The 115,343-nt window shown below is 69.4% G+C and carries 101 protein-coding genes, 7 tRNA genes and 2 pseudogenes (1 of these 110 running past the window's edge); 28 read left to right on the top strand and 82 right to left on the bottom strand.

The window, feature by feature from the left end:
• The 39 genes and pseudogenes from gltB to BIU99_RS05540 form a co-directional block, all read right to left on the bottom strand.
• On the bottom strand, positions 1-1,004 hold the start of the coding sequence (gene gltB / locus BIU99_RS05730; RefSeq protein WP_071260179.1) for a glutamate synthase large subunit. Its footprint begins 3,559 nt before the window's first position; only the first 1,004 of its 4,563 coding nucleotides appear in the window; it begins with the start codon at positions 1,002-1,004; the stop codon falls past the left edge of the window.
• A gap of 118 nt (positions 1,005-1,122) precedes the next feature.
• Positions 1,123-2,136 (bottom strand): prolipoprotein diacylglyceryl transferase, encoded by a 1,014-nt coding sequence (gene lgt, locus BIU99_RS05725; RefSeq protein WP_064293855.1) that lies wholly within the window; start codon positions 2,134-2,136, stop codon positions 1,123-1,125.
• Positions 2,137-2,211: 75 nt separating this feature from the next.
• Complete coding sequence (gene trpA / locus BIU99_RS05720) at positions 2,212-3,024, bottom strand: tryptophan synthase subunit alpha (RefSeq protein WP_064293854.1); 813 nt, start codon at positions 3,022-3,024, stop codon at positions 2,212-2,214.
• Positions 3,021-4,271 (bottom strand): tryptophan synthase subunit beta, encoded by a 1,251-nt coding sequence (gene trpB / locus BIU99_RS05715; protein WP_369808438.1) that lies wholly within the window; start codon positions 4,269-4,271, stop codon positions 3,021-3,023. The genes trpA and trpB overlap by 4 nt, the downstream gene beginning before the upstream one ends.
• On the bottom strand, positions 4,268-5,044 hold the full coding sequence (gene trpC, locus BIU99_RS05710; RefSeq protein ID WP_064293852.1) for an indole-3-glycerol phosphate synthase TrpC: 777 nt from the start codon (positions 5,042-5,044) through the stop codon (positions 4,268-4,270). Before trpC ends, trpB begins: the two co-directional genes overlap by 4 nt.
• A 2-nt stretch (positions 5,045-5,046) precedes the next feature.
• On the bottom strand, positions 5,047-5,277 hold the full coding sequence (locus BIU99_RS05705) for a DUF6704 family protein (RefSeq protein WP_064293851.1): 231 nt from the start codon (positions 5,275-5,277) through the stop codon (positions 5,047-5,049).
• A 115-nt stretch (positions 5,278-5,392) separates the two neighbouring features.
• The gene (locus BIU99_RS05700; protein ID WP_083397210.1) at positions 5,393-6,085 is read right to left on the bottom strand and encodes a Trp biosynthesis-associated membrane protein; all 693 of its coding nucleotides are present in this window, start codon (positions 6,083-6,085) and stop codon (positions 5,393-5,395) included.
• 13 nt (positions 6,086-6,098) lie between these two features.
• The gene (gene hisI, locus BIU99_RS05695) at positions 6,099-6,488 is read right to left on the bottom strand and encodes a phosphoribosyl-AMP cyclohydrolase (protein ID WP_064293850.1); all 390 of its coding nucleotides are present in this window, start codon (positions 6,486-6,488) and stop codon (positions 6,099-6,101) included.
• Positions 6,485-7,249: an imidazole glycerol phosphate synthase subunit HisF gene (hisF, locus tag BIU99_RS05690; protein WP_071260176.1), complete on the bottom strand. Its 765-nt coding sequence runs from the start codon at positions 7,247-7,249 to the stop codon at positions 6,485-6,487. The genes hisI and hisF overlap by 4 nt, the downstream gene beginning before the upstream one ends.
• Positions 7,250-7,296: 47 nt before the next feature.
• Positions 7,297-8,136: an ATP phosphoribosyltransferase gene (gene hisG / locus BIU99_RS05685; RefSeq protein WP_064293848.1), complete on the bottom strand. Its 840-nt coding sequence runs from the start codon at positions 8,134-8,136 to the stop codon at positions 7,297-7,299.
• A gap of 76 nt (positions 8,137-8,212) precedes the next feature.
• On the bottom strand, positions 8,213-8,476 hold the full coding sequence (locus BIU99_RS05680; RefSeq protein ID WP_064293847.1) for a phosphoribosyl-ATP diphosphatase: 264 nt from the start codon (positions 8,474-8,476) through the stop codon (positions 8,213-8,215).
• 65 nt (positions 8,477-8,541) lie between these two features.
• Positions 8,542-9,210 (bottom strand): ribulose-phosphate 3-epimerase, encoded by a 669-nt coding sequence (gene rpe, locus BIU99_RS05675; protein WP_071260173.1) that lies wholly within the window; start codon positions 9,208-9,210, stop codon positions 8,542-8,544.
• Between the two features lie 10 nt (positions 9,211-9,220).
• Entirely contained in the window at positions 9,221-10,708 is a 1,488-nt protein-coding gene (locus BIU99_RS05670) for a transcription antitermination factor NusB (protein WP_083397209.1), read from the bottom strand.
• Positions 10,705-11,634, bottom strand: a complete 930-nt coding sequence (fmt, locus tag BIU99_RS05665; protein WP_071260170.1) for a methionyl-tRNA formyltransferase — start codon at positions 11,632-11,634, stop codon at positions 10,705-10,707. Before fmt ends, BIU99_RS05670 begins: the two co-directional genes overlap by 4 nt.
• Before the next feature lie 28 nt (positions 11,635-11,662).
• The gene (locus BIU99_RS05660; protein ID WP_254773579.1) at positions 11,663-13,597 is read right to left on the bottom strand and encodes a primosomal protein N'; all 1,935 of its coding nucleotides are present in this window, start codon (positions 13,595-13,597) and stop codon (positions 11,663-11,665) included.
• 26 nt (positions 13,598-13,623) lie between these two features.
• Entirely contained in the window at positions 13,624-14,817 is a 1,194-nt protein-coding gene (gene metK, locus BIU99_RS05655) for a methionine adenosyltransferase (RefSeq protein ID WP_064293843.1), read from the bottom strand.
• A 201-nt stretch (positions 14,818-15,018) separates the two neighbouring features.
• A complete protein-coding gene (gene rpoZ, locus BIU99_RS05650; protein WP_056005756.1) occupies positions 15,019-15,276 on the bottom strand; it encodes a DNA-directed RNA polymerase subunit omega in 258 nt (85 codons plus the stop codon).
• A gap of 68 nt (positions 15,277-15,344) precedes the next feature.
• Positions 15,345-16,223: a guanylate kinase gene (gmk, locus tag BIU99_RS05645; protein WP_064293842.1), complete on the bottom strand. Its 879-nt coding sequence runs from the start codon at positions 16,221-16,223 to the stop codon at positions 15,345-15,347.
• A 28-nt stretch (positions 16,224-16,251) separates the two neighbouring features.
• Complete coding sequence (pyrF, locus tag BIU99_RS05640) at positions 16,252-17,097, bottom strand: orotidine-5'-phosphate decarboxylase (protein ID WP_082915829.1); 846 nt, start codon at positions 17,095-17,097, stop codon at positions 16,252-16,254.
• Positions 17,094-20,384, bottom strand: a complete 3,291-nt coding sequence (carB, locus tag BIU99_RS05635) for a carbamoyl-phosphate synthase large subunit (protein ID WP_064293841.1) — start codon at positions 20,382-20,384, stop codon at positions 17,094-17,096. The genes pyrF and carB overlap by 4 nt, the downstream gene beginning before the upstream one ends.
• Positions 20,384-21,550 (bottom strand): glutamine-hydrolyzing carbamoyl-phosphate synthase small subunit, encoded by a 1,167-nt coding sequence (carA, locus tag BIU99_RS05630; protein WP_064293840.1) that lies wholly within the window; start codon positions 21,548-21,550, stop codon positions 20,384-20,386. The genes carB and carA overlap by 1 nt, the downstream gene beginning before the upstream one ends.
• A gap of 2 nt (positions 21,551-21,552) precedes the next feature.
• Positions 21,553-22,140 (bottom strand): hypothetical protein, encoded by a 588-nt coding sequence (locus tag BIU99_RS05625; RefSeq protein WP_071260165.1) that lies wholly within the window; start codon positions 22,138-22,140, stop codon positions 21,553-21,555.
• A complete protein-coding gene (locus tag BIU99_RS05620) occupies positions 22,140-23,507 on the bottom strand; it encodes a dihydroorotase (protein ID WP_071260163.1) in 1,368 nt (455 codons plus the stop codon). The genes BIU99_RS05625 and BIU99_RS05620 overlap by 1 nt, the downstream gene beginning before the upstream one ends.
• Entirely contained in the window at positions 23,500-24,459 is a 960-nt protein-coding gene (locus BIU99_RS05615; RefSeq protein ID WP_071260160.1) for an aspartate carbamoyltransferase catalytic subunit, read from the bottom strand. Before BIU99_RS05615 ends, BIU99_RS05620 begins: the two co-directional genes overlap by 8 nt.
• Positions 24,456-25,001: pseudogene (gene pyrR, locus BIU99_RS05610) on the bottom strand (bifunctional pyr operon transcriptional regulator/uracil phosphoribosyltransferase PyrR); the annotation flags it as partial. The gene BIU99_RS05615 and the pseudogene pyrR, both read right to left, overlap by 4 nt.
• A gap of 68 nt (positions 25,002-25,069) precedes the next feature.
• Positions 25,070-25,480, bottom strand: coding sequence for a VOC family protein (locus tag BIU99_RS05605; RefSeq protein ID WP_071260157.1), 411 nt, complete (start codon positions 25,478-25,480; stop codon positions 25,070-25,072).
• Between the two features lie 2 nt (positions 25,481-25,482).
• Positions 25,483-25,899 carry a transcription antitermination factor NusB gene (gene nusB / locus BIU99_RS05600; protein WP_064293834.1) on the bottom strand — a complete coding sequence of 139 codons (417 nt, stop codon included), beginning with the start codon at positions 25,897-25,899 and terminating at the stop codon, positions 25,483-25,485.
• On the bottom strand, positions 25,896-26,459 hold the full coding sequence (gene efp, locus BIU99_RS05595) for an elongation factor P (RefSeq protein WP_056005785.1): 564 nt from the start codon (positions 26,457-26,459) through the stop codon (positions 25,896-25,898). The genes nusB and efp overlap by 4 nt, the downstream gene beginning before the upstream one ends.
• Before the next feature lie 116 nt (positions 26,460-26,575).
• Entirely contained in the window at positions 26,576-27,019 is a 444-nt protein-coding gene (locus BIU99_RS05590) for a type II 3-dehydroquinate dehydratase (RefSeq protein ID WP_071260154.1), read from the bottom strand.
• A gap of 52 nt (positions 27,020-27,071) precedes the next feature.
• Positions 27,072-28,169, bottom strand: coding sequence for a 3-dehydroquinate synthase (gene aroB / locus BIU99_RS05585; protein WP_071260151.1), 1,098 nt, complete (start codon positions 28,167-28,169; stop codon positions 27,072-27,074).
• Positions 28,166-28,684, bottom strand: coding sequence for a shikimate kinase (locus tag BIU99_RS05580; protein ID WP_071260148.1), 519 nt, complete (start codon positions 28,682-28,684; stop codon positions 28,166-28,168). Before BIU99_RS05580 ends, aroB begins: the two co-directional genes overlap by 4 nt.
• A complete protein-coding gene (aroC, locus tag BIU99_RS05575) occupies positions 28,677-29,891 on the bottom strand; it encodes a chorismate synthase (RefSeq protein WP_064293830.1) in 1,215 nt (404 codons plus the stop codon). Before aroC ends, BIU99_RS05580 begins: the two co-directional genes overlap by 8 nt.
• Positions 29,892-29,985: 94 nt before the next feature.
• Positions 29,986-30,885, bottom strand: coding sequence for a shikimate dehydrogenase (locus BIU99_RS05570; protein WP_071260368.1), 900 nt, complete (start codon positions 30,883-30,885; stop codon positions 29,986-29,988).
• 16 nt (positions 30,886-30,901) lie between these two features.
• Positions 30,902-32,473, bottom strand: coding sequence for an endolytic transglycosylase MltG (gene mltG, locus BIU99_RS05565; RefSeq protein ID WP_254773578.1), 1,572 nt, complete (start codon positions 32,471-32,473; stop codon positions 30,902-30,904).
• 13 nt (positions 32,474-32,486) lie between these two features.
• Positions 32,487-32,957, bottom strand: coding sequence for a Holliday junction resolvase RuvX (gene ruvX, locus BIU99_RS05560; protein WP_064293828.1), 471 nt, complete (start codon positions 32,955-32,957; stop codon positions 32,487-32,489).
• A gap of 1 nt (position 32,958) precedes the next feature.
• Positions 32,959-35,613: an alanine--tRNA ligase gene (gene alaS, locus BIU99_RS05555; protein WP_071260145.1), complete on the bottom strand. Its 2,655-nt coding sequence runs from the start codon at positions 35,611-35,613 to the stop codon at positions 32,959-32,961.
• Positions 35,614-35,682: 69 nt separating this feature from the next.
• Positions 35,683-35,916, bottom strand: coding sequence for a hypothetical protein (locus tag BIU99_RS05550; protein WP_064293826.1), 234 nt, complete (start codon positions 35,914-35,916; stop codon positions 35,683-35,685).
• Between the two features lie 160 nt (positions 35,917-36,076).
• Positions 36,077-36,706, bottom strand: coding sequence for a 30S ribosomal protein S4 (gene rpsD, locus BIU99_RS05545; RefSeq protein WP_064293825.1), 630 nt, complete (start codon positions 36,704-36,706; stop codon positions 36,077-36,079).
• 222 nt (positions 36,707-36,928) lie between these two features.
• Positions 36,929-38,380, bottom strand: a complete 1,452-nt coding sequence (locus BIU99_RS05540) for a replication-associated recombination protein A (protein WP_082915828.1) — start codon at positions 38,378-38,380, stop codon at positions 36,929-36,931.
• A gap of 184 nt (positions 38,381-38,564) precedes the next feature.
• On the opposite strand from BIU99_RS05540, the gene BIU99_RS05535 reads away from it, so the two are divergent.
• From BIU99_RS05535 to BIU99_RS05525, 3 genes are all read left to right on the top strand, one after another.
• Positions 38,565-39,371: a peptidylprolyl isomerase gene (locus tag BIU99_RS05535; protein WP_071260142.1), complete on the top strand. Its 807-nt coding sequence runs from the start codon at positions 38,565-38,567 to the stop codon at positions 39,369-39,371.
• 133 nt (positions 39,372-39,504) lie between these two features.
• Positions 39,505-40,734 (top strand): DUF349 domain-containing protein, encoded by a 1,230-nt coding sequence (locus tag BIU99_RS05530; protein WP_371263757.1) that lies wholly within the window; start codon positions 39,505-39,507, stop codon positions 40,732-40,734.
• A gap of 94 nt (positions 40,735-40,828) precedes the next feature.
• Positions 40,829-41,506 (top strand): hypothetical protein, encoded by a 678-nt coding sequence (locus BIU99_RS05525; RefSeq protein WP_071260137.1) that lies wholly within the window; start codon positions 40,829-40,831, stop codon positions 41,504-41,506.
• On the opposite strand, the gene BIU99_RS05520 is transcribed toward BIU99_RS05525, so the two are convergent.
• From BIU99_RS05520 to thrS, 12 genes are all read right to left on the bottom strand, one after another.
• Positions 41,493-43,748 (bottom strand): bifunctional (p)ppGpp synthetase/guanosine-3',5'-bis(diphosphate) 3'-pyrophosphohydrolase, encoded by a 2,256-nt coding sequence (locus tag BIU99_RS05520; RefSeq protein ID WP_064293821.1) that lies wholly within the window; start codon positions 43,746-43,748, stop codon positions 41,493-41,495. The two genes, BIU99_RS05525 and BIU99_RS05520, sit on opposite strands and share 14 nt — an antisense overlap.
• Positions 43,749-43,796: 48 nt before the next feature.
• The gene (secF, locus tag BIU99_RS05515; protein ID WP_071260134.1) at positions 43,797-44,834 is read right to left on the bottom strand and encodes a protein translocase subunit SecF; all 1,038 of its coding nucleotides are present in this window, start codon (positions 44,832-44,834) and stop codon (positions 43,797-43,799) included.
• Entirely contained in the window at positions 44,834-46,585 is a 1,752-nt protein-coding gene (gene secD, locus BIU99_RS05510; protein WP_071260131.1) for a protein translocase subunit SecD, read from the bottom strand. The genes secF and secD overlap by 1 nt, the downstream gene beginning before the upstream one ends.
• 64 nt (positions 46,586-46,649) lie before the next feature.
• On the bottom strand, positions 46,650-47,033 hold the full coding sequence (yajC, locus tag BIU99_RS05505) for a preprotein translocase subunit YajC (RefSeq protein WP_064293818.1): 384 nt from the start codon (positions 47,031-47,033) through the stop codon (positions 46,650-46,652).
• 72 nt (positions 47,034-47,105) lie between these two features.
• The gene (ruvB, locus tag BIU99_RS05500; protein WP_071260128.1) at positions 47,106-48,137 is read right to left on the bottom strand and encodes a Holliday junction branch migration DNA helicase RuvB; all 1,032 of its coding nucleotides are present in this window, start codon (positions 48,135-48,137) and stop codon (positions 47,106-47,108) included.
• The gene (gene ruvA, locus BIU99_RS05495) at positions 48,134-48,760 is read right to left on the bottom strand and encodes a Holliday junction branch migration protein RuvA (protein ID WP_071260126.1); all 627 of its coding nucleotides are present in this window, start codon (positions 48,758-48,760) and stop codon (positions 48,134-48,136) included. The genes ruvB and ruvA overlap by 4 nt, the downstream gene beginning before the upstream one ends.
• On the bottom strand, positions 48,757-49,389 hold the full coding sequence (gene ruvC / locus BIU99_RS05490) for a crossover junction endodeoxyribonuclease RuvC (protein WP_071260124.1): 633 nt from the start codon (positions 49,387-49,389) through the stop codon (positions 48,757-48,759). The genes ruvA and ruvC overlap by 4 nt, the downstream gene beginning before the upstream one ends.
• A gap of 96 nt (positions 49,390-49,485) precedes the next feature.
• A complete protein-coding gene (locus BIU99_RS05485; protein ID WP_064293814.1) occupies positions 49,486-50,247 on the bottom strand; it encodes a YebC/PmpR family DNA-binding transcriptional regulator in 762 nt (253 codons plus the stop codon).
• 99 nt (positions 50,248-50,346) lie between these two features.
• The gene (gene pdxT, locus BIU99_RS05480) at positions 50,347-50,943 is read right to left on the bottom strand and encodes a pyridoxal 5'-phosphate synthase glutaminase subunit PdxT (protein WP_064293813.1); all 597 of its coding nucleotides are present in this window, start codon (positions 50,941-50,943) and stop codon (positions 50,347-50,349) included.
• A gap of 30 nt (positions 50,944-50,973) precedes the next feature.
• The gene (gene pdxS / locus BIU99_RS05475) at positions 50,974-51,879 is read right to left on the bottom strand and encodes a pyridoxal 5'-phosphate synthase lyase subunit PdxS (RefSeq protein WP_064293812.1); all 906 of its coding nucleotides are present in this window, start codon (positions 51,877-51,879) and stop codon (positions 50,974-50,976) included.
• A gap of 98 nt (positions 51,880-51,977) precedes the next feature.
• Positions 51,978-52,538, bottom strand: coding sequence for an HIT domain-containing protein (locus BIU99_RS05470; protein WP_064293811.1), 561 nt, complete (start codon positions 52,536-52,538; stop codon positions 51,978-51,980).
• Positions 52,535-54,457, bottom strand: a complete 1,923-nt coding sequence (gene thrS, locus BIU99_RS05465; RefSeq protein WP_199862131.1) for a threonine--tRNA ligase — start codon at positions 54,455-54,457, stop codon at positions 52,535-52,537. The genes BIU99_RS05470 and thrS overlap by 4 nt, the downstream gene beginning before the upstream one ends.
• Positions 54,458-54,650: 193 nt before the next feature.
• On the opposite strand from thrS, the gene BIU99_RS05460 reads away from it, so the two are divergent.
• Positions 54,651-55,334 carry a lysoplasmalogenase gene (locus BIU99_RS05460; RefSeq protein WP_071260366.1) on the top strand — a complete coding sequence of 228 codons (684 nt, stop codon included), beginning with the start codon at positions 54,651-54,653 and terminating at the stop codon, positions 55,332-55,334.
• A 97-nt stretch (positions 55,335-55,431) separates the two neighbouring features.
• On the opposite strand, the gene BIU99_RS05455 is transcribed toward BIU99_RS05460, so the two are convergent.
• The 7 genes and pseudogenes from BIU99_RS05455 to BIU99_RS05425 all read right to left on the bottom strand — a co-directional run bounded on the left by BIU99_RS05455 (position 55,432) and on the right by BIU99_RS05425 (position 57,899).
• Positions 55,432-55,503: transfer RNA gene (locus BIU99_RS05455), tRNA-Val, on the bottom strand.
• Positions 55,504-55,524: 21 nt separating this feature from the next.
• A tRNA-Cys gene (locus tag BIU99_RS05450) sits at positions 55,525-55,595 on the bottom strand.
• 56 nt (positions 55,596-55,651) lie between these two features.
• Positions 55,652-55,723, bottom strand: a tRNA-Gly gene (locus BIU99_RS05445).
• Between the two features lie 304 nt (positions 55,724-56,027).
• Positions 56,028-57,099: pseudogene (locus BIU99_RS20405) on the bottom strand (DUF222 domain-containing protein).
• Positions 57,100-57,563: 464 nt separating this feature from the next.
• Positions 57,564-57,638, bottom strand: a tRNA-Val gene (locus tag BIU99_RS05435).
• A 58-nt stretch (positions 57,639-57,696) separates the two neighbouring features.
• Positions 57,697-57,767: transfer RNA gene (locus BIU99_RS05430), tRNA-Cys, on the bottom strand.
• 60 nt (positions 57,768-57,827) lie between these two features.
• Positions 57,828-57,899 (bottom strand) — tRNA-Gly (locus BIU99_RS05425).
• Between the two features lie 168 nt (positions 57,900-58,067).
• Here BIU99_RS05425 and BIU99_RS05420 point away from each other — a divergent pair.
• Positions 58,068-58,140 (top strand) — tRNA-Val (locus tag BIU99_RS05420).
• 45 nt (positions 58,141-58,185) lie between these two features.
• On the opposite strand, the gene BIU99_RS05415 is transcribed toward BIU99_RS05420, so the two are convergent.
• Positions 58,186-59,826, bottom strand: a complete 1,641-nt coding sequence (locus BIU99_RS05415; RefSeq protein ID WP_071260121.1) for an MFS transporter — start codon at positions 59,824-59,826, stop codon at positions 58,186-58,188.
• Between the two features lie 165 nt (positions 59,827-59,991).
• On the opposite strand from BIU99_RS05415, the gene BIU99_RS05410 reads away from it, so the two are divergent.
• Positions 59,992-60,732, top strand: a complete 741-nt coding sequence (locus BIU99_RS05410) for a histidine phosphatase family protein (RefSeq protein ID WP_064293807.1) — start codon at positions 59,992-59,994, stop codon at positions 60,730-60,732.
• Positions 60,733-60,739: 7 nt separating this feature from the next.
• Positions 60,740-61,600, top strand: a complete 861-nt coding sequence (locus tag BIU99_RS05405; protein WP_071260118.1) for an ADP/ATP-dependent (S)-NAD(P)H-hydrate dehydratase — start codon at positions 60,740-60,742, stop codon at positions 61,598-61,600.
• Here BIU99_RS05405 and BIU99_RS05400 read toward each other — a convergent pair.
• A complete protein-coding gene (locus BIU99_RS05400) occupies positions 61,597-64,023 on the bottom strand; it encodes a phosphoketolase (RefSeq protein ID WP_071260364.1) in 2,427 nt (808 codons plus the stop codon). The two genes, BIU99_RS05405 and BIU99_RS05400, sit on opposite strands and share 4 nt — an antisense overlap.
• 62 nt (positions 64,024-64,085) lie before the next feature.
• Positions 64,086-65,168, bottom strand: a complete 1,083-nt coding sequence (locus tag BIU99_RS05395) for a hypothetical protein (RefSeq protein WP_071260362.1) — start codon at positions 65,166-65,168, stop codon at positions 64,086-64,088.
• 142 nt (positions 65,169-65,310) lie between these two features.
• Between BIU99_RS05395 and BIU99_RS05390 the strand changes: the two genes are divergently transcribed.
• From BIU99_RS05390 to BIU99_RS05375, 4 genes are read left to right on the top strand one after another with little or no spacing between them, the layout of a single operon-like run.
• The gene (locus BIU99_RS05390) at positions 65,311-66,444 is read left to right on the top strand and encodes a hypothetical protein (RefSeq protein ID WP_071260115.1); all 1,134 of its coding nucleotides are present in this window, start codon (positions 65,311-65,313) and stop codon (positions 66,442-66,444) included.
• Positions 66,441-67,583, top strand: a complete 1,143-nt coding sequence (locus BIU99_RS05385; RefSeq protein ID WP_071260112.1) for a glycosyltransferase — start codon at positions 66,441-66,443, stop codon at positions 67,581-67,583. The genes BIU99_RS05390 and BIU99_RS05385 overlap by 4 nt, the downstream gene beginning before the upstream one ends.
• Before the next feature lie 44 nt (positions 67,584-67,627).
• Positions 67,628-68,614, top strand: coding sequence for a glycosyltransferase (locus BIU99_RS05380; protein WP_254773576.1), 987 nt, complete (start codon positions 67,628-67,630; stop codon positions 68,612-68,614).
• Positions 68,611-69,471: a glycosyltransferase family 2 protein gene (locus tag BIU99_RS05375; RefSeq protein WP_071260106.1), complete on the top strand. Its 861-nt coding sequence runs from the start codon at positions 68,611-68,613 to the stop codon at positions 69,469-69,471. The genes BIU99_RS05380 and BIU99_RS05375 overlap by 4 nt, the downstream gene beginning before the upstream one ends.
• 50 nt (positions 69,472-69,521) lie before the next feature.
• Here BIU99_RS05375 and BIU99_RS05370 read toward each other — a convergent pair whose 3' ends face one another.
• Both BIU99_RS05370 and BIU99_RS05365 read right to left on the bottom strand, forming a co-directional pair.
• Positions 69,522-70,337, bottom strand: a complete 816-nt coding sequence (locus BIU99_RS05370; RefSeq protein ID WP_071260103.1) for a glycosyltransferase family 2 protein — start codon at positions 70,335-70,337, stop codon at positions 69,522-69,524.
• Positions 70,334-71,014, bottom strand: coding sequence for a triacylglycerol lipase (locus BIU99_RS05365; RefSeq protein ID WP_071260360.1), 681 nt, complete (start codon positions 71,012-71,014; stop codon positions 70,334-70,336). The genes BIU99_RS05370 and BIU99_RS05365 overlap by 4 nt, the downstream gene beginning before the upstream one ends.
• A gap of 248 nt (positions 71,015-71,262) precedes the next feature.
• On the opposite strand from BIU99_RS05365, the gene BIU99_RS05360 reads away from it, so the two are divergent.
• The 4 genes from BIU99_RS05360 (at position 71,263) to BIU99_RS05345 (ending at position 77,429) form a co-directional block, all read left to right on the top strand.
• Complete coding sequence (locus BIU99_RS05360; protein ID WP_071260100.1) at positions 71,263-72,810, top strand: DUF3375 domain-containing protein; 1,548 nt, start codon at positions 71,263-71,265, stop codon at positions 72,808-72,810.
• 1 nt (position 72,811) lies between these two features.
• The gene (locus BIU99_RS05355) at positions 72,812-73,657 is read left to right on the top strand and encodes a DUF4194 domain-containing protein (RefSeq protein ID WP_071260097.1); all 846 of its coding nucleotides are present in this window, start codon (positions 72,812-72,814) and stop codon (positions 73,655-73,657) included.
• Positions 73,654-77,034, top strand: a complete 3,381-nt coding sequence (locus BIU99_RS05350) for an ATP-binding protein (protein ID WP_071260095.1) — start codon at positions 73,654-73,656, stop codon at positions 77,032-77,034. The genes BIU99_RS05355 and BIU99_RS05350 overlap by 4 nt, the downstream gene beginning before the upstream one ends.
• A gap of 71 nt (positions 77,035-77,105) precedes the next feature.
• Entirely contained in the window at positions 77,106-77,429 is a 324-nt protein-coding gene (locus BIU99_RS05345) for a hypothetical protein (RefSeq protein WP_064293797.1), read from the top strand.
• A gap of 19 nt (positions 77,430-77,448) precedes the next feature.
• Here BIU99_RS05345 and BIU99_RS05340 read toward each other — a convergent pair whose 3' ends face one another.
• The 3 genes from BIU99_RS05340 to zapE form a co-directional block, all read right to left on the bottom strand.
• A complete protein-coding gene (locus tag BIU99_RS05340; RefSeq protein WP_254773574.1) occupies positions 77,449-77,994 on the bottom strand; it encodes a type II toxin-antitoxin system PemK/MazF family toxin in 546 nt (181 codons plus the stop codon).
• A 98-nt stretch (positions 77,995-78,092) separates the two neighbouring features.
• Positions 78,093-79,322, bottom strand: a complete 1,230-nt coding sequence (locus BIU99_RS05335; RefSeq protein ID WP_064293796.1) for an ammonium transporter — start codon at positions 79,320-79,322, stop codon at positions 78,093-78,095.
• A 198-nt stretch (positions 79,323-79,520) separates the two neighbouring features.
• Positions 79,521-80,582 carry a cell division protein ZapE gene (gene zapE / locus BIU99_RS05330; protein ID WP_064293795.1) on the bottom strand — a complete coding sequence of 354 codons (1,062 nt, stop codon included), beginning with the start codon at positions 80,580-80,582 and terminating at the stop codon, positions 79,521-79,523.
• 136 nt (positions 80,583-80,718) lie between these two features.
• Between zapE and BIU99_RS05325 the strand changes: the two genes are divergently transcribed.
• Both BIU99_RS05325 and BIU99_RS05320 read left to right on the top strand, forming a co-directional pair.
• A complete protein-coding gene (locus tag BIU99_RS05325) occupies positions 80,719-81,621 on the top strand; it encodes a sulfurtransferase (protein WP_064293794.1) in 903 nt (300 codons plus the stop codon).
• 83 nt (positions 81,622-81,704) lie between these two features.
• The gene (locus tag BIU99_RS05320) at positions 81,705-82,139 is read left to right on the top strand and encodes a SufE family protein (protein WP_071260092.1); all 435 of its coding nucleotides are present in this window, start codon (positions 81,705-81,707) and stop codon (positions 82,137-82,139) included.
• Positions 82,140-82,155: 16 nt separating this feature from the next.
• Here BIU99_RS05320 and BIU99_RS05315 read toward each other — a convergent pair whose 3' ends face one another.
• Positions 82,156-83,349, bottom strand: a complete 1,194-nt coding sequence (locus BIU99_RS05315) for a S9 family peptidase (RefSeq protein ID WP_082915822.1) — start codon at positions 83,347-83,349, stop codon at positions 82,156-82,158.
• Positions 83,350-83,437: 88 nt separating this feature from the next.
• On the opposite strand from BIU99_RS05315, the gene BIU99_RS05310 reads away from it, so the two are divergent.
• From BIU99_RS05310 to BIU99_RS05295, 4 genes are all read left to right on the top strand, one after another.
• Complete coding sequence (locus tag BIU99_RS05310; protein WP_071260089.1) at positions 83,438-84,034, top strand: DUF3000 domain-containing protein; 597 nt, start codon at positions 83,438-83,440, stop codon at positions 84,032-84,034.
• The gene (locus BIU99_RS05305; protein ID WP_071260086.1) at positions 84,027-85,274 is read left to right on the top strand and encodes an HRDC domain-containing protein; all 1,248 of its coding nucleotides are present in this window, start codon (positions 84,027-84,029) and stop codon (positions 85,272-85,274) included. The genes BIU99_RS05310 and BIU99_RS05305 overlap by 8 nt, the downstream gene beginning before the upstream one ends.
• A 74-nt stretch (positions 85,275-85,348) precedes the next feature.
• On the top strand, positions 85,349-86,554 hold the full coding sequence (locus tag BIU99_RS05300; protein WP_064293790.1) for a thiolase family protein: 1,206 nt from the start codon (positions 85,349-85,351) through the stop codon (positions 86,552-86,554).
• Positions 86,555-88,696 carry a 3-hydroxyacyl-CoA dehydrogenase NAD-binding domain-containing protein gene (locus tag BIU99_RS05295; RefSeq protein WP_071260083.1) on the top strand — a complete coding sequence of 714 codons (2,142 nt, stop codon included), beginning with the start codon at positions 86,555-86,557 and terminating at the stop codon, positions 88,694-88,696. It abuts the gene before it with no gap.
• Between the two features lie 105 nt (positions 88,697-88,801).
• Here the strand turns inward: BIU99_RS05295 and BIU99_RS05290 are convergent, their stop codons facing one another.
• The 7 genes from BIU99_RS05290 to dut form a co-directional block, all read right to left on the bottom strand.
• Positions 88,802-89,779 carry an aldo/keto reductase gene (locus BIU99_RS05290; RefSeq protein WP_071260080.1) on the bottom strand — a complete coding sequence of 326 codons (978 nt, stop codon included), beginning with the start codon at positions 89,777-89,779 and terminating at the stop codon, positions 88,802-88,804.
• Complete coding sequence (locus BIU99_RS05285; protein WP_071260356.1) at positions 89,776-90,159, bottom strand: MerR family transcriptional regulator; 384 nt, start codon at positions 90,157-90,159, stop codon at positions 89,776-89,778. Before BIU99_RS05285 ends, BIU99_RS05290 begins: the two co-directional genes overlap by 4 nt.
• 55 nt (positions 90,160-90,214) lie before the next feature.
• Positions 90,215-92,179, bottom strand: a complete 1,965-nt coding sequence (gene dxs / locus BIU99_RS05280) for a 1-deoxy-D-xylulose-5-phosphate synthase (RefSeq protein ID WP_071260078.1) — start codon at positions 92,177-92,179, stop codon at positions 90,215-90,217.
• A gap of 143 nt (positions 92,180-92,322) precedes the next feature.
• Positions 92,323-95,142, bottom strand: a complete 2,820-nt coding sequence (locus BIU99_RS05275; RefSeq protein WP_071260076.1) for an aconitate hydratase — start codon at positions 95,140-95,142, stop codon at positions 92,323-92,325.
• 246 nt (positions 95,143-95,388) lie between these two features.
• Positions 95,389-96,180 (bottom strand): DUF3159 domain-containing protein, encoded by a 792-nt coding sequence (locus BIU99_RS05270; protein WP_064293785.1) that lies wholly within the window; start codon positions 96,178-96,180, stop codon positions 95,389-95,391.
• Between the two features lie 3 nt (positions 96,181-96,183).
• The gene (locus tag BIU99_RS05265; protein ID WP_071260074.1) at positions 96,184-96,804 is read right to left on the bottom strand and encodes a DUF3710 domain-containing protein; all 621 of its coding nucleotides are present in this window, start codon (positions 96,802-96,804) and stop codon (positions 96,184-96,186) included.
• Positions 96,801-97,310: a dUTP diphosphatase gene (gene dut / locus BIU99_RS05260; RefSeq protein WP_083397205.1), complete on the bottom strand. Its 510-nt coding sequence runs from the start codon at positions 97,308-97,310 to the stop codon at positions 96,801-96,803. Before dut ends, BIU99_RS05265 begins: the two co-directional genes overlap by 4 nt.
• Positions 97,311-97,348: 38 nt before the next feature.
• Here dut and BIU99_RS05255 point away from each other — a divergent pair, with 38 nt between their 5' ends.
• Positions 97,349-97,795, top strand: a complete 447-nt coding sequence (locus BIU99_RS05255; RefSeq protein ID WP_071260072.1) for a DUF3093 domain-containing protein — start codon at positions 97,349-97,351, stop codon at positions 97,793-97,795.
• Positions 97,796-97,898: 103 nt separating this feature from the next.
• On the opposite strand, the gene BIU99_RS05250 is transcribed toward BIU99_RS05255, so the two are convergent.
• The gene (locus BIU99_RS05250; RefSeq protein WP_056005937.1) at positions 97,899-98,192 is read right to left on the bottom strand and encodes a DUF4193 domain-containing protein; all 294 of its coding nucleotides are present in this window, start codon (positions 98,190-98,192) and stop codon (positions 97,899-97,901) included.
• A gap of 199 nt (positions 98,193-98,391) precedes the next feature.
• Here BIU99_RS05250 and sepH point away from each other — a divergent pair, with 199 nt between their 5' ends.
• On the top strand, positions 98,392-99,510 hold the full coding sequence (gene sepH / locus BIU99_RS05245) for a septation protein SepH (protein WP_071260070.1): 1,119 nt from the start codon (positions 98,392-98,394) through the stop codon (positions 99,508-99,510).
• A 12-nt stretch (positions 99,511-99,522) separates the two neighbouring features.
• Here the strand turns inward: sepH and BIU99_RS05240 are convergent, their stop codons facing one another.
• Positions 99,523-100,665, bottom strand: coding sequence for an alkaline phosphatase family protein (locus BIU99_RS05240; protein WP_071260068.1), 1,143 nt, complete (start codon positions 100,663-100,665; stop codon positions 99,523-99,525).
• Between the two features lie 87 nt (positions 100,666-100,752).
• On the opposite strand from BIU99_RS05240, the gene BIU99_RS05235 reads away from it, so the two are divergent.
• A complete protein-coding gene (locus BIU99_RS05235; RefSeq protein ID WP_071260066.1) occupies positions 100,753-103,260 on the top strand; it encodes a DNA topoisomerase (ATP-hydrolyzing) subunit A in 2,508 nt (835 codons plus the stop codon).
• A 91-nt stretch (positions 103,261-103,351) separates the two neighbouring features.
• Here BIU99_RS05235 and BIU99_RS05230 read toward each other — a convergent pair whose 3' ends face one another.
• Positions 103,352-105,430, bottom strand: a complete 2,079-nt coding sequence (locus tag BIU99_RS05230; protein ID WP_064293779.1) for a type IIA DNA topoisomerase subunit B — start codon at positions 105,428-105,430, stop codon at positions 103,352-103,354.
• 231 nt (positions 105,431-105,661) lie between these two features.
• Between BIU99_RS05230 and BIU99_RS05225 the strand changes: the two genes are divergently transcribed.
• Positions 105,662-105,892, top strand: coding sequence for a hypothetical protein (locus BIU99_RS05225; RefSeq protein WP_056011197.1), 231 nt, complete (start codon positions 105,662-105,664; stop codon positions 105,890-105,892).
• A 107-nt stretch (positions 105,893-105,999) separates the two neighbouring features.
• On the opposite strand, the gene BIU99_RS05220 is transcribed toward BIU99_RS05225, so the two are convergent.
• The 5 genes from BIU99_RS05220 to BIU99_RS05200 all read right to left on the bottom strand — a co-directional run bounded on the left by BIU99_RS05220 (position 106,000) and on the right by BIU99_RS05200 (position 111,761).
• Positions 106,000-106,749, bottom strand: a complete 750-nt coding sequence (locus tag BIU99_RS05220) for a hypothetical protein (protein WP_064293778.1) — start codon at positions 106,747-106,749, stop codon at positions 106,000-106,002.
• A complete protein-coding gene (locus tag BIU99_RS05215; RefSeq protein WP_071260064.1) occupies positions 106,746-108,008 on the bottom strand; it encodes a MurT ligase domain-containing protein in 1,263 nt (420 codons plus the stop codon). Before BIU99_RS05215 ends, BIU99_RS05220 begins: the two co-directional genes overlap by 4 nt.
• 4 nt (positions 108,009-108,012) lie before the next feature.
• Positions 108,013-109,335, bottom strand: coding sequence for an RNA polymerase sigma factor (locus tag BIU99_RS05210; protein WP_079003921.1), 1,323 nt, complete (start codon positions 109,333-109,335; stop codon positions 108,013-108,015).
• A 185-nt stretch (positions 109,336-109,520) separates the two neighbouring features.
• Positions 109,521-110,828: a nitrate/nitrite transporter gene (locus tag BIU99_RS05205; RefSeq protein ID WP_071260062.1), complete on the bottom strand. Its 1,308-nt coding sequence runs from the start codon at positions 110,826-110,828 to the stop codon at positions 109,521-109,523.
• 9 nt (positions 110,829-110,837) lie between these two features.
• Positions 110,838-111,761 carry a proteasome assembly chaperone family protein gene (locus BIU99_RS05200; RefSeq protein ID WP_071260060.1) on the bottom strand — a complete coding sequence of 308 codons (924 nt, stop codon included), beginning with the start codon at positions 111,759-111,761 and terminating at the stop codon, positions 110,838-110,840.
• Positions 111,762-111,881: 120 nt separating this feature from the next.
• Between BIU99_RS05200 and BIU99_RS05195 the strand changes: the two genes are divergently transcribed.
• From BIU99_RS05195 to BIU99_RS05185, 3 genes are all read left to right on the top strand, one after another.
• Positions 111,882-113,384, top strand: a complete 1,503-nt coding sequence (locus tag BIU99_RS05195) for a leucyl aminopeptidase (RefSeq protein ID WP_071260058.1) — start codon at positions 111,882-111,884, stop codon at positions 113,382-113,384.
• 95 nt (positions 113,385-113,479) lie between these two features.
• Positions 113,480-114,853, top strand: a complete 1,374-nt coding sequence (gene lpdA / locus BIU99_RS05190; protein ID WP_064293772.1) for a dihydrolipoyl dehydrogenase — start codon at positions 113,480-113,482, stop codon at positions 114,851-114,853.
• A gap of 61 nt (positions 114,854-114,914) precedes the next feature.
• The coding region (locus BIU99_RS05185) for a biotin/lipoyl-containing protein (RefSeq protein WP_305790349.1) at positions 114,915-115,343 on the top strand (429 nt) is incomplete at its 3' end.

Genomic DNA, 115,343 nt, shown 5'->3' with positions numbered 1-115,343 from the left:
AAGTCGCGTCGCTCCTGCGACAGCCCGGTCTGCTTCTCCCAGGCCTCGGGGACCATCATCATCATGGCGTGCGGGAGAGACCGTCCGGTCAGCGTCAGCAGCTCGAGGACCTCGTCGAACGAGGCGGAGTCGCTCGCTCCGGGCGTGATGATGGGGAGCAGCGGGCGGATGTCGCCGATGAGCTCGGACTCGAGCTGCGACTGCCGCGCGCGCATCCAGTTGCGGTTCCCCTCGACCGTGTTGATCTCGCCGTTGTGCGCCATCATGCGCAGCGGCTGGGCCAGCGGCCAGGACGGGAACGTGTTGGTGGAGTACCGCGAGTGGACGATGGCGAGCTTGGTCGCGAACCGCTCGTCGGACAGGTCGGGGTAGAACGGTTCGAGCTGGAGCGTCGTGACCATGCCCTTGTAGACGAGCGTGCGGCTCGACAGGGAGATGAAGTACGCCCCGAGCTCGCGCTCCGCCCGCTTCCGGAGCCGGAAGGCGAGTCGGTCGAGGGCGATCCCGGTCGGCGTCGAGGCTCCGGACCCGGTGACGAACAGTTGCTCGAATGCCGGCATGGCGGCACGGGCGAGCTTCCCCAACTCGTCGGGGTCGACCGGCACCTCGCGCCAGCCGAGGACCGTGAGTTCCTCCTCGGCGGCGATCGCGGCGATGCGGGTCTGGAGCTGTGCGCGCTCGGAGGCGTCGGTGGGCAGGAAGGCGATGCCCACGGCGTACGAACCGAGCGGCGGCAGCTCGAATCCGGCGACGCCGCGCAGGAAGGCGTCGGGCATCTGGGTGAGGATGCCCGCGCCGTCGCCGGTCCCGGCGTCGGAACCGATCGCGCCGCGGTGCTCCAGGTTGCGAAGCGAACCGAGGGCCGCGTCGATGATGCTGTGCGAGGCCTCGCCCGTCAGGGTCGCGACCATCGCCAGGCCACAGGCGTCCTTCTCGTTCGCCGGGTCGTACATGCCCTGCTTGGGCGGAACCGAGCTGAACGAAGCGTACGGTGCATGCGCCATGGAATTACCGTCCTCACGAAAGGGGATCAGAAGGGGGACGTCGCTGGCCCTGGGACGAAACGGGTGATGGATCCCCTGCTGAGCCGGGATCTACCGGGCCGACGAGGGTGCGTTCAGCCTAGGAGCGAGAGCCGGTCTTGCTTGTGGCGACCGTGGCTTCGGACGACGGAGTGGATGACGCAGTGCGGTCTGATCCGTCGGCATCGTCGTCGGCGGAGGCACTGCGCAGCCCCAGGTTCTCCGCGTCGGTGTCGTAGTAGTCTACCGCAGCCTTCGGACCGGCCCAGGAACGGCCGGGGACGTACGGCGACGGCTCCGCACCCGTGTGGCGACGCGACTGGATGACGATGATCGCAAGTCCGACGACGATCGCGAAGATCGCGGCCCAGACGTTGGCGCGGATGCCGAAGAGGTACTCGCTCGGGTCGATCCGGATGGTCTCCCAGACCGTGCGACCGGCTCCGTACCAGATGAGGTAGACACCGAACAGGCGGCCCCACTGCGGGTTGAAGCGGTGTCCGATCCAGAGGATGACGGCCACCCCCAGCAGGTTCCAGATGATCTCGTACAGGAACGTGGGGTGGAAGAGCGTGCCGGCGGGCAGACCGATCGGGAACGCGGGGTTGCTGGCCTCGATCTCGAGGCCCCAGGGCAGGTCCGTGGGGAGCCCGTAGAGCTCGTGGTTGAAGTAGTTGCCGAGGCGACCGAACGCCTGGGCGAGCAGCAGGCCGGGCGCGAGGGCGTCGGCGAAGGTCCAGAACCGGATCCCCGTCATGCGGCAGCCGATGTACGCGCCGACCGCTCCACCGATGAGCGAACCGAAGATCGCGATGCCGCCCTCCCAGATGTAGAGCGTCCGCAGGAGGTCCGCACCCGGGTAGAAGTAGTCGCCGGGGTGGGTCAGGACGTGGAAGATCCGCGCACCGATGATCCCCAAGGGGATGGCCCACAGGATGATGTCGAGCACGATGCCCGGCTCGGCACCGCGCTTCGTCAGCCGCCGGGAGGTGAGGATGGTGGCGGCGATGATCCCGGCGATGATGCAGAGCGCGTACATGTGCACCGTGAACGGGCCCACGCTGAAGGTCGCGATGTCCGGGTTCGGGCTCGGGATGCTGAGGGGTGCAATCACTGCAGTGGTCGCCTTTCGTTACGAACTCTGATCGAGTGTAGGGCTTTCAGCATCGCGGACGTGCTGAGGATACCCTCAGCGGGCGGTGCCGGCCGCGAGTGAACGGGCGACCTCGGTGATCGCCGGGACACCGCCGTCGGCGAGTGCCTTGACGAACACGGATCCGACGATGGCTCCGTCGGCGTACTCGAGGACCGAGCGGACCTGCTCCGCGGTCGAGATGCCGATGCCGACGCACGCGTGCTGTGCCCCGGCCGTGCGGAGCCGACCGACGAGGGTCTTCGCAGCGGCGTCGAGGTCCTGCCGGGCACCGGTGATGCCCATCGTGGAGACGGTGTAGACGAAGCCGCGGGAGTGTTCGGTCACGAGCGACAGGCGCTCGTCGCTCGACGTCGGGGCTGCGAGGAAGACCCGGTCGAGGCCGTGTCGTTCGCTGGCGTCGAGCCAGTCCGCGGCGGCGTCGGGGGTGATGTCGGGCGTGATGAGCCCGGCTCCCCCGGCCGCTGCGAGGTCGGAGGCGAACCGTTCGACGCCGTACTGCAGCACCGGATTCCAGTACGTCATGACGAGGACCGGGACGTCCACGGCGGCGCGGATGGCGCTGATCGCCGTGAAGACGTCGCGCAACCGGAACCCCTCCGCGAGAGCCGTCATCGTCGCGGCCTGGATGACCGCTCCGTCCATGACGGGGTCCGAGTAGGGCACGCCGAGCTCGAGGACGTCGACGCCGTTCTGCGCGAGCGCGATGGCGGCGTCGATGCTCGTCTGGAGGTCGGGGAACCCGACGGGGAGGTATCCGATGAGGGCGCCGCGGCGGTCCACGGAGGCCGCATCGATCGCCGAAGCGACCGGTGAGACCGTCGTGTGACCGGTGGCCGGGGCGGTCATGCGTTCCGCCCGGCTTCGTCGAGGAGCCCGAAGTAGGTCGCAGCCGTCTCGACGTCCTTGTCTCCGCGCCCGGAGAGGTTGATCAGGATGGTCGCCTCGGGGCCGAGCTCCTTGCCGAGGACGATGGCCCCGGCAAGCGCGTGTGCGGACTCGATCGCGGGGATGATGCCCTCGGTGCGGCTCAGGAGCCGGAAGGCCTCCATCGCCTCGGCGTCCGTCGCAGGGACGTACGTCGCCCGCCCGGTGTCGGCGAGCCAGGCGTGCTCCGGTCCGACGCCCGGGTAGTCGAGCCCGGCGGAGATCGAGTGGGACTCGACGGTCTGGCCGTCGTCGTCCTGCAGGACGAAGGTGCGGGCACCGTGGAGGACGCCCGGACGACCGCGGCCGATGGACGCGGCATGCCGTGGGGTGTCGACGCCGTCGCCGGCCGCCTCGACCCCGTAGAGCGCGACGTCCGCGTCGTCGAGGAAGGCGTGGAAGATCCCGATCGCGTTTGAGCCGCCGCCGACGCAGGCGACGACCGCGTCCGGGAGTGAGCCGTTCAACTCGAGGAGCTGTGCGCGGGCCTCTTCGCCGATGATCTTCTGGAAGTCGCGCACCATCACGGGGAACGGGTGTGGGCCCGCTGCGGTGCCGAAGATGTAGTTCGTCGTCTCGACCGAGGCGACCCAGTCGCGGTACGCCTCGTTGATGGCGTCCTTGAGGGTCCGCGATCCGGTCGTCACGGGGATGACGGTCGCGCCGAGGAGTCGCATCCGGGCGACGTTGAGCGCCTGGCGTTCGGTGTCGACCTCGCCCATGTAGATCGTGCAGTCGAGGCCGAAGAGTGCGGCCGCGGTGGCCGTGGCCACACCGTGCTGACCGGCCCCGGTCTCGGCGATGACGCGGGTCTTGCCGATGCGCTTCGTGAGGAGCGCCTGTCCCAGGACGTTGTTGATCTTGTGCGAGCCGGTGTGGTTGAGGTCCTCGCGCTTGAGGAAGATGCGCGCGCCGCCCGCCGATGCGGCGAAGCGTGGCACCTCGGTGATGATCGACGGGCGGCCGGCGTAGTCGCGGAGCAGCGTCGTGAGCTCGGCCTGGAAGCTCTCGTCGGCCTTGGCGGCCTCGTAGGCCGTCGCGAGTTCGTCGACCGCGGCGATGAGCGCCTCAGGCATGTAGCGTCCGCCGAAGTCGCCGAAGAACGGGCCTGCCTCGTCTCGGAGGTGCGTCGATTCCGCGTGGGCGGGGGTGGCTGGTGACATGGTCATGCGGTGGCTCCCAGGAACTGTTCGAGGGTGGCGACGGGGTCGCCGGTGACGAGCGCCTCGCCGACCAGGACGACGTCGGCGCCGTCACGTCGGTAGGCGGCGACGTCGGCGGCGCGGAGCACGGCGGACTCGGCCACCTTGACGGCGTCGGCGGGGAAACGGTCGGTCAACGATCCGAAGAGGTGTTGGTCGAGTTCGAAGGTGCTGAGGTTCCGCGCGTTGACGCCGATGAGCCGGGCGCCGATGTCGCTCGCCCTCGACAGCTCATCGGCTGAATGGGTCTCGACCAGCGGCGTCATGCCGAGCTGCACGACGAGCTCGTGCAGCGACGACAGCGTGGCCTGATCGAGTCCGGCGACGATCAGGAGGACCAGGTCGGCGCCGGATGCCCGGGCTTCGAACACCTGGTACGGCAGGGAGATGAAGTCCTTCCGCAGGACCGGGATGCGGATCGAAGCCCGGACGGCCTCGAGGTCCTGCAGCGAACCACCGAACCTCCGGCCCTCGGTCAGCACACTGACCGCGCTGGCACCACCCTGCTCGTAGAGCGAGGCGAGGAGCGCCGGGTCGGGGATGTCGGCCAACGCGCCGCGTGACGGGCTGGACCGCTTGACCTCGGCGATGATCTTGACCTGGTCGGCCGGGGCGAGCGCAGCGAGGGCGTCGATGGCCGGAGGGGCCTCGACGGCAGCGGCTTCGACGACTGCAGCCGGACGGCCCGCGAGGCGCCCGAGGGCGTCCTCCTTCGCGCCGGCCATCAGGTCGGCGAGCATGTTCAGTGCTCTTTCGCCACGGTCTTGGACCCACCGACGCCGTACCCCGCCTTGGCGAGGACACCGCCCGTGATCCACCCGAGGAGGAGGAGGCCGGCCGACGCCCACACGAGGACGGGCATGTCGAGCCAGAAGAAAACCGTACCGGCGGCGAACGCGACCAACATGATGATCACGGCCGTCCAGGCGGCGGGCGAGTGTCCGTGGCCGGGGTCCGAGGGGTCGGTGCTCATGGTTCTCCTTCTGTGCGAGTGCGGGTTCCAGTGTACCGGCAAGCGGTGCGCGGTTCCGTGCGTGGGCCACGAGTTCCCAGGTGGCCCGGGGTGCCGTCGTGGGTCGGCGGAGCGGTCAGCGCGTCGGGTCGTCGCCGCGGCTGAGGTCGTCCCAGGCGCCCACCGGGTCGGCGCTCGGGGCCGTCTCCACCTGGGTGAACCGGACCGCCTGGTACTTCTTCGAGGGACCGGGCCACCGGCGGTGGGTGAGCACGGTCGCGAGCCCGGCGAGACCGAGCACGACGCCGAGCACCAGGGTGATCGCCGGCCACGCGGTGAGCGTGGTCGCCGCGACGAGGTCGATGGTCGACTGACTTCCGGCCACGCCCGTGGCCTCGGTGACGGCGGCCGCGCCCGCGGTCGCCGGCGAGGCGAGCACCGCGATCGACGAGATCATGACGCAGGCGCCGATCACGGCCTCCAGCAGGCCGAGGATGATGCGGAACACCGGCCCGGCGATCGCCAGCGCTGCGACGAGGGCGAGACCGGCCAGGGCGAGTGCGGACAGAGCGGGAGCGGCGACGGAGCCGACCACGTCGAGCGCGCCGGAGTGTGGGCCGACGCCGACGAGGCTGATCGAGAGCCAGGTCTGGGTCCACGCCGCGAGGATGAGCGCGTCGGCGAGGACGGCGGTGACGAGGAGCAGGGTCTTCAGGCGGCGCTGACGACTGCGGAGAGCCCTGGACTCGAGCTCGTCAGCCTCGGACGGTTCGTCGGGCTTCGGCGGCTCCACCGGTCCGGACTGGGGTGCTGCAGTGCTCTCGGTCATGCTCCAACTCGATTCATGGTGTCGGCGTCGGTGCTGCGACGACGTCGAGGCTCCGGCCGTCGAAACAGCTGCGCGTGCCCGTGTGGCAGGCGGCACCGTGCTGATCGACCTCCACCAACAGGGTATCCCCGTCGCAGTCGTAGGCGAGCGCCCGGACGAACTGCACGTGGCCGGAGGTGTCCCCTTTGCGCCAGTACTCCTGTCGTGACCGGGACCAGTAGGTGACCCGACCCTCGGTCATCGTCCGGCGGACGGCCTCGGCGTCCATCCACCCGAGCATGAGCACCTCGCGGGAGTCCCACTGCTGCACGATCGCGGGCAGCAGGCCATGCGCGTCGAAGGTGAGCTGCCCGATCGCGGTCTCCGGATCGGCGCCCACCGGGATGGTGATGTCCGCGCTCATGCCCGCACCGTCCAACCGGCGTCGGCGAGTTCCTGTTTGACCTGGCCGATCGTCAACTCGCCGTTGTGGAAGACGCTCGCGGCGAGGACGGCGTCGGCACCCGCGGCGATCGCGGGTGGGAAGTCGGCGAGGCGGCCTGCTCCCCCGGACGCGATGACCGGAACCCGGCTGATCTCGCGCATGGCGCTGATGAGCTCGGTGTCGAACCCGGCCTTGGTGCCGTCGGCGTCGATCGAGTTCACCAACAGCTCGCCCGCACCGCGTTCGATCGCCTCGGCGGCCCAGGCGAGCGCGTCGAGCTCGGTCTCTCGTCGGCCGCCGTGTGTCGTGACGATCCATCCGGATGCGCTGCCGACGTGTCGCTTCACGTCCAGGGACAGGACGAGGACCTGAGCGCCGAAGCGGTCGGCGATCTCCCCCAGTAACTCCGGCCGGGCGATCGCGGCGCTGTTCACGCCGACCTTGTCCGCCCCACTGGCCAGGAGCCGGGAGACGTCCTGGGTCGAGCGGACCCCGCCGCCGACCGTGAGCGGGATGAAGACCTGCTCGGCGGTGCGGCTGACGAGGTCGTAGGTGGTGTCGCGTTCGGCGACGGTGGCCGTGACGTCGAGGAAGGTCAGTTCATCGGCGCCCTGTTCGGCATAGCGCTTCGCGAGCTCGACCGGATCGCCGGCATCGCGGAGGTCGAGGAAGTTGACGCCCTTCACGACGCGCCCGTCGGCGACGTCGAGACAGGGGATGACTCGGGTGGCGAGTGACACGGAGGCCTCCGCAGGGCGACTGGGGCGGGTGATGATGGAGGGGCGACTCAGAGTCGGGCGGCGTGGATGGCCGTGACGAGGATGGCGCGTGCGCCGAGCTCGTAGAGGCGGTCCATGACGTCGTTCGCGTCGCCGCGGGGGATCATGACCCGGACCGCCACCCACTCTGGGTCGCGGAGCGGCGAGATCGTCGGCGACTCGATGCCACCGGCGACGGCGGTCGCCTGCTCGAGCAGCCGGACCGGGAGGTCGTAGTCGACGAGCACGTACTGCCGCGCGACGAGCACGCCCTGCAGGCGGCGGATGAGCGTCGCCGTGGTGGGCTTCGTCTCCGGCGACGCGATGAGCACGGCGGTGGAGTCGAGGATCACCGGGCCGAAGATGCCGAGGCCGGCCTTCCGGAGGGTCGTGCCGGTGGACACGACGTCCGCCACCGCGTCCGCGACCCCGAGCTGGACCGCCGACTCGACCGCACCGTCGAGGTGGACGAGCGTGGCATCCACACCGGCGTCGCGGAGGAAGTTGCCGACGAGGCCGGGGTAACTGGTGGCGACGGTCTTCCCCGCGAGATCGGAGAGCTCGGAGAACTCGTCGGCCGGACCGGCGAAGCGGAACGTCGAGCCGCCGAAGCCCAGCTCGGCGAGTTCGGTGGCGGCGGAGTGCGAGTCCAGGAGCAGATCGCGCCCCGTGATGCCGATGTCGAGGGCGCCGGAACCGACGTAGGTCGCGATGTCGCGCGGACGGAGGTAGAAGAACTCGACGTCGTTCCGTGCGTCGACGACGTGGAGCTCCTTGGTGTCGCGACGGGTCGCGTAGCCGGCCTCCTGCAGCATCTCGACGGCGGTCTCGGACAGCGAGCCCTTGTTGGGCACGGCGACTCTCAGCATGGGGTGACTTTCGTGTTGTGCGACGGTGTCTCGACAGGGTGATCAGGAGGCGCGGCGGATGCGCCGCGACGAGCTCCTACAGATGTCGGTAGACGTCGGCGGGGGTGAGCCCCTTCGCCACCATCATCACCTGCACGTGGTAGAGCAGCTGGGAGATCTCCTCGGCCGTCTCGGTGTCGCTCTGGTACTCGGCCGCCATCCAGACCTCGGCGGCCTCCTCGACGATCTTCTTCCCGATGCCGTGCACACCCGTGTCCAGTTCGCGGACGGTGCCGGAACCCTCCGGCCGGGTCTCGGCCTTCAGGCGCAGCTCGTCGAACAGCTCGTCGAAGGTTTTCACGTGCTCCAGGGTACCGGTTCCGGGCGGCGGTGCGCACCGCGGACGCGCTCGACCGGCCCGCCGGGTCAGTGGGTGTGCGTCGACGCCTCGGCGGCGGCCCGGAGGAGCGCGATGTTCGACGCCGGATCGGAACCGCTGTAGACCGCCGACCCCGCGACGAAGGTGTCCGCGCCGGCGGCGGCAGCGATCCCGATCGTGTCCGCGGAGATCCCGCCGTCGACCTGGAGCCAGACGTCGAGACCGGTGCGCGCGACCTCGGCTGACAGCGCCTGCAGCTTCGGCATGGTCTCCGGCATGAATGCCTGTCCGCCGAACCCCGGCTCGACCGTCATGACGAGCACCTGGTCGAACTCCGGCAGGAGTTCCAGGTACGGCTCGATGGGCGTGCCGGGCTTCACGGCGATCCCGGCGCGTGCCCCGATGGAACGCAGGCGTCTGGCGAGGGCGACGGGGTCGCTGGTGGCCTCGGCGTGGAACGTCACCGAGTACGCCCCGAGCTCGGCGTAGCCGGGAGCCCATCGATCGACGTCCGAGATCATGAGGTGGACGTCGAGCGGGACCGGAGACACGTCCTGGATGCGACCGACCATCTGCGGACCGAACGCGAGGTTCGGGACGAAATGGTTGTCCATGACGTCGACATGGACGAGGTCGGCGCTCGCGATCCGCTCCAGGTCGGCCTGGAGGTTCACGAAATCGGCGGACAGGATGCTCGGGTTGATGCGCGCGGACATGTGCTCGAGCCTATCGATCGACAGCGGGTCCGGCCGACTCCGCAGGCTTGCGAAGGAGGGCGATGTACATGGCGTCGGTGCCCTGGCGGTGCGGCCAGAGCTGGACCGCGCCGCCGGGTGCCGCGGCGTCGAGCGGTTCGGTCGTGACCTGGTCGAGCACCGCGGAGGTGTCGAGCCGCTCCATCCCGGGATGGGCTCGCAGGGCGCTCTCCACGATCAGTGCCGTCTCGCCGACGTGCGGCGAACACGTCACGTACGCCACGATCCCGCCGGGAGCGAGCGCGGTGATGGCGGCATCGAGCAGTGAGCCCTGCAGACGGGTCAGCTCGGAGACGTCCTTCGGCGTCTTCCGCCACCGCGCCTCCGGTCGTCGTCGCAGCGCGCCGAGCCCGGTGCACGGGGCGTCGAGGAGGATGCGGTCGTAGGTCCCGGGATGCGCTGCCGCGAGTGTCGTGCCGTCGGCGGTCGAGACCGACACGTCGAGCGGGACACCTGCGAGGGCGCGCTCCACGAGACGGGCCCTGGCGGGGACCAGTTCGTTCGCGTCGAGGCGTGCCTCCCCGGCGAGGGCCTCGGCGGCCAGCAGCGCCGCCTTGCCCCCAGGCCCCGCACAGAGGTCGAGCCATCGCTCGCCGGACCGGACCGGTACCGCCCGCGTCAGCGCGAGCGCCGCGAGCTGCGAGCCCTCGTCCTGGACGCGGAGGCGCCCGCCGCCGGTCCCGACGAGTTGCACCGGGTCGCCGCCGGCGCTGCGGAAGCCGTACGGCGAGAACCGGTTGGGTTCGGCGTCCTCGGGCCGGTCGGCGAGCCCCGGGAGTGCGATGAGGTTCACCTGCGGGGCGAGGTTGTCCGCGGCCAGCGCATCCTCGAGTTCGTCGCCGCGGTCCTGCAGATCGAGCGCCTGTCTGATGGCCCGAACGACCCACGCCGGGTGTGCGGTGCTCACGGCCAGGCGATCGGTGTCGTTCGTGGCCTCAGCCAGCAGGATCCGCTCCCACTCGGCGGGTTCGGTCCGCGAGATGGAGCGGAGGACGCCGTTGGTGAAGCCGGCTGCGGACCGTGAACCCGCGGAGCGGGCGAGCTCGACCGACTCGTTCACGGCGGCGTGGCCTGGGACGCGCATGGAGAGCAGCTGATGGGCTCCGAGCCGCAGGACGTCGAGGATCGCGTCGTCGATCTCGGTCACGGGACGCTTGGCAGCGTGCGCGATGACCCGGTCGTAGTACCCGCGTCGGCGGAGGGTGCCGTACGTCAGTTCGGTCGCGAGGCCGGCGTCCGCCGGACTCAACTTCGCCTCGGCCAGCCGGTGCGGCAGGAGGAGGTTCGCGTAGGCGTCCGAGGTGCTGACGGCGTGGATGACGTCGAAGGCCACTCGGCGTGCCGGCTGCACGGTCGCCGAGTCACGCGGACGCGTGGGACGCTGGCGTCCTCGACGGGGTTCCACGTCGCGGGGCCGTCGGTCGCGGCGTCGCTGGCCCTCGGGCTGCTGGCCGCTCACGCGGTGACCAACCGATCGGTTCCCGTGGACGCACCGCGCCACCAGTCGGCGGCCGGCATCGCCGTCCGTCCCGCCGGCTGCACCTCCAGGAGTTGCAACGGGGTGTCCGCCGTGCCGACCAGGACGAGGCCGTCGACGGACACGATCGTCCCGGGCGCCGGCGGATCCGTCGGCAGGGTCGACACGGGGACGGCGCGGTGCACCTTCACCCGCGCCTCGTCGAGGACGGTGAACGCGCCCGGCTCGGGGGTGACCCCGCGGATCTGCGACCACACGTCGGCGACGGGGCGGTCCCAGACGATCCGGCCGTCCTGGCCGTCGAGCTTCGGCGCGAGGGACACCTCGCCCTGCTGCGGGGCCGCGACCGCGGTGCCGGCGGCGATGGCGGCGACGACCTCGGCAGTGAGCGGCGCGCCGAGCTCGGCGAGCCGGTCGAGGAGCTCCCCCGACGTCTCGCCCTCGGTGATCGGCGTCTCCACGGTGGCGAAGACGTCTCCGGCGTCAAGAGCCGGCACGAGCTGGAAGACCGACGCGCCGGTGACCGCGTCCCCGGCCATCACGGACCGCTGGACGGGCGCCGCGCCGCGCCAGGCCGGCAGCAACGAGAAGTGTAGATTGATCCAACCGTGTGCCGGCGCGGACAGGAGGGGTTCACGGACGAGCCCGCCGTACGCGACGATCACGCCGAGTTCCGCACGGAGCGCGACGATCCGCGCCGTCGCGTCGTCGTCGAGACGTGCAGCGCGGATGACCGGGAGCCCGAGCCGTTCGGCGGCCGCTGCCACCGGCGACGGGGTCAGGACCCGCTTGCGGCCGAGCGGGGCGTCGGGTCGGGTCACGACGGCCGCGATCTCGTGCCCGGCCGAGACGAGGGCGTCGAGCGTCGGGACGGCGACGGCGGGGGTGCCGGCGAAGACCAGCCTCATGCGGTTCGGACTTCGTGGACGGGGTGGATCATGACAGCATCTCCGGATCGTCGAATCGTACTCTGAGTGTAGGCGGGGCTTTCGGCGCCCGCCTGCCGGGGGTCGGCCGTCGACGCTTCGCCGCCTGCGCGACGACGGTCGCCCGCAACTGCTCGGCGACCGCCCTGGCATGGCCGTAGTCGACCCGCAGGATCGCGACGCTGTCGCCCGCCTCGTCGACGGTCGGGCCGAGCACGCGGCTCCGGTACTCGGCGGGCAGCGCGGCGAGAGCGGCGTCGACGGCGTCGCGGGTGCCGGTGAGGGTCGCGCTCCGGACCGCGGGAGGGAACCCGAGCTCTCGGCGCTCGGCGAGCTCCTCGCTCGCGAACCGCGGTTGCTGCCAGAGGGCGAAGGCGTTCGCCACGGGGGCCTCGACGCCGATCAGCAGCACCGGCGCGCGTGGAGCGGCCAGGGCTGCGGCGTTCGACCACCACCGTAGGCAGTCCTCGGCGACACGGAGTGACTCCCGCGCCAGCATGCGGTCGGCGTCGACCAGGAGGACGGCGGCATAGCCGCCCGCTGCGACGGGCTCCGCGCCTCGGGTCGCGATCACCAGCGCCGGCTCCGGACCGACGTCGAACTTGGGGGCGTCGCCGTCCGACACCACGACCCGGTACCGGGGGAACGCCCGGCCCAGTTCTTCGGCGGTCCGGCCGGTGCCGGCGGCCGTGACACGGAACGCGGTGTCGTGGCAGGTCTCGCACGACCACCCTGCCGCGAGGTGACCGCACCACCGGCAGGAGGGCTGCGAACGGGCTGTGGCGAGTTGGAGTGGACCGTGGCACACCGAGCAGTGGGCCCTCGTCCCGCACCGTCGACAGGCGAGGTGCGGCGCGTACCCCGGCCGCGCGACCTGGACCAGCACGGGTCCGTGATGCAGCGCCTCGTCGACTGCGCGCCAGGCGCTCGACGGTATCCTCGCCTGGCTCGTCATGGCGTCGTCGCCGCTCGCCCGGGACACGACGACTCTCGGGCGTATCGGCGGGGTCGGTGCGACCTCGCGCAGCCAGCCGAGTTCGACGAGTCGCTGCGCCTCGGTACTGCGTGAGTGCGCGGCGAAGACGAGGGCGGAGCCGCTCATCTCCTGCCGGGTCAACGCGACGTCGCGGGCGTGCACATAGGGGGCGAGCTGCTCCTGGTGGAGGGGGTCGCCGTCGTCCCAGAGGGCGATGAGTCCGAGGTCGTGCGCCGGTGCATAGACGGCCGACCGGTTGCCGACGACGATCCGGGGCACCGGATGCAGGCCGTCCAGGTAGGCGCGGTAGCGAGCAGCCGGGGTCTGCTTCGCATCAGCCCTCGCGACCGCGGCACCGACACCGAGGTCGTCGAGCGCCGCCAGGAGGTGTTCGACGTCCCGGTAGTCGGGGACGCACAGGATCGCACTCCTCCCCTCGGACAGCTGGTTCACGGCGAGAGCCGCCAGCGTGAACGACCAGTCCGGGAGCCACACGCCCGCGCTCGTCGCAGTCAGGGTGGGGATCGCGCTGATCGCGTACCGCTCCCCCAGCGCGAGACGGTCGAGGGTGCCGGGGGCGTACCCCGGGACGGTGCGCCGCTCGACCGACGGAGGTTCCGGCGGGGTCGCGGCGGTCCAGGTCTTCTCGACCCGGACCTGTCGCGGCGGGATGGCGAGACGCAGGACGTCCATGGCGCTGCCGGCGCTGCGGTCCGCGACACGGCGTGCGAGCGTCCACAGGCTCGGGGTCAGGACCGGCACCGACGAGACGACCGAGCTCAAGGGGCTGAGCGCTCCGCCGAACTCGCTCGAGTCGGCGAGGTCGACGATGAACCCGTTCGCCGACCGACCCGCCGAGCGCAGCGGGACCGAGACGCGCGCGCCGAGCACGGCGTCGTCAGCCAGTTCGTCGGGGATGGCGTAGTCGAACAGGTGGTCGAGCTGTGGCAACGGGGAGTCGAGCACCACCCTCGCGACCCTCGCGCCGACCACGGCTACAGCCCGGCTGCTGACCGCAACGCCTCCACCCGGTCGAGACGCTCCCACGTGAAGTCGGGGAGCTCGCGGCCGAAGTGCCCGTACGCCGCCGTGGCGGCGTAGATGGGGCGGATCAGGTCGAGGTCGGCGATGATCGCGGCCGGACGGAGGTCGAAGACGTCGCGGATCGCGCGCGTGATGTCGGCCTCCGGCACATGGGCCGTCCCGAAGGTCTCGACGTAGAGTCCGACCGGCGCTGCCTTGCCGATGGCGTAGGCGACCTGCACCTCGAGACGTTCGGCGAATCCGGCGGCGACCGCGTTCTTCGCCACCCAGCGCATGGCGTACGCGGCCGAGCGGTCCACCTTCGACGGGTCCTTCCCGCTGAAGGCCCCACCGCCGTGTCGAGCCGCTCCGCCGTAGGTGTCGATGATGATCTTGCGTCCGGTGAGCCCGGCGTCGCCCATCGGGCCACCGACGACGAAGATGCCGGTCGGGTTGATCAGGTGCGTCACGTTCGAGCTGTCGAGCTCGACCGTCGCGAGGACCGGTTCGATGACGTGACGCTGGACGTCGCGGCGCAGCTGCTCCGTGGAGACACCCGGATTGTGCTGCGTGGAGACCACGACCGTCTCCACGGTCTTCGGGAGGAAGCCGTCGTACCCGATGGTGACCTGGGTCTTGCCGTCCGGGCGCAGGTAGTCGAGCTGGCCGGACTTGCGTACCTCGGCGAGTCGCTCTGCGAGACGGTGCGCGATCCAGCTGGGCAGCGGCATGTACTGCGGCGTCTCGGTGGTCGCGAACCCGAACATGATGCCCTGGTCGCCGGCGCCCTGGAGGTCGTAGGCGTCGACGCTGGACTGCTCGCGGGACTCGAAGGCATGGTCGACTCCGGCGGCGATGTCGGCGGACTGCGAGCCGATCGACACGCTCACGCCGCAGGAGTCGCCGTCGAATCCGATGTCGGACGAGGTGTAGCCGATGGACCGGATGCGCTCGCGGACGATCGTCGGGATGTCGACGTAGCCGCTCGTGGAGACCTCACCGGCGACATGGACGAGCCCGGTGGTGACGAGCGTCTCGACGGCGACTCGACTGCGCGGATCCACCTCGAGGAGCGCGTCGAGGATGCTGTCCGAGATCTGGTCGCAGATCTTGTCGGGATGCCCCTCGGTCACGGATTCGGAGGTGAACAGGCGCAGCTCGGTCATGCGGTCTCCCGTCGGAAGTGGTGATGCGATGGTGGAGGGATCGGCCGTCGTGGTGTTCCGGGGCCCGACCGTTGATCACTCTAGTCGAGGCCTCGGACACGTCGTCCGCCTGTGACGCAGGGCGTCGCGGTGGTGGGAACGGGCCCGACACGACGAATCCGCCGGTCGTCTGGCGCCCGGCGGATTCGTCGTGGTGAAGCGTTATTCGGCGATCGGCTTGATCTGGAGCTTGTCCTCGTTGATCTCGTGCATCGCGATCGAGAGCGGCTTGTCCTCGACGGACGAGTCGACCAGCGGCCCGACGTTGTCGAACAGGCTGCCCTCGTGGAGGTCGGCGTAGTAGTCGTTGATCTGGCGCGCGCGCTTGGACGCGAAGATCACGAGTGCGTACTTGGACTCGACCTTGGTGAGCAGGGAGTCGATGGGCGGGTCGATGATGCCCTTGAGCTTGTCAGCCATGCAGGTTCACACTCCTCGTGTGGTTGTGTTCGGGGAAGATCGGATCGATGCGGGGTGCGCGTCGGACGTCAATCCCCGTGAATCTTCATCAAGTCTACGACCTCTTGGGCCGCGCGGGCCACGTCGTCGTTGACGACACGGTGGTCGAACTCGTCCGCGGCGGCCAGTTCGACCTTCGCAGTACGCAGTCGGCGCTCCCGTTCCTCCTCGTCCTCGGTGCCCCGTCCGACGAGTCGACGGACCAGTTCGTCCCAGCTCGGCGGCAGCAGGAACACCAGGGTCGCCTCCGGCATCGCCTCCCGGACCTGCCTGGCGCCCTGGATGTCGATCTCGAGCAGCGCGCTGTCGCCGGCTGCGAGCGCACGCTCGATCGGCTCGCGTGGCGTGCCGTAGCGGTACGCGTTGTGGACCGTGGCGTGCTCGAGCAGGCGGTCGCCCTCGATGAGGCCGTCGAACTCGTCGTCGGTCACGAAGTAGTAGTTCACCTCGTGCTGCTCCCCAGGCCGCGGCTTGCGCGTCGTGGCCGAGACGGAGAGGTGCACCTCCGGGTAGTGGTCGCGGATGTACGCGGCGACCGTCCCCTTGCCGACGGCCGTCGGACCGGCGAGCACGACGAGTCGGCTGCGCGCCGTGCCCGGGTAGCGCTCTGCGATGAAGGCGCGGAGGCGATCCCGCTGCAGTCGACCGAGACCGCCGAGGCGCTTGACCGAGGAGATACCGAGCGATTCGAGGATCCGCCCGAGTTTGGTGACGCCGACACTCGGGATGCTGAGGAGGTACTCGGTGATGCGGATGCCGCCCTCGATGCCGTCCGGATCGGCGGTCGCGGCGTCGAGCACCTCCAACGGGGTGCGGGCGCCGGAGGCGATGGAGGCCTTGACGGTCGCGCGGGCGCGACGTTTGCGAACGGCCTCACGTGACGCGGCGGCCCGGTCGACCTCCGGCATGTTCCTGCTGGGCTGGTCCTGCTCCTGGTCAACCACGGGCGCTCCTCACGGCTGCGACGGAACGTTCGACGGCGTCCGCGATCCCCGAGGGTCCGGCGGCGAGGATGCTCCGGGACTCGGAGACGATGACGCCCGGCGCGAGGTCGCCGTAGATGGATCCGAGGTCGGCGACCGCGGCTCCCTGGTGGCCGAAGCCGGGTGCCAGGATCGGGAGCGTGGTCGTCGGCGGTACCGCCGTCAGGCCGAACTCCTCGAGACGGAGCGTGGCACCGATGACCGCACCGATCGAACCGGTCGACCCGGGGTGGTGCCGTGCGTTCCAGTGGTCGATCTCGTCGAGCATCGACGCCGCGACGGTGAGGCCGGTGCTGTCCTCGGCGAGCTGGACGTCGCGACCCTCTGGGTTCGAGGTCGCCGTCAGCACGAACAGGCCCTTGCCGTGCTGCTCGGCGAGCTCGAGTGCCGGGTGCAGTGAGCCGAAGCCGAGATAGGGGTTCACGGTGAGGGCGTCGACCTCCAGCGGTGAACCGGGGGTCAGCCACGCCTCGGCATAGCCCTCCATGCTCGTCCCGATCTCGCCGCGCTTGGCGTCGCCGATCACGAGGAGCCCGGCGTCGCGTGCCGCTGCGAGGACCCCTTCGAGGGCGATGTACCCGGCCGACCCGAACCGTTCGAAGAACGCCACCTGCGGCTTGACGATCCCGGCGCGACCGGCTGCGGCTTCGACGACGGCGAGGCCGAAGGCCCCCGCGCCGGCGGCGGTGTCGGGCAGGCCCCACGCCTCGAGCAGGAAGCGGTGCGGATCGATGCCGACGCAGAGTCGGCCCGACCGGACGAAGACCTCGTCCAGCCGGGTTCCGAAGGAAGCCGTCACGAGCGCGCAGCCCGATCGAGTGCGTACTCCTGGAGGGAGCGGACCTCGAAGCCACCGCCGAGCGCCTCGAAGGAGCCGACCGCGGCGGTGAGCTGCGCGATCGTCGTGAAGAGCGGCTTGTCGGCCGCGACGGCGGCCGCGCGGATCTCGTAGCCGTCCGCGCGAGCCGACCGGCCACTCGGGGTGTTGATGACCATGTCGACCTCGTCGCGGTTGATCAGGTCGACGATCGAGTCGTCCTCGCCCGCGGCCGTGGTCTCGCTGTACTTGCGCACCGTCCGGGCACTGATGCCGTTCCGGTTCAGCACTTCGGCCGTGCCGTCGGTCGCGAGGATGTCGAACCCGAGCTGCTGGAGGCGCAGCACCGGCAGGATGATCGAGCGCTTGTCGCGGTCGGAGACCGAGACGAACACCGTTCCGCTCGACGGCAAGCCGCCGTAGGCCGCCTCCTGGCTCTTCGCGAACGCGCGCGGGAAGTCCTTGTCGATGCCCATCACCTCGCCGGTGGAGCGCATCTCCGGGCCGAGCACGCTGTCGACGATCTGGCCGTCCTTCGTGCGGAAGCGCTTGAAGGGCAGCACGGCCTCCTTGACCGACACCGGGGAGTCGATCGGGACGCGGGATCCGTCGACCGGGGGCAGGAGCCCCGAGTCCCTGAGCTCGGCGACCGTCGCGCCGGTCATGATGAGCGAAGCGGCCTTGGCCAGCGGGATGCCGAGCGCCTTCGACACGAACGGCACCGTGCGGGACGCACGCGGGTTCGCCTCGATGACGTAGAGGATGCCGGCGCCGATCGCGAACTGGACGTTCAGGAGACCACGCACGCCGATCCCCTGGGCGATCGCGAGCGTCGCATTCCGCACGCGGTCGATCTCGGCGCGACCGAGCGAGACGGGCGGCAGGGTGCAGCTCGAGTCGCCCGAGTGGATACCGGCCTCCTCGATGTGCTCCATGACGCCGCCGATGTAGAGCTCCTCGCCGTCGAACAGGGCGTCGACGTCGATCTCGATCGCGTCGTCGAGGAAGTGGTCGACGAGCAGCGGCTGGGCCGGGCCCACGATGCCCTGGTCCTCGATGCGCACGAAATAGTCCGTGAGCGAGGCGCTGTCGTAGATGATCTCCATGCCGCGTCCGCCGAGCACGAAGCTCGGGCGGACGAGGACCGGGTAGCCGATCTCCTCGGCGACGCGCAGCGCACCCTCGATCTCCACCGCGGTGCCGTTCTTCGGTGCGACGAGGCCGGCGGCGTCCAGGATCTCCTGGAACTGGCCGCGCTCCTCGGCGAGGTCGATGGCGGTCGGCGTGGTGCCGAGGATCGGGACGCCTGCGGCCTCCAGACCCTTCGCGAGCCCGAGCGCCGTCTGGCCGCCGAGCTGGACGACGACACCGACGAGTTCGCCCGACTCGCTCTCGGCGTGGATGACCTCGAGGACGTCCTCGAGCGTGAGCGGCTCGAAGTAGAGCCGGTCGCTCGTGTCGTAGTCCGTCGAGACGGTCTCCGGGTTGCAGTTGATCATGATCGTCTCGAAACCGGCGGCCTGCAGCGCGAAGGACGCGTGCACGCAGGAATAGTCGAACTCGATGCCCTGGCCGATGCGGTTCGGGCCGGACCCGAGGATGACCACCTTGCGGCGGTCGCTCGCGACCACCTCGGTCTCCGTGTCGTAGCTCGAGTAGTGGTACGGGGTGAGGGCCGGGAACTCGCCGGCGCACGTGTCGACCGTCTTGTAGACCGGGCGGACACCCAGGATGTGGCGGACCTCACGCACCTCCTGCTCGCCGAACCCGCGCAGCTGACCGATCTGCGCGTCCGAGAAGCCGTGGTTCTTCGCGGTCCGGAGCACCTCGGTGTCGAGGCGGTCCGCCGCGGCGATCCAGTCGGCGACGTCGTTGATGAGGACGATCTGGTCGATGAACCACGGGTCGATCTTGGTGGCCTCGAAGACCTGCTCGGCGGTGGCACCCTTGCGGAGCGCCTGCTGCACGACGACGATGCGGCCGTCGGTCGGGGTCTTCATGACCTCGAGCAGCTCTTCGACGCTGCGGGACTCATCGCTCCAGTGGAAGCTGGAACCGCGCTTCTCGAGCGACCGCAGCGCCTTCTGCAGGGCGGTGGCGTAGTTGCGTCCGATCGCCATCGCCTCACCCACCGACTTCATGGTGGTCGTGAGCGTCGGGTCGGCGGCGGGGAACTTCTCGAACGCGAAGCGCGGGACCTTCACGACGACGTAGTCGAGCGTGGGCTCGAAGCTCGCGGGCGTGACCTTCGTGATGTCGTTCGGGATCTCGTCGAGTCGGTACCCGATGGCCAGCTTCGCCGCGATCTTCGCGATCGGGAAGCCGGTCGCCTTCGAGGCGAGGGCACTCGAGCGCGAGACGCGCGGGTTCATCTCGATGACGATGATGCGGCCGTCGGCCGGGTCGACCGCGAACTGGATGTTGCAGCCGCCGGTGTCGACGCCGACCGCGCGGATGATGTCGATGCCGATGTCGCGGAGCTTCTGGTACTCGCGGTCCGTCAGCGTCAGGGCGGGGGCCACCGTGATGGAGTCCCCGGTGTGCACGCCGACCGGGTCGACGTTCTCGATCGAGCAGACGACGACGGTGTTGTCGGCCGTGTCGCGCATGAGCTCGAGCTCGTACTCCTTCCAGCCGAGGATCGACTCCTCGAGGAGCACCTCGGTGGTCGGGCTCTGGTGGAGGCCGTCACCGACGATCCGGCGCAGTTCCGCCTCGGTGTACGCGAAACCTGAGCCGAGACCGCCCATAGTGAACGAGGGGCGGACGACCAGCGGGTAGCCGAGGTCCTCGGCGTAGCCGACGGCCTCCTCGACCGTGTGGGCGATGTACGAGCGGGCCACGTCCGCGCCCGCATCGAGCACGAGCTGCTTGAAGATCTGGCGGTCCTCGCCCTTGTTGATCGCCTCGAAGTTCGCGCCGATGAGCTCGACGTCGTACTTCTCGAGGATGCCGTGCTCGTGCAGCTGGATCGCGGCGTTCAACGCCGTCTGGCCCCCGAGGGTCGGCAGGATCGCGTCGGGCTTCTCCTTCGCGATGATCGTCTCGATGACCTGCCAGGTGATCGGCTCCACGTAGGTCGCGTCGGCGAAGTCGGGGTCGGTCATGATGGTCGCCGGGTTCGAGTTGACGAGGATGACGCGGACGCCCTCCTCGCGCAGCACGCGGCATGCCTGGGTGCCCGAGTAGTCGAACTCGGCGGCCTGCCCGATGACGATCGGCCCGGAGCCGATGACGAGGACGCTGTTGATGTCGTCGCGCTTGGGCACTAGTTGTTCTCCTTGGTGCTGGAAGTGGTGGCGTGGCCGGTCACGAGGTCGCGGAACCGGTCGAACAGGTAGACCGCGTCGTGCGGACCCGAGGCGGACTCGGGGTGGTACTGGACCGAGAACGCGGGGATGTCGATGCAGTTGATGCCCTCGACGACCTCGTCGTTCAGGCTGTAGTGGCTGACCTCCGCGAGGCCGAACCCGGCGGGCGTCTCGTGGCGGCCCTCGATCGGCAGGTCCACCGCGAAGCCGTGGTTCTGCGAGGTGATCTCCACCCGACCGGTCGCCTTGTCGAGGACCGGCTGGTTGATCCCGCGGTGGCCGAACGGCAGCTTGTAGGTGTCGAATCCGAGCGCGCGGCCGAGCAGCTGGTTGCCGAAGCAGATGCCGAAGTACGGGACGCCCGCGCGGAGCACGTCCTGCAGGAGGGCGACGTGCGCGTCGCTCGCAGCCGGGTCGCCGGGTCCGTTGGAGAAGAACAGGGCGGACGGTTCGAGCGCGAGGACTTCGGCCGAGGTCACCGACTGCGGCAGCACCACGACGTCGAAGCCGCGAGCGGCGAGGTGGTTGAGCGTCGACGTCTTGACGCCGAGGTCGAGGACCGCGACGGAACCGACGCGCTCCCCCACCGCCGGCACGGTGTACTGCTCGGTCGTGGAGACCTGGCTCGACAGGTTCAGACCGGCCATCTGCGCGCCGGCGCGGACGAGACTGAGCTGTTCGGCGCCGGACAACTCGAAGTCCTCACCGGAGAACACGCCGCCGCGCATGGAACCGGCGGAACGGATGTGCCTCGTCACCGCGCGGGTGTCGATGCCGCTGATGCCCACGACGCCGTCCTGGACGAGTTCGTCGTCGAGCGAGCGGTCCGCTCGGAAGTTGGAGACGACGCGCGACGCGTCGCGCACCACGTATCCGGCGACCCAGACACGGGCGGACTCCATGTCCTCGCGGTTGACGCCGGTGTTGCCGATGTGGGGCGCGGTCATCAGGACGATCTGTCCGGCGTAGGACGGGTCGGTCAGCGTCTCCTGGTAGCCGGTCATGCCGGTGGCGAAGACGACCTCGCCGAGCGTGCGGCCGGTCGCGCCGTAGGCGTGGCCGACGTAGCGGTTGCCGTCCTCGAGGACGAGTACCGCTGGACTGGGTGGGGTGAAGGAGGTCATGGTCAAGCCCTCTCGTGAGGCGGTGGGGTGGAGTCGTCGGCCGAGGTGACGTCGGCGAGGGTGTCTGAGGTGCCGGTCGGCCGGAGTCCGGCGTCCGCGGCGGGGATGAGGCTCGTGACGATGTCGATGATGCGGGCGCGGTCCGCCTGCTCGAGGACGCGGAAGGTGCTGTCCGCGATCACCGTCGGGACGGGACGCCAGCTCAGGCGGATGAGCCCGCCCGGCTCGACGACCCGGTCGATCGTGAGGTTGGTCTGGTCGACGCCGACGATGCTCGTCGCCGGGATGAACGTCGGCCGCTCCCCCGGGACGTCGATGACGACTCCGGCGGCTCCCAGTTCGAGCGTGACCCGGGAACGGTAGCGCAGTCCCTGCAACGCCAGCCGTTCGAGCGGCTGATCGTGCTTCGACGTCGCGACGTAGAGGACCTCGACGGTCAGTGACGGGACCGGTCGCGGGTCGGGGAGCTCTGCGAGGGGACCGACCTGGGCGTCGCGCGCGACGCGGCGTCGCCAGGCGAAGGCCATGAGGGCGAGGATGCCGAGGAGGACGAGGGCGACGAGGACGGCCGCGAGGATCCGCCCGTCCATCAGCGCTCGACCTCCGCGGATCGCGCGGCGCGGCGTGCTGCCGCCGCGACCTGCTCCGTCGGGAGCACGGCGCCGTCCAGGACGGTCGCGTAGCCACGGTGGAAGGTGGCGACGACGCGGCCGGGCAGCTCCAGGCCGAGGTAGGGCGAATTCACGCCCTTGCCGGCAAGGTCGGCCGTGCCGAACGGACGGGTGGCGGCGGTGTCGTAGAGCACGACCTCCGCCGGAGCTCCGGCCTCGATCGAAGCCCCCTGCCCGGTGATCCGTCCGATCCTCGCCGGCGTCGCCGAGAGCACCCGGGCGACGTCGTTCCAGTCCAGGAGCCCGGTCGCGACCATCGACGCGTGCACGACGGAGAGGGCGGACTCGAGGCCCACCATGCCGTTCGCGGCGGCGTCCCACTCGCAGTCCTTGGCCTCGACCGGGTGCGGTGCGTGGTCCGTCGCGACGATGTCGATCGTGCCGTCCGCGAGTGCCTCGCGCAGCGCCCGGACGTCCTCCGCCCGTCGCAGGGGCGGGTTCACCTTGTACCGGGCGTCGTAGCTCGCCACCAGCTCCTCCGTGAGCAGCAGGTGGTGCGGCGTGACCTCGGCCGTGACGCGGATGCCTCGGGCCTTCGCCCAGCGGATGACGTCGACGGACCCTGCCGTCGAGACGTGGCAGATGTGGAGGCGGGAACCCACATGCTCGGCGAGGAGGACGTCGCGGGCGATGATCGACTCCTCGGCGACCGCCGGCCACCCGGTGAGCCCGAGTTCGCCGGAGAGGGCGCCCTCGTTCATCTGCGCACCGACGGTGAGCCGGGGTTCCTGCGCGTGCTGGGCGATCACGCCGTCGAAGGCCTTCACGTACTCCAGCGCGCGGCGCATGAGCAGCGGGTCGGACACGCAGAGACCGTCGTCCGAGAAGACCCGGACCTCGGCACGTGAGGAGGCCATGGCGCCGAGTTCGGCGAGCCGCTCTCCGGCGAGGCCGACCGTCACGGCACCGATCGGCTGCACCGTCGCGTACCCGGCGCGTTCACCGAGCGACTGTTCCTGCTCGACGACCCCGGCCGTGTCGGCCACCGGCGAGGTGTTGGCCATCGCGAACACCGCGGTGAAGCCGCCGGCGGCTGCGGCACGCGTACCGGTGAGCACCGTCTCGCTCTGCTCGAACCCGGGTTCCCGGAGATGCGTGTGGAGGTCGACGAGCCCGGGGAGAGCAAGGAGGCCGCCTGCATCGACGACGGTCGCGCCGACGGCGCTCAGCCCGGAGCCGCGTTCCGCGATCCGTCCGTCGCGCAGGAGGAGGTCGGTGCGTGTCCCGTCGGCGAGCGTCGCTCCGGTGATCAGCGTGGCGTCGTGATTCGAAGTGGGCTCAGACACGGGTGGATTCCTCTCGATCGCCGGACAGCAGCAGGTACAACGCGGCCATCCGGACCGACACCCCGTTGGCGACCTGTTCGAGGACGGTCGACCGGGGTGAGTCGGCTGCCCCGGACGAGATCTCCAGACCGCGGTTCATCGGCCCGGGGTGCATGACAATGCTAGCCGGATCGAGGCGGGCGAGTCGCTCGTCGTCGAGCCCCCAGCGCCTGGAATACTCCCGGCTGTTCGGGAAAAAGGCGGCGTGCATGCGTTCGGACTGGATCCGGAGCATCATCAGCACGTCGGGACGCTGGGCGATCGCGTCGTCCAGGTCGTAGCGGACGGTGGCCGGCCACGGGCCGAGGTCCACCGGAAGCAGTGTCGGCGGGGCGACGAGGGTCACCTCGGCGCCGAGCGTGTCGAGCAGCCAGACGTTCGAGCGGGCGACCCGGGAATGCAGGATGTCGCCGACGATCGTCACCGCCACCCCGTCGAGCGCGCGACCGCGGGAACGCTCGCCGTGGAGGCGCTTGCGCATCGTGAACGCGTCCAGGAGGGCCTGCGTCGGGTGCTCGTGCGTCCCGTCCCCCGCGTTCAGGATGCCTGCGTCGATCCACCCGCTGTCGGCGAGGGTCTGCGGCGCACCGGAGGCGGAGTGTCGGATCACGACGGCGTCGGCGTGCATCGCGGCGAGGGTCTGTGCGGTGTCCTTGAGGCTCTCGCCCTTCGAGACGCTCGACCCCTTCGCGCTGAAGGTGATGACGTCTGCGGACAGCCGTTTTGCGGCAGCCTCGAACGAGATGCGCGTGCGGGTCGAGTCCTCGAAGAAGAGGTTGACGACCGTCTTCCCACGGAGGGTCGGGAGCTTGCGGACCTCACGGAACTGCGTCTCGGCCATGTCCTCCGCGACGTCGAGGATCTCGATCGCCTCGTCGCGGGTGAGGGTCTTCGTCGACAGCAGGTGCCTCATTCGCCGCTCCCCTCGATCGTCACGGAGTCGTCACCGTCGAACTCGGTGAGCCGGACGAAGATGCGCTCCGCCTGCGAGGAGGGCAGGTTCTTCCCCACGAAGTCGGGCCGGATCGGGAGCTCGCGGTGCCCGCGGTCGACGAGCGCGGCGAGCCGCACGACGCGCGGGCGGCCCAGGTCGGTCAACGCGTCGAGTGCGGCGCGGATGGTGCGTCCCGAGTACAGGACGTCGTCGACGAGGACGACCGTGCGCCCGTCGATCCCCTGCGGCGGCAGTGTCGTGGGCTGCGGTGCACGGGTCGGGTGTTTCGCCAGGTCGTCGCGGTACATCGTGACGTCGAGTGCACCCGAGACGATGGTCGCGCCCGAGATCGAGGAGATCGTGGCGGCGATCCGCTTCGCGAGGATGACCCCGCGCGTCGGGATGCCGAGGATCACGAGGTCGTCTGCTCCGCGGTTGGACTCGAGGATCTCGTGGGAGATCCGAGTCAACGCCCGCGCGATGTCAGCTTCGTGCAGCACGGTACGTGCGCTCATCGCCGACTCCCTTCTCCGCCTCTCTGGACGGTCTTAAAGGTTGTCTTGGTCAACACCCGAGCCTAGCAGTCGGATCAGGCCTCGTAGAGCTCCAACGGGAGGCCGTCGGGATCGAAGAAGAACAGCATCTTGCGCGAGGTGTGCGGGTCGATCCGGACGTCTTCGACGCGGACACCCAGCTCGACCAGCCGCGCGTGGCCGGCGTCGACGTCGTCGACGGCGAAGGCGAGGTGCCGCAGCCCGAGCGCTTCGGGCCCGGATGCGCGCGCCGGCGGGTCAGGGAAGGAGAACAACTCGATGAGGTACTCACCGTTCAGGGCGAGGTCGCCCATCCAGGAGTCGCGCTCGGCCCGGTACACCTCGGTGAGCAGCTCGCAGCCGAGCACCGAGGTGTAGAAGCGCTTGGAGCGCTCGTAGTCGCTGGCGATGATCGCGATGTGGTGCACGCGCTTCAGCGGCAGGGCTGCACCGGTCTCGTCGCTCATCGTCACCGCGGGTTGATCTGCGAGATCTTGCCGAGCAGGCCGTTGATGAAGCCGGCCGAGTCGTCGGTCGACAGCGTCTTGGCCGCCTCGACCGCTTCGTCGATGGCGACGCCGTGCGGCACCTCGTCGTTGAACAGGATCTCCCAGATCGCGATCCGGAGGATGGCCCGGTCGACCGTGGGCATCCGCGCGAGCGTCCAGCCCTGCGCGTACGTCTCGATCTGCTCGTCGATCTCTTCGGCGTGGTCACCGACGCCGTCGACGATCTCCCTCGCATACAACCACGAGGCCTGGCGGTCGGGCTCGCTGACGGCGCGAGACGCCTCCGCGGACAGGACTTCAGCGAGGGTCTGCTGACGGACGTCGGCCTGGTACAGCAGATCGAGGGCGCGCTTGCGCGCCTTGGTACGAGCGCTCACTCGTTGACGCGACCGAGGTAGTCACCCGTACGGGTGTCGACCTTGACCTTGGTGCCGGTCTCGAGGAAGAGCGGGACCTGGATCTCGTAGCCGGTCTCGACGGTCGCCGGCTTCGTGCCACCGGTCGAGCGGTCGCCCTGGAGCCCGGGTTCCGTGTAGGTGACCTCGAGGATGACCGACGCAGGGAGTTCGACGTACAGCGGGTTGCCGTTGTTGAGCGCGACCGTGACGTCCTGGTTCTCGAGGAGGAAGTTCTTGGTGTCGCCGACGACGACGGCGGGGATGGTGATCTGGTCGTAGTCGCTCTTGTCCATGAAGACGAAGGAGTCGCCGTCCGCGTACAGGTAGGTGAAGTCGCGGCGGTCGACGTTCTCGACGTCGATCTTCGTACCGGCGTTGTACGTCTTGTCGACGACCTTGCCGGTCATGATGTTCTTCATCTTGGTGCGGACGAACGCGCCACCCTTGCCCGGCTTGACGTGCTGGAACTCGATCACCGTCCAGAGCTGCCCGTCGATGTTCAGGACGATGCCGTTCTTGATGTCAGCGGTAGAAGCCATGCGCGAGAATGTCCGTTCGTGGAAAGTGTGCGGCCGGATACGACCCAACGAACGAGTGTAACCGCTGCGAGGACCCGTGACCAACGCGCCCGCGGTGGATCATGGCGCCGCGCACCTCACTCGGCGCTGCGGCGCACCACGAGGTCGAGGGCGAGGCGGTACGAGTCGAAGCCGAAACCGGCGATCACGCCGGTCGCGACACCGGAGATCACGCTCGTGTGACGGAAGGCCTCGCGGGCGTGCGGATTCGAGAGGTGCACCTCGACGAGCAGGAGGCCAGCCTTCGTGACCATCGCCGCCGCGTCACGGAGCCCGTAGCTGTAGTGGGTGAACGCCGCGGGGTTGAGGATCACGGACGTGCCGGAGTCGACGGCCTCGTGGAGCCAGCCGATCAGCTCGCCTTCGTCGTCCGTCTGACGCAGGTCGATCCGCGTCCCGTCGCCCGCGTCGGCCTCGAGCACCGTGCGCAGCGTAACGAGGTCGGCCGAGCCGTAGACGTCGGGTTCACGGCTGCCGAGGCGTCCGAGGTTCGGTCCGTTGAGGACGAGCACGGTGGTCATGAGTCGAGGGTATCCGTTCGGGACGAGCGCTCGCGGAGCGCACCGGCGTCGGTCAGGAGCCGATCTCCTGGTAGGCGGCGAAGAGCAGCGAGGTCTCGGGCCCCTGGAGGACGGTCGGCTTGGCGAGGTCGTCGAGCACGATGAACCGCAACATCGAACCGCGCGTCTTCTTGTCGCGCTGCATCGTCGCGAGCAGCGTGTTCCAGCGGCCCACCGGATAGGCGATCGGCAGGCTGAGGAGCTCCAGGACGCGACGGTGGCGGTCGACGACCTCGTCCGACAGTCGGCCGGCGAGGCGGGACAGCTCGGCGACGTACATCATGCCGATCGCCACCGCGGCACCGTGTCGCCACTGATACCGCTCGGCGTGCTCGATGGCGTGCCCGAGCGTGTGCCCGTAGTTGAGGATCTCGCGAAGGCCCTGCTCGGTGAAGTCCTCGCTGACGACGTCGGCCTTCATCCGGATCGCGAGCTCGATGCAGCGGCGGAAGGCGGGTGTCTCGGGGTCGGTCGCGGCGTCGACGTCGGCCTCGATGAGATCGAGGATCTCCGCGTAGCGGATGAACCCGGCCTTGGCCACCTCGGCGAACCCGGCGAGGATCTCGTTCTTCGGGAGGGTGTCGAGCGTGTCGAGATCGCAGACGACGGCTGCCGGGGCGTAGAAGGCGCCGACGAGGTTCTTGCCTTCCGCGGTGTTGATGCCCGTCTTGCCGCCCACGGCCGCGTCGACCATGCCGAGGACCGTCGTGGGGACCTGCACGAGTCGGACGCCGCGCAGCCAGGTGGCGGCGACGAAGCCTGCGAGGTCGGTGACGGCGCCACCGCCGAACCCGATGACCGCGTCGGAGCGCGTGAAGTCCGCCTGGCCGAGGACTCCCCAGCAGAACGCGGCCACCTCGACCCGTTTCCCGGCCTCGGCGTCCGGCACCTCGGCGAGCAGCACCTGGTACCGGTCGCTCAGGGTCTCGCGCAGTTTGGCAGCCTTCTCGCCCAGCGTCGCCGGGTGGACGATGAGGACCCGCTGCACGCCGGTCCCGAGGGCGTCGACGAGCACGTCCTCCAGCCCTCTCCCGATCGTGATGGGGTACGGGGAGGATCCCGTCACCTCGATGACGGTCCGCTCGGTCGGGGTGGTCGGTTCGGTGCTCATGCAGGCTCCTTCACCCAGGCGACGAGCTCGTCGACGATGCCTGAGATGGGTCGGTGCGAGGTGTCGAAGGTGACATCCGCGAGTCGTTCGTACACGGGACGCCGGGCGGCGGCGATGCGCGACCACGCGCCGGGGTCGTCACGGAGGAGTGGACGCTTGTCGAGGTTGGCTCGTGCCAGCACGGCCTCTTCGGTCACCGTCAACAGCACGACGCGTGCATCGGCGAGCTGAAGCTGCGTGTCCTCGTCGAGCACCGCTCCCCCGCCGAGCGACACGATCGCCGACTGCTCGAGTGCGGCGGCGACCGCCGCCCGCTCCAGCGCGCGGAAGTGGGCCTCGCCGTGTCGCTCGAAGATGCGCGCGATCGCGCCGTGCTCGCCGGAGACGACGTTGTCGGTGTCGACGAACGGCAGACCGAGGCGCTTCGCCAGCTGCTTGCCGACCCGGCTCTTCCCCGATCCCATCGGTCCGATGAGGACGACGGGGAGTCGGAGATCGGCGGCCTGCTCAGGCATCGGCGCTGGAGGCGTGGTCGCCTCGCGTGCGCAGGTTCGACGGGATCGCTGCCAGGTATCCGTCGAGGTTGCGCTTCGTCTCGGGGACGGAGTCGCCACCGAACTTCTCGAGCACCGCTTCGGCGAGGACCAGGGCCACCATCGCCTCGGCCACGACACCGGAGGCCGGGACCGCGCAGACGTCCGAGCGCTGGTGGTGCGCGGTGGCGGCCTCGCTCGTCGCGACGTCGACCGTGCGGAGCGAGTGCGGGACGGTCGCGATCGGCTTCATGCCGGCGCGGACGCGGAGGACGGTACCGGTGGTCATGCCACCCTCGGTGCCGCCGGCGCGGTCGCTCTGCCGGGCGATGCCGTCGCTCTCCTGGACGAGCTCGTCGTGGGCCGCGGAACCGCGACGCGTCGTCGTGAGGAAGCCGTCGCCGACCTCCACACCCTTGATGGCCTGGATGCCCATGAGCGCTGCCGCGAGGCGTGCGTCGAGTCGGCGGTCCCAGTGGACGTAGGAGCCGAGTCCCGGTGGGAGTCCGTAGGCCAGGACCTCCACGATGCCGCCGAGGGTGTCGCCGTCCTTCTTGGCCGCGTCGACCTCGGCGACCATGCGCTCCGAGGTCGCCTTGTCGAAGCAGCGCAGCGGATCGGCGTCGAGCGCGTCGACGTCGGCCGGGACCGGCAGCGGGCTGTCTTCGGGGACGCGCACCGGGCCGATCGACAGCGTGTGGCTGACGAGGGTGATGCCCAGCTCGCCGAGGAAGGAGCGCGCGACGGCGCCGAGGGCGACGCGCGCAGCGGTCTCGCGTGCGCTGGCGCGTTCGAGCACGGGACGCGCTTCGTCGAAGCCGTACTTCTGCATGCCCGTCAGGTCGGCGTGGCCGGGACGCGGACGGGTGAGCGCGGCGCTGCGGCCACGCGACTTGTCGGAGATCTCGGTCGGCTCGGGGCTCATGACCTCGGCCCACTTCGGCCACTCGGTGTTGCCGATGCGGATCGCGATCGGGCTGCCCATGGAGAAGCCGTGGCGGACGCCGCCGGACAGGTTGAGCTCGTCCTCCTCGAACTTCATGCGGGATCCTCGGCCGTAGCCGAGCTTCCGTCGGGCGAGGTCGGCGCGGACGCCGTCCATGGAGATGGGGACGCCGGACGGGAGTCCCTCGAGGACGGCGATGAGTTCCGGGCCGTGAGACTCTCCGGCAGTGAGCCAACGAAGCATGGTCCTATCCTTCCATAGAGCCGGGACGCGATCGTGCGCCTTCGGTCGACGGCCCGGCGGGTGTGCAGGTGGGCGACGGATGCGTCCGGAGCGGTCAGTGCCAGGCGACCGGCGCCCCGGTGTGATCGAGGTGGACCGTGTCGAGCATCGCCCCGAGCACCGTCGTCTCGTCGTCGAGCGGCAGGAGCGGATCGCCGAGGACGAAGATCCGGACCTGGAGCAACGCCTGGTGCACGAGCATCGACAGCCCGCTGAGGACCGACCCGCCGGCCTGCGACCAGGCCTCCGCGAGCACGCTCGGCCACGGGTCGTACGCGACGTCGAGGAGGAGCGCGCCTGGAGCATGGGACAGGACCGGACCCGGTTCGGTGAGGGCGCCGCCCGGAAGGGTGCTGATCACGAGTGGTGCGTCAGGCGTCTCACCGTCGAACGGCCCTGAGGCGAACCGCAGCCCCAGCCGGCCGGCGAGGTCCTCGAGTGGTCGCGCCTGGGCCGGTCGTCGGAGCGCCACGTGGACGTGCTCGGCACCGAGGTCCGCCGCCGCCATGATCGCCGAGGAAGCCGTCGCTCCCCCGCCCAGGACGACCGCGGACGCGATCGTGTCGACACCGGCCGCCCCGATCGCGCGGACGATACCGCCGACGTCGGTGTTGAACCCCTCGATCCGACGGGATCCGTCATCGGCTCGTCGGAGACGCAGCGTGTTGACCGCCCCGGTCTCGGTTGCGGCGCGGTCGGCCACGTCGGCCAGCTCGAGCGCGCGATGCTTCAGTGGCATGGTCAGCGAGAGCCCCCGCCAGTCCGAGCCGAGGTCGTCGAGGAAGGCCGAGAGCTCAGCCGCCTCGAGTTCGTGGCGACCGTAGTCCCAGTCGAGCCCCAGCACCCGGTAGGCGGCCTCATGCAGTGCCGGCGACTTGGAGTGGGCGATGGGCGCGCCGAGCACGGCGAGCCGCGGCTGCCCGTCCTGGCCGTGACCCGGCCCTGTTCCACGCATGTGCGCCATGCTCCCGCTACTGGTACTCGGGGTGCTCGTCCATCCAGGACAGCCACTTGTCGACCGCGGCCTCGTGCTCCTCCTGGGTGGTGGAGAAGATCGTCTCACCGGAATCGAGGTTCCAGGTGACGAAGTAGAGCCAGGGGCCGTCGGCCGGGTGCAGCGCGGCATCGATCGCGAGGTCGCCCGGGTTCGAGATCGGTCGCACGACCATGCCCGGATGGACGTAGGTGTTGTACGGGTTCGAAGCGTCGGCGCGCTCGGCGTCCGTGGTCGACACCCGGTGGGTGTTGCCCGTCCCGTACGCGACCGTCGCGTCGGACTGCAGCAGACCGCTCTCCCACTGGGCCGGGTCCAGCCGGTTGAGGAAGACCCGCGACACCTTGTAGTAGTCGTCGCGGAGGCCCGCCTCCTTCTGGATGAGCGAGGCCAGGACGATGGTCTTCCAGCGGTCCTCGGGCTTCACCCCGGCGTCGTCGAGCGCCTGGAACGACCGGTTCACGAGGGTCTGGAGGACGGCGTGCGCATCGCCGCCGTCGGGGAGGCTGTAGGTCGCCGGGAAGAGGAACCCCTCGAGCGAGGTCGCCTCTGCGGGGAGACCGAAGGACGCGACGTCGGCGGCCGCCGCCTGGAGTTCCTCCAGCGGGATGCCGGTGCCCTCCGCGATCGACGGCAGGGCGTCCTGCTCAGCGGTGCCCTCGGGGATGACGAAGGTGTCCTCCATGCGGTTCGCCTCATCGGTCAGGGCCGCAAGGGCGGACTTGGCGCTCATCTTGAGCTTCAGCTTGTAGGCGCCAGGGAAGAACTCCGGCTGGGTGGGCTGTGCGAGGAGGAGGTCGTAGAAGGCGTCGAACGACTTCGTGACCCCCGCGTCGTGCAGGCTCGTCGCGATGTCCTCGCCGATGTCGCCCTCGTTGACCATGACGACGGCCTCGCCGCTGCCGGCACCCTCGTAGTCGTTCGGTTCCTCCCAGCCGAGGACCTTGCGGATCTGCGGCTCGTAACTCGTCCACACGACCGCGGCGCACGCGACGAGACCCCCGACGACCACGATGGACACGATGAGCGCGATGAGCCCGCGACGACCACGACGGCGCTTCGGCGGTTCCCCGCCGGCCAGCGCACGACGGCGCCCCCGATGGATCGGCTGCGGCCCGCTGTCGTTCGCCGTGTCGTCCTCAGCGAGCAGGTCCTCGAACGCGGGGATGGTCATGGTCCTGGCCCGGGACACCGAGGAGTCGGTGTCGTCCGACTCAGGTGCACGCGAGGTCGGCGCGCTCAAGGGTGTGGCGCTCGCGGCCGGTTCGCCGACGCTGGAGTGACCGGACGACGCGGCGGTCGAGGGGGCGTCGACGGACGTGGCGTCGACCGATCTGGAACCGGCCGGGGCCGGTTCGGCCGTGTCGCTCGCGGCGTCTTCATCGACGGGCTCGGGCGGCGTCGAGGCGGCTTCGGCGGCCTCCCGCCGCTGACGTGCCTCGCGTCGGGACAGTGGCACCGGCTGGTCCCCCGCGGCGTTCCGTTCGGACGTGAAGAGGTCGGCGAGCGGATCGTCTGCTGGGTTGTTCTGAGGTGTCAGATTCGACACAGGCACGTCCTGTTCACGGGTCGACGGGGCTTCCGGGGGGTCGCCCCGAACCGCGTTCGGCGTCGAGGGCGTACTGCAAGAGTATGACGGCCGCCACCTGATCGACAATCGAGCGCGTCTGCTTCTGTCGTTTCCCAGCGGAGCGCAAGGCGCCGTGGGCGGTCACCGTCGTCAGCCGCTCGTCGACGAGACGGGCCGGGACACCGGTGATCGACCTGAGCCGGGCGGCGAACTCCCGGGCGTCCTGTGTGGACGCCGTGTCCTTCCCCGACAGGGCGATCGGGAGACCGACGACGAGCTCCACGGCGCCGAGTTCTTCGGCGATGACCGCGATCGCCCGGATGTCGGCGTCGCCGCCCAGGTCCCGTGGGACCGTCTCCACCGGCGTGGCCAACAGGCCGTCGGGATCGCTTCTCGCGACCCCGACCCTGGCCTTCCCGACGTCGATCCCGAGTCGGACACCGCGACGGAACCCGTCCGTCATGTCAGGCGATCTCGCGGGCGATCGCCGCGAGGGCGTCGCCGAGCGCGGTGGCGTCGACGCCGCCACCCTGTGCGAGGTCGTCCTTCCCACCGCCGTTGCCGCCGAGGACGCCGGCCGCGACCCGGACGAGGACGCCTGCCTTGAGTCCGGCGTCGCGGGCACCCTGGTTCGTCGCGACGACGATCGCGGGCTTCCCGCCGACGACCGCGCCCAGGGCGACGACCGCCGGGCTCGCGCCGAGCTGCTCGCGGAGCTGCGTGACGAGCGTCCTGACGTCGTTCGGTGACCCGAGCTCGCCCAGGTGCTCGGCGACGAGCGACACCGGGCCGACGCGGTGAGCGGTCTGCGCCAGTGCCGGGAGACGTTCGCTCAGCCCACGGGCTTCGAACGCGGCGATCTTCTTCTCAGCCGCCTTGAGGTTCGCGACGAGTTCCGCGATGCGGTCGGGCAGCTGTTCCTTCGGCGTCTTGAGGCTGCCGGAGAGCTGTGACACGAGCGCACGCTCGGCGACGAGGTCGCGGAAGGCCTCGAGTCCGACGAGCGACTCCACCCGACGGTTCGTCGAGCCGACGGACGATTCGCTGACCAGGTTGATCAACCCGATCTCGGCGCTGGAGGTGACGTGGGTGCCCGCACACAGCTCACGCGACCACGGCCCGCCGATGTCGACGACGCGGACGGTCTCGCCGTACTTCTCGCCGAACAGTGCCATGGCGCCGAGTGCCTTCGCGTCGTCGAGCGCCATCTCGCGGGTGGTCACCTGCAGGTTGTCGCGGATGGCGTTGTTGGAGATCTCCTCGATCTCCGACTTCGTCGCCGGCGACAGCGGCTGGTTCCAGGTGAAGTCGAGCCGCAGGTACCCGGCCTTGTTCGACGAACCGGACTGGTGGGCGCTGTCGCCCAGCACCTGCCGCAGAGCGGCGTGGATGATGTGCGTGCCGGAGTGCGCCTGCTGCGCGCCGCGGCGGTAGCTCGCGTCGACGATGGTCGTCGCCGGTGCGTCAACGCCCACCTCGCCCTGGCTCACCTGCACCTTGTGCGCGATGAGACCCTTCACCGGCTTCTGGACGTCGAGCACCTCGAGCTCGTATCCGGGTCCGACGATGACGCCCTGGTCGGCCTCCTGCCCGCCGGACTCGGCGTACAGCGAGGTCTCCGCCAGGATCACCTCGGCGATGTCACCGGCGACCGCGCGCTGCACCGGGTGGCCGCCGACGATGATGCCGAGGATGCGACTCTCGGTCTCGAGCTCGGTGTAGCCGGTGAACACGGTCTCGCCCTTGGCGCGGATGTCGCTGTAGACCGAGAGGTCGGCGAGGACGCTCTTCTTCGCCTTCGCGTCGGCCTTCGCGCGCTGGCGCTGGGCGGTCATGAGCGAATCGAACGCGTCTCGGTCGACGGAGAGGCCGGCCTCCTCCGCGATCTCGAGGGTCAGGTCGATGGGGAACCCGTAGGTGTCGTGCAGGAGGAACGCGGAATCCCCGGCGAGGGCCGTCCGGCCTGTGCCCTTGGTCTGCTCGAGCGCGAGGTCGAGGATGGTCGTGCCGCTGGCCAGTGTCCGGAGGAAGGTCTCCTCCTCGGCGTAGGCGCTCTGCGAGATCCGGCCGAAGTCGGTCTCGACCTCGGGGTAGGCGGCCTTCATGGCGTCGCGCGACGCGGAGAACAGCTCGGGGAACGTCGCGGTGTCGACGCCGAGGAGACGCATCGCACGGACGGTCCGTCGCATGAGGCGGCGGAGGATGTACCCGCGTCCCTCGTTCGACGGCGTGATGCCGTCGCTCATGAGCATGAGCGAGGAACGCACGTGGTCGGCAATGACGCGCATCCGGACGTCGTCGTCGTGGTCGGCGCCGTAGCGACGGCCGCTCAACTCGGCGGCGCGATCGAGGACCGGGCGCACCTGGTCGATCTCGTACATGTTCTCGACGCCCTGCTTGAGGAAGGCCACCCGCTCGAGCCCCATGCCGGTGTCGATGTTCTTCTTCGGGAGTTCGCCGACGATGTCGAAGTCGACCTTGCCGCGGACGTTCTCGATCAGGTACTGCATGAACACGAGGTTCCAGATCTCGACGTACCGGTCGTCGTCGGTCGCCGGGCCGCCGTCGGCGCCGTACGCGGGACCGCGGTCGAAGAAGATCTCCGAGCACGGGCCGGCCGGTCCTGGCTGACCCGTCGACCAGTAGTTCGTGTCCTTATCGAGCCGCTGGATGCGGTGCTCGGGGAGCCCTGCGACGCGCTTCCAGAGGTCGATCGCCTCGTCGTCGTCCTTGTACACGGTGACCCAGAGGTCCTTCTCGTCGAAGGCGAGTCCGCCGCTCGACTCACTGCCGGTCAGGAGCTCCCACGCGTAGGTGATCGCCCCCTCCTTGAAGTAGTCGCCGAAGGAGAAGTTGCCGTTCATCTGGAAGAAGGTGCCGTGCCGGGGCGTCTTGCCCACCTCTTCGATGTCGTTGGTGCGGATGCACTTCTGGACGCTCGTGGCGCGGTCGAACGGCGCGGGGACCACACCGGTGAGGTACGGCACGAACGGCACCATGCCGGCGACCGTGAAGAGGAGCGAGGGGTCGTCGCTGACGAGGGAGGCGGAGGGGACGACGGTGTGCCCCCGATCGCCGAAGAAGGTGAGCCAGCGGGAGCGGATGTCAGCGGTGTCCATGGTGTCCGTACGTCAGGGGTGTGCGTGTCGATGTTCGTGCGCTGCGGCGATGCCCGTCCGGGCGTGCCGCTACGGCTTGGTGAGGTCTTCTGCGGCGTCCTCGACGCGCGCGACGACGGTCTCCGCCGTGTCGCGCAGCTGCGCCTCGCGCTCCTTGTAGGCGTCGCCGACGGTGTCGGTGAACTCCCTGACGCGTGAGTCCAGCTCGGAGAAGAACCGCTTGCCGGACTGTGTCTTGTTGATCTCGTGGGCGACGACGAAGCCGGCGCCGATGCCGACGATCAGCCAGAACACGTTCTTCATGGGGAACTCCTCATCTGCGGTGCGACCACCCGGGCGTCGCCGGGCGTACCAAGCATCCATCGTAGTCGAGCGCGGTGGACCGATGGCGTCGTACGACGACGAAGAGGCACCGGCCGGAGCCGATGCCTCTTCGTGTGGTGCCCGGAGCCGGGCCGCAGTTCTAGCGGGCTGCGTAGTACTCGACGACGAGCTGCACTTCACAGGTCACGGGGACCTCGGCGCGCTTCGGGCGACGCTCGAGACGTGCCTGGAGCTTGTCGAGCTCGACCGAGAGGTACGCGGGCACCTTCGGCAGGACGTCGACGTGACCGCCGGCAGCGGCGACCTGGAAAGGCTCGGTGCCCTCGGAGCGCGGCTTAACGTGGATGAGCTGACCCGGCTTCACGCGGAAGGACGGGCGGTCGACGAGCTGGCCGTCGACCATGATGTGGCGGTGCACGACCATCTGGCGGGCCTGAGCCGTGGTGCGGGCGAAGCCGGCACGGAGGACGAGCGCGTCGAGACGGGTCTCGAGGATCTCGACGAGGTTCTCACCCGTCAGGCCCTGGGTGCGACGTGCCTCCTGGAAGGCGATCTTGAGCTGAGCCTCGCGGATGCCGTACTGGGCGCGCAGACGCTGCTTCTCGCGCAGACGGACGGCGTAGTCGCTGTCGGCCTTGCGCTTGGTGCGGCCGTGCTCACCGGGAGCGTAGGGACGCTTCTCGAGGTACTTGGCGGCCTTCGGGGTGAGGGCGATGCCGAGTGCCCGCGAGAGGCGGGTCTTGCTGCGGGTACGTGACTTGGTAGACACGGTTTCCTTTCGATGAAGTCTCAAACGATGAATGACCGGCGCGAAGACGCGTCGGTGATCCGGAATCACACCGGACAAAGTCAGAGGGGTCCGCCGGGGCTGTTCGGCTACAGAACACGCCCGTCGAACACGGTGATCGAGCAGCCGCGCAGTCACACCGGTTCTAGGCGGATCAATACTAGCACGATGTGCCCCGGTCGCCGGGCCGCCGTGACCAGACGATCACTCGCCCCGGACGATCTTCCGGAGTTTGTCCAACCGCGCCGAGATGTCGCGTTCGTGGCCGTGGTCGGTGGGCTGGTAGTACCGGACGTCGCGCAGCTCGTCGGGCAGGTACTGCTGGGCGACGACGCCGATCGGGTGGTCGTGCGGGTAGCGGTAGCCCTTGCCGTGTCCGAGGCGCTTGGCGCCCGCGTAGTGGGCGTCGCGCATCGGCTTCGGAACACGTCCGAAGGCTCCGGCCCTGACGTCGGCGATGGCCTGGTCGATGGCGACGTAGGCCGCGTTCGACTTGGCGGCGGTGGCCAGGTACACCACGGCCTCGGCGAGCGGGATGCGACCCTCGGGCATGCCGATGAACTGGACGGCGTCGGCGGCCGCCACGGCGATGGGCAGCGCCTGCGGGTCGGCGATGCCGATGTCCTCGGCCGCGGAGATGATGATGCGGCGGGCGATGAAGCGCGGGTCCTCCCCCGCCTCGATCATCCGAGCGAGGTAGTGCAGCGCGGCGTCGACGTCGGATCCGCGGATGCTCTTGATGAACGCGCTGATGACGTCGTAGTGCTCGTCGCCGTTGCGGTCGTATCGGAGCAGGGCTCGGTCGACCGCCTGCGAGACGAGCTCGTCGGTGATGACGGGGCCGCGGGGCGCCCGCGTCGCGGTGTCGGAGTCGTCGTCCACCCCGTCTTCGTCGTCTTCGTCGTCCTCATCGCCGACGTCGAGGAGGCCCGCATCGTCGAGATCGAGCTCATCGGGGTCGACCGGAGCGCCGAGATCGGAGTCGGCGGCGATCGCGGCGGCCTCGAGCGCCGTCAGGGCACGTCGGGCATCGCCGGATGACAACTGGATGATCGCGGCGCGGGCCTCAGGCGTCACGGTGAAGCGACCGGCCAGGCCACGCGGGTCGGTCACGGCGCGGTCGATGAGGATGCCGAGGTCGTCGTCGCTCAGCTGTTCGAGCGTGAGGAGCAGCGAACGCGACAGCAGCGGGGAGATGACGGAGAACGACGGGTTCTCGGTCGTCGCGGCGACCAGGATGACCCAGCCGTTCTCCACGCCGGGGAGCAGGGCGTCCTGCTGGGCCTTCGTGAACCGGTGGATCTCGTCGAGGAAGAGGACGGTCGAGCTGCCGTAGAGGTCGCGGCTCGACATCGCCTCCTCCATGACCTGCCGGACGTCCTTGACGCCCGCCGTCACTGCCGAGAGCTCCACGAACCGGCGGCCGGAGCTGTGCGCGATGGCCTGCGCCAGCGTCGTCTTCCCGGTGCCCGGAGGACCCCAGAGGATGACCGACACGGCCGCCTGCGTCCCCTCGTTGTCGCTCGCCAGGCGAACGAGCGGCGAGCCGGGACGGAGCAGGTGCTGCTGGCCGGCGACCTCCTCGAGGCTGCGGGGCCGCATGCGCACCGCGAGCGGGACCGGTGCGCCGGCGATGCCGGGTCCTCGACTGAACATTCCACCAGGCTAGCCGCAGCCTGCGACACGCGGACCCGCTGTAGAACGGGGTCGCCGCCGTCGTGCGCCGTTTGGTCCGCGCGGAGCGCTCCCCGTAAGGTTCTCCTGGGCAGTCCGCCGCGGGCGTGGTGCCAGATGACAGCGCGATGCCGCCGCTCGGCCGACGGCACCTGGAGGGAACGACGTGGCAACGAGCAAGGGTCCGGACAAAGAGGCACGCGCAGCACGCGCACGGCTGCGCGCCTACAACGCCCGGCGCACCGTGCACGAGCACCGCTCCAAGCGCCGCGTCCGCGACAACGTGATCGCCGCTGCGGCGCTCGTCGTCGTCCTCGCCGGCGCCACGGCTGCGCAGGTGTTCTTCTTCGCCGGCGGTCCGGGCACCCCGGTCGCGACGCCCACCGCCTCCGCCGAGGCCGGGGCCTGCGGTGTCACCGGGGCCACCGACGGCGCGAACACCGGCGAAGTCCCCGCGAGCACGATCGCCGAGGACCGCGACTGGAGCGGTGAGATGACGATCAACGACGTCGTCATGAACCTCACCCTCGACGGAGCCTGCGCGCCGCAGGGCGTCTCCTCCTTCATCTCCCTCGCCCAGTCCGGCTTCTACGACGGCGTCACGTGCCACCGCCTCACGACGAGCGGCATCTACGTCCTGCAGTGCGGCGACCCCGACGGCACCGGCACCGGCGGCCCCGGGTACAGCTACGGCCCGGTCGAGAACGCACCGACGGACGACGTCTACCCGGCCGGCACCATCGCCATGGCGCGCCAGGGAGGGAACGGCTACAGCAACGGTTCGCAGTTCTTCCTCGTGTACCAGGACTCGACCATCCCGTCCGACGCCGCCGGCGGCTACACCGTGCTCGGCCAGATCACGAGCGGTCTCGACCAGCTCGTCTCGGGTGTCGTGTCCGGCGGTGTCGCAGACGGCAGCGGTGACGGTGCTCCAGCGGTCCCCGCCACCATCACCTCGGTGACGGTCCAGTAGCGCGTGCAGTAACCTGCACCAGACGGAACCGACCGGCGCAAGCGGTCGCCCCGAGCAGGACTCGGGGTAATAGGCTTGTGGATCGATCACGATCGCCACGAACGGCGGTCAACACACAGCAAGGGTGATGCGCGTGACCAGTCCAGAGATCGAACCGTGGGGTCGTGTCGACGACGACGGCACCGTCTACGTCCGTGAGGCCGACGGCGAACGAGCGGTCGGACAGTACCCCGACGGTTCCAAGGAGGAGGCGCTCGCGTACTTCGAGCGCAAGTTCACGGACCTCGCCGGACAGGTGACGCTCCTCGAGCAGCGCGCGAAGCGCGGTGCTCCGGCGACGGACGTCGCGAAGGCCGTGAAGTCGATCACCAAGCAGGTCGAGTCCGCCAACGCGGTCGGCAACCTCCAGGCGCTCCTGACCCGCCTCGCGGCGCTCGACGGCACCGTGAGCGAGCTGACCGAGGCGCAGAGCCAGGAGACCAAGGCAGCCCTCGAGGAAGCGGCACGTGCGCGTCTCGCGATCGTCGAGGAGGCCGAGCAGCTCGCGCAGCAGGATCCGGCACGGGTGCAGTGGAAGCAGACCTCGGCGCGGCTCGACGAACTCTTCGCCGAGTGGCAGCGCCAGCAGCACGACGGACCTCGTCTCGCGAAGAACGACGCCAACGACCTCTGGAAGCGGTTCCGGACGGCACGCGCGACGATCGAGCAGCACCGTCGTGCGTTCTACACGGAGCTCGACTCTGTCCACAAGGAGGCACGCGCGATCAAGCAGAAGCTCGTCGAGCGCGCCGAGGCCCTCATCGCCAAGGGCGCCGAGGGCATCCCCGCCTACCGCAGCCTGCTCGACGAGTGGAAGGCCTCCCCGCGTGCCGGGAAGCGCCAGGATGACGCGCTCTGGGCGAAGTTCAAGGCCGCGGGCGACGCGATCTACGGTGCGAAGGCCGAGATCGACGCGCGCGACAACGAGGAGTTCCAGGGCAACCTGGATCTGAAGCTCCTGGTGTTGGCGGATGCCGAGCCGATCCTGGCCGACACGAACCGGGACTCGGCGCGCAAGGCGCTCACCGACATCCAGCGTCGGTGGGACGAGATCGGAAAGGTCCCGCGCGAGCAGGTCCGCGTCGTCGAAGACCGTCTCCGCAAGATCGAGACCCACGTCAAGCAGCTCGAGGACGAGCACTGGAAGCGCAACAACCCCGAGACGAAGGCGCGCACCGAGGGGCTCGCGAGCCAGCTCGCCGACGCCATCGCCAAGCTCGAGGACGAGGTCGAGGCGGCACGAGCCTCCGGTGACGCCGACCGGCTCACCGCGGCCATCGAGGCGCTGGATGCACGCAAGGCGTGGCTCGGGGCGATCCGCTAGGCGGATCCGCTCCACCAACCGCGTGACGGTCGCGGTTCTCCACAGATCCGTCGACGATCCTCCTGCTGCCGGACGGCTGCAGGAGGATCGTCGTATGTCCACGGCACTCCAGACGTCCTCCCCCATCGAGCCAGGCTGCGCGACGGATCCATCGCCCTCCACGAGCCGCCTCCCCGCCTACCTCCAGCCACCCGAGCTCTCCGTCGCCGAGCTCGCCGCCGCGCGGCTCGACGGCGAGATCTTCGCCTTCGAAGACGGCTACTGCAGTGTCGACGAACCCGACACCGTCCGGCTGCGCGCGGCGGTCCTCGAACAGCTGCCCGGGCTGGCCGGCGCGGTCATCGCTGAGACGAGTGCCGCCTGGCTGCACGGCGCGGCGCTCATCGCACCGAGGGTCCACACGGGCTTCGTGTCGATGGAACGGCGAAGCGCGCGTTCGCCCCGGTTGCGTCTGCGTCAGGTGTCACTCCGCGCCGACGACAGCGAGCGGTGCGGCGCACTGCGGGTCACGACCCCCACGCGCACGGTCGCGGATCTGGCACGGCGCACCGGGGCCGACGCGGAGGAGGCCATGACGACGATCCGCAACTACTTCCTGCTCGGGCTCACCACCCCCGAGGAGGTCGTCGCATGGGTCCGCTCCGTCCCGCGGGTCCTCGGCGGCACACGGATCGTCCGTGTCGTGTCGAGTGCCACCGAGGAGATGCTTCCCGGCCTCGAGCCGACTCGGAGCGAACTGGCGTCCTGGTCGCTCCCGCTCAGCCGCCGTTGACCCGGTAGACGTCGTAGACGGTGTCGATCCGCCGGACCGCGTTCAGCACTCGGTCGAGGTGGGTGGTGTCGCCCATCTCGAACACGAAGCGGCTGATGGCCAGGCGGTCGCTCGAGGTGTTCACCGTCGCCGACAGGATGTTGACGTGATACTCGGACAGCACCCGCGTCACATCCGACAACAGTCCAGCTCGATCGAGTGCCTCGACCTGGATCTGGACGAGGAACACGCTCTTCGACGACGGCGCCCACTCCACATCGATCATGCGCTCGGGCTCCTGCAGGAGGCCTTGGACGTTGTGGCAGTCCGAACGGTGGACGGAGACGCCGGAGCCCCGCGTGACGAACCCGACGATCTCGTCACCAGGCACCGGGGTGCAGCACTTCGCGAGCTTGACCAGGATGTCGGGAGCACCGAGCACGAGGACCCCGGAGTCGCTGTTCTGCAGCCGCTCACGGCGGCTCCCACGCACCGGGACGGTGTACTCGGCGTGCTCGCTGTCGGCGTCCTTCTGCAGGAGCGCGACCACCTTCTCGAGCACGGACTGCGTCGAGACGTGGCCCTCGCCGACGGCCGCATAGAGTGCCGTGACGTCCTCGTAGCGCAGCTGCGCCGCGACCTCGGCGAACGAGTCCTGGTTCATGAGCTTCTGGAGCGGCAGGTTCTGCTTGCGCATCGCCCGTGCGATCGCGTCGCGCCCCTGCTCGATCGCCTCGTCGCGACGCTCCTTCGTGAACCACTGGCGGATCTTGTTCCGCGCCCGAGGGCTCTTGACGAAGTTCAACCAGTCCTGGCTCGGACCGGAGTCGGGGTTCTTCGAGGTGAAGACCTCCACCACGTCGCCGGTGTTGAGTGAACTCTCCAGCGGCACGAGCCGCCCGTTGACCCGGGCACCCATCGTCCGGTGGCCGACCTCCGTGTGGACGGCGTAGGCGAAGTCGACCGGCGTCGCGCCTGCGGGCAGGCCCACGACACGCCCCTTCGGGGTGAAGACGTAGACCTCCTTCGCACCGATCTCGAACCGCAACGAGTCGAGGAACTCCCCCGGGTCCGCCGTCTCCGCCTGCCAGTCGGAGATGTGCGCGAGCCAGGCCATCGAGCTGTCGGGTTCAGCGGAGGACGCGGCCTTCCCGCTGTTCATCCGCTCCTTGTACTTCCAGTGCGCGGCGACGCCGAACTCGGCCCGCTGGTGCATCTCGTTCGTGCGGATCTGGATCTCGACGGGCTTCCCGCCCGGTCCGACGACGGTGGTGTGCAGCGACTGGTACAGGTTGAACTTCGGCGTGGCGATGTAGTCCTTGAAACGCCCTGGGACGGGCGTCCACCGTGCGTGGATCGACCCGAGGACCGCGTAGCAGTCGCGCAGCGAGTTCACGAGGACACGGATGCCGACGAGGTCGTAGATGTCGTCGAACTCGCGGCCGCGGACGACCATCTTCTGGTAGATCGAGTAGTACTGCTTCGGGCGACCGGCGACCTTGCCGCGGATCTTCTGCGCCTTGAGATCCTCGTTCACCGCGTCGATGACGTGCTGCACGTATTCCTCGCGCTGCGGTGTCCGCTGCTTGACGAGCGACTCGATCTCGGCGTAGAGCTTCGGGTACAACACGGCGAAGGACAGGTCTTCGAGCTCCCACTTGATCGCCTGGATCCCGAGGCGGTGCGCGAGCGGTGCGTAGATCTCGAGGGTCTCCGTGGCCTTCTTCGCCGCCTTCTCCGCCGGGACGAATCCCCAGGTCCGGGCGTTGTGCAACCGGTCGGCGAGCTTGATGATGAGGACACGGATGTCCTTCGACATCGCGACGATCATCTTCCGGACCGTCTCGGCCTGTGCGCTGTCGCCGTACTTGACCTTGTCGAGCTTCGTGACGCCGTCGACGAGCATGGCGACCTCGTCACCGAAGTCGGCGTGGAGTTGGTCGAGCGAGTAGTCGGTGTCCTCGACGGTGTCGTGGAGGAGGGCGGCGACGATCGTCTTCGGTCCGATGCCGAGGTCGGCCAGGATCTGGGAGACGGCGACCGGGTGCGTGATGTACGGCTCGCCGCTCTGGCGTTTCTGGCCGGAGTGGGCCCGCTCGGCGACCGTGTACGCACGCTCGATGAGCGCCAGGTCGGCCTTCGGATGGTGCTGCCGCACCGTCCGCATCAGGGTGTCGACGGCGCCGGCCGGCTGCGCCTTCGAGAAGATCCGTGGGACGAGACGGCGCAGGGAGGCCGTCGAGGATGTCGTGGTGTCCGCCATCTCAGGCCTCCCTGCGCTCGTGCACGCGGTTGTCGGTCGCTGTCAGGGTCAACGCGCCAGCGGCGCGTCTTCCGTGCGTTCGCCCTCGGCGTCATCCGAGGTCTGAGCGCGATCGCGCGCCTGCAGCACGCGCTTGTCGTGCTTGGCGATGCGGGGCTCGTTGTGCCGGAAGTTCGCGTAGAGCGGTGCAGCGACGAAGATCGTCGAGTACGTGCCGACGAGGATACCGACCAGCAGGGCGAGCGAGATGTCGCGCAGCGTGTCGGCACCGAGGACGAAGGCGCCGAAGAACAGGATCGCCGCGACCGGGAGCGCCGCCACCACGCCGGTGTTGATCGAGCGCACCAGGGTCTGGTTGACCGCGAGGTTCACCGACTCCCCGAACGTCCGGGCCGCGCCGTCGGCGTCGAGCGTGGTGTTCTCGCGGATCTTGTCGAACACCACGACGGTGTCGTACAGCGAGAACCCGAGGATGGTGAGGAAGCCGATCATGGCGGCCGGCGTGATCTCCCAGCCCGTCGCGGCGTAGACACCGGCCGTGATGATGAGGTCGTGCATGAGGGAGAGCAGCGCGGCCGCGGACATCTTCCAGGTGCGGAAGTACAGGGCCATGAGGATCGCCGCGAGCACGAGGAACACGATGAGGCCGACGATCGCCTGCTTGGAGACGTCCTGACCCCATGACGGGCCGATGAACGAACTCGTGATGTCGGACTGTTCGACGCCGTAGGCCTCGGCCAAGGCTGCCGACACCTGCTGGGTGACCTTGTCGTTCTTCAGCTGGTCGGTCTGCACGCGGACCGAGTTGCCGCCCACGACGGTCACGTGGGTGGTCGCGCCGCTGACGACGGACGCGACCGCGTCTTCGGCCAGCGTCTGATCGGTGCTCTTGACGTCGGCGATCTGGAACTGCGAACCACCGCGGAACTCGATGCCGAAGTTGAATCCGCCCTTGACGACCGGGATCAACACCGAGAGGACGACCGCCACGATGGCGATCGTGTACCAGATCTTGCGCTTGCCGACGAAGTCGTAGGAGCGCTTCCCGGTGTAGAGCTCGTTTCCGAACCGTGCGAACGCACCCATCAGGAGTCCTTCCCATCGGTCGGCAGATCGTCTGCTCTGGTGTCGGAGCCGCCTCCGACGAGGGCCGCCTGCTTGCGCTCGGCGATCGTCTGGCGCTTGGCCGCCTCGCGGCTGCTGGACGCGGCCTTGGCGCCGGGCACCGAGACGGGCTTCCGGAACTCTGCACGACCACGGTAGATGGCGCCGAGCGCCGACGGGTCGAGACCGGTGAACGGCTTGCCGCTGTTGAAGAGCTTCGTCTGGCCGAGGAGCTGCATCATCGGGTGCGTGAACAGGAGCACGACGATGACGTCGATGATCGTGGTGACGCCGAGGGTCAGGGCGAAGCCGCGGACGTTGCCGATCGCGAGGACGTACAGCACCACGGCGGACAGCAGGTTGACACCCTTCGCCGCGTAGATGGTGCGCTTGGCGCGCTTCCAGCCGGCTTCGACGGCGGACTCCAGGCCGCGGCCGTCGCGGAGTTCGTCCTTGATGCGTTCGAAGTACACGATGAACGAGTCCGCGGTGAAGCCGATGGCGACGATGAGGCCCGCTATGCCGGCGAGGGAGAGCCGGAAGCCCTGACGCCAGGACATGAGCAGGATCACCACATAGGTGAGCACCGCGGCCGCGACGAGCGAGGCGATGGTCACGGTGCCGAGGAGCCGGTACTGGAACAGCGTGTAGATGACGACCAGGATGAGCCCGATGAGACCGGCGATGAGGCCGCTCTCCAGCTGCGTCGAACCGAGGGTTGCCGAGATCGTGTCCTGGCTCTGCACGACGAAGCTGATCGGCAGTGCGCCGAATTTGAGCTGATCGGCGAGGGTCTTGGCGGACTCCTCGGTGAAGGAGCCGCTGATCTCCGGCTTGCCGTCGGAGATGACGGCGAGCGACTGCGGTGCGGAGATGACGTTGCCGTCGAGCACGATCGCGAACTGGTTCTGCGGGCTCTGCAGCGAGGTCAGACGACCGGTGACGTCGGCGAAGAGCGCAGTGCCCTTCTCGTTGAAGACCGGGTACACCGCCCACTCGCCCGTGCTGGCACCCGACGACGTCGTCTTGATGCCGGCGCTCGCGTCGGAGAGGTCTTCTCCGGACACCTCGACCGGGCCGAGGACGTACTTGAAGGTGCCGTCGACGTCGCACGTGATGAGCGGCTCGGCTGCGGGAGCGGCGGTGGCGTCGAGTGAATCCGCATTCGCGGCGCAGTCGTAGGCCTGGAAGGCGGCGTACAGCGCGGGCGTCACCTGCGACAGGTCGCTCGCGTTGGTCGGCGACGCGGTCGGCGTGCTTTCGAGGCCCGGATCCGGCGTCGGATACGGGGTCGAGGCGCCGTCTTCACCGATGAAGGTGTTGGACGGCTGACCGGGAGTCAGCTGCTGCGAGGTGAGGACCGGACGGAACTCGAGCTTCGCGGAGCTCTCGATGCGGTTCAGTGTCGCTTCGTCGGGGGTTCCCGGGATCGAGACGACGACGTTCTGACCCTGCGTCGTGATCTCCGCCTCCGAGACGCCGGACGCGTCGACGCGCTGGCGGATGATCGCCACGGCCTGGTTCAGCTGCTCGTTGGAGACCGTCTGGCCGGACTCCAGCTTCGGCGCGAGGATGATCTGGGTGCCACCCTCGAGGTCGAGGGCCAGCTTGGGCGCCCATGAGCTGTTCCCCCAGAGGACCCCGGCCGCGTTGATCGCGAACAAACCGATGAGGATTACGCCAAGCCAGGTGAGCGAACGCCACGCTTTCTTGACCGGAGTCGACTTTGCCAAACTCGGAACTCAGCTTTCTCTGCCGGCGGTGGCACGACGGCCACCGCCCGGGAAGGGGTTGGGACTAGTCGTCGCTCTTCTGCGGCTTCGAGGTGTCCTCGACGCGCTGGCCGAATTCGGGCTTGGAGAGGTCGAGCGATGAGGCGTCGTCGGGGATCGACTCGACGACCGGAGCCTCTTCCGCGGTCTCGGCGACCGTCGGGGCGACGACCGCACCCGCGTAGCGGGGGTCGATGGTGACGATGACGCCGGGGGCGATCTCGACATCGGCCTTGCGGGAGTCGCGGTCCATCGAGATGAGGGTGCCGTAGACGCCGAAGCCGGTGAGCACCTCCGCGCCGGGGACGAGCTTCTGCTCCGTCTCCGCGGCCTGCTTCTTCCGCTTGTTGTTGCTCACCATCATGAACACGATCATGACGCCGGCGAGGCCGAACAGGACGAGGGTCATTGCATCCACGATGGGAACCTTCCAGAGGAGATTGAGGGCGGGAGACGTTGGGAACGCACCGCCAAAGGGAAATTATAGGCCATCGAGGGTCGAGCCATGCTGAGAAGGTGTTCTGCCGAAGTGCCGCCACGCGGCCGGGGTCGCCACGCGGCCTCGTGGCGTGCGCGTGATGAGGCCGATCCTGACGAGGAACGGCTCGACGACGGACTCGATCGTCTCCGCTTCCTCGCCGACCGAGACCGCGAGCGTGCTGAGCCCGACCGGACCTCCGGCGAAGCGGTCGAGCATGCCTTCCATGACCGATCGGTCGAGTCGGTCGAGACCCAGGGCGTCGACGTCGTAGAGCTCGAGGGCGGCACGCACGGTCTCCAGATCGGCGCGGCCACCGTGCACGAGTGCGTAGTCCCGCACTCGGCGGAGGAGTCGGTTGGCGATGCGCGGCGTACCCCGACAGCGTCCGGCGATCTCGGCGACGGCCCGACCGTCGATGTCGAGCCCCAGCATGTCGGCCGTGCGGTGCAACACCTGCTGCAGTTCCGGCTCGTCGTAGAACTCGAGGTGCGCGGTGAAACCGAAGCGGTCGCGGAGCGGGTTCGGCAGCAGGCCGGAGCGGGTGGTCGCTCCGACCAGGGTGAACGGTGCCAGCTCGAGCGGGATGCTCGTCGCGCCGGCACCCTTGCCCACCATGATGTCGATGCGGAAGTCCTCCATGGCGAGGTACAACATCTCCTCCGCGGGGCGGGCCATGCGGTGGATCTCGTCGATGAAGAGGACCTCGCCCGGGGTCAGCGACGACAGGACTGCGGCGAGGTCGCCGGCGTGCTGGATGGCCGGACCGCTCGTGAGTCGGAGAGGTTTCCCCGTCTCGTGCGCGACGATCATCGCGAGGGTCGTCTTGCCGAGTCCAGGAGGGCCGGCCAGCAGGATGTGGTCGGGGGTGCGGTTCTGCATCCCGGCGGCCGTGATCAGGAGTTGCAACTGACCTCGCGCCTTGGACTGACCGACGAACTCGGAGAGCGACCGGGGACGGAGCGCCCCCTCGAACGCCAGTTCCGCGTCGGACTCGGCGGCTGGATTGGTGAGGTCTTCTGGAGCGTCCGTCACGAGGTACGGCCTCCGGCGTGCGCCGGGCCGAGTCTGCCGAGGGCCAGGCGGATGAGCGACGGCACGGTCGAGAGGTCGTCCGCACTCGCGGAGGCGGAGGCCTCCACGACCGCCTGCGTCGCCGTCTTCTCCGGCCAACCGAGCCCGATGAGCGCCGTGACGACCTGATCGGCGATCGCGGCGGCGTTCACGGTGGTCGCCGGAGCTTCAGGCGTCGTCCTGGTGACGCGGAGCTTGCCGGCGAGCGACACGGTGATGAGCTTCGCCGTCTTCGGCCCGATCCCGGAGACCTTGCGGAACGGGGCGTCGTCGTCCGCGGAGATGGCTGCGGCGATCTGCTCCGGCGTCAGCGCCTCCAGGACCCCGAGCGCCGACTTCGGCCCGACCCCGGTGACGCTCACCAGGAGCTCGAACACGGACAGCTCCTCAGCGGATCGGAACCCGAACAGGGAGAGCGAGTCCTCCCGCACGGTCAGTGTCGTCGAGAGGAGCGCTTCGGTGCCGACCCGGAGTGAGAGTGCATGGGCCGGCGTGACCTGGACGGCGAATCCGACGCCGCCCACCTCGATCACGACGAGGTTGCCGACCGCGCTCAGGACGGTGCCGCGGAGGGAGGAGATCATGCTTCCAGCCTAGGGCTCCGCGCTGCCCGGGCCCGGACGGCCGCCTCGCGCGGAGCGCCGCCGCGCTCCGCCGCCGCCCACGCACGCTGGGCCGGAGTGAGTGCTCCACTCCCCTGCGGCGGAGCGCCGACGGGTGTCGCTGCCGTCGACACGACGGGTCGCCAGGCGTGGCAGATCGCAAGTGCGAGCGCATCGGCGGCGTCAGCGGGCTTCGGGAGTTCGTCGAGACCGAGGATCCGGGCGACCATGGTCTGCACCTGGAGCTTGTCCGCCCGGCCGTATCCGGTCACCGCGGCCTTGACCTCACTCGGGGTGTGCAGGCCGACGGGGATCCCGTTCGCGGCCGCAGCGTGCAGTGCGAGCCCACTCGCCTGGGCGGTGCCCATGACCGTCCGGACGTTGTGTTGCGCGAACACCCGCTCGACGGCCATCGCGGTCGGCGAAGTTCGCTCGATCGCCTTGGCGATACCCTGCGCGATCATGAGGAGTCGCTGCTCGAGTGGGGCGTGCGCGTCCGTCCGGATGACGCCGTACTCGACCATCGTGGCCTGCCGTCCCGGCAGGACGTCGACGACCCCCACCCCGCATCGGGTCAGGCCGGGGTCGATGCCGAGGACGCGCAGAGTCATGTTCCGACCCTAAGCGCGGGCGATGCGCCGGACGCTCCGCGAGGGCGGAGTGTCGTACATCCGTTCGAACGGGCTTCGCACGGCACGGGTGCCGGACTACTCGTCGTCGGCCTCCAGCTCGGCCTGCACCTCGGGTGTGAGGTCGAAGTTGCTGTAGATGTTCTGGACGTCGTCGTTGTCCTCGAGCGCGTCGATCAGCTTGAAGATCTTGCGCGCCGTGTCGGCGTCGATCTCGACCTTGAGGTTCGGGACGAAGGCGACGTCGGCGGAGTCGTAATCGATACCGGCCTCTTGCAGGGCGGTCCGGGTCGCGACCATGTCGCTCGGCTCGGTGACGACCTCGAAGGTCTCACCCTCGGTGTTCACCTCTTCTGCGCCCGCATCGAGGACGGCGCCGAGGACGTCGTCCTCCGTGGTCCCCTCGGCCTGGACGACGATGAGGCCCTTGCGCTGGAAGTTGTAGGCGACGGAGCCCGGATCGGCCATCGTGCCGCCGTTGCGGGACATCAGCGTCCGGACATCGGCTGCTGCACGGTTCTTGTTGTCGGTGAGGCACTCGACGAGCAGGGCGACGCCGTTCGGACCGTAGCCCTCGTACATGATCGTGGTGTAGTCGACGACCTCACCGGTGAGGCCGGCACCGCGCTTGACGGCGCGGTCGATGTTGTCGTTCGGGACCGAGGTCTTCTTCGCCTTCTGGATGGCGTCCTGCAGCGTCGGGTTGCCCGCGAGGTCTGCGCCGCCCATCTTGGCCGCGACCTCGATGTTCTTGATGAGCTTGGCGAACGACTTCGCGCGACGGCCGTCGATGACCGCCTTCTTGTGCTTGGTCGTCGCCCACTTGGAGTGTCCGGACATGTGCTCCCTAACTGCGTGAAAAGAACCTGACCAGTCTAGGCCAGCGACCCGGAACTCGCGATCACGCCGCGACGGGCCACGGGATCGGGCGCCAACGCCTCAGCGGGATCGCTCGACCTTGTCGAGGAAGTAGGCGTGGAAACGGGTGTCGCCCGTGACCTCGGGATGGAAGGACGTGCCGAGGAGGTTCCCCTGCTCGACGGCGACCATCCGACCGTCGGGCAGCGAGGCGAGGGGTGCCACCGACGGACCGGCGGCTTCGACCACCGGCGCGCGGATGAACACGGCGTGCACGGGCGGGTCGCCGAGGACCGGGATCGACAGGTCCGTCTCGAAGGAGTCGAGCTGCGACCCGAAGGCGTTGCGCCGGACCGAGACGTCGAGCCCGCCGAGACTCTGTTGGCCGGCGATCCCGTCGAGGATCCGGTCGGCCAGGAGGATGAGCCCGGCGCAGGTGCCGTACACGGGCAACCCGGCGGTGATCGCTTCGCGCAACGGTCCGGCGAGGTCGAAGGAGCGAGCGAGCTTGTCCATCACGCTCGACTCGCCGCCGGGCAGGACGAGTCCGTCGATGCCGGTCAGTTCCGAGGGACGCCTGATGAGGCTGACGTCCGCCCCGAGGCCGGTGAGGACGGCCGCATGCTCGCGGAAGTCCCCTTGCAGGGCGAGGACGCCGACGCGTGCCGCCCCGGTCACGACGTCACCTGGTTCAGGGCGGACGCGGGGCTACCAGCCACGCTCGGCGAGGCGGTGCGGTGCGGCGAGGTCGGCGACGTTGATGCCGACCATCGCCTCACCGAGACCGCGGGACACCTCGGCGATGACCTGAGGGTCGTCGAAGAAGGTCGTCGCCTTGACGACGGCCGCCGCCCGCTGAGCCGGATTGCCGGACTTGAAGATGCCGGATCCGACGAACACGCCGTCGGCGCCCAGCTGCATCATCATCGCGGCGTCGGCCGGCGTCGCCACACCCCCGGCGGTGAACAACACGACCGGGAGCTTGCCGGTCTCGGCGATCTCGACGACGAGGTCGTATGGGGCCTGGAGGTCCTTCGCCGCGACGTACAGCTCGTCCTTCGACATCGACGACAGGTGCGCGATCTCGGAGCGGATCTTGCGGATGTGCTTCGTCGCCTCGGACACGTCGCCGGTGCCGGCCTCGCCCTTCGAGCGGATCATGGCGGCACCCTCGTTGATGCGCCGCAATGCTTCTCCGAGGTTGGTGGCGCCGCACACGAACGGGACGTCGAAGCCCCACTTGTCGATGTGGTTCACGTAGTCGGCCGGGCTCAGGACCTCGGACTCGTCGATGTAGTCGACGTCGAGCGCCTGGAGGACCTGTGCTTCGACGAAGTGGCCGATGCGAGCCTTCGCCATGACGGGGATGGACACCTCGGCGATGATCGATTCGATGAGGTCGGGATCGCTCATCCGAGCCACGCCGCCCTGGGACCGGATGTCCGCCGGGACGCGCTCGAGGGCCATCACGGCGACGGCTCCGGCGTCCTCCGCGATACGGGCCTGCTCGGCGGTGACGACGTCCATGATGACGCCGCCCTTCAGCATCTCCGCGAGTCCGCGCTTCACGCGGTTCGAGCCGTGCTGTCCAGTGGTCGTGCTGCTCTCGGTCATGACGGCGAGCGTACCGCCGGGTGGCCTGACGGTGCTCCGTCCACAGGCCGGAAATTGGACTTGGCTGGGCCGGTCCACCTGGACCGGCCCACGACGGATCAGGCCGAGGTGGGCCAGGCGTCCGCGATCGACTGCCGGACGTCGCCGAGCAGCTGCGGGAGCGCCTTGGTCTGGGCGATGATCGGGAAGAAGTTGGCGTCCGTCGCCCAGCGCGGGACGACGTGCTGGTGCAGGTGCGCCGCGATCCCGGCACCGGCCACGGCACCCTGGTTCATGCCGAGGTTGAAACCGTCATTCCTCGAGACGGACCGGACGACCCGCATCGCCGTCTGCGTCAGAGCGCCGATCTCGGCGACCTCCTCCGTCGTCGCGTCGTCGTACATCGCGACGTGGCGGTACGGGCAGACGAGCAGATGCCCGGAGTTGTACGGGAAGAGGTTCAGCAGCACGAAGGCGTGCTCGCCCCGATGCACGATGAGCGCTGACTCGTCGTCGAGCGTCGGCGCGATGCAGAACGGACAACCGTCGTCGGATGGTTGGCCCTGCTTGATGTAGACCATCCGGTGGGGCGTCCAGAGACGCTGGAACGCGTCCGGGACGCCCACCAGGTGGGAGGTGTCGATCGATTCGAACGACTCCGGCTCGGTGCCCGGGGTCATGCCGGCAGATCCGCTGCGGTGTTCACCTGCAGTTTCGCGGCGATGGCGGCGCGGATTCGGCGCACGGCGTCGGCGACCGGGACACCGTTCTCCTGGGTGCCGTCGCGGAATCGGAAGCTCACCGCGCCGTTGGCCTGGTCCTCCTCGCCGACGATCAGCTGCAGCGGGGTCTTCGCCTTGGTGTGGTTCCGGATCTTCTTCTGCATCCGATCGTCGGAGGCGTCGAGTTCCGCACGGACCCCGGACGAGCGCAGCTCGGCGACGACTCCGCCGAGGAACTCCTCGTACTGCTCGGAGACGGGGATACCGACGACCTGCACGGGGGCGAGCCACACCGGGAAGGCACCCGCGTAGTGCTCGAGCAGGATCGCGAAGAAGCGCTCGATCGAGCCGAGGAGTGCGCGGTGGATCATCGCCGGACGCTTGCGCGTGCCGTCAGCAGCCGTGTACTCCAGCTCGAACAACTCGGGGAGGTTGAAGTCGAGCTGCACGGTGGACAGCTGCCACGTCCGGCCGATCGCGTCGCGCGCCTGGACCGAGATCTTCGGACCGTAGAAGGCTGCGCCGGCGGGGTCGAGGACGAGTTCGAGACCGGACTCGACCGCCACCTGGCGGAGGGTCTCGGTCGCTTCGTCCCAGACCTCGTCGGTGCCGACGTACTTGTCGGGGTCCTTCGTCGAGAGCTCCAGGTAGAAGTCGTCGAGACCGTAGCCACGGAGGGTCTCCAGGACGAACTGCAGCTGGCGGCCGACCTCGTCCTTGACCTGGTCGTCGGTCACGTAGATGTGGGCGTCGTCCTGCGTGAGGCCACGGACACGCGTGAGCCCGGAGAGGGTGCCGCTCTTCTCGTACCGGTAGACCGTGCCGAACTCGGCGAGTCGGAGCGGCAGTTCGCGGTAGCTGCGCCCACGAGCCCGGTAGATCAGGTTGTGCATCGGGCAGTTCATGGGCTTCAGGTAGTAGTCCTGGCCCTGACGGGTGACGTGGCCGTCGGCGTCGACCTCCTGGTCGAGGTGCATCGCCGGGAACATGCCGTCCTTGTACCAGGCCAGGTGCTGGCTGACCTCGAACAGATGCCCCTTCGTGATGTGCGGGGTGTTCACCAGCTCGTAGCCGGAAGCGAGCAGGCGCTCGCGCATGTAGTTCTCGATCTCGTTGCGGATGATGCCGCCCTTGGGGTGGAACACCGCGAGACCCGAGCCGATCTCCTCGGGGAAGCTGAAGAGGTCGAGCTCGGCGCCGAGCTTGCGGTGGTCGCGCTTGGCCGCCTCCTCGATCCGCGTCTGGTAGGCGCGCAGCTCGTCCTTGGTCGCCCAAGCGGTGCCGTAGATCCGCTGCAGCTGCGGGTTCTTCTCGCTCCCGCGCCAGTACGCCGCGGCGAGACGCGTCAAGGCCCAGCCGTTGCCGATCATGCGCGTGTTCGGCAGGTGTGGACCGCGGCAGAGGTCCTTCCAGACCGTCTCCCCCGTCTTCGGGTCGACGTTGTCGTAGATGGTCAGCTCCGCGCCGCCCACCTCGACGTTCTCGTCGTCGGCTGCGGATCCACCCTTGAGGCCGATCAGCTCGAGCTTGTAGGGCTCCCCCGCGAGTTCCGCACGAGCCTCGTCTTCGGTGACGACTCGTCGCACGAAGCGCTGGCCCTGGCGGATGATGCGGTCCATCGTCTTCTGCAGCACCTTGAGCGCCTCAGGCGTGAACGGTGCGGCGACGTCGAAGTCGTAGTAGAAGCCGTCGGTGACCGGCGGGCCGATGCCGAGGTTCGCGTGCGGGTCGACCTGTTGCACGGCCTGCGCGAGCACGTGGGCTGCGGAGTGCCGGAGGATGTTGAGGCCGTCGGGCGAGTCGAGGTGCACCGGCTCGACGGTGTCCGTCTCCGTCACCGTGGCGGCGAGGTCCTTCAGTTCGCCGTTGACGCGCATGGCGACCACGGATCGGTCGGTGAACAGTGCGAACCCGTCACTCACGGATGATCTCTCTTTCTCAGGTGAAACCTTGGCCGTGCAAGCCTATCGTCGTCCACGACGGGGAGACGCTGCCGTCGGTCGGCGGGCATGGTTCGTGTTCGGTCGCATCGCTAGAGTGAAGGCCTACGACGTGACGGGGGTGGCGCTGATGACGGCTGGGCAGAGGAGCGGGGCTGCGACGGCGCTGTTCGCCGCGCTGCCCGCGGTCGCGCTTGTGCACATCGTCGCCCTCGCCGCCGGTCAGGAATGGTTGTCGCTGCTCACCAAGCCGTTCATCATGCTGGTCCTCGCGCTGGCGCTCGTGTGGTCGGTCCGACGGCTGTCTCCCGCTGCGGTCACGGCGCTCGTCGCGATCCTCTGCAGCTGGCTGGGTGACGTCGCCCTCATGGTTCCGGGCGAATTCGCGTTCGGCGTGGGGATCCTGTTCTTCATGCTCGCTCAGGCCGGCTATGTCCTGCTCTTCGTGCGGCATCTGCGCACCAGGCAGCGCCCGCCGGTCTGGGCGCTCGTGTACCTGGTGTGGCTCGTCGCCGGCATCGCGCTCCTCAGTCAGCAGGACATGGGGGCGCTGTATCCGGCGGTCGTCCTGTATGCCGTCGTGATCGGGGCCATGGCGACGTCATCGACGATGACGACGCCGACGATCGCCGTGGGCGGTGCGCTGTTCCTGGTCTCCGACTCGTTGATCGGGCTCGACCGCTTCGTGCCTGCAGTGACGATCTGGGCGGCGGACGAGATCATCATGGCGACGTACGCCGCGGGCCAAGGCATCATCGTGTGGGGCGTCGCGGAGGTCCTGCGTCGCCGGGAGCGGGCGGTCCTCGCCGTCTGAGCGGACGTCAAGGGCGCGCGGCGGGTGGTCTGCGCAAGAGGTGGTCTGTGCAACGACGAAGGGCCCGAGCTGTTCGCTCGGGCCCTTCGTATTCCTGTGGGCGATACTGGGATCGAACCAGTGACCTCTTCCGTGTCAGGGAAGCGCGCTACCGCTGCGCCAATCGCCCAGGTGAGTGGTGTTGCCAGCGAGGTGGCGACGGGATTCGAACCCGTGTGGACGGCTTTGCAGGCCGCTGACTAGCCTCTCGGCCACGCCACCACGTGTGATGAAACACACTGTCGAGCGGAACGCTTGCACGTTCTCACTGACACTCGAGCGGATGACGAGATTCGAACTCGCGACCCTCACCTTGGCAAGGTGATGCGCTACCACTGCGCCACATCCGCATTGCATCCCGTTTCCGGGTGCTTGGAAACTCTAGCCGATGTTGACGGCGCTCGTTGACACCTCGGTGCGGGCGAGTCGGCGCAACCCTTGATGTTCCGCGGAAAATCGGGCTGAAAATCGATGTCGCCCGGCGCGTCGGCGTCCAGGGTCGAACCACCCTTCGACGGGCTCAGGGACCGGAGCGGCCCGGCGGCCCTCCCCCGGTCACTGAGCTTGTTCCTGGTCACTGAGCTTGCCGAAGTGCCCACAAGCAACCCTTCGACAGGCTCAGCGACCGAGACGGGTCGGGCACACCTCTCCCGGTCACTGAGCCTGTCGAAGTGCCCACGAAGGAGCCTTCGTCGGCGGGGTCAGAATGGTGCGGGATCTGGCTCGGTCCGATACTGCTTGCCGTCGGGTGTCGTCCACTCGAGGACCCCGCCCGGCTGATGGTCGAGGTTCCATCCGGGGAGGTGCTTCATGCGGTGGTGATGTCGACACAGGCAGGCTGTCGACATCTGTGGTGCCTCCGTCCTCCCAGGCGACGGAATGATCGAGATCGCACGCCCGGGCCCGTCTCCCGCAGCCCGGTGCCCGACAGGTGCCGTCCCGCAACCGCACTGCCCGTTGGAGGTCGACCGGGACGCGGTACTGATGCCGGCCGACGGAGAGGACCGCACCGGTTTCCGGCTGGACCAAGATCCGGGTGAACCTGGGCGCGTTCACCGCGATCCGTGCTGCGGTCTCGGGGTCGATGGGGCCGTAGCCGTCCAGGATGGCCGGGGCGTCGGAGATGCCAGCCATGCTGAGCGCTGGGACCGTGATGTGGACCATGGGCCTGATGTGTTCCTGGACCTCGATCGGGTGCGGGAGGACCGGGCTCGACATGACATCGTCGGGGGTCACGCCGGTGAGCGCGAGGGCCGCGAGGGCATTGGTCTGGAATTGTGCGCAGGTGCGGGTGTCGCCCTGCGGCGCGGCTTTCGGCGGCGGCTGCTGCGAGTCGCTCGGCGATGCCCTGCGCGATCGGCGCCGTGGTGAAGAGGTGCACCCAAGCCATACCGTCGGCGGCGGGTTCGATCTCGACGCGACGGTCGGCCTCGGAGCGGACCGCGCGGGCGGTGATGGACTCGGGATGGAGCCGCTCGCGCAAGACCCGGGCACTCGTGCGGAGGCCGGCGGCCGTCGTGCGCTCGGCGATGACGAGCACCTGCTCGAGGAACACCGCCCGCCCGGCGGCAGGGACGTCGCGGTGTTGGTCGGTGATCACCTGCGCGTGCCTCGCCGAGATGCGCCCGGCCTCAAGTGACGCCAGCACCGCCGGTGCGTCGTTCACGAGACGCTCGGCGTCGTTCGTCGCACGCTGGATCGTCCGCTCCGGGATCGGGGTCGCCATCGCGAGGGCCGCACACGTCGAACGGCGGGACAAGGCCTGGCGCTCGGCCGGCGGGAAGATCGCCGGGACCGTAGCGTCGGCCAAAGCGTCAGCATCACTGACATTCCAGATGCCGAGTGAGGGTCGGTTGCGGAAGGGTCCTCGTGTGCCCTTCGACAGGCTCAGGGACCGGGAGGACGGGCGCCGGATTCGTGAGGTGGCTCGTGTGCCCTTCGACAAGCTCAGGGACCGGGAGAAGGGCGCCGGATTTGCGGAGTGCTCCGTGTGGCCTTCGACAGGCTCAGGGACAGGAGGAACGGCGCCGGACTCGCGAGAGTCTCCGGGTGCCTTCGACAGGCTCAGGGACCCGAGGGGTGCTCGCGGGCGTTTCGACAGGCGGAGATACGGCGTCACCGGGCTGCTTGGCGCGGGGCGTGCAAGGTGCACGCGAACGACGAAAGCCCCCGGGGTCCGGGGGCTTTCTGTGGTGGGCGATACTGGGATCGAACCAGTGACCTCTTCCGTGTCAGGGAAGCGCGCTACCGCTGCGCCAATCGCCCGGGTGGCGTGTGAGACACGACGCCGGGATGTTGCTGGTGGAACTGTGTTGCTGAGGTGAGGTGGCGACGGGATTCGAACCCGTGTGGACGGCTTTGCAGGCCGCTGCCTAGCCTCTCGGCCACGCCACCATGTGTGACCGAACACACTGCCGAGTAGGGTTCCTGCCGGAACAACACTACTGACACTCGAGCGGATGACGAGATTCGAACTCGCGACCCTCACCTTGGCAAGGTGATGCGCTACCACTGCGCCACATCCGCATTGCCCGCATCACTGCGTGCTCGAACGACTCTAGCCGAAACCGGGACCGATGTTCAAACCGGCGCGCGTACTGGGTCGACAGCGTTGCGGATGTGCGTTCGTCCCCCGCCATCGGCTAGTATCGTGACTCGCGGCTGTTCGGCACCTCTCCGGTGCGGACGACCTGCGGGCGATTGGCGCAGTTGGTAGCGCGCTTCCTTCACACGGAAGAGGTCATCGGTTCGAGTCCGGTATCGCCCACATCATTCACCATCCCCCGAGGTGTTCCACCTCCACGGCGGCGACTCACTCCGCGAGATCAGGACGTTCCGCCCTGGCAGACTCGGTCCGGCGTGCATCGCTCGGGAAGAAGTGTCGTTCGACGGGTGCACCGTCGGCGTGCGCCAGCGCTGCAGCGCGGATGTCGCGGTCGCGGCCGGTCAGACGCTGCGTCTCCTGTCGTCGGAACTCGCCCCACGACGGCACCATAAAGGTCTCCAACTGCACGTCGGACTCCTCGCCACTCCGGTACAGGGCCCATCTCGAGGCGCCGGTCCGGCGGCGAGAGGACTCGACACGACCCATCGCTGTCTGGAACGCGGCGAGCGAGTCCGGATGGACCGTGTAGGAGATCTGTACGAGGACCGGCCCGTCGGTCGGCTGTGGTTCGAACACCAACGTGGGTGTCGGCCAAGACATCGAGATGCTGCGGTCGACGGTTCCGGTTCCGGGGAGCAGGGGCAGCACCCGAACACTGGCTGCCACCAGCAGGAGCAGGACGGCCGAAGCGCTGTAGGCGAGCGGCGTGCCGAGTCCCTGCGCTGCCACGCCCCAGCCGATCGAGCCGATGGCCATCGCGCCCATGAAGACGAGGATGTAGATCGAGGCGCCACGGGACCGCACCCACTGCGGCAGGGTGAGCTGCAGCGCGGCGTTCAGCACCGTGAGGGTGCCGATCCAGGCCAGCCCCGCGAACACGAGCAGCAGCAGTGCCGGTGCGAAGGGCAGGAACGCCGCTGCGAGCGATCCGGCGGCGAAGAGCACCGCACTCCCGGCGATCACGGTGTTGTCGGAGAACCGACGGCGAGCGAGCGGCAGGGCGAAGATGCCCAGCACGGCACCGACACCGAGAGCACCGAGCAGGAGACCGTATCCGCTCGAGTCGAGGTGGAGGCGCTTCGCCGTGAGGGGCAGCAGCGCCCAGAGGGCACTGGCAGGCAGCGCGAAGAGTGCGGAACGCAGCAGGATCCGGCGGACGAGGTGCGCGGACACGACGTACCGGACCCCCGCTCGCAACGCTGCCCCGAACGGCTCGCGGTCGTCGAGACCTGTCTGCGAGGGTCGCTTCCACCAGACGAGGGCGATCACGGCCATGACGAAGCTCAGCGCGTTGACACCGAACACGACGGGAGCACCGAAGGCCGATAGGACGACACCGGCCAGGGCCGGACCGACCGCACGGGCTCCGTTCACGGTGACACCGCCGAGCGCCGATGACGCCGCGATCAGGTTGCGGGGCACGAGCTCCGGCTGGATCGCCTGCCATGCGGGTGAGGTCAGCGTGGAGGTGATGCCGAGCAGGAAGGTGAAGGCCAGGATCGTCCACGGCGTCAGCGCGCCGACCGCCGCCACCACGGTGAGCGCGGCTGCGAGGACCGCACTCGCCGCCGATCCCCAGATGAGCAGCCGTCGCCGGTCGAGTGAGTCCGCGAGGACGCCTGCTGGCAGGGCGACCAGGATGGCGGGCGCGAGGCTCGCGGTCTGCACGAGGGCGATGACCGCTGCGCCGGCGGCGGCCTCGACCAGGACCCACTGGGCTCCCACGGTCTGCATCCAGGTGCCGATGTTGCTCCCCAGCTGGGCGAACCAGAGCACCCTGAAAGCGGTGATGGCGATCGGCGCCCATGCCGACGGTTGCGACGATGGGATTGCCGAGGGTGAAGACATGGTCGAACGACAGGACGCCGTCGCGGCCCGGGCATCGTCGGTTTGTCGCAATCATCGAGCGGTGTCATCACCGTCGAGGGCCGGCTGGCGGCGACGCCCTATGGAGGATCATCGCCGGATCGTCAAGCTCCCCGTGCACCGAATCGTGCTGGCTACCGTGGACGCATGGCCATCACGGAACTGATCCTCGTCCGCCACGGTGAAAGCGCCGGGAACCTCGCCGCGTTGGAAGCCGATCGTGCCGGATCCCACCGCATCGCCGTCCCCGATCGTGACGCCGACGTACCCCTCTCGGCCCTCGGTGTCGAGCAGGCAGCCGCGGTAGGCGCTCGACTCGCCACCCTCGCTCCCGCCGACCGCCCTGACATCGTGTTCAGCTCGCCCTATCGGCGAGCGCACGAGACGGCCGTCGTCGCGCTCCGGACCGCCGCGTTCGACGCCGATGAGCTTCGGCCGGTCGTCGACGAACGGCTGCGCGATCGCGAACTCGGGATTCTCGACACCTTCACCTCGGTCGGCGTCGATGCGGAGTTCCCGGAGGAGGCCGCTCGACGACGGTCCCTCGGCAAGTTCTACTACCGACCGCCTGGAGGTGAGGCGTGGACGGATGTGGCCCTCCGCCTCCGCTCGTTCATCGGCGACCTGGACCGGCACGCCGACCGCACGCGGGCCCTGGTGGTCTGTCACGACGCCGTCATCTCGCTCTTCCGCTACATCTGCGAGGGGTGGGATGAGCGTCGCGTCCTGGAGGAGGCCGCACTCCGTCCGACACCGAACGCCTCCTTCACCCACCTCGTCCACGACGGACGGGCCTGGAGAGCACGCGCGGCGAATGCGACCGCACACCTCCAGCAGGCGCAGGTGGCGGTCACCGAGCACTCGGGGGCGACCGATGTCCAGAGCTGACCCCACTATGCTCACGCCTGAGGTCCTCGCCGACTGGCCGCTCCCCAACCCCGGATCGTCGAAGGACGATCGTGGGTCGACGCTCGTCGTCGGTGGCGCGCGGATGACGCCAGGGGCGGTCGCCTTGGCGGGCCTGGCCGTCCTCAGGGTCGGCGCGGGTCGGATCACGCTCGCGGTCGGTGCGTCAGCATCGTCCCCACTCGCGATCGCCTTCCCTGAGGCAGGCGTCATCGGGTTGGCCGAAACCAGCGCCGGAGCCGTCCGGGGTGACGAGGTCGGCCGCCTCGAGGACGTCCTGGACGTCGACTGTCTGCTGCTCGGTCCTGGCCTCGACGACGCGGACGAAGCCGTGGCACTCCTCCACAGCCTGCGCCCGCTCCTGGGCGCCGACACCGTCGTGGTGCTCGACGCCTTCGCGCTCGGTGCCCTGTCACACGCTCCCGACTTCTCGAAGGGGCTGGAAGGTCGCCTCGTGTTCACCCCGAACGTGGCCGAGGCCGCGATCCTCCTCGACGTGGACGAGGCCGACCCGGACACGGCGGCGCTCGAACTGGCGCGACGGTACGGCGCCGTCGTCACCTGTCAGGGCAGGGTCTCCGACGGTGAGCGGGACTTCATCGCGCCCGGCGGGAGTCCGGCCCTCGGGACGGCGGGTAGCGGTGACGTCCTGGCCGGAGCGATCGCCGGGCTCGCGGCACGCGGACTCTCCCCGCTCGCGGCGAGCTGCTGGGGTACCGTGCTGCACGCCGCCTCCGGCGATCGGCTCGCAGACCGGATCGGCCCTCTCGGAGCCCTCGCCCGCGAGTTCGCGGACGAGTTCCCGACGCTCCTCCGAGAGCTCGGGCGACCCGTCACGGGGCGGTCCTAACCGACAGCGGGCCAGCGCCAGCCGGTGATCTCGGGTGCGTCCTCGCCGAACTCCCTGGTGTGCGCTCGGGCCCGGAGCCGGGCGTCCTGCATCTCCTGACGGAGACCCGCGAACCGCTCGCCGAGCCCCGGCGTCCGGTCGATCGCGTCGCACACGAGCGAGAACCGGTCGATCTCGTTGAGCATCACCATGTCGAACGGTGTCGTGGTGGTCCCGTTCTCGAGGTACCCGCGGACATGCAGCTGATCGTGCCCGTGGCGCTTGTACGTCAGCCGATGGATGAGCCACGGGTACCCGTGGTAGGCGAAGACGACCGGACGGTCCGTCGTGAACACGCTGTCGTACTCGGCGTCGGAGAGGCCGTGCGGATGCTGATCCTCACCCATGAGTCGCATGAGGTCGACCACGTTCACGACTCGGACCGACAGCTCCGGGATGCGTTCGCGCAGGATACTCACGGCGGCCAGCGTCTCGAGCGTGGGGACATCCCCGGCACAGGCCATGACGAGGTCCGGGCGCTCCCCCGCACGCTCTGAACCGGCGAAGGGCAGGATGCCGAGCCCGCGGGCGCAGTGCGCGCGGGCCTCGTCGACGCCGAGCCACACGGGTTCCCGGTCCTTGCCCGCGACGATGACGTTGATCTCGTCCGTGCTCTGCAGGCAGTGCTCCGAGACGGCCAGGAGGGTGTTCGCATCGAACGGCAGATACACCCGGATGACATCGGGCTTCTTGTTCACGACGTGGTCGATGAACCCGGGGTCCTGGTGGCTGAAGCCGTTGTGGTCCTGACGCCAGACGTGACTCGTGAGGAGGTAGTTGAGGCTCGCCACCGGGCGCCGCCACGGCAACTCACGTGAACCGTTCAGCCACTTCGCATGCTGGTTGAACATGGAGTCGACGATGTGGATGAAGGCTTCGTAGCAGGTGAACAGGCCGTGCCGACCGGTGAGCAGGTAGCCCTCCAACCAGCCCTGACACTGGTGCTCGCTGAGCATCTCCATGACCCGGCCGGCGCGGGCGAGATGCTCGTCGTCCGGGACGGTCTCGGCGTTCCACTGCCGTTCGGTCACCTCGAAGACCGCCTGGAGTCGGTTACTGGCGAGTTCGTCGGGCGCGAAGATCCGGAAGGTGGTCGGGTTACGCCGGATCACCTCCGTGAGCCACGACCCCAGGACTCCCGTCGCCCCGGCGTCGCGACCACCCGGGGCGTCCACCACGACGGCGGCGTCGTCGATCGCGGGGAGGTCGAGTTCCGTGCGCAGCAGACCTCCGTTGGCGTGCGGGGTCGCGCTCATCCGGGCCTCCCCGCGCGGAGCGAGTCCCCGCACGAGCGGAACCACCGCGCCATGTTCGTCGAAGAGCTCCTCAGGCCGGTAGCTCCGCATCCAGGACTCCAGGATCCGGGTGTGCTCCTCGGTGTCCCGAGCGTCGGCGAGCGGAACCTGATGCGCGTGGAACGTCCCCTCGACCCGGACGCCGTCGATCACCTCGGGGCAGGTCCAGCCCTTCGGTGTGCGCAGCACGATCATGGGCCATACCGGCCGTCCGGTGTCTCCGGTGGCGGCCCGGGACTTGATGGCCGCGATGCGGTCGAACACGACGTCGAGGACCTCGGCGAACCTGCGGTGTACCTCCATCGGATCCTCGCCGTCGAACCCGCCCTCGACGAAGAACGGTTCGTGTCCGTATCCACGCAGGAGACTCTCGAGTTCGGAGCGTGGGATGCGAGCCAGGACCGTCGGGTTCGCGATCTTGTAGCCGTTCAGGTGCAGGATGGGCAGGACGACGCCATCCTGGACCGGGTCGATGAACTTGTTGGAATGCCAGCTGGTCGCGAGCGGTCCGGTCTCCGCTTCACCGTCGCCGACGACCGCCGCGACGAGGAGATCGGGGTTGTCGAAGGCTGCGCCGTACGCGTGGCTCAGGACGTACCCCAGCTCGCCACCCTCATGGATGCTGCCTGGCGTCTCGGGAGCCGCGTGACTCGGTACCCCGCCGGGGAAGCTGAACTGACGGAAGAACCGGGTCAACCCTGCTTCGGTCTCGGCGACGTCAGGGTAGATCTCGCTGTAGGTGCCGTCCAGGTAGGCACTCGCCAGGATCGCCGGCCCGCCATGCCCGGGCCCGGCGATGAACATCGCCGATTGGTGGCGCTCCGCGATCACGCGGTTGAGATGCGCATAGGTCAGATTCAACCCCGGTGCGGTCCCCCAGTGGCCGAGGAGCCGGCGCTTCACATGAGCGGCTTCGAGCGGGCGGCGGAGGAGCGGGTTGTCGAGCAGGTAGATCTGCCCGACGGACAGGTAGTTCGCGGCGCGCCACCAGGCGTCGACCTGTTCGATGCTCCGCTCGGACACCGGCTCGCTCGTGCCGCGAGGCCGCCAGCTGTCCGTCGTCGACCCGTCCCGTGCGTTGTGCGTCATCGTCCCAAGATCCCAGGTCGAGCGACCGGAGGCCAGGGTGGTGCGTCGCTCCTGCGAGCGTGCTAGAGCGTCGGCGGGCGGTGCCGACCGGTACCGGCCGTCGCGCCCCACCAGTCGAGGTACGCGCTCGCGGTGTCCGGCAGCGCCGGGCGGAGGCTACGACCGGCGGGCAGGCGCGTCCGGGAGGGATCCAGCCAGGCCGCGGCCAACTCGGTGTGCAGCGTCGACGGGTCGTAGCGGACCATCGTCTCCGGCCGCAACTGCTCCATCTCCGCCGCGTAGCGCGAGTCGACGACGAGCGGCCGGCGGCCTGCCTCGACCCAGTCGAGCATCGAGCGCGACGCGGAGACATGGCCGTGCGCGGCGAGCGGGATGCCAGGAAGCGAGATCTGCGCGGCGAACGCCGCATCGTCGAGGTATCCGGTGACCTCGAACGAGACCTCGGCGGCGCGTGCTTCCGCCTCGAGGTCGAGCACGTCATCCTCATGGCCGGCCGAGGGGGCGCCGATGGCACGGACGACGACGTCGGCGATCGGGTGACCGGTGGCACGGAGATCCTCCGCCGCTCTCGATGCCGCCTGGATCGCCGCTGCGTGGCCCTTTCCCGGGTAGATGAACCCGGCGATGAGGACAGTGAGCGGACGGGACACTCCGCGCTGCGACGCATCGTCCACGGTCGCCGGAGCGGATGCGATCCGGGAGCCGAGCGGGATGGCGTATGGAACGACCGAGGCACTGACACCGAGGAACTCTTCGGCGAGCGCCTGCTCGTGCCTGCTGTTGACGGCCGTCGCGTGGGCGGCTGCGATGAACCGTGCGTAGGCGGCGATGCGGCGGTCCAGCATCCTGCCGTCCGAGGTCTGCGGGACGTCGTGGAGGGTGACCGTCAACTCGGTGGCGTCTGCGAGGCGCTCGACGGCTTCCGCCGCCTCCTCGGGCGATCGACCGAACAGGCGGTCGGTGACGTGGACGTGTGCTCGGCCCACGCCGTCGAGCAGGTGCACGGCGTGGGACGGGGTCGGGGCGTCCAAGCGTTCCGCGCGAGGGTCCGTGGTGATTACGGCGTCGGCGACGTCGATCGCGTACTGGACGACGCCGTGGTGCTGTGGGCCGATCATGAGGAGACGGGGTGGGGCTGCGATCACCTGCGTCATGGTGGTGCAGTGGGGGGCCTGCGTCAAGGGTCGCGGGCACTCTCGTCATCGGACCTATGTTCGGAGGACGGCGCGCGCATCGCGCCGACCCGTCCGCGCGTCTCGCGCCCGCATCCGTACAGGGGATCCCGCCATGCAGCCGACCGCGACGCACCCCACCGCTCGAGTCGCCGACCCGACGTCTCGCCCGATCCGTGTCGTCTCGATCCCGGCCGCGCACCCCTACGTCGGCCGGGTCTCCGCCTCACCCGAGATCGACGTCCTGGACGATCCGCCGGTCGAGGGAGCGCCATCGGGCGTCTGGTGGCCCCCCGTGGCCCTCGATCCGAGCTGGATCCGCGACCACGCCGGCGATGCCGATCTCCTGCACATCCACTTCGGCACGGAGTCGTTCCCACCCGGACACGTGACCGCGTGCCTCGAGGCCGCGCACGAGGTCGGCTGGTCGGTCGTCTACACGGTGCACGACCTCGAGCACCCGCAGCTCGAGCACCAGGGGGCGTACGGGGCGCAGCTCGATGAGCTCGTCCGCGGCGCCGACGCGCTGGTCACGCTGACCCCCGGCGCCGCCGAGGGGATCCGGGAACGCTGGGGTCGCGAGGCGATGGTCATCGCTCATCCGTCACTCCTCTCGGACGACGTCGACGTCCCGCTCGTGCTGCCGTCGGCCGGGTTTCGGGTCGGCGTGCATCTGAAGGACCTGCGCCCCAATGTGGACGCGGTCGGTGTCGTCACCACCCTCATCGACGCGGTCGAACGCCTGCGCCGCCGTGGAGCGGACGTCGTCGCAGAGATCCGGATGCACCACGTGGTCCGCGATCCGGAGGCCCGCGACACCGTCCGACGGCTTGTCGGCAGATCGGAAGCGGCGCTCCTCATCGAGCACGAGCGTCTCGACGACCTCGGACTCGCCATCGCGCTCAGCCGCCTGGACGTCTGCCTGCTCCCCTACCGGCACGGCACGCATTCCGGCTGGCTCGAACTCTGCTGGGATCTCGGCGTGTCCGTCGCCGTCCCGTCCGGGATCGGAGCGTACCTCGAGCAGCATCCCGACGACACGGTCTCCGCGTACGACCTCGGGGACGGGGCCTCACTCGAGCGTGCCGTCGGCGAGCTCCTCGAAGCGGATGGCGCGACCCGAGCCGGTTCCGCCGGTCGGAGCGCGACCGTCGCCGAGCGCCGCGCCCGTCGCGTCGTCGACGACGCCGTCGGTGCAGCAGCGCACGCCGAGCTGTACCGCCGAGTCATCGCCGAGCACGCCTCGTGACGGCCGGTCCACGACTGCGCGTCGTCGTCATCGCCCCGCTACGCTTCCCCATCCGTCGTCCACACGCCGGCGGTCTCGAATCCGCCGTGTGGTCGGAGGTCACCGCGCTCCGCGCACGAGGCCACGAGGTGACGTTCATCGGCGTCCGCGGGTCCGACTTCGTCGAGCGCGGCAGCGTCTTCGAACTACCGGAACTACGGTGGCCGCGCTGGTCCTCCCCCGACGACGAGCGGTATCCCCCGGGCCACATGACCCGATCCGTCCCGGCATTGCGCCGTGCGCTCGAAGCGATCGCCGCTCGGCCAGGGCGATACGACGTGGTCTCCAACCACTGCCTGGACGCGCTGCCGGTGGAACTGGCGCCCGAGCTGGGCGTCCCCATGATCACCACCCTGCACACACCGGTCGACGAGGCCGTCGCCGCTGCCGCGAGCCGGGCCGGTTCCGACGGCAGCCGGTTCCTGGCGGTGAGCGAGTTCACGAAGCGCACCTGGGCGACGGCCGGCGTCGAGTCCGAGGTGCTCCTGAACGGCATCGATCCGGATGCCTGGCGGGCCGGCCGGGGCGGTGACGACCTGGTGTGGTTCGGGCGGGTCGTCGCGGAGAAGGCTCCACATCTCGCGGTCGACGTCGCCCGCCGACTGGGGCGACGCCTCGTCATCGCCGGCCGCGTGGGCGATCCGGTGTACGCCGAGCGCGTGCTGTCGCCGCTGCTGGGACGCGACGTCCGACATGTCGGGCCGCTCGATCCGGCGCGACTCGCCACGCTCGTCGGACGGAGCGCGGCAGCGGTCTCGACGCCGGCGTGGGCCGAGCCGTTCGGTCTCGTCGCGCCGGAGGCGCTGATGACCGGGACACCGGTGGTTAGTTTCGCCGTCGGAGGTGTGCCCGAGATCGCCCAGGCCAGCGTCGGGATGCAGGTGGTCGAGCCAGGAGACCTGGCCGCCATGGCGGACCGCGTGGACGGGTTGATCCGGCAGTCGGAGCTGAACCGAGGGTTCCGCGCCTCGATCCGGGCATCCGCCCTCGCCCGGTTCTCGCTCGACGCCAGGGTGGGCCGGCTCGAGGAGCACTTCGCGGCGCTCCTCGGCGACTCGCCGGTGCTCGGTTCCGGTCGCGTGGACGAGTTCAGCTCGTGAGGCCGCGCATCGGTTGGTACGTGCACCACCACGGACGGGGGCACGTGACGCGTCTGCTCGCCGTCGCACCCCACCTCGACGCCGACATCGTCTGCTTCAGCTCGTTCCCGGCTCCGGGGGGACTCCCCTCGAACTGTTCCTGGGTGGTGCTCGACCGGGATGACGACGTGCCGGACGGCGCGTCTCCCCCGGACGACTGCGATCCGACCGCAGAGGGGCTGCTGCACTGGGCGCCACTCGGCCATGCCGGTCACCGTGCTCGTCTTGCGACCATCGCCGCCGCTCTCGCGCAGCAGCAGATGGACGCGATGGTGGTGGACGTCTCCGTCGAGGTGGTGCTCCTCGCACGCCTGCTCGGTGTCCCCACCGTCGTCATGGCACAGCCGGGCCATCGCGACGACGAGCCGCACGCGCTCGCCTTCCGTGCGGCGTCGACGATCATCGCCCCATGGCCTCAGGGTGTGCTGCAGCTGGAGCACCTGCGTCCCGTGCAGGACAAGGTGGTGTACACCGGCGGCATCAGTCGCTTCGAGGGACGGGAGCGGACGTCCGCGGAAGCCGGGCGCAGCGGGGTGCTCCTCCTCGCCGGTGCCGGGGGTTCCGCGGTGTCACGGGATGCCGTGGAGGAAGCCGTACGCGCCAGCGGTCGCGATTGGACCTCGCTCGGCACCGGTGCCGGGTCTGTCTGGTCCGACGACCCGTGGGACGCGCTCTGCCGGGCGGAGGTGGTGGTGTCGTGGGCCGGTCAGAACGCGATCGCCGATCTCGCCGCGGCCGGCGTCACGGCCGTCGTGGTCCCACAGGAACGCCCGTTCGACGAGCAGGTGTCCACCGCCCGTGCACTTGAAGCCAACGAGCTGGCGGTCGTGCGGGCGTCCTGGCCCGACGCTGCGGACTGGCCGGCCGTCCTCGACCGGGCTGCGGAGCTCGACCCCGACTGGTCTCGTTGGCAGGTGGCGGGCGCCGCCCGACGGGCGGCTGAGGCGATCGAGGCGGTCGCGGCCGGCGATCCTGCAGGGGGTGGGCGATGAGGACGTCGATCGTGACCCTGTGCTCGCGCCCACGACTCGGGCACCTCGAACGGCAGCTCGAGGCCGTCAGGGCGTTCATACCGACGTCGGGTGACGTGGTGGAGCGACTCGTCGTGTGGATCGGCGACGACGCACCACCGGCTCTCGACGCGGAGCTGACGGTCCACCTCCCACCGGGGCCCGACGGGCTCCGTCTCGCGGCAGGTCGGAACCTCGGTGCCGCGCTGGCCGTCGAGCGCGGTGCCGACCTCATCGTGTTCCTCGACGCGGACTGCGTCCCCGGGCCCGCACTGCTCGACCGGTACCGCGAAGCGTCAGCTCGCCATCCGGGGGCCATCCTCTGCGGACCGGTGACCTATCTGCAGCCCGGCGTGGACGTCGCCGACCACCACGCGTTGGCGGCGGCGACGGCTCCACATGCCGCGAGACCGAACCCGGAGGACGGCGCGGAGCGTGTCGCCTCCGAGGACGAGTACCCGCTGTTCTGGTCCTTGTCGTTCGCGACGACTGCGTCGACGTGGTCCCGGACCGGAGGGTTCGACGAGGGCTACGAAGGCTACGGCGGTGAGGACACCGACTTCGCGTTCGCCCTGAGCGCGGCGGGGACACCACTCGTGTGGGTCGGAGGCGCGCACGCCTACCACCAACACCACGAGACGCAGCGCCCGCCCTGGCAGCACTTCGACGACATCCTCCGGAACGGCGCGCGGTTCGCCGACCGGTGGGGAACCTGGCCGATGACCGGTTGGCTGGAGGCGTTCGCTCAGGCCGGCGCCGTGCGGCGGGTGGGTGAGGACTGGGTCCGCGTTCAGCCGACCGCGACCACCAGCGCGATGGCGACGGGCTCCGGCGCATAACGGTCGACGGGACAGTGCCGTCTCATCGGCCACTGCCCGGGCGTCACTCGTCAGCGACGAATCGCACCCGGTGGACCGCTGCGGAGTCGTGTGCTGCGGAGTCGTGTGCTGCGCTGGAGCCATCGGACGGCGGGCAGATCCTCCGGCCAGTGCACACGCAGGGTGGTCCAGCCGCGACGCATCCGGAGGGCGAGCGAACCGGCATCGGTGAACGGGCGCATCGAGATCCCCATCTCGAGCGACCGGTCGTAGCGCACGCGTCGGTGCAGACCCAGGTGTGTCGACACGTCCAGATCGTCGTGCAGTTCCGCATCCTCGCGGTGCACCGTCTCGGCGATCTGCTCCCACGTCTCGCGTCGGACCGCACAGTTGGACCCGAAGATCGGGACCTGGGCGAGGGCGGCCCCGACGAAGAGCCGGTACGCCCCGAGGTAGAGGCCGGCGAGCGGTGCTCGGAGCGGGCGGGGACCGTCGATGAAGACGGCGGGGCCGGTGAGCGCCTCCAGCTCCGGGTCCGTCGCGAACGCCTCGGTGATCCGGGTCAACCAGTCCGGCGGCGGCACGCAGTCCGCGTCGAGTCTCGCGACGACCGTCGCCGTCGCGTGGTCGAAGCCGGCTGCGTTCGCCGCGGGGATGCCGGGCATCGGCTCATCGATGAGGACTGCGCCGTACCGCTCGGCGATGGCCGCGACCTCGGCACGATCGCGGCTGCCGTTGTCGACGACGATGATCGATGCGGGTCCGGTGTGCTGCGCGCGCAGGGAGCGCAGACAGCGGCGCAGGAGCGCGGCGTCGTCCTTCACCGGAACGACCACGTCCACGGTCATGGGCGGGTGGACTGCGGTCTCGTGCGTCTCGACCGTCATGCGTCTCGCCCATCCGCCAGCAGTTGTGCCTCCGCGAACACCCGCGGGTGGGCGAGGATCCGGAAGTGACCGCCGGTGTCGAGTTCCACGTTCTTGGCACCCTCGAGTCGGCTGCCGCCCGGGATGTGCGGATCGAAGCGCCCGTAGACGGAGACGATCCTCGGATTGACGGTCGCCTCGCGGGAGAGCGCGAGGATCGTCGGGTCGTCGGGGGTGAAGATGCGGAGGCTCGGGAGGAGCATGAGCCTCGCGTACCGCGATCCGGCGAACGGCGCCGCGACGGCGAGCATCCCCGAGATCCGGGCTCCGCCGCCGCCGAGCGACATGACGAACTTTCCGACGAGCCCGCCCTTGCTGTGCGCGAGGAGGACGACGTCGCCGAGCCCGTTCGCCTCGAGGTAGTCGGCGACGAGTCGTGCCGCCACCGGGACCGCGCGGTCGTTGCGCCCGAGCGGGTCGATCACGTGCACCGGGTGCCCGTCGTCGTGGAGTCGGCGGATGAGCGGCTCGAGGAACCGCCAGGTTTCGTAGACGCCCGGGAGGACCACGATCGGCGACCGGTCGCCGGACAGGAAGTCGTGCGGATCGGTGCGGCTGACGAACGCCCGGAGCTGCCAGACGAGCGCGTAGGCGTAGTCGCGCGCCCACCAGCCGAGTGTCCGCAGCGCGGACCGGATCACCGGTGGTCACCGTTCGCGTGGCTCAACCGTCTCCCCGCAGGACCTGGGGGCGTCGCTCTGTTCCCATGTCCTCACCGTAACCGGACCACCCGGCCTCACCCTGGACCTTGACAGCGGCCGGACCGGACCCGGGCTGATCGGGACCGACGATGCTCGGCGTGGCTCACCACGGGTGCGGTGCGCTGATAATCTGGCAGCTGCGGTGGCCTCGGGGTGTTCGTGTGCCCGGACGATCGAGGAGTGCAGTGGGAGAGATCGACGGAGAGTTCGGCCGCGTCCGGGACGCGCTGGAGCGTCCCGCGATCCGGCTCCTGAGTCGCCCGACCGCACCGGCGGTGGTCGCGATCTTCCGCACCACGTTCGGCCGCGACGTCCAGTTCGTCGCAGCGGACCGCTTCCATCTGCAGGTCGAGGAATACCTCGGCGAACTCGCGGCTCGCGGTGCTCGGATCCCGGCCGGCGGCGATGAACGCGGTGGCGGACGGTCCCTCTGCCGGGAGTGGGTGCACGACCAGTGGCTCGTCCGGACCAGCACCGACGACGGCGAGGAACAGTACTCGCTCACCTCGCACGCGCTCGAAGCGGTCTCGCTCGTCGACGGCCTCGCACACGACCGCGCCCTCATCAGCGAGTCGCGCCTGACCATGATCCTCGACTCGGTGCGCCGATGGGCGCTGCAGGCCGACCCGGACCGTGACGAGCATCTGCGTCGTATCGACGCGCAGCTCGCCGAGCTCCAGGCGGAACGCGAACGGGTCGCGGCCGGCGGCACCGTCGTGGCGGCGAGCGACGACCGGATGCAGGACGGCTACGCCAACATCGCCGACCTCATCCGTCAGCTCCCGAGCGACTTCCGCCGGGTCGAGGAGTCGGTCATCGCGATGCACCGGCGGATCGTCGAGGACTTCCGGAACGACACCCGTCCGATCGGCGAGATCCTCGACGACTACCTCCGGCGCACCGACGAGCTGATGACGGCGACAGCCGAGGGTCGGGCCTTCGAGGGCGCTTTCGAGCTCCTCCGCAACGACGATCTGCTCCAGGACCTCAAGCGCGACCTCTCCACGATCCTCGACCACCCGTTCTCGGCCAGACTCGGGCCCGCGGAGCTCCGTGGCTTCCGGGGTGCCGTCGGCATCATCCGACAGGGGATCGACGACGTCCTCGCGCAGCGTCGGCGGCTCACCGCGACGCTCCGTGACCACATCGTGCATCACGACGTCGTGCAGGACCGCGAGCTCGACTCGACCCTGCGAGCATTGAACCAGCGCCTCGGCATCTGGATGCGGACCGCGGGACCACGCGCCACCGTCGACCTGCCGCTCCTCCCCGAGACCATCGACATCGAGCACCTGCGCGAGCGGTTCTACGATCCGGACGTCGAGGTCGCACCGCCGCCGATCGCGACCGCCGTCGAACGGATCGACGGCGCGGCGATGTCGCTCGACACCCTCCGGTCGCAGGGTGGTCCGCTCCTCGACGAGCTCCGGGCCGGACTCCTCGGTGCGGTGACCTCCGGTGCCGAGGACGCCCATGCAGCGTTCTCGGCGCTCGATCCGGAACTCCGACGACCTGTGGAGCTCTTCGGCCTCGTCCACCTCATGACCCAGCTGGGCACGTACGACGAGCAGGCACCACGCCGTCGCTACGAGACGGTCCGTCCGGACGGGACGACCACCGCGTTCGAACTCCCGGCCTTCCCACTGGGTGAGGCCGGTGTCGCAGCGCTGACGCGAGCCACGACGACCACGACGACTGTTCCGGCCGACCAGGCCGGGCGCGGAACGGAATGACATGACCTCCGAGACGGATCCCACCGTGACGGCGACGACCGATTCGACGTCGGACGACCTGACGACGGACGGACTCGACGCCTTCACACCCGCCGACGCGCCGGTCGCCGACCCGGATGACGACTCGTTCGCCCTCTTCGAAGGGGACGAGGGACGCCTCGACGCCGCTCAACGTCGTGCGCTGGTCGCTCTGCTGAAGCACCGCTACGTCAGCCCCGCGCTCCAGCCTGCCGAGTGGCGGACGGTCCTCGAGTCCGAGTCGCTGCTGCGGTCCCGCCTCAACGAGCTGTTCCTGGAGCTCGAGGTGGACCGCTCGGCCGAGGTCGCCTTCAAGCGCCAGGCGGGCTCGGAGAGCGGGCGGCGTCCCTTCCCGACTCTGCTGCACGACACCAGCTACAGCCGCGAGGAGACGATCCTGCTCGTCTACCTGCGGACGCGTCTCCGGACCGAACTGGCCAACGGCGCACGGGCCGCGATCGTCGAACACGACGAGCTCCTCGGCTTCGTCGCGAGCTTCCGGCCCGAGCACGCCACCGACCGCGCCCGCGACGACGGACGCGTCGAGCGCGCGATCGACAAACTGCTGACCGCGCGCGTCCTGCTGCGGACCAAGGACGCCCGCCGCCACCGGATCGCGTCGGTGGTGGAGACGCTCCTCCCCCTCGAGCGCCTCCAGGAACTCCTGGAGTGGCTCGAGACGCAGACCGCAGCGGTCGATCCGGCCTCCGAACAGCCGCGAACCGATGCCGACGCGGACGCGGACGACGAGCCCGACGGCACCGTGGCCGAGTCGCAGAACTCCCCCGACGACCAGACCCAGCCACAAGCAGCAGAGGACGACCGATGAGCCGCTCCACGGACACCGACACCCTGCTGGACCTCGTCGAGCAGTGGCGCATCGAACGGATGCAGGTCATCAACTGGGGTGGGTTCGACGGGTACCGATCGGTCGACTTCGCCTCCCGCGCGACGCTCATCTCCGGCGCCTCCGGAACCGGGAAGAGCTCGCTCATGGACGCGTATCTCGCGGTCATGATGCCGTCGGACGTGCCGTTCAACGGAGCCTCCAACGACGCGGCGGTCGGACGGGCGCGGAATCCCGACCAGCGCAACCTGCTCACGTATCTCCGCGGCAAGGTCGACTCGGCACGGGACCCGCAGACCGGGGCGATGCGCGACATCAACCTGCGCGGCACGGATCAGCTCACCTGGGGTGCCGTGGCGGTGACCTTCCTCAACGACGACGACCGTCGCTTCACCGTCGTGCGCGCCTACCTCGTCCCGCGACGTGCGCTGCGCACCGGTGACCTGTCGATGACCATGGCGACCGTCGACGGGCCGTTCGAGCTCACGGACCTCGAGGCGTTCGTGCCGAAACGGTTCGACGCCGGTGAGCTCCAGGGTCGCATCCCCGGATTCGTCGTCCGCGACACCTACGCGGAGCTGTCCTACACGCTGCACACTCGTCTCGGCATCGGTGCCGGTGGCGACGGTGGACGGGCGATGCGTCTGCTGGCCAGGATCCAGGCGGGCCAGCACCTGCCGACGGTCGACGGCCTGTACAAGTCGATGGTGCTGGAGCGTCCGAGCACGTACGACGCGGCCGACCGGGCGCTGTCGCACTTCGAAGCGCTCGACGAGGCGTACCTCGCGATGGAGACCGAGAGCCGTAAGGCTCGGGTGCTCGAGCGGCTCGGTGAGCTGCGTCGCGACTACGAGGACGGGCACCGGGCGGCGGCCGACCTCGAGCGCCTCGGCTTCACCGAGGACGGCACGACCCCCTTCACCGTCTGGCGCAGTCGCGCACACGAGGCATTGCTCGATGAAGCGGTCTCCAGGAACCGGCGGGAGAAGCTCGAGGCCGGGGCCACGTTGGAAGCGGCGCGGGCACGAGCTGCTGCCGCAGGTGTCCGCGTCCGCGAGCTCGAGCGTCAGGTGTCGGAGCAGGGCGGGAGCGCGCTGCGGCGTGCCGAGGAACGCCGTGAGGCCGCGGAGGCGACGCACGCCGAGGTGGCACGAGCCAGGTCGCTGTTCGACGAGCGCACCGAGGTCCTCGACGATCCGATCGAGGATGAAGCCTCGTTCCGGCGTGCGCTGGGCCGCAGTGAGGACTTCCTCGCCGACGACGACACCGCGCTCGACGCCATCGAGACCGATCGCGCCCAGCTGCATCGCGAAGCGTTCCCTCTCGAGGAGCGCAACACCGAGCTCCGCCGTGAGCTGCAGTCGCTTCGCGGCCGTGACGGCGCGGTCCCCGATCGACTCCACCGGGCGAGGCTCGCCCTCGCCGAGGCGGCCGGACTCGATCCCGAACAGCTGCCGTTCGTGGCCGAGCTCATCGACGTCGCTCCCGCCTATGCCGCCTGGCGTCCCGCGATCGAGGTCACCCTCCACGGTCTCGCGAGGACCGTCCTCGTCGACGAGGAACACCTCGACGCGTTCGGCCGCGCGATCGACGCCGTCCGGATCCCGGTCCGCCTGCAGTTCGAGGGTGTCCCGCTGCATGAGCCGTCCTCCCCGGACGCGGGCGACCCCGCGTTCATCTCCGGCCGCGTCACGTACCGCACCTCCCCGTTCAGTACGTGGATCGAGCAGCGCGTCACCTCGGACCGGATCGACGCGCGGTGTGTGGAGACACCGTCGGAGCTCTCGGGCGGAGGTCGCCGCGTGACCGTGAACGGCCAGCTGCGTGACGGCCGCCGCGGCTCTCACGGCGACACGGGCGGCGCACCGATCCTCGGCTTCACCAATGAGGCGCGGATCGCGTCGATCGAGGCGGAGACGGCCGAGATCCGCGGGCGACTCGAGGTCATCGCCGGTCGACAGGCCGGGATCCAGCAGCGGCTGTCGCGTCGTGAGGCCGAGCGGGCCGCCCACCGGTACCGACTCGACACCGAGTGGGCCCGGATCGACGTCGCCGGTGCAGCAGCGCTCCGTGACGCCGCCGCGGCCGAGCTGGAGCGTCTGCTCGACGCCAGTGACGTCCTGCAGGAGCTCCAGGGCTCGGTGGCGGCCGCCCAACGTGAACTCGACGCCGCCAACGCGGAGCGGTTCCCGGCCGAGGACCGTGTCAGACGCCTCGACGAAGAGCACGGGGTGCTCGTCGATCAGCAGGACGCGGCGACGACGGTCATCGACCGCTTCGAGCGCTCCGAGGTGGAGGAGGTCTCCCCCGCCGACGTCGAGCGGATCGAAGCCGCCCTCGCAGCGGTGGGCGGCGTGCCGTCACTCGGTGGGTTCGGTGATGCGATGAAGCGGCTCCGCGCCCGGCTCGGTGACGAGTTGTCGTCGGCCGTCCGCCAGGCGGAGCAGGCCGCGCTCGCACAGGTGCACGTGTTCGAGCAGTACCAGTCGATCTGGCACGACCCCAACCTCGGCACGACGCTCGAGTCCTACGGCGACTACCGGGCGATCCTCGACGGCATCCTCGGCACCGGTCTCCCCGAGCGCCGCCAGGAGTGGCGCCGCCGGCTGTCCCAGTGGAGCGGCGAGGACCTGGTCCCCCTCAGCAGCGCGTTCGACAGCGCCGTCGAGGAGATCGAGGACCGCCTGGTCCCGGTCAACGACATCCTGCGCGACCTGCCGTTCGGACCGGCGCACGATCGTCTCAAGATCGTCCTCCGCCGGGTGCATCGCGAGGAGGCCTCCGCCTTCCGGCGCGAGCTGCGCGCCCTGTCGAGCGAGGTCACCGCGAACCTCGGCGACGACGAGTTGGAGGCCCGGTTCCAGCGGCTCCGCCGGTTCATGGAGTCGATGCGCGACACGGGTGCCGGCGCCCAGTCGACCCGCGACCAGGTGCTCGACGTGCGCCGTCACGTCGAGATCACCGCCGTACGGTACGACACGTCGGGGCAGGACGTCAGCGTCTACTCCTCGCTTGGCGACAAGAGCGGTGGCGAGACCCAGGAGCTCGTCGCGTTCATCGTCGGCGCCGCCCTGCGCTACCAGCTCGGTGACGAGGACCGCCCACGTCCGAGGTTCGCGCCGGTGCTGCTGGACGAGGGCTTCATCAAGGCGGACTCGGAGTTCGCCGGCCGCGCGGTGGTCGCCTGGCTGCGGCTCGGCTTCCAGCTCGTCATCGGTGCGCCGCTCGACAAGGTGACGGCGCTCGAGCCCTACATGGACCGGCTCCTGTCGATCCGGAAGGATCCGCAGACCCGACACGCCTGGGTCGCCGAGATCGCGCGGTCGGCTCCGGCCGAGTCGCTCGAACGCGTCGGATAGCGCTGTTCCGTCGATCTCAATGGATCGCGGCGTGACTTGACACGACGCGTGTTCGAACATATGTTCGAACCATGTCCGATCGGCCCGCCGCCCCGCCGATCCGCATCGGCGAGGCCGAGTGGATCGTGATGCGGGATGTGCCCGACCGGCCGGCCGGTCTCGTGAAGTATTTCGCGCCGAGCGGCGCACCGGCCTACTTCCGCTGCGTCACCTGGGCTCCGCGGTCAGAGGACCGCCGACTGATCGGTCGGTTCGCGACGCTCGCCGAGGCGGAGCGCGCCGTGCCGGGTGGACGCCGGTCCGCCGCACCGGCCACTCCCAGCTCCGCGGACGCCTGGGAGCACGGGCAGGTCCCGTGGGACGCAGCGCCGCGACGGAGCGACCGGTACGCCTGAGCGGCCGGTCACCGCTCGGTCAGCGCCACCCGTACCGCGTCCGGAGCCCGGTGGCGACTCGGGCGAAGCGATCCCGCGGGACCTGAGCCGCTTCCCGTCGCATGCCGTCGGGGTGCACGCGGAAGACGCGGTCGAGGTTCGCCCAACTCGGACGGCCGGCGCTGTCCCATCCGCCGGTGCCGAGCGGCACGAACTCACCGTCCTGCGAATGATCCTTGCTCGTCAGCTGCACCGCCAGCACCCAGCCTCCGGTCGAGCGCGCCACGATGAGCACCGGGCGGTCCTTGCCACGTCCGTCGCGCTCCTCGTACGGCACCCAGGTCCAGACGATCTCGCCTGGGTCGGGATCGCCGTCGACGGCCGGGGCGTAGTCGATCGACACGGCGCCCACCGCCCGCGGATCGACCTCGACGGTCGCCGTCCGGCCTGAGCGTCCGGGTGAAGCGGCGGTGGTGGTCGGTGGCGCGGCGAGGCCGGCGGTCCGCACCGCACTGGAGGCGGCGCGGGTGGAAGGGCCCAGGAGTGCGTTCGCGACGCGGCGGATGATCGAGGTGAAGGTTGACACGCCGTCACCCTACCGTCCGCGGCCGCCACCCCGGCGAACGACGGACGGGCGCCGTCCTGATGGACGACGCCCGTTCGGCGAATCGGTGACGATCGAGGTCAGTCGACGAGGGCGTACCCCTCTTCGCCGTGCACGGAGGTGTCGACGCCGGCGATCTCGTCCTCGTTCTTGACGCGGAAGCCGATGGTCTTCTCGATCGCGAAGCCGATGACGAAGGCCACGATGAAGGAGTAGACGAGGACGGCGAAGGCGGCGATGGCCTGGACGGCGAGCTGCTCGATGCCGCCGCCGACGAAGAGGCCGGTCTCGGTCGCGAAGAAGCCGAGGTACAGGGTACCGATGAGACCACCGACGAGGTGGATGCCGACGACGTCGAGGGAGTCGTCGAAGCCGAGCTTGAACTTGAGCTCGACGGCGATGGCGCAGACGGCGCCGGCGACGATGCCGAGGAGCAGCGCCCAGCCAGGCGTCAGGTTCGCGCAGGCCGGGGTGATGGCGACGAGACCAGCGACGGCACCGGACGCGGCGCCCACCGAGGTCGCCTTGCCGTCCTTGAACTTCTCGACGACGATCCAACCGATGATGGCGGCCGCGGTGGCCCCGACGGTGTTGACGACGATGAGTCCGACGTTCGCGAGCTCGTTCAGCCACTCGGCGCCGGCGTTGAACCCGAACCAGCCGAACCACAGGATGGCGGCACCCAGGAGGGTGAGCGGCACGTTGTGCGGCTTCGTGATGCCCTTCTGGAAGCCGATGCGCTTGCCGAGCACCAGCGCGAGGGCGAGTGCTGCGGCTCCGGCGTTGATGTGCACCGCGGTGCCACCCGCGTAGTCGATGACACCGATACCGGCATCCTCACCGAACAGCGTGGTTCCGAGGTTCATGATCCAGCCGCCGCCCCAGACCCACGCGGCGATCGGGAAGTACGCGATGGTCGCGAAGAGACCGGCGAAGATCATCCAGGAGCCGAACTTCGCGCGGTCGGCGATGGCGCCGGAGATCAGCGCGATCGTGATGATCGCGAAGGTGGCGCCGTAGGTCGCCCCCACCAGGTCGGTGTTCGCGGTCTCGCCGCTCGCGAGTGCGGTCATCCCGAAGTCGGAGAAGGGGTTGCCGGCGAACTCCAGCGGGCTGCCGACGGCCGACATGTTGAAGCCGTAGAGGATCCACAGCACGCTGATGAGGCCCAGCGCGCCGAAGCTCATCATCATCATGCTGACGACGCTCTTCGCCTTCACGAGGCCGCCGTAGAAGAATGCGACGCCCGGGGTCATGAACAGCACCAGAGCGGTTGCCGTGACTCCCCAAGCGATACTGCCTGTATCCATTGGATCTTCCTCACACATCGTGGTCTTGCAACGGGTGCCCGAGATGGAGAGGACCGGCTGAGCTCGGCCTCGCCGTCCGACTCGGTACAGCGACCAGTCTGGGGAACGGAGGTTTCCGCACGACTGTCAGCGTGTTTCCGACGTGTTACGCGAGTGCCGTCCAGGTAAACAGCGTGTTTCGTGACCGGCTGGGACCGGTCAATCCATCGAGGTGAGGGCGATCATGCGCGACATCGCGCGCAGGTACTTCTTGCGGTACCCACCGTTGAGCATGTCGCCGCCGAACACCTCGTCGAGGGCGGTGCCGGTGGTGACCACGGGGATCTGTGCGTCGTACACCCGGTCGATGAACGCGACGAGCCGGAGCGCCTGGCCCTGGTCGGTCAACTCGTGGACGTCGCGGAGCGCGATCAGGTCGACGCCGTCGAGGAGTCCGATGAACCGTGAGGGGTGGACGGCGGCGAGGTGCGTGATGAGACCGTCGAAGGTGTCGACCGTGACGTTCCGGCCGGCGGCCGCCGCCTCCTCGGTGCGGGCGTCGAACCGCTCCTCGGAGCTCACCACGGCATGACCCTCGATGCTGCGACGGCGGTAGTCGGTGCCGTCGATGCGGAGGGTCTCAAAATTGGCGCTCATGGCCTGGATCTCGCGGAGGAAGTCGGCTGCGGCGAAGCGGCCCTCCCCCAGGGCGTTCGGCGGCGTGTTGGAGGTCGCCGCGATCCTCGTCCCGGTCGCGACGAGTTCCCCGAGCAGTCGGGTCATGACCATCGTGTCGCCCGGGTCGTCGAGCTCGAACTCGTCGATGCAGATGAGCGTCGCGCCCGTCAGCTGCGCGACCGCCGCCGCGTAGCCGAGCGCTCCGACGAGGGCCGTGTACTCGATGAAGGTGCCGAAGTACTTCTTCCGACCGGGCGCATCGTGCCAGAGCGCGGCCAGGAGGTGGGTCTTGCCGACGCCGAAGCCACCGTCCAGGTAGATGCCCGGCTTGGCCGCCGACACCTTGGGCTTCCGCCGTCCGAAGAAGCCGCCACCGCCACCGGCCTGGGGCGCGAAGAAGGCGCGGAGCTTCTCGACCGCGGCCGCCTGGCCAGGGAAATCGGGATCCGGACGGTACGAGTCGAAGCTCGCCTGCTCGAACTGCCGGGGTGGCGTCAGGCTCGCGACGATCTCGGCGCCACTGACCGTGGGGACACGGTCGGCGAGGCTGCGGAATCCGGTCGGGACGGAAGGCGTGGTCACGGCAAACCTCTGGCTCTGCATGGGTGCTGGGTTACGGCGTCTGACGCATCGGTGTGGTTCGGTGGCGCGGACGGCGTACTGTCGAAGGGACAGGCTTCCAGCCTAGATGCACGACACCCGAGCCACACCGCAGCCAGCTGCACGACCGGAGGTACCCATGACCGTCGACGCCGATTCGACCTCGACCAAGTTCACCGCCTACGCCCACCCCGAGCGCCTCGTCACGGCGGAGTGGCTCGAAGCGCACCTGGGCGAACCCGGTCTCGTCGTCGTCGAGTCCGATGAGGACGTCCTCCTCTACGAGACCGGCCACATCCCCGGCTCGGTGAAGGTCGACTGGCACACCGACCTCAACGACCCGGTCGAGCGCGACTACATCGACGGAGCCGCCTTCGCCGCGCTGCTGGGGTCCAAGGGGATCTCGCGAGACGACACCGTCGTCATCTACGGCGACAAGAACAACTGGTGGGCCGCCTACGCCCTGTGGGTCTTCAGCCTCTTCGGACACGAGGACGTCCGGCTGCTCGACGGTGGACGCGACAAGTGGATCGCTGACGGCCGGGCGGTCACCCGCGACGCCACGGAGCGCGACGCCGTCGAGTACCCCGTGGTGGAGCGCGACGACACGGCCCTCCGCGCCTACAAGGACGATGTGCTCGCCCACCTCGGCAAGCCGCTCATCGACGTCCGCTCCCCCGAGGAGTACAGCGGTGAACGCACCACGGCGCCCGCCTACCCCGAAGAGGGTGCGCTCCGCGCCGGTCACATCCCGAGTGCGCAGAGCGTCCCGTGGGGCAAGGCGGTCGCCGAGGACGGCACCTTCCGGCCGGCCGAGGAGCTGGACGCGATCTACCGCGACGGCGCGGGCCTCGCCGAGGGCGACGAGGTGATCGCCTACTGCCGCATCGGCGAGCGGTCGAGTCACACGTGGTTCGTCCTGCAGCACCTGCTCGGGTTCGACAACGTCCGCAACTACGACGGGTCCTGGACGGAATGGGGCAGCGCCGTGCGCGTGCCGATCGTGCAGGGCGCCGAGCCTGGCGACGCACCGACGCGCTGAGCCCGTCCACCCACCGCCCTTCCGCACGGCTTCACGGTGCGGGAGGGCGGTCCGCTGTTCCCGGCTGCGATACTGGAGTGACCATGACCGATTCCCTCCTCGCCCCGAACCTCGCCGAGATCCGAGATGAGTTCCTCGCCGTCGAGGAACGCTCACGGCTGCAGCTGCTCCTCGAATTCAGCGACGAGCTGCCAGACCTCCCGGAGCGGTACCGCGACCACCCCGATCTCATGGAGCGGGTGCTCGAGTGCCAGGCGCCCGTGTTCTTCTTCGTCGAGGTCGACGAGGACGGCATCGTGCACCTGTTCGCCACGGCTCCCGAGGAAGCCCCGACCACGCGCGGATTCGCGAGCATCCTCGTCCAGGGGCTCGCCGGGCTCACCGTCGACGAGGTCCTCGCCGTCCCCGACGACTTCCCGCAGATGATCGGACTCTCCCGGGCGGTGTCGCCCTTGCGACTGCGCGGGATGTCGGCGCTGCTCGGCAGGACGAAGCGCCGTCTCCGCGAACTCGCCTGAGTCGTCGGCCCGTCGGTCAGTGCCCGGGCGGTAGCGGCACGAGCTCGTCGAGCCAGTCCGAGACCGCGGCGGTCCAACGCTCCGGGTCGTAGTTCCAGAGCTTCGTGTGACGGGCGACGGTGAACGGGACGAACGTCACGATGTCCGGTCGTGCGAGGGCGAGCGCCCGCGACGGCCCCGCCGGGACGTAACCGTCGTCGTCACTGTGCATCAGCAGGATCGGCAGCGCGAGGTCGGCGGCGTTGGCGACGTAGTCGAGCCGACCGAGATCGATGCTCGTCGCCTGCCCGGTCAGGAGGCGTCCCCACCGGCGGCTGATGGCGAGCAGGGCGACCCGACCCACGACGCTCGGGATCCGGTTCTCGCGGGCCTGGTGCTGCAGGACGTCCACCCAGTCGATGACCGGCGAATCGAGCGCGACGGCGCGGAGGAGTTCGGGGTGCGTCGTCCGCCGTGAGGCCTGGAGCACGATCGCTCCGCCCATGGACCAGCCCATGAGCACGACGTCTGCGGCGCCCTGTTCGCGCACCCAACCGATCGCGGCGTCCACGTCGCGCCACTCCTCGTCGCCGAGCGCGTAGCGGAAGTCCAGCGCGGGCGGAGCATCGCCGTCGTTGCGGTAGGAGACGAGCAGGCACGAGTACCCGGCGTTACGGAAGCTCGGCACAGCTCGGAGCGCTTCGGATCGCGTGGTCCCCCGGCCGTGCACCAGGACGGCCCAGCGGGTGGACGGTCCGTCCTCCGGGTGGATCGCCCACGCCGGCGCCGGCCCGAGCGGGGTCGGGACGAGCACGTCCTCGTGGGCGAGACCCAGCTCCTCCGGGCGGCGGAAGAACCACCCGCTGAACTCGGCCTCCTGGCCGACGCGGAGCGCGTCGACGTCGCCGCCGAGGAGCGTCCGGACCACCGTGTGCTGCCGCACCTCGAGGATGTCGCCCAGCTGCACGTAGGCGGCACGTCTCGTCACCCAGCTGCCGTAGCGGCCCGGGACGATCGTGTCCGGGGACGCGACGAGTTCGATCGTCCCTCCGGCACGGTCCAAGCCGACGATGCGTGCCTCGCTCGGGCGGTCCCGAGCCGGGACCACCACCTTGCGGGCGATGGTCGCGACGACGGCGAGTCCGAGGGCGCCGACGGCGGCAGCGGCTCCGCCGGCGATGACGATCGCATCCGTCGCCGAACCCCGTCGTCGGATGCCGGGGCCCGCCACTCCTCGACCGCCTGCCTGCGACCGGGGTCCGCATCTCCGCCCGGCGTGCCTCTGCCCATTCATCGGGATGTAACTCTAGTCTTCAGTCGTGGTAGAGAGTCCGACGACGGCAAAGGTTCCCGAAGAGTTCGCCCGAGCGGTGGACGCTGTTCGCGCTGCAGCCGTCCGGCCCGATCTGAGAGTCACGGAGATCCCCGCGCCGAGCAATCTCGCGCCGTTCGCCATCGCCCTCGCGGCGGACGTCTCGCCGAGTCGCCACGATGCCGACTCCGACCTCGGTACGGGGCGGTTCGTCCTCCTCTACGACCCCGACGGTTCCGACGCCTGGGGCGGACGCTTCCGCGTCGTCTGCTTCGCCCAGGCTCCCCTGGAGACCGAGATCGGACTCGACCCGTTCTTGGCCGAGGTCGCCTGGTCCTGGCTCGTGGACGCCCTCAACACCCGTGGCGCCTCCTACCAGGCGGCGTCCGGCACCGCGACGAAGATCATCTCGAGTGGCTTCGGGGAGCTCGCCCGCCAGGGCGACGGCGCACAGATCGAGCTCCGCGCGTCGTGGACACCGCTGGAAAGCGACGTCGCGGCGCACGTGGAAGGATGGGGAGAGCTGCTGTGCATGCTCGCCGGCTTGCCTCCGACCACCGAAGGGGTCTCCCTGTTGTCCGTCAAACGAGCTCACCGTGAGTGACGCGGCGCCCGGATCGGCGCCGCTCGTCCCGCCGCCCGCACCGACCGCACCACGGGTCGTCACCGACACCCGCGAGGCCTACCTCGCCTCACTCGAGGTGCTCGCCGCCGGTCACGGGCCGTTCGCGCTCGACGCCGAACGCGCGTCGGGCTACCGATACTCGCAGCGGGCCTACCTGATCCAGGTCTACCGTCGCGGTGCCGGGGTCTTCCTCTACGACCCGCCAGCGATCGGCTCCATGGCCGAACTCGGTGCCCTGATCCAGGGTGAACGCTCGATCCTGCACGCGGCCAGCCAGGACCTCGCCTGCCTCCGCGAGGTGGGCGTCGACCCGAGCGAGCTCTTCGACACCGAACTGGGCGCCCGTCTGCTCGGGCTGCCGCGTGTCGGGCTGGGTGCCGTGGTCGAGGAACTGTTGGGCATCCATCTGGCGAAGGAGCACTCCGCCGCCGACTGGTCGACCCGCCCGCTCCCCGCCTCCTGGCTCGAATACGCGGCGCTCGACGTCGAGCTGCTCGTCGACGCCGCGGAGGAGCTGGCAGCCCGCATCGAGGATGCCGGGAAGAGCGACATCGCGCGCCAGGAGTTCCAGGCGACGCTGGCCCGGGAGGCGAAGGCACCCCGCGCCGAGCCCTGGCGCCGCCTCTCCGGACTCCACGCCGTGCGCGGACAACGCAACCTCGCCGTCGCTCGCGAGCTCTGGATCGCGCGTGACGAACTCGCGCAGCGCCGCGACACCGCCCCCGGGCGGCTCATCCCCGACGCCTCGATCACCGCGGCCGCGAAGGCCAACCCCAGCTCGAAGCGCGACCTCGCAGCCCTTTCGGACTTCCGTGGGCGCGCGAGCCGCACCGAACTCGACCTCTGGTGGAACGCGATCCACACCGGCCAGACCACCGAGGACCTCCCCGGTGCCCGACCGGCGAGCGATACGCTGCCACCGCCGCGCAGCTGGTCCGACAAGAATCCCGACGCGCACGCCAGGTACACCGCGGCACGGACGAAGATCCTCGCGACGGCGGAGTTCCTGACGATGCCGGTGGAGAACCTGCTCACGCCGGAGACGCTGCGCCGACTGGCCTGGACGCCGCCCGAACCACTCACCGTCGAGACGGTAGCCGAAGCACTCGCCGAGCACGAGGCACGCCCTTGGCAGATCGACGCGACCGCCCGGGCGATCACCGACGCCTTTGTCGAGTCGGCCCAATCCCCGGTGGAGCCTGACCCGGACGCTTCGTAGGAAGCGCTGCACCCGGGTGTCCACCCGTGTCTGCCGCCTAGGATCGGGGCGTACCCCGAGAATGAGGAGGCAACGTGGCCGAACAAGCCGACGTCGTATTCGTTGATGGAGTCCGGACACCGTTCGGACGAGCCGGCGAAAAGGGCATGTACTGGAACACCCGGGCTGACGACCTGATCGTCAAGGCGATCATCGGGCTGCTCGAACGTCATCCCGGTCTGCCGCTCGACCGCATCGACGAGGTCGCCATCGCGGCGACGACCCAGCAGGGCGACCAGGGGCTCACGCTCGGCCGCACCGCCGCGCTGCTCGCCGGCCTCCCGAAGTCCGTCCCCGGATTCGCGATCGACCGCATGTGCGCCGGAGCGATGACCTCGGTCACGACGCTCGGCAGCGGCATCGCGTTCGGTGCCTACGACCTCGTCCTCGCCGGTGGCGTCGAACACATGGGGCGTCACCCCATGGGGCTGGACGCCGACCCGAACCCGCGGTTCCTCGCCGAGCGCCTCGTCAGTGAGGACGCGCTCAACATGGGCAAGACGGCCGAGCGCATCCACGACCGGTTCCCGCAGCTCACGAAGGAACGCTCCGACCGCTTCGGCATGCGCAGCCAGCAGAAGGTCGCGGCCGCCTACGAAGCCGGGCGGATCCAGCCCGACCTCGTCCCGGTCGCGCTCCGGAGCGACAGTGGATGGGGTCTCGCCACCGGCGACGAAGGACTCCGGCCCGAGACCACGATGGAGGGGCTCGCCGGACTGAAGACGCCGTTCCGGCCCCACGGCCGTGTCACCGCAGGCAACGCCTCGCCGCTGACCGACGGCGCCACGGTGAGTCTGCTCGCCAGCGCCTCGACGGCGAAGGAGCTCGGTCTCACGCCGAAGATGCGCCTCGTCAGCTTCGCGTTCGCGGGCGTCGAGCCCGAGATCATGGGTATCGGTCCCGTCCCCTCCACGGAGAAGGCGCTGCGGAAGGCCGGTCTGTCGATCGAGGACATCGGGCTGTTCGAACTGAACGAGGCCTTCGCCGTCCAGGTGCTCTCATTCCTCGACCACTTCGGCATCGACGACGAGGACCCGCGGGTGAACCCGTGGGGTGGCGCGATCGCGGTCGGGCACCCGCTCGCAGCCTCCGGCGTCCGACTCATGATCCAGCTCGCGGCGCAGTTCGCCGAGCACCCCGAGGTGCGCTACGGCCTCACGGCGATGTGCGTCGGCCTCGGCCAGGGCGGCACCGTGATCTGGGAGAACCCGTACTTCACCGGCAAGAAGGGACGCAAGTAGATGACCGACTACACGACCATCGACTTCTCGGAGCTCGTCGCGATCAGCGGCGACGACGAGGTCGTGACGCGCTCCTACGTCAAGGACGTGCGCCTGGCGAGCGGACGCACGATCGCGCTCATCACCCTCGACAACGGACGCGACCACACCCGGCCGAACACGCTCGGCCCGGTCACGCTGCTCGAGCTCGACGGCGTCCTCGAGGCGCAACGGACCCGTGCCGCATCGGGCGAGATCGACGGCGTCGCCATCACGGGCAAGCCGTTCATCCTGGCGGCCGGCGCCGACCTGAGCAAGGTCGGCGACATCCCGTCCCGTGAGGTCGCGACCAAGCTCGCGCAGCTCGGCCACCATGTCTTCGGCAAGCTCGAGGACCTCGGTGTACCGACCTTCGTCTTCATCAACGGACTCGCGCTCGGTGGCGGACTCGAGATCGGCCTCAACGCGAACTACCGGACCGTCGACGCCTCGGCGCCCGCGATCGCGCTCCCCGAGGTGTTCCTCGGACTCATCCCGGGCTGGGGCGGCGCCTACCTGCTCCCGAACCTGATCGGCATCGAGAACGCGCTCAACGTCGTCATCTCCAACCCGCTCAAGAACAACCGGATGCTCAAGGCGCAGGACGCGCTCGCCTACGGCATCGCCGACGTCATGTTCCCCGCCGCCAACTTCCTCGAGGACTCCCTGCGGTGGGCCGACGGGGTGCTCGGTGGCACGGTGACCGTGCAGCGCAAGAACGTGCCGGGGAAGGTCGAGCGGACGATCAAGTGGCCGCTCGCCATCAGCACCGCCCGCAAGATGCTCGAGAGCAAGATCGGCACCGTCGCGAAGTCGCCCTACGCGGCCCTCGACCTGCTCGAGGCCGCCCGCAGCGGCACGAAAGCGCAGGGGTTCGAGCGGGAGGACCGGGCGCTGTCCGAGCTCATCGTCGGCGACCAGTTCCAGGCCAGCATGTACGCGTTCGACCTCGTGCAGAAGCGGGCCAAGCGTCCTGCGGGTGCGCCCGACAAGCAGCTCGCCCGACGGGTCACCAAGGTCGGCATCATCGGTGCCGGGCTCATGGCGAGTCAATTCGCGCTGCTCTTCCTCCGGCGACTCCAGGTGCCGGTGGTCATCACCGACCTCGACCAGGGCCACGTCGACGCCGGCGTCGCCCGGATCCACGGCGAGATCGACACCCTCCGCGGGAAGGGCCGCATCTCCCCCGACGAGTCGAACCGTCTGAAGGCGCTCCTGTCCGGAACCACGGACAAGGCCGACTTCGCGGACTGCGACTGGGTCATCGAGGCCGTCTTCGAAGAGGTCGGCGTCAAGCAGAGCGTCTTCGCCGAGGTCGAGCAGTACGTCTCGGAGCAGGCGGTCCTCGCGACGAACACGTCCTCGCTCTCCGTCGAGGAGATCGGGGCGAAGCTCGCGCACCCCGAGCGGCTCGTCGGCTTCCACTTCTTCAACCCGGTCGCCGTCATGCCGTTGCTCGAGGTCGTCCGCACACCCCAGACGGACGACGAGACGCTCGCGACGGCCTTCGCCACCGCGGCGAAGCTGAAGAAGAGTGCCATCCTCACCGCCGACGCTCCCGGCTTCATCGTCAACCGACTCCTGGCGAAGGTCATGGGTGAGGCGGCGCACGCCCTGGACGCCGGCACCCCGCTGCTGACGGTCGAACGTGCCTTCGCGCCCATCGGCCTGCCGATGACGCCCTTCCAGCTCATCGACCTCGTCGGTTGGAAGGTCGCCGCGCACGTGCAGGACACGATGGTCGGGAAGTTCCCCGACCGGTTCTTCGCGTCGGAGAACCTCCACCGGCTCGCAGGCCTGGACTCGGTCGTCGAGAAGGACAAGGGCGGCAAGGTGACCGGCTTCACGAAGCAGGCTCAGAAGGTGCTCGTCACGGGCGACAGCCCGCTCAGCGAGGACGAGATCCTGCGACGGGTCGAGGACGGGCTCGCGTCGGAGATCAAGCTCATGTTGGACGAGGGCGTCGTCTCAGCCGCCCAGGACATCGACCTCGGGCTCATCCTCGGTGCGGGTTGGCCCTTCCAGGACGGCGGAGCGACGCCGTACCTGGATCGTGTCGGTGCGAGCGAGCGTGCCTTCGGCGACACCTTCCACCACCCGCCCATCCGGGGCGTCCAGGCGTAGTCCGCGCGATGTCGCGAGAGCGGGGTGTCCTCCACCATCGGTGGACGGCACCCCGCTCTCGTCGTTGAGCCTCGAGCGACGCCGGCCCTCAGCGAATGCCAGAGCTCAGCGGTCGACGGTGCTCATGTCCGGATACCGGTCGCCGGCCGGGAGACGGAGTGCGTCGAGTCGAGCGAGCGCATCGGCCGACAGGGAGAGCTCGTCGGCGCCGAGGTTCTCCTCGAGGTACGGGATCCGCTTCGTGCCGGGGATCGGTGCGATGTCGTCACCCTGGGCGAGCAACCAGGCGAGCGCCACCTGGGCCGGTGTCGCTTCGAGGGACGCGGCGATCCGGTCGACCTCTTCGACGATCGCGATGTTCGCAGCGAGGTTGTCCCCCGCGAAGCGTGGGTTGGCGCGACGGAAGTCGGTTTCGTCGAGCACGTCGAGCGATCGGATCGTGCCGGTGAGGAACCCGCGACCGAGCGGCGAGTACGGGACGAAACCGATGCCCAACTCACGGACGGTCGGCAGGATCTCCGCCTCGGGGTCGCGGCTCCAGAGCGAGTACTCCGTCTGCAGAGCCGTGATCGGGTGCACGGCGTGTGCACGCCGGATCGTGTCCGGAGCCGCCTCCGACAGACCGATGTACCGGACCTTGCCCTCGGTGACGAGCTCCGAGAGTGCGCCCACCGTCTCCTCGATGGGCACGCCCGGATCCACGCGGTGGAGGTAGTAGAGGTCCACGACGTCGGTCCCGAGCCGGCGCAGCGATCCCTCGATCGACAGGCGCACGTTCGCGGCGCTGCCGTCGGCGCCGAACTGTCCGTCACTGGAATTGCGGATCGTCCCGAACTTGGTCGCGAGGGTCACCTCGTCCCGGCGTGATCCGAGTGCAGCGCCGAGCAGTTCCTCGTTGAGGTAGGGACCGTACATCTCAGCGGTGTCGAAGAAGGTGACGCCGAGGTCCAAGGCACGGTGGATCGTCGCGGTCGACGCCGCATCGTCGAGGGCGGCACCGGTGTAGAACGCCGACATCCCCATGCAGCCGAGGCCGATCCGGGCGATGTCTGGTCCGGCTGTGCCGAGTGTGATGTGCTTCATCGTGTTGCCACCTGTCCTGTGTAGAGTTCGATCTTGCGATCGATGACCTCCAGCGACTGCTGCATCTCCTCGAGGCGGGCCAGGAACGAGATCCGATGCCGCAGCAGCAGCTCGAGCCTCGCCTCGGCGGTGTCGTCGCCACGCTGCGCCAATTCCGTGTACTCGCGGAGCGTCGCGATCGGCATGCCCGTCGATCGGAGTCTCGTCAGGAACACGACCCAGGACACGTCGCCCTCGCTGTAGCGGCGGTGCGTCGATGAGCTGCGGCCGATCGGACGTGGCATGAGCCCTGCGCGCTCGTAGTACCGGAGCGTGTGGACGCTCAGTCCGGTTCGTTCGGCGACGTCGGAGATGGCGTAGCCCTCGTGAAGAGTGGTCATGTCCACACGATACGACTTCGAGTGCACTCGAAGTCAAGCGCGCCACAGCCCGCGGTCAGGCGCCGTGCGGCCTCGTCGTGCTCCGCTCCGAAGACGTGTCCTGCTCGACGCGGTCGTCAGGCAGTGGGCGGGCTACGGGGATCCGGCTGCCGAGGACCTGTGCCACGACGTCGCGGGCGATCTGCTGCGCCGTGAGGCCCGCATCCTCGAGGATCTGCTCGCGGGACGCGTGGTCGATGAACTCGTCCGGCACGCCGAGCTCGTCGACGGCCGTGTCGACGCCGGCCTCGCGGAGGGTCTGCCTGATGCGGGTGCCGATGCCTCCGACGCGGATGCCGTCCTCGATGGTGATCACGAGCCGGTGCGCCGCGGCGAGCTCGACGAGCGATTCGGCGACGGGGACCACCCAGCGGGGGTCGACGACGGTCGCGCCGATGCCCTGCTGGGAGAGTCGGTCCGACACGTCGATCGCGATGGGCGCCATCGGGCCGACGGCGACGATGAGGACGTCCGGCTGCTCGGTCGTCCGGAGGACGTCGACACCGTCGTGGAGACGCTCGACGGCCGGGAGTTCGGCGGGGGCGCTGCCCTTCGGGAACCGGATGACGGTCGGGGCGTCGTCGATAGACACGGCCTCACGCAGTTCCTCGCGCAGCCGCTCGCCATCACGCGGTGCAGCGATCCGGATACCCGGGACGACCTGCAGGATCGCGAGGTCCCAGATGCCGTGGTGGCTCGGTCCGTCGGGGCCGGTCACGCCGGCGCGGTCGAGGACGACCGTGACTCCCGCACGGTGCAGCGCGACGTCCATGAGCAGTTGGTCGAAGGCGCGGTTCACGAACGTCGCGTACACGGCCACCACCGGGTGCAGCCCGCCGAAGGCGAGCCCGGCCGCCGAGGTGAAGGCGTGCTGCTCGGCGATGCCGACATCGTGCACGCGCTCGGGGAAGCGTTCGGCGAAGGCGTGGAGCCCGACCGGTCGCAGCATGGCGGCGGTGATGGCGACGACGCGGTCGTCGGCCTCGGCCACCGCGAGCATCTCCTCGCTGAACACGGCCGTCCAGGACGGGCGGGCGGCCGCCCCGACGGGCTCCCCGGTCTCGGGGTCGATCACGCCGACGGCGTGGAACTGATCGGCGTCGTCGTCCCGTGCCGGCTGGAAGCCACGACCCTTCTCGGTGATCGCGTGGACGATCACCGGTGCGCCGTAGTGCTTCGCCTGGGTCAGGGCCTCCTCCATCGCGTGGATGTCGTGTCCGTCGACCGGCCCGATGTACTTGATGTCGAGGTTGGAGTAGAGCGCCTCGTTGTTCGTGAGACGGGACAGGAACCCGTGGGCGCCTCCGCGGACACCCCGGTAGAGCGCACGTCCCGGACCGCCGAGGAGGTTGAAGGCCCGCTGGCTGCGCTCGCGCAGGTCGCGATAGCTCCGGCGGGTCCTCACGCCGCTCAGGAACCGCGCCATACCGCCGATGGTCGGCGCGTAGGACCGGCCGTTGTCGTTGACGATGATGACGAGCCGGCGGGTGTTGTCGTCGCTGATGTTGTTGAGCGCCTCCCACGTCATGCCGCCCGTCAGCGCGCCGTCGCCGACGACCGCCACCACATGGCGCTCGTCCTGCCCGGTCATCTGGAAGGCGCGGGAGATACCGTCCGCCCAGCTGAGCGAGCTCGAGGCGTGCGAGCTCTCGACGATGTCGTGCTCGGATTCGGAACGCTGCGGGTAGCCGGCGAGGCCGCCGCGGGTCCGGAGCCCGGAGAACTCCTGACGGCCGGTCAGGAGTTTGTGGACGTAGGACTGGTGACCGGTGTCGAACACCATCGGATCCGTCGGGGAGTCGAACACCCGGTGCATCGCGATCGTGAGCTCGACGACGCCGAGGTTCGGGCCGAGGTGTCCGCCGGTCTTGGAGACGTTGGCGATGAGGAAGGCGCGGATGTCGCCGGCGAGTTCGACGAGTTCCGCCTCGGAGAGGCCGTCGAGGTCCCGGGGTCCGTTCACCTGATCGAGCACTGTCACGCTGTCGTCCCTCCACCGTGGGCCGACCGATCGCTCGGAGCCCGTCTTTCGAGTGTACGCGTCGTGGGCGGGGTGGGCGGCGAACGCCGCAGGCCGGCCCCGACGGTTGCTGTCGGGACCGGCCTGGTGGTAGAGCCTCGTCGTCAGACGAGGCTGCGGAGCACGTACTGCAGGATGCCGCCGTTGCGGTAGTAGTCGGCTTCACCGGGCGTGTCGATGCGGACGACCGCGTCGAACTCGACCGGCTCCTTGCCGGGAGCCGAGTGCTCGCTCGGGACGGCGCTCACGCGGACCGTCTTCGGCGTGGTGCCGTTGTTGAGCTCCTCGAGACCGGCGATCGACACGATCTCCGTGCCGTCGAGTCCGAGGGAGGCCCAGCTCTCGCCCTCCGGGAACTGCAGCGGGACGACGCCCATGCCGATGAGGTTCGAGCGGTGGATGCGCTCGAAGCTCTCGGTGATGACCGCCTTGACACCGAGGAGGCTCGTGCCCTTCGCCGCCCAGTCGCGGGAGGAACCGGAGCCGTACTCCTTGCCACCGAAGATGACGAGGGGCGTGCCCTCGGCCTGGTAGTTCTGCGACGCGTCGTAGATGAACGACTGCGGTGCGTCGGGCTGCGTGAAGTCGCGGGTGTAGCCGCCCTCCACACCGTCGAGCAGCTGGTTCTTCAGGCGGATGTTCGCGAACGTGCCGCGGATCATGACCTCGTGGTTGCCGCGGCGCGAGCCGTAGGAGTTGTAGTCCTTCCGACCGACACCGTGCTCGTCGAGGTACCGGCCTGCGGGCGAGTCGGCCTTGATGTTGCCGGCCGGGCTGATGTGGTCGGTCGTGACCGAGTCGCCGAGCTTCGCGAGGACGCGCGCACCGACGATGTCGGAGACGGGGGTCGTCTCCATGGTCATGCCGTCGAAGTACGGGGGCTTCCGCACGTACGTCGACTCCTCGTCCCACTCGAAGGTCGAGCCCTCGGGGGTCTGGAGCGAACGCCAGCGCTCGTCGCCGTCGAAGACGCCGCTGTACTCGTGGTCGAACATCTCCTTGTTGATGGAGGTGTCGATCGTGTCCTGGACCTCTGCCGCGTCGGGCCAGATGTCCTTCAGGAAGATGTCGTTGCCGTCGGCGTCGACACCCAGGGCGTCGACCTCGAAGTCGAAGTTCATCGACCCCGCGAGGGCGTAGGCGATGACGAGCGGCGGGCTCGCCAGGTAGTTCATCTTGACGTCCGGGTTGATCCGGCCCTCGAAGTTGCGGTTGCCCGAGAGGACGGCGGTGACGGCGAGGTCGTTGTCCTGGACGGCGGTCGAGATCTCGTCGAGCAGCGGACCGGAGTTGCCGATGCAGGTCGTGCAGCCGTAGCCGACCGTGTAGAAGCCGAGGTCCTCGAGGTACTCGGTGAGACCGGCCTTCGCGTAGTAGTCGGTGACGACCTTGGACCCCGGAGCGAGCGTGGTCTTGACCCACGGCTTCGCCTTCAGGCCCTTCTTGCTCGCGTTCCGGGCCAGGAGGCCTGCGGCCAGCATGACCGACGGGTTCGAGGTGTTGGTGCACGAGGTGATCGCGGCGATAGCGACGGCGCCGTGGTCGAGGGTGAAGTCGACCCCGTTCTCCTCGAGGGTGACCTGGGTCGGCTTCGAGAGGGACGCCGGAGCGTGGCTGCGGTGCGTGTGGTGGTGGTGGTTGTTCTCGTCCTCGTCCTGCGGCGTGGTGCCGGCCGGGTCGGAGGCGGGGAAGGAACCGGCGCCGACGAGGTCGACGATGTCGTGCTCGACCGTGGCGTAGTCGACGAGGTCCCGCTCGAACTGCGACTTGGCGTCGCTCAGCTCGATGCGGTCCTGCGGGCGCTTCGGGCCGGCGATCGACGGCACGACGGTGGCGAGGTCGAGTTCGAGGTACTCGCTGAAGACCGGCTCGACGTCCGCGTCGTGCCAGAGCTTCTGGGTCTTGGCGTAGGCCTCGACCAGCGCGATCTGCTCCTCGCTGCGGCCGGTGAGGCGCAGGTAATCGAGCGTGACGTCGTCGATCGGGAACATGGCGGCCGTCGAGCCGAACTCGGGGCTCATGTTGCCGATGGTGGCGCGGTTCGCGAGCGGCACCTCGGCGACGCCTGCTCCGTAGAACTCGACGAACTTGCCGACGACCCCGTGCTTGCGGAGCATCTGGGTGATGGTGAGGACGACGTCCGTCGCCGTGACGCCCGTCGGGATGGAGCCGTTCAGCTTGAAGCCGACGACCTTCGGGATGAGCATGGAGACGGGCTGGCCGAGCATGGCGGCCTCCGCCTCGATGCCGCCGACGCCCCAGCCGAGCACGCCCAGGCCGTTGACCATGGTCGTGTGCGAGTCGGTGCCGACACAGGTGTCGGGGTAGGCGCGCAGGACGCCGCCGACCTCGCGCGTCATGGTGACGCGAGCGAGGTACTCGATGTTGACCTGGTGCACGATGCCGGTTCCCGGCGGAACGACCTTGAAGTCGTCGAACGCCGTCTGACCCCAGCGGAGGAACTGGTACCGCTCGCCGTTGCGCTCGTACTCGAGTTCGACGTTGCGCTCGAGCGCGTTCTCGCTGCCGAAGAGGTCGGCGATGACCGAGTGGTCGATGACCATCTCGGCCGGGGCGAGCGGGTTGATCTTGTCGGCGGAACCGCCGAGTGCCTCGACCGCTTCGCGCATGGTGGCGAGGTCGACGATGCACGGCACGCCGGTGAAGTCCTGCATGACGACACGGGCCGGGGTGAACTGGATCTCGGTGTCGGGGTCCGCGGTCGGAACCCAGTCGCCGATAGCCCGGATGTGTGCCTCGGTGATGTTGGCACCGTCTTCGGTGCGCAGCAGGTTCTCGAGGAGCACCTTGAGGCTGAACGGCAGCTTCTCGTGACCCTCCACCGTGTCGATGCGATAGATCTCGTAGTCGGTCGTCCCGACAGTCAGGGTGTCTTTCGCCCCGAAGCTGTTCACGGTGGACATATCGTCTTCTCCTTCGTTGGCGGCGGCGAGTGCTCACTCACGTGCGTTCCGACCAATCTTGCTGCTGGCGGGTGCTCCGCGGCTAGCAAGGCTTGCCTAACTACAGGCTCGGGCGCGTCGTGTCATCTCGGCATCGCTCATCTATCTTGATGTCGAGACAATTCTAGCATCGAGGATGAGGTCCTCCCGACATGACGAGAGCCCGGCCCGAGACGCGGTGACGCGTCGGGCCGGGCTCTCGGCGGATCACTCGGTGGATGCCTGCGGCGCCTTCGGGAACACGGCGCGGACGACGAGCCAGCTGAGGACGAGTAGCGGCGCGTAGAGCGGGATGCCCATGAGGAGCCGGAGCGTCCCGAGGAGCTCGACGTTCCCACTGAAGTAGAGGGGCAGCTGCACGAGGAGTCGTGCGGCGAACATGGCCACCCACACCAGCGTGAGCCACCGCATGGCGCGTCGTTGTCCGGGGTGGGACCGCCAGCTCGTGCCGCTGCCCATGAGGTAGCCGGCCACGAGCCCGACGACGGGCCACCCGACGAGCACCGAGACGAGGAGGGCCACAGCGTAGGCGCCGTTGGTCCAGAACCCGACGACGTAGAAGTCCTCCGCGCGCCCGGACAGCAGAGCCAGGGCTGCTGAGAGTGCGATCCCGAGGAGGCCGCCGACGGCCTGCGTGACCGGCTGCCGCTGGACGAGGCGTGCCACGGAGAAGAGGACCCCGAGTGCGACCGGAGCGATGATCGACGGGACCAGGTCGAGGGTCAGCGTGTAGACGACGAGGAACAGGAGTCCGGGCAGGATCGCCTCGACGATGCCGCGCACGCCGCCCATGGCGAGCAGCAGCGCCTTGCCGGTGGGGGCGTCGCCCTCGGCCATCGCGCCCAGACCGGACTTGCGTGCGGCGGCACCGAACGCGGCGGACATCGATTCACCGAGCCGCTGCCGATCCGCGTCACCCGTGGCGTCAGGGGAATCCGACGCGTCACGGCGTTCGACCGGGTCGACTCCGCGGGGCTCCGGTTCCCGTGCGTCCGTCATCGACTACGCGCTCGTGGCAGTCGGCATGCGCAGCGGGATGAGGTCGCGCGGCGGCATGGGCGAGTTGCCCCGGACGACGACGAGGCTGCGGAAGAGGTCGTCCACGAGCGCTGCGGCGTCCGGCTTCGACGCGCCCTCCCCCGCGACGACGCCGCGGAGGAACCAGCGCGGACCGTCGACGCCGATGAAGCGTGCCAAGTGGGTCGCGTCGGTGCCTGCGGCACCACCGGTCGGCACCTCGGCGACGAGCTCCGGGCCGAACTCGCCTTCGCGCTCGGTCACGGTGCCGCCCTGCTGGGCGATCTGCTCGGCGATCTGCGCGCGGGTCTCGTTCCACAGGCCGGTCGACCGCGGGGCGGCGAACGGCTGGACCTGCAGGGTGGAACCGGCGTAGTCGAGGCCGACCGCGACGACGCGCTTCGTCGCCTCCTCCACCTCGAGGCGGAGGTTCAGACCTTCCCGCGGCAGCACCTTGACGCCACCGAGGTCGATGTAGGGGCGGACGGGGTTGGCCTCGCTCTCGTCGAACGGGCCGGCGGTCTCGCGGTCCTCGGGTGCGGACTTCGCGTCGTCGGGCAGCTCCGCGTCGAGGTCGAGGTCGGGGAGGTCTTCGAGTTCGCTCATGCGAGGGTTCCTGTCTGCGCGGCACCGTCGGTGCTGATGGTTGGGTCGGTGGCGGCCGGTGACGCGGCGAGCGAGCCGACGCCGGTCGAACCGAAGCCTCCGGCTCCACGAGCGCTGCCTGGCAATCGCTCCACCGGGATGAAGTTGGCCCGGGACACCGGCATCACGATGAGCTGGGCGATGCGGTCGCCCGGCTCGACGGTGAAGGAGGTGTGACAGTCGGTGTTGAGGAGCGTGACCTTGATCTCGCCGCGATATCCGGCGTCGACCGTGCCGGGTGAGTTGACGACGGTGATGCCGTGTTTCGCCGCGAGGCCGCTTCGCGGGACGACGAACGCGGCATGGCCGTCGGGCAGGGCGATCGAGACGCCGGTGCCGACGAGGGCGCGCTCACCCGGTTCGAGCACGACGTGCTCGGCGGATACGAGATCCGCACCCGCATCGCCGGGGTGTGCATAGCCGGGCAGATCCGGCGCGATAATGAGTACGTCAACGCTTTCGGTCACGAATCGAGGGTAGTGCAGTTCTCTGAGACAAGGCAGACATGCAGCCGTACCGTGAAACCCTCTGGCCCAGCCCCTGGGTCATCATCGCCCTCGCCCTCGTGGTGCCGGCGACCATGCTCGTCCTCGCGCCCGTTTCACTCGCGGCGGGGATCGTCGGGGCGGTGGTGCTGTACGGCGGATGCCTTGCGCTGGCGTTCGGGACGGCGCCGAGGATCCAGGTCTCCGAGTCGAGCCTCTCGGTCGGGAAGGCGTCGATCCCGCTCGGGTTCATCGGTGAGGTCGTGGTGTACACCGGGACGGACGCGACCGCTCAGCTCCGCACCAAGCTCGATGCACGCGCCTGGCTCATGATCCGCGGATGGGTGCACAGCCTCGTGAAGGTGGAGATCGTCGATCCGGCCGATCCGACGCCGTACTGGCTGCTGTCGTCCCGTCGCCCGCAGGCCCTCGCGGATGCGATCGCCAGCGCGCGCACGCACGCCTGAGGCTGCCGCCGCTCGAACCGGTCACCGCTCGAATCCGCAACGACAGAACCCCTCCGGATCGTGATCCGGAGGGGTTCTGTCTGCCGCTCGCGCGGCGGTGCTGTCAGGCTGCGCACTCCGCGCAGATCGGGCCGAACTTGCCCTCGTGGTCGAGCTGCGAGCGGTGCTTCACCAGGAAACACTCCATGCAGGTGAACTCGTCCGCCTGGGGCGGGAGCACGACGACGTCGAGGTCGAGGTCGGAGAGGTCGGATCCACCCAGGTTGTAGTCACCCGGGTTGTCAGCGTCTTCGGAGTCGACGACTCCGGACAGCTTGTCTGGAACGCGCTCCTTCAGGGCCTCGATCGACTCGGAATCGTCGTCGGTCTTGCGGGGAGCGTCGTAATCAGTTGCCATGCCTATCCACTTCTCGATGCCGTCGGAACAAAATCGGCGGGCACAGTTTGCATCAGTTCCGCATGAATTGCAAACCGTGTTCGGGAGGGTGTGCGGAACCTTCCCGTGCAACTGACGGCACGCCCGGCGTATTCCCCGAATACGCCCGTGATCCGTGAGAACGTGGGTCAATCACGTGGCACGCTGAGAGGCATTCATCATGCAGGAATTGAAGGTAGTCGGAGCGGAGCTCGGCGCTCTGATCGTTGCAGATCGGAACGAGGAGGAATACCGCCTCATCGTCGACGATTCGTTCCACGTCCACCTGCGGCGGGCGAAGCCGGCCGGTGCGCCGATCGGTGGCAACACCAAGATCTCTCCGAGGGAAGTGCAGGCGCACATCCGTAGCGGGCTCTCCGCCGAGGACGTCGCAGCGGTCACCGGTGCCTCGCTGGAGTACGTTCAGCGGTTCGAGGGTCCGGTGATGGCGGAGCGCGAGCACATCGTCGGCACCGCCCTCGGCGTCGCCGTCCTGCCGACGACCGACACGTCGGCCGACGACATCGAGGCCACCTTCGGGAACGTCATCCGGGCTCGACTCGAGAAGCTCGGCGCGACCGACGAACGGTGGACGAGCTGGAAGGAACCCGAGGGTGGCTGGATCGTCAAACTGTCCTTCACGGCCGACCAGGTCGACCACGACGCCCGCTGGGCGTTCGAGCCGAAGAAGCTCGCTCTCACGCCCATCGGGAGTGAAGCCACGACCCTCTCGCGTCAGGGCGACCTGCCGGCAGCGCTGATCCCCCGGTTGCGTGCGGTCGACACCGACGACTCCCCCGACACCTCACGCTTCGACAGCGGCGCGTTCTCCCTGGACCGGGTGTCGACGCCGCAGCAGACCGAGGCCGACCGGCCCGCCGAGACGCGTCCGATCGAGCCGTTGCCGTTCGCGGCCGACACGGGCTTCGGCCGTGCACCGTCCTCGAAGGCTGCGACCCAGGCCGCGATCAACCGTGAGGCGTCGAGCCCCGAGCAGCACAACCAGACCGCCGACCTGTTGGAGGCGCTCCGCAAGCGCCGTGGCGAGCGGGAGGCCGCTCCCAGCGAACCCGAACCTGCCGAGCGCCCCAGTGCGCCGCACGCCGTCCCGGATCAGCAGACGCCGCTGGCGGTGTTCGACACCGGTGAGTTCGAGGCGGCGCAGCAGCGACGCGCGGGCGATGCCGAATCCTCCGATGGTGGCGCGCCGTCCGGGGCCAAGGCGCGCCGCGGCCGAGCGTCGATGCCGTCCTGGGACGAGATCGTGTTCGGTGCGAAGTCCGACGACGACCCGGTCTGATCGGTCAGGGCTTCAGGGCTCGTAACGACCGAGGCCGAGGAGCGGTATCCGGCGTTCGTCGTCGGTGAGCGATCCGTGCTGTCCGATCATGCCCCTCGCGCTCTGATCGGCGGGACGTGAATCGTAGTAGGCGATGCGCTTGCGGGCGGCGACGATGACGTCGCCGATGCGCGGCAGCACCTCAGGGTCGACCTCGCCGTACCAGCCGTGGTCGACCGCCTGCTCGCGTGTCGCGATCCAGGCGCGGCCACCTTCCTCGGCTCGCCAGGCCTCAGCCAGGCGCTCCCGATCCGCTGGACCCGCGTCGGCGTCGAGATAGAGGTGCAGGCATCGCGGCTCCCCGCCGATGTGGCGGACTCCGGCGACCAGCTCGGGCACCTGGTCGAAGAGCACGTGCTGATGGGGTGCGACGTCGATCACCCCGTGATCGGCGGTGACGAGCGCGCCGGTCGACGCGGGCAGTCGCGACGACCACCGCTTGAGATCGCCGTCGAGCTCCTCGAGGAGCGCCGTCCAGCGTCCCGACTCCCACCCGTACTCGTGCGCCGCCTGGTCGAGCTCGGGGACGTACACGTAGCTGAGTGTGGGTCCGGCGGTCGTGGACGCGATCTCGCGGGCCGCGTCGAGGCGGTCCGCCATCGAGCGGCCTGCCCGGTAGTCCGCCCCTCGGAGCACGGCCCGGGTGAAGCCCGAGTTGCGATACCGCTCCTGACCGATCACCGTCGTCGTGACGCCCTCGGCTCTCGCCCGCTCGAACACGGTCGGGAGGCGCTGCCAGGTCTCGGGCACCATGCCGGCGTCCCAGCCGCTGAGCTGGTTCACGACCCGGTCGCCCGCCACGTCCCGTGCGCGATAGCTGACGAGGCCGTGCCGACCCGGCAACGCCCCCGTGGTCAGCGTCGCGATCCCGGCCGCGGTCGTCGACGGGAACGCCGACGTCGTGGTGGAGCGCGGACCGAGGCGCGGCGCGAGGAACCGAGCGTGGGCGGCTGCTCCACGGAGGTTCGCGGCGCCGAGCCCGTCGACGAGGACGACGACGGCATGGTCGGCCCGGGGCAGCGATCCACCGCCCACCGTCAGGGATGCGAGGCAATCCGGGAGGACACCGGCAAGGCTGCGTGACTCCGGATCGACCGTCGGTAGCATGGTGGTCATCGGGCTCAGTCTCGCACACCGCGCTGACGACCACGCCCCGCCATCCTCGCCGAGCACCGGCTCGACTCCCCTCAGCAGAGACACGGAATGACCCGCCAACAGCAGACCCCGCCGACGGAGACCAGTGGCGAGCGCATCGAGGACATCGATGTCTCGTCGGAGATGCAGACCTCCTTCCTGGAGTACGCCTATTCGGTCATCTACGCCCGCGCCCTCCCCGATGCGCGCGACGGCCTGAAGCCGGTGCAGCGCCGCATCCTCTACCAGATGACCGAGATGGGCCTGCGCCCGGATCGTGGCCACGTGAAGTCGGCCCGCGTCGTCGGCGAGGTGATGGGGAAGCTGCACCCGCACGGCGACACGGCGATCTACGACGCCCTCGTCCGCCTCGCACAGCCCTTCACCCTCCGCGTCCCGCTCATCGACGGGCACGGGAACTTCGGCTCACTCGACGACGGGCCCGCCGCGCCGCGGTACACGGAGGCCCGGCTGGACGCCGCCGCGCTCGCCCTGACGGCCGACCTCGACGAGGACGTCGTCGACTTCGTCCCGAACTACGACAACCAGTTCATGCAGCCCGAGGTCCTCCCGGCCGCGTTCCCGAACCTCCTCGTGAACGGCGCCAGTGGTATCGCGGTCGGTATGGCGACCAACATGGCGCCGCACAACCTCGTCGAGGTGATCGGTGCCGCACGGCACCTCCTCGCGCACCCCCAAGCCACCCTCGAGGACCTGATGGAGTTCGTCCCAGGTCCCGACCTGCCCTCCGGCGGCACGATCGTCGGACTGGACGGCATCAAGGACGCCTACGCCACCGGTCGCGGCTCCTTCAAGACCCGCGCCAAGGTCTCCGTCGAAGCGGTCACCGCGCGGAAGACCGGTCTGGTCATCACCGAACTGCCCTACCTGGTCGGTCCGGAGAAGATCATCGAGAAGATCAAGGACGGCGTCAGCTCCAAGAAGCTCAACGGCATCTCCGACGTCACCGACCTGACGGACCGCATCCACGGGCTCCGCCTCGTGATCGGGATCAAGACCGGGTTCTCCCCCGAGGCCGTCCTGGAGCAGCTCTACCGCTACACGCCACTCGAGGACTCCTTCAGCATCAACAACGTCGCGCTCGTCGACGGCGGCCCGCAGACGCTCGGCCTCCGGGACCTGCTGCAGGTGTACGTCGACCACCGCATCAGCGTGGTCACCCGCAGGAGCCGGTTCCGATTGGCGAGACGCAAGGAACGCCTCCACCTCGTGGAGGGGCTCCTCATCGCCATCCTCGACATCGACGAGGTCATCCAGGTCATCCGCGCGAGCGACGACTCCGAACAGGCCCGCGCGCGCCTCATCGAGGTCTTCGACCTCTCGCAGCTCCAGGCCGAGTACATCCTCGAACTCCGTCTCCGACGACTCACCAAGTTCTCGCGGATCGAGCTCGAGGCCGAGCGCGACAAGCTGTTGGCCGAGATCGCCGAACTCGAGCGGTTGCTCGGGAGCCAACGACTCATCCGCGCGGCGGTCTCCGCAGAGCTCGCTGCGGCGGCCGAGCAGTTCGGCACACCGCGCCGGACCATGCTGACGAACGCGAAGCCGAGCGTCGCGACCACGGGCCGGGGGAAGAGCGCCCCGGTCCTCGAGCTCGCCGACACCCCGTGCCGCGTCTACCTCAGCGCGACCGGACGGGCGCTCCGCGTCGACCTCGAGCAGGACGCGCCCGCACCACGACCCGGTCGACGGAGCAAGCACGATGCGATCCTGAGCGTCGTCGAGACCACGAGCCGCACCGAACTCGGTGCAGTCACGAGTCTCGGTCGCGTCATCCGGTTCACCCCGCTCGACCTCCCCGCGGTGCCGGCGGCCTCCATCCAGCTCGCGGCCGGAGTCCGGATGGGCGAGTACCTCTCGCTCCCGAACCGCGATGAGCGCGTGCTGGCGATCGTCTCGCTGACCTCGGAGCAGCCGATCGTGCTGGGAACCGAGACCGGCGTGGTCAAGCGGGTCATCCCCGGCGACCTGCCGAACAAGCCGGACTTCGAGGTCATCACGCTCAAGCCGCGCGACCACGTCGTCGGGGCGACGCAGGTCGGCGACGACGCGGAGCTCGTCTTCGTCGCCTCCGACGCACAGCTGCTCCGTTTCCCCGCGACGTCCGTCCGTCCGCAGGGGCGGGCCGCGGGTGGCATGGCCGGCATCAACCTGGCAGCCGGTGCGAAGGTCATCTCGTTCACGGCGGTCCTGCCCACCGACGACGTCGTCGTCGTGACGGTCGCGACCAATTCGCTGACCCTCGCCGGAACGGACACCGGGAGCGCGAAGGTGTCGGAGTTCTCCGAGTTCCCCGCCAAGGGTCGCGCCACCGGCGGTGTCCGATCGCAACGCTTCCTGAAGGGCGAGGACCAGCTGGCCGTCGCGTGGGTCGGCGCCGCTCCGGCACACGCCGTCGGGACGGACGGGACACCGCGGACGCTCCCGGAGGTCGGCGCGAAGCGGGATGCCTCAGGGGTGCCGCTCGATGCCCCCGTCGGGTTCATCGGCGGCGCGATCACCGCACCGGCGGCACCGGCGACGGACGACGCGGTAGCGAGCGACGAATCGTCCTGATCGGAGCTGCACACCGACGAAGGCCCGGATCGAGCGCACTGCTCGATCCGGGCCTTCGTCGTCGGTGCTGCGCCCGATGGACGACCGACGATCAGACGTCGATGCTCTCCCGCGACAGCCGGTCGGAGCTGTCGACGATGAACTCCTTACGCGGGGCGACGTCGTTGCCCATGAGGAGTTCGAAGATCCGTCCGGCCGACTCCGCATCCTCGACCCGGACACGCCGCAGCGTCCGGTGACGGCGGTCCATGGTGGTCGTGGCCAGCTGGTCGGCGTCCATCTCCCCCAGGCCCTTGTAGCGCTGGATCGGTTCCTGGTGCTTCTTGCCGGTGCGCTTGAGATCGCTGAGCACCGCGTGCAGTTCGGCTTCGGAGTAGGTGTAGATCGTCTCGTTCGGCTTGGACCCGGGGTTCATCACGATGACGCGGTGGAGCGGCGGTACCGCGGCGAACACGCGGCCCGCTTCGATCAGCGGACGCATGTACCGGAAGAAGAGCGTGAGCAGGAGCGTCCGGATGTGGGCGCCGTCGACGTCGGCGTCGCTCATGAGGATGATCTTGCCGTAGCGGGCGGCGTCGAGATCGAACGATCGTCCGGAGCCCGCTCCGATGACCTGGATGATGGACGCGCACTCCGCGTTCGACAGCATGTCGGAGACGGAGGCCTTCTGCACGTTGAGGATCTTGCCTCGGATCGGGAGCAGCGCCTGGTAGGAGCTGTCTCGGGCGAGCTTCGCCGTGCCCAGCGCCGAGTCGCCCTCGACGATGAAGAGTTCACTGGACTCGAGGTTGCCCGAGCGGCAGTCGACCAGCTTGGCCGGGAGCGACGAGTTCTCGAGCGCGTTCTTGCGGCGTTGCGTCTCCTTGTGCGTCCGCGCGGAGATCCGGGACTTCATCTCCGACACGATCTTCTCGAGCACGAGCGCGGTCTGCGCCTTGTCGTCGCGCTTGGTCGAGGCGAACCGCTCCTTGAGCTCCTTCGTGACGACGTTGGCCACGATGGCGCGGACGGCCGGCGTGCCGAGGATCTCCTTCGTCTGGCCCTCGAACTGCGGCTCGGCGAGACGCACCGTCAGCACCGCCGTGAGGCCCGCGAGGACGTCGTCCTTCTCGAGCTTGTCCGAGCCGACCTTGAGTCGGCGGGCGTTCTGCTCCACCTGGGCGCGGAGGAACTTCAGCAGGCCCTGATCGAATCCGAGTTGGTGCGTGCCGCCCTTCGGCGTCGCGATGATGTTGACGAAGCTACGCATGACCGTCTCGTACCCGGTCCCCCACCTCAGCGCGATGTCGACCTCTGCCTCGCGCTCCACCTCGGTGGCGACCATGGTGCCCGACGGAGACAGCACCGGGACGGTCTCGGTGAACGTCCCGCTGCCGGTGAGGCGCCAGGTGTCCGTGAGTGCGGTGTCTCCCGCGAGGTGGTCGACGAACTCGGAGATCCCGCCCTCGTAGCGGAACACCGCCTCGGTCGGCTCCTCGACGGTCTCGTCGCGGATGTGGATCCCGAGCCCCTTGATGAGGAAGGCGGTCTGGCGCGCGCGGCCGAGGAGCTCCTCGGCCTGGAACTGGGCGCCCTTCGTGAAGATCTGGCGGTCGGCCCAGTAGCGGATCCGGGTACCGGTCACGCCGCGCTTGGTCTTGCCGATGACGCGGAGTTCACTCTGCTTCTCGAACGGCGTGAACGGTGCGTCCGGGGTCGGCTCCCCCGTGTCGGCGAAGATCCCCGGCTCACCGCGGTGGAAGGACATGGCGTAGGTCTTGCCGCCGCGATCGACCTCGACGTCGAGCCGCTCGGACAGGGCGTTGACGACTGATGCGCCGACGCCGTGCAGGCCGCCGGACGCGGCGTAGGAACCGCCGCCGAACTTCCCGCCGGCGTGGAGCTTGGTGAAGACGACCTCGACACCGGAGAGGCCGGTCTTCGGTTCGATGTCCACCGGGATGCCACGCGCGTGGTCGCGCACCTCGACGCTCTGATCGGCGTGGAGGACGATCTCGATCTGATCGCCGTACCCGCCGAGTGCCTCGTCGACGGAGTTGTCGATGATCTCCCAGAGGCAGTGCATGAGGCCACGCGAGTCGGTGGAACCGATGTACATGCCCGGTCGCTTGCGCACCGCCTCGAGGCCTTCGAGGACGGAGAGATGCCTGGCGGAGTAGTCGCTGCTCACGGTTCCCAGCGTAGTCGTCGCCGCCGACACGCCGAGCGAGACACTCGGCGCGTGGACGTCCGGACCCGCTCGACGACGCGTTGTCGCGGGCCGTCGACCCATCCGGCTGCGCGGTTGATCCGAATCATCTACGCGCACAGCGAAAAGAGCGCGGAATGGGACCCCGTTGTGACAATCGCGTGCTTTCATGAGTACTACGAGTTTCGTAGCCGCCCGAGTCAGGAGGAGCACATGTCACAGACTGCTACCGAGAGCACGCCGAGTGACCTCGACGCCCAGCAACTGACTGCCGCCGATCGTTGCGATCTGTGCGGAGCACAGGCCTACATCCGCGTGCAGATGAACAGCGGTGAGCTGCTGTTCTGCGCGCACCACGGCAAGAAGTACCAGGAGAAGCTGACGCAGGTCGCGACCGATTGGCACGACGAGTCCGCGCGACTCTTCACCGAGCAGCGCGCCTAGTCCACCGGCATCACGATGAAGGGCCCCGGATCCGAGATCCGGGGCCCTTCATCATGTCATCGAGGAGGCGCGGTCTCAGACCAGCGCGGGCTCGTTCACCCGCGGCCTCAAGCGAGTGCGGAGACGATCTGCGCTCTGGCGTTGGCGGCGATCTCGTCGAGGGCGTGGAGTTCCGGTGATTCGTCGAGCATCGAGGTGCCCGCGGCGACCGTGATCGCCAGACGGAGCAGCCGATCGGCCAGCTCCGGGTTCTTGGCGAGGACGGGACCGTGCAGGTGGGTTCCGACGAAGGGGCCGACCAGCGCACCCTCCGTGCCGTCGCCGTTGCCTCGTCCGTGCTGCACGGCGCCGATCGACTCGACACCCGTCCCGGCTCGGAAGTCCCGCCCGTGGTTCTCGTACCCGACGAGTACCGGGGCGTCGAGCTCGAGGCCGCCGCTCGGCACGACGACGAGGTCGTCACTCGCCCGCGTGCGCCGCAACGGGGCGTCGCCCTCGATGATGGCGAGGCCCTCGACCCAGCTCCCCGGCGCCAGCTCGAGCCGACGAGTGAGGAGCTTCCACCCGTTGGCGACCGCGAGGACGGGCACGCCGGCCTCCACCCAGGCGATGAACGCGTCGCGGAACGGCCGGAGCGCCTCGAGCACCTGTGGCGCCGACGGGTCGTCGCACGACCCGAGGACGACCGCGTGGACCGTGCTCGGGAGCTCGGCGACCGATTCGACCGGGACGAGCTCGACGGCGAGGCCACGCGCGCGCGCCCGGCGAGCGAGGACCGCACCGTTCTCGGCGTCGCCGTTCACATTGCAGCTCGAGGGCAGGAGGACGGCGATGGTGATCGTCGGCTCGGTCGTCATGCGTCGTCCTGATCGTTCGAGGCGAGGCCGAGGTGCGCGCGGGTGCGGCGCATCGAGTCGGCGGTGAAGATCACGGTCTTCCGACCGTGCGCGGGCGCCGGGAGGGCGAGGAACGCGTCCAACGCCGTGCCGAGGTCCGGTTCGACGCGGTCGATCTCGACGCCGTCGTAGCCCAGCTGCAGCGCGGCCTCCCAGGCCTTGGACCCCGACACGAGCGCCACACGACCGAGCCTCGACGTGTCGACCGGCCAGAGGTACGAGGGATCGCGGACGTCGCTTCCGACGGCCACCAGGATCTGCTCCGTGTCGGCCGCCAGGCTGTCCACGTTGAGCTGGAAGCTCGCGGGGTTCTGGACGAGGACGAATTCGACCTCGACACCGCGGACGGTCGTCACCTCGCCGCGGCCGAACACCGGCGTGAGCGCGTGGAACGACTCAGCCGCGGTGGCGAGCTGGAACTCGGGGCCGAGGATCGCGGCGGCGCCGGAGAGTGCGGCAGCCGCATCCACGGCGTAGTGCACGCCGCGGGCCGGCAGACGGAATTGGACGGGCTCGCCGCGGTGGGTGATGGACACCAGATCGCCGTCGAGGGCTTCGACGACGGTTCCGGAACCGGGATCGACCCGATCGGACGAGGTCGCGCTGTACCCGAGGCCGCGTGCGCTGGCGCCGAGCACGGCCGTCGAGACGCCGTACCGCCATCGCGTCGCGTCGCTGCCTGGAGCGACGGCGTCGACGAGCGCGTCATCGCCGTTCAGGACGAGCGACGTGCTCGATCGGGCAGCGATCGCGTCGAGCATGCGCGCCACCATGGCAGCGTCGTGGAAGCGGTCGATCTGGTCGACGGACACGTTGGTCAGGATGACGTGGGCGGGCGCGAGTCGCGGCGCGATGAGCGCGCCGTGTCCTTCGTCCATCTCGAGCACCCCGAGTTCGGCGTCGATCCGGCCGCGGAGGTCGGCTCGTTCGAGAAGGGCCGAGGTGAGCCCCTGCGAGATGTTCGCCGTCGACGGGTTCGTGAAGACCGCCACGCCGTGGGCACGCAGGATGCCGACGAGCATCTTGGTCGTCGTCGACTTCCCGCTCGAGCCGCTCACGATCACGAGACCACGCGGGAAGGCGTTCAACGTGTCGGGAAGGAACCCGGGCGCGATGCGGTTGACCACGAGGCCGGGAACGGCCGATCCCCCGCCCGGCTTGCGCAGCCTGGCGAGGAATCGGACGGCACGACCGGCGAGGATGGCCGGGGCGTAGCGCATGCTCCTACTCGAGGTAGTCGCGGAGCGACTGGGATCGGCTCGGGTGACGCAGCTTCGCCATGGTCTTCGACTCGATCTGCCGGATCCGCTCTCGGGTGACCCCGAAGGTGTCGCCGATCTGGTCGAGCGTCTTGGGCATGCCGTCGCCGAGACCGAAGCGCATCCGGATGACGCCCGCTTCCCGCTCGGAGAGCGAGTCGAGGAGCGACTCCAGCTGCTTCTGCAGCATCGTGAAGCTGACGGCGTCGGCCGGCACGACCGCCTCGGTGTCCTCGATGAGGTCGCCGAACTCGCTGTCGCCGTCCTCGCCGAGGGGCGTGTGCAGCGAGATGGGCTCGCGGCCGTACTTCTGGACCTCGATGACCTTCTCGGGCGTCATGTCGAGTTCGCGGCTGAGCTCCTCGGGCGTGGGCTCGCGGCCCAGGTCCTGCAGCATCTGCCGCTGGACGCGGGCGAGCTTGTTGATGACCTCGACCATGTGCACCGGGATGCGGATGGTGCGCGCCTGGTCGGCCATGGCACGCGTGATGGCCTGACGGATCCACCAGGTCGCGTAGGTGGAGAACTTGAAGCCCTTGGTGTAGTCGAACTTCTCGACCGCGCGGATGAGGCCGAGGTTTCCCTCTTGGATGAGGTCGAGGAACTGCATGCCGCGGCCCGTGTACCGCTTGGCGAGGCTCACGACGAGTCGGAGGTTCGCCCCGAGGAGGTGGCTCTTGGCACGGGCGCCGTCCTTCGCGACCCACTGGAGCTCACGACCGACCCGCGAGCGCTTCTCGAGGTCGGAGAGCTGGGCGAGTTTGTCCTCGGCGAAGAGGCCCGCCTCGATGCGCATCGCGAGTTCGACCTCTTCGGCCGCGTTGAGGAGCGCGACCTTACCGATCTGCTTGAGGTAGTCCTTGACCGGGTCGGCGGTGGCGCCGGTGATCGCGGCCGAGTACACCGGGATCTCGTCGTCGTCGCTGTTGGAGAGCACGAGTGCGTCGGTGGGGAGGGTGATCTCCGGCACGGACTTGTCGTCCTCCTCCTCGACCGCCTCGGTGGCGTCGCCCGCGGGCGCGTCGACCACGGCGTCGTCGGCGACGACCTCGACGACGACGTCCTCGTCGTCCGAGCCCTCATCGGGCTCCGTGCTCGACGTCGTACCCGCCTTGGCGCGGGTGGCCTTCTTGGGAGCAGCCTTCGCTCGGGTCGTGGTGGCCTTGGTGGTCCGAGCCTTCGCTGCGGGAGCCTCCGTGGCCTCGTCTGCTGGCGCTGCTTCGTCTGCGCGAGCCGTCTTGGTGGCCATAGCTGCACCTTCCTGTTCGGACCCGGCATGGACAGTCATCGCCGGATCGTCCGTGATTTCGGACATTACGAGGACCCATGTCAAGTCTTGGTGCAGTGCAACCCGAAAAGGGCCGCCGACATTCCGAGAGGTGAACGGGTCCGTGTTCCATTATAGCGCGCGCAGGAAGGCCACAGAGCCACAGGCCGTTTGTCAAGGGTGGGATCAGGGGACGAAGCGAACGCTCAGCGACGGCGCCCGAGCCTCGCTCGGACCGCGATCCACAGTGGACCGACGGCGATGCCCTCGTCCTCGGCGAAGCGTCTCCGGGTGCGGGACCGGGCGACGAGCAGCATCGCCACCCCGAACCCGACCACCAGGTACTGCACGGAGAAGGCGATCCGGAAGCTGTCCATGGAGTAGTCGGCACGGGATCCCCCGCTGACCGCGTCGATGATGAGTCCGATGAGGAACATCATGACGAAGCTGGCGAGGAACCCACCGACGTTCACGATGCCGTTCGCCCCGCCGAGCGCGCGGATGGGGTTGAAGGTACGGGCGAAGTCGAACCCGATGAGTGAACCGGGGCCCCCGACCCCGACCACGACGAACAGGACGATCACGAGCCACATCGGCGGGATGCCCGGCCAGAGGAGGAGTGCAGCCCAGGCGACGCCCATGACCGTGACGATCCCGAGCACGAGGTTGCTCCGCCGATACGGGAACCGCGCGGTGAGCACCCCGAGGACGGGCCCGGCGATCATGCCGGAGACCACGATCACGATGAGCAACGATGCGGCGAGGGGCTGCGGGTAGCCGAGGGCGTAGACCATGAAGGGGAAGCCCCAGAGCAGCGTGAGGACCGTGCCGGAGGACTGGGTGACGAAGTGCGACCAGAACCCGAGACGCGTCCCTGGCCGACGCAGACTGATGAGGACCTCGCGGACGACGTGGCCCCAGGTCTCCGGGCGCGGCGCCTCGTCGGAACCGGACGGCCGGTCGCGGACGACGATCAACACCCCGACGAGTGCCAGGAGGACGAGACCGGCCGCACTGAGGAACGCCGGCGACCAGCCGAACGCGTGCAGGACGAAGGAGAACGGCACCGCCGAGAGGACCTGTCCGATCTGCCCGATGTTGCCGACCCACTGCGAGACGATCGGCACCCGACGGGTGGGGAACCAGGAGTTCACGAGCCGCAACACGGAGGTGAACACCGCGGCGTCGCCGAGGCCGACCAGCATCCGGCCGACGATCGCGCCGCCGAGTTCGGTCGTGAGACCCAGCCAGATCTGGCCCGCCATGACGACCGTCAGCCCCGCGATGATCAGGACGCGAGGCCCGAGGCGGTCGATGAGCACCCCGACCGGGACCTGCATGGCGGCGTACACGATCAGCTGCGCGACCGCGAGGGTCGAGAGCGCGGCGGCGTCGATCTGAAACCGCTCGGTGGCGTCCACCGCCGCCACACCGAGCGTCGACCGCTGCATGACGGTGATGAGGTAGGCGAACACCCCGACGCCGAACACCCACCAGACGCGTCGAGATCCCACCGATCCAGCTTAGGTGGTCGAGCGGTCCTCGTCGCCGTGGCGCCGGCTCGCGAGGAACTTCTCGAGCTCCGCGGCGATCTCGTCGGCCGTCGGGAGCGCCCCGTCGATGTCGGTGAGCGGCGATTTCGGCGAGTTGTCGGCCATGTAGGCGTCGTACCGCTCCTCCAGCGTCGTGACCAGCTGGCCGAGCTCGTGGTTGGTCCCGACCTGCTCGTCGATCTTGGCGAGGAAGTCGCGGCTGTCCTCGCGGAGGCGGTCCGTGGGGAAGATGAGGCCGGTCGCCGCACTGAGGCTCTCGATCGCCGTGATCGCCGCGGCCGGGAACTCGGTGTCGGCGAGGTAATGCGGAACGAGGAGCACGAAGGCCGCGATGCTGTCGCCGCGCTCGTAGAGGCGGTACTCGAGGAGGTGGAGCACGTTGGACGGCACCTGGGTGCGGGGGCGCCAGACCGAGAGCGACTCGATGAGGTCGAACCGGTTGCCGCTGACGGTGACGCCGATCGGCCTGGTGTGCGGGACCGGCATCGGGATGGCGTGCACCCACGTCGTGTCGCTGACCCGGAAGCGGTCGACGAGCTCGAGCACGGCCGCGACGAAGCGGTCCCAGAGGAAGTCGGGCTCGAAACCGGTGAGCAGCAGGAACGGCGACCCGAGCTCGTCGTGGGCCAGCGACAGGGTCAGCCGAGGCGGCCGGTACTCCGTCAGGTGGTCCTGGTCGAACGAGATGATCGGCCGGCGGGCGCGGTAGTCGAGCAGGACATCGGCGTCGAACTCGGCGATGACCGTCGTGTCGAGGACGTCGTCGAGGTAGGCGTTCAACTGCCCGACCGCGCCGCCGGCGTCGGAGAACCCGGTGAGCCCCGCGACGAGGTGGAGGCCGGCGGGGATGTCGATCTCCGGGTGCACCTCGTAGAGGTCGTCAGGCGTAGGCATGGTTCAACTCTAAACGGGGGTGTCGCAGCGCCCTTCCCCTCCGAGCCTCGGCCGTACCGCCGAGAGCGAACACCGGCGGCCCCGCCTCGGTCCTGAACCGCTCGTGCCTACGATGGAGGCATGACGATCCCCGTGCTCTCCGTGTTGTCCGCCGCCGTCGAGGGAATCGAGGCCGAGCTGCTCGTCCTCGCGGTGAGGAAGGGCGACGACGGACCGGAGCTCCTGGCGCCCGACGTCTACGCGCCGCTCGCAGACGAGCTGCGCGCCTCCGGAGTCACGGGATCCGAAGACCAGGTGCGACGCCTCCCGGACCGGTTCGGTGCGGCCTCCGGTCTCGTGCTGGTCGGTCTCGGGCCGGATGCGGACGACGCGGCCTTCCGACGAGCGGCAGGTGCGGTGACCAGGACGATCGACGGCCAGGCCTCGATCGCGTTCGCGTTGACGGAGGAGACGGCCGCCGCCGCCGAAGCCGTCCTCGAGGGGGCGGCCATCGGCGCCTACCGCTACACCGCGTCGCGCGGTGTCGGATCCGCGCCGGCACCGACACCGCTCGGGTGGGTCACCGTCGTCGTCCCGTCGACCGTGGACGCACCGGATGCCGGGCTCGCGGAGCACGCCACCGCGGTCGCCGAGGCCATCGCGCTCGTGAAGGACCTGGTCAACACGCCGCCGAACGAGCTCTACCCGGCGACCTTCGCCGACGCGGCCCGCGCAGCGGTCGACGGCCTCGACGTCGAGGTCGAGGAATGGGACGAGACCCGCTTGGCCGAGGACGGCTTCGGCGGCATCCTCGGTGTCGGGCAGGGTTCCTCCCGGCCTCCGCGACTCGTCAAGCTGAGCTACCACCCTGAGGCGGCCCGGAGCCACCTGGCCCTCGTCGGGAAGGGCATCACCTTCGACAGCGGCGGCCTCTCGCTGAAGCCGCCGGTCTCGATGGTCGGCATGAAGTACGACATGACCGGCGCGGCGACCGTGCTCGCCGTCCTGGCCGCGGCCGCGCGTCTCGGAGTGCCCACCCGGCTGACCGCGTGGCTCTGCCTCGCCGAGAACCTCCCGTCGGGCACGGCGATCCGGCCGAACGACGTCCTCACCATCCGGGGTGGACGCACGGTGGAGGTCACCAACACCGACGCCGAGGGCCGGCTGGTCCTCGCCGACGGACTCGTCGCCGCAGGCGAGGAGGGCCCGGACGCCATCATCGACGTGGCGACCCTCACGGGAGCGGCGGTTGTCGCGCTCGGCAACCGCTACACGGGCGTCATGGGTGATGCTTCCTTCGTCACCGACCTCATCGCGACCGGTTCCGGTGCGGACGAACTGTTCTGGCCGATGCCGTTCCCCGCGGAGCTGCGCAAGGTCCTCGACTCCGACGTCGCCGACCTCGCCAACGCGAAGCCCGGCACCACCGCGGGCGGCATGCTCGTCGCAGGCACGTTCCTCCAGGAGTTCATCGCGGACCGCACCGACGAGGACGGCGGCACCACCCGAATCCCGTGGGCCCACCTGGACATCGCCGGGAGCGCGATGAACGGCGACGCCCCCTACGGCTTCACCGCCAAGGGCCCGACCGGCGTCGCGGTCCGCACCCTCCTCGCAATGGCCGAGGAGATTAGCCACCCGTAGTAAGGTCGGTGGGGGCGGTTCGACCCGCCTCGACGCCGCCGAACACACCACGACGGTTTCCGATCGACCACGAAGCACACACAAGGAGCAACGGAGTGTCCGAGCAGAATTTTGACCTGGTAGTCCTGGGAGGCGGAAGCGGCGGATACGCTGCGGCGTTGCGCGCTTCGCAGCTCGGCCTCACCGTCGGCATGATCGAGAAGGACAAGGTCGGCGGCACCTGCCTCCACCGCGGTTGCATCCCGACGAAGGCGCTGCTGCACTCCGCCGAGGTCGCGGACGCATCGCGCGAGTCGGAGAAGTACGGCGTCAAGTCCACCTTCGAAGGCATCGACATCGAGGGCGTCACGAAGTACCGCGAGGGCATCGTCGCGAAGAAGTACAAGGGACTCCAGGGCCTCGTGAAGGCCCGCGGCATCACCACCATCGAGGGTGAGGGCCGTCTGGTCTCCCCGACGAGCGTGCAGGTCGGCGACGACCTCATCACCGGCAAGAACGTGATCCTCGCGACGGGCTCCTACAGCCGCTCGCTCCCCGGTCTCGAGATCGGTGGCCGCGTCATCACGAGCGAGCAGGCGCTGCAGCTCGACTTCGTGCCGAAGAAGGTCGCCGTCCTCGGCGGCGGCGTGATCGGCGTCGAGTTCGCGAGCGTCTGGAAGTCGTTCGGGACCGAGGTCACGATCATCGAGGCGCTCCCCCACCTCGTCCCCAACGAGGACGAGTCGATCAGCAAGGCGCTCGAGCGCGCGTTCCGCAAGCGCGGCATCGAGTACTCGCTCGGCGTGCGGTTCCAGGGCGTCACCCAGGACGACTCGGGCGTGCACATCACGCTCGAGGACGGCAAGACGATCGACGCCGAGCTGCTGCTCGTCGCCGTCGGCCGTGGCCCGTCGACGGCCGGACTCGGCTTCGAGGAGGTCGGTGTCACCATCGACCGCGGCTTCGTGATCACCAACGACCGTCTCGAGACGAACATCCCCGGCCTCTACGCCGTGGGCGACATCGTCCCCGGCCTGCAGCTCGCGCACCGCGGCTTCCAGCAGGGCATCTTCGTGGCCGAGGAGATCGCCGGTCTGAAGCCCGTCATCATCGAGGACGTCAACATCCCGAAGGTCACGTACAGCGACCCCGAGATAGCGTCCGTCGGTCTCAGCGAGGCCAAGGCGGCCGAGCAGTACGGCGCCGACAACATCACGAGCTACGACTTCAACCTCGCCGGCAACGGCAAGAGCGAGATCATCGGCACGAGTGGCAACGTCAAGGTCATCCGGGTCAACGACGGCCCCGTCATCGGTGTGCACATGATCGGCGCCCGCGTCGGTGAGCTCATCGCCGAAGGCCAGCTCGCCGTCAACTGGGAGGCCTACCCAGAGGACATCGCGCCGCTGATCCACGCGCACCCCACGCAGAACGAGGCGCTCGGCGAAGCATTCCTCGCGCTCGCAGGCAAGCCCCTGCACGCGCTGTGACGCATTCCGAACACCCCAATAAGCTAGTGAACACACAACAGGTTTCAAAGGAGACAAGGTCATGAGCGAATCCGTCAGCCTCCCGGCACTCGGCGAGAGTGTCACCGAGGGTACGGTCACCCGCTGGCTGAAGAATGTCGGCGACACCGTGGAGGTCGACGAGCCACTGCTCGAAGTGTCGACCGACAAGGTCGACACCGAGATCCCTTCGCCCGTCGCGGGTGTCATCGAAGCGATCCTCGTCCAGGAGGACGAGACCGTCGAGGTCGGCACCGCTCTCGTGACCATCGGTGATGGCTCGGGTGCGGCTGCGGCCGAGGAGCCCGCGCCCGCCGCGGAACCGGCTGCTGCCGAGCCCGCTCCGGCCGAGCCCGCCCCCGCGGCCGAGCCCGAGCCGGCACCTGCTGCCGCGCCGGCTCCTGCTGCTGAGGCGGCTCCCGCCGCTGCGCCTGCTGCAGCTCCGGCTCCCGCTGCTGCACCGGCTCCCGCC

Origin of the sequence: Plantibacter sp. MMLR14_011, assembly GCF_001865025.1 — a bacterium.
Classification (GTDB): Bacteria; Actinomycetota; Actinomycetes; order Actinomycetales; family Microbacteriaceae; genus Plantibacter; species Plantibacter flavus_A.
Note: the sequence above shows the minus strand (reverse complement) of the source record. Positions and strands in the feature narration are given on the sequence as shown.

Excerpts from the sequence above, each read along its gene's own strand:
- trpA (WP_064293854.1), bottom strand. The coding sequence starts at position 3,024 with ATGACCGCCCCGGCCACCGGTCACACGACGGTCTCACCGGTCGCTTCG.
- trpB (WP_369808438.1), bottom strand. The coding sequence starts at position 4,271 with ATGACCATGTCACCAGCCACCCCCGCCCACGCGGAATCGACGCACCTC.
- trpC (WP_064293852.1), bottom strand. The coding sequence starts at position 5,044 with ATGCTCGCCGACCTGATGGCCGGCGCGAAGGAGGACGCCCTCGGGCGC.
- BIU99_RS05705 (WP_064293851.1), bottom strand. The coding sequence starts at position 5,277 with ATGAGCACCGACCCCTCGGACCCCGGCCACGGACACTCGCCCGCCGCC.
- BIU99_RS05700 (WP_083397210.1), bottom strand. The coding sequence starts at position 6,085 with ATGACCGAGAGCACTGCAGCACCCCAGTCCGGACCGGTGGAGCCGCCG.
- hisI (WP_064293850.1), bottom strand. The coding sequence starts at position 6,488 with ATGAGCGCGGACATCACCATCCCGGTGGGCGCCGATCCGGAGACCGCG.
- hisG (WP_064293848.1), bottom strand. The coding sequence starts at position 8,136 with ATGCTGAGAGTCGCCGTGCCCAACAAGGGCTCGCTGTCCGAGACCGCC.
- rpe (WP_071260173.1), bottom strand. The coding sequence starts at position 9,210 with ATGTCCGCGCGCATCAACCCGAGCATCCTGTCCGCCGATTTCGTGAAC.
- fmt (WP_071260170.1), bottom strand. The coding sequence starts at position 11,634 with ATGAGGCTGGTCTTCGCCGGCACCCCCGCCGTCGCCGTCCCGACGCTC.
- metK (WP_064293843.1), bottom strand. The coding sequence starts at position 14,817 with ATGACCGAGCTGCGCCTGTTCACCTCCGAATCCGTGACCGAGGGGCAT.
- rpoZ (WP_056005756.1), bottom strand. The coding sequence starts at position 15,276 with ATGGCTGACAAGCTCAAGGGCATCATCGACCCGCCCATCGACTCCCTG.
- gmk (WP_064293842.1), bottom strand. The coding sequence starts at position 16,223 with ATGCCGGAGGTCGACCGGGCCGCCGCGTCACGTGAGGCCGTTCGCAAA.
- carA (WP_064293840.1), bottom strand. The coding sequence starts at position 21,550 with ATGACCTCCTTCACCCCACCCAGTCCAGCGGTACTCGTCCTCGAGGAC.
- BIU99_RS05625 (WP_071260165.1), bottom strand. The coding sequence starts at position 22,140 with ATGGACGGGCGGATCCTCGCGGCCGTCCTCGTCGCCCTCGTCCTCCTC.
- BIU99_RS05615 (WP_071260160.1), bottom strand. The coding sequence starts at position 24,459 with ATGAGGCACCTGCTGTCGACGAAGACCCTCACCCGCGACGAGGCGATC.
- BIU99_RS05605 (WP_071260157.1), bottom strand. The coding sequence starts at position 25,480 with ATGAGCGACGAGACCGGTGCAGCCCTGCCGCTGAAGCGCGTGCACCAC.
- efp (WP_056005785.1), bottom strand. The coding sequence starts at position 26,459 with ATGGCTTCTACCGCTGACATCAAGAACGGCATCGTCCTGAACATCGAC.
- BIU99_RS05590 (WP_071260154.1), bottom strand. The coding sequence starts at position 27,019 with ATGACCACCGTGCTCGTCCTCAACGGACCGAACCTCGGACGCCTCGGC.
- aroB (WP_071260151.1), bottom strand. The coding sequence starts at position 28,169 with ATGAGCACCGAACCGACCACCCCGACCGAGCGGACCGTCATCGAGGTG.
- BIU99_RS05580 (WP_071260148.1), bottom strand. The coding sequence starts at position 28,684 with ATGCCTGAGCAGGCCGCCGATCTCCGACTCCCCGTCGTCCTCATCGGA.
- aroC (WP_064293830.1), bottom strand. The coding sequence starts at position 29,891 with ATGCTTCGTTGGCTCACTGCCGGAGAGTCTCACGGCCCGGAACTCATC.
- BIU99_RS05570 (WP_071260368.1), bottom strand. The coding sequence starts at position 30,885 with ATGCGTGGAACAGGGCCGGGTCACGGCCAGGACGGGCAGCCGCGGCTC.
- ruvX (WP_064293828.1), bottom strand. The coding sequence starts at position 32,957 with ATGACGGACGGGTTCCGTCGCGGTGTCCGACTCGGGATCGACGTCGGG.
- alaS (WP_071260145.1), bottom strand. The coding sequence starts at position 35,613 with ATGGACACCGCTGACATCCGCTCCCGCTGGCTCACCTTCTTCGGCGAT.
- BIU99_RS05550 (WP_064293826.1), bottom strand. The coding sequence starts at position 35,916 with ATGAAGAACGTGTTCTGGCTGATCGTCGGCATCGGCGCCGGCTTCGTC.
- BIU99_RS05540 (WP_082915828.1), bottom strand. The coding sequence starts at position 38,380 with ATGTTCAGTCGAGGACCCGGCATCGCCGGCGCACCGGTCCCGCTCGCG.
- BIU99_RS05525 (WP_071260137.1), top strand. The coding sequence starts at position 40,829 with ATGTCCACGGCACTCCAGACGTCCTCCCCCATCGAGCCAGGCTGCGCG.
- BIU99_RS05520 (WP_064293821.1), bottom strand. The coding sequence starts at position 43,748 with ATGGCGGACACCACGACATCCTCGACGGCCTCCCTGCGCCGTCTCGTC.
- secF (WP_071260134.1), bottom strand. The coding sequence starts at position 44,834 with ATGGGTGCGTTCGCACGGTTCGGAAACGAGCTCTACACCGGGAAGCGC.
- yajC (WP_064293818.1), bottom strand. The coding sequence starts at position 47,033 with ATGACCCTCGTCCTGTTCGGCCTCGCCGGCGTCATGATCGTGTTCATG.
- ruvA (WP_071260126.1), bottom strand. The coding sequence starts at position 48,760 with ATGATCTCCTCCCTCCGCGGCACCGTCCTGAGCGCGGTCGGCAACCTC.
- ruvC (WP_071260124.1), bottom strand. The coding sequence starts at position 49,389 with ATGACTCTGCGCGTCCTCGGCATCGACCCCGGCCTGACCCGATGCGGG.
- BIU99_RS05485 (WP_064293814.1), bottom strand. The coding sequence starts at position 50,247 with ATGTCCGGACACTCCAAGTGGGCGACGACCAAGCACAAGAAGGCGGTC.
- pdxS (WP_064293812.1), bottom strand. The coding sequence starts at position 51,879 with ATGACCGAGAGCAGCACGACCACTGGACAGCACGGCTCGAACCGCGTG.
- BIU99_RS05470 (WP_064293811.1), bottom strand. The coding sequence starts at position 52,538 with ATGACCCCGGGCACCGAGCCGGAGTCGTTCGAATCGATCGACACCTCC.
- thrS (WP_199862131.1), bottom strand. The coding sequence starts at position 54,457 with ATGCGCGTCAACGGCGAACTGAAGGACCTCGCCGCCACGGTGACGGAG.
- BIU99_RS05460 (WP_071260366.1), top strand. The coding sequence starts at position 54,651 with ATGACGGCTGGGCAGAGGAGCGGGGCTGCGACGGCGCTGTTCGCCGCG.
- BIU99_RS05415 (WP_071260121.1), bottom strand. The coding sequence starts at position 59,826 with ATGTCTTCACCCTCGGCAATCCCATCGTCGCAACCGTCGGCATGGGCG.
- BIU99_RS05410 (WP_064293807.1), top strand. The coding sequence starts at position 59,992 with ATGGCCATCACGGAACTGATCCTCGTCCGCCACGGTGAAAGCGCCGGG.
- BIU99_RS05405 (WP_071260118.1), top strand. The coding sequence starts at position 60,740 with ATGCTCACGCCTGAGGTCCTCGCCGACTGGCCGCTCCCCAACCCCGGA.
- BIU99_RS05400 (WP_071260364.1), bottom strand. The coding sequence starts at position 64,023 with ATGACGCACAACGCACGGGACGGGTCGACGACGGACAGCTGGCGGCCT.
- BIU99_RS05390 (WP_071260115.1), top strand. The coding sequence starts at position 65,311 with ATGCAGCCGACCGCGACGCACCCCACCGCTCGAGTCGCCGACCCGACG.
- BIU99_RS05375 (WP_071260106.1), top strand. The coding sequence starts at position 68,611 with ATGAGGACGTCGATCGTGACCCTGTGCTCGCGCCCACGACTCGGGCAC.
- BIU99_RS05370 (WP_071260103.1), bottom strand. The coding sequence starts at position 70,337 with ATGACGGTCGAGACGCACGAGACCGCAGTCCACCCGCCCATGACCGTG.
- BIU99_RS05355 (WP_071260097.1), top strand. The coding sequence starts at position 72,812 with ATGACCTCCGAGACGGATCCCACCGTGACGGCGACGACCGATTCGACG.
- BIU99_RS05350 (WP_071260095.1), top strand. The coding sequence starts at position 73,654 with ATGAGCCGCTCCACGGACACCGACACCCTGCTGGACCTCGTCGAGCAG.
- BIU99_RS05345 (WP_064293797.1), top strand. The coding sequence starts at position 77,106 with ATGTCCGATCGGCCCGCCGCCCCGCCGATCCGCATCGGCGAGGCCGAG.
- BIU99_RS05335 (WP_064293796.1), bottom strand. The coding sequence starts at position 79,322 with ATGGATACAGGCAGTATCGCTTGGGGAGTCACGGCAACCGCTCTGGTG.
- zapE (WP_064293795.1), bottom strand. The coding sequence starts at position 80,582 with ATGCAGAGCCAGAGGTTTGCCGTGACCACGCCTTCCGTCCCGACCGGA.
- BIU99_RS05325 (WP_064293794.1), top strand. The coding sequence starts at position 80,719 with ATGACCGTCGACGCCGATTCGACCTCGACCAAGTTCACCGCCTACGCC.
- BIU99_RS05320 (WP_071260092.1), top strand. The coding sequence starts at position 81,705 with ATGACCGATTCCCTCCTCGCCCCGAACCTCGCCGAGATCCGAGATGAG.
- BIU99_RS05295 (WP_071260083.1), top strand. The coding sequence starts at position 86,555 with ATGACCGACTACACGACCATCGACTTCTCGGAGCTCGTCGCGATCAGC.
- BIU99_RS05290 (WP_071260080.1), bottom strand. The coding sequence starts at position 89,779 with ATGAAGCACATCACACTCGGCACAGCCGGACCAGACATCGCCCGGATC.
- BIU99_RS05285 (WP_071260356.1), bottom strand. The coding sequence starts at position 90,159 with ATGACCACTCTTCACGAGGGCTACGCCATCTCCGACGTCGCCGAACGA.
- BIU99_RS05275 (WP_071260076.1), bottom strand. The coding sequence starts at position 95,142 with ATGTCCACCGTGAACAGCTTCGGGGCGAAAGACACCCTGACTGTCGGG.
- BIU99_RS05270 (WP_064293785.1), bottom strand. The coding sequence starts at position 96,180 with ATGACGGACGCACGGGAACCGGAGCCCCGCGGAGTCGACCCGGTCGAA.
- BIU99_RS05265 (WP_071260074.1), bottom strand. The coding sequence starts at position 96,804 with ATGAGCGAACTCGAAGACCTCCCCGACCTCGACCTCGACGCGGAGCTG.
- BIU99_RS05255 (WP_071260072.1), top strand. The coding sequence starts at position 97,349 with ATGCAGCCGTACCGTGAAACCCTCTGGCCCAGCCCCTGGGTCATCATC.
- BIU99_RS05250 (WP_056005937.1), bottom strand. The coding sequence starts at position 98,192 with ATGGCAACTGATTACGACGCTCCCCGCAAGACCGACGACGATTCCGAG.
- sepH (WP_071260070.1), top strand. The coding sequence starts at position 98,392 with ATGCAGGAATTGAAGGTAGTCGGAGCGGAGCTCGGCGCTCTGATCGTT.
- BIU99_RS05240 (WP_071260068.1), bottom strand. The coding sequence starts at position 100,665 with ATGACCACCATGCTACCGACGGTCGATCCGGAGTCACGCAGCCTTGCC.
- BIU99_RS05235 (WP_071260066.1), top strand. The coding sequence starts at position 100,753 with ATGACCCGCCAACAGCAGACCCCGCCGACGGAGACCAGTGGCGAGCGC.
- BIU99_RS05225 (WP_056011197.1), top strand. The coding sequence starts at position 105,662 with ATGTCACAGACTGCTACCGAGAGCACGCCGAGTGACCTCGACGCCCAG.
- BIU99_RS05220 (WP_064293778.1), bottom strand. The coding sequence starts at position 106,749 with ATGACGACCGAGCCGACGATCACCATCGCCGTCCTCCTGCCCTCGAGC.
- BIU99_RS05215 (WP_071260064.1), bottom strand. The coding sequence starts at position 108,008 with ATGCGCTACGCCCCGGCCATCCTCGCCGGTCGTGCCGTCCGATTCCTC.
- BIU99_RS05210 (WP_079003921.1), bottom strand. The coding sequence starts at position 109,335 with ATGACTGTCCATGCCGGGTCCGAACAGGAAGGTGCAGCTATGGCCACC.
- BIU99_RS05200 (WP_071260060.1), bottom strand. The coding sequence starts at position 111,761 with ATGCCTACGCCTGACGACCTCTACGAGGTGCACCCGGAGATCGACATC.
- BIU99_RS05195 (WP_071260058.1), top strand. The coding sequence starts at position 111,882 with ATGACGATCCCCGTGCTCTCCGTGTTGTCCGCCGCCGTCGAGGGAATC.